This is a genomic window from Ruegeria arenilitoris, assembly GCF_013032445.1.
Lineage (GTDB): Bacteria > Pseudomonadota > Alphaproteobacteria > Rhodobacterales > Rhodobacteraceae > Ruegeria > Ruegeria arenilitoris_F.
The window spans coordinates 113,001-194,580 of sequence record NZ_WQCA01000011.1 but is presented as its reverse complement, the minus strand read 5'-3'; the positions used below and the strand labels follow the sequence as shown (position 1 = coordinate 194,580).

The window sequence follows — 81,580 nt, the reverse complement described above, 5'->3', positions numbered from 1 at the left end:
CGTCTCCGCCGTCTCCAGCGTCCCAGCAACCGCCTCAGCAGCGCCGGTGAAGGGGTATTTACGGATTGGTCCGGGAACCTGCAACCCCCATTTTGAAAAAACTTCACATTTCTCAGCAGAAACTCACTAACTTTAATGTAAACAACAGGTTAACTTTAGAATTTCCCTCGCTGGCGCCTACGAATGCCGGTGAAAGCCTCGGAAAGGTTGGTCTTTGAGCGGAATCGTACCCAATGCTTGGTATGCCCCCGAGAGTCGGGCACATAAAAACGCCGCCCGAGTCTCCTCGGGCGGCTTCACTTCGTGGGTGGTCGTCCTGTTTACTTCAAATCAAACCGATCCGCGTTCATCACCTTGTTCCAGGCCGAAACGAAGTCGCAGACGAATTTGCCCTCTGCATCGGCCTGACCATAGACCTCGGCCAGAGCCCGCAATTGCGAATTCGAGCCGAACACCAGATCGACGCGGGTGCCGGTCCATTTGACATCACCGCTGGCGCGGTCGCGACCTTCGTAGACGCCTTTGCCGGCGGGCTTCCATTCGGTGCTCATGTCGAGAATGTTGGTGAAGAAGTCATTGCTGAGCGTTCCAACGCGGTTAGTGAACACGCCATGCGTGCTGTCGCCGAAATTGGCACCCAGCACACGCAGACCGCCGACAAGCACCGTCATCTCGGGCGCGGACAGGGTCAGCAACTGCGCCCGGTCAACCAGCAGTTCTTCGGGTGACACTGTATAGTCGGCCTTCTGGTAGTTGCGGAAGCCGTCAGCGATAGGCTCCATCACCGAGAAGCTATCCACATCCGTCTGCTCTTGCGTCGCATCGGTGCGGCCCGGAGTGAACGGGACCTCGACATCCTGACCGCCCGCTTTGGCCGCCTGTTCGACACCTACAGCACCCGCCAGAACGATCACATCCGCCAGTGACACTTTCTTGCTGCCCGACTGTGCATCGTTGAAGGCTTTCTGAACGCCCTCCAGCGCGTCCAGCGCCTTGGACAGTTTCATCGGCTCGTTGACGTCCCAGTCTTTCTGCGGCGCAAGACGGACACGGGCGCCATTGGCACCGCCCCGCTTGTCCGACCCGCGGAAGGTCGAGGCTGAGGCCCATGCGGTCGAGACCAGTTCGGATACCGACAGGCCGGCGGCAGCAATCTTGGCTTTCAGGTCGGCCACATCCGCATCATCGACCAGGTCGTGATCCACGGCGGGGACGTTGTCCTGCCACAGCAGTTCTTCGGCCGGGGCTTCCGGGCCGATGTAGGCCGAGCGCGGACCCATGTCGCGGTGGGTCAGTTTGAACCACGCACGGGCGAAGGCATCGGCGAACTCTTCCGGGTTCTCGTGGAAGCGCTTCGAGATCGGGCCATAGATCGGGTCCATGCGCATCGCCATATCGGCGGTGGTCATCATGGTTTTGACCTTCTTGGACGGATCATGCGCCGCCGGGGCCATGTCTTCTTCCTTAACACCGACCGGTTCCCAGATATATGCACCTGAGGGGCTTTTGGTCAGGTTCCAGTCATAGCCGAACAGCAGATCGAAATATCCATTGTCCCATTTGATCGGGTTCGCGGTCCAAGCACCTTCGATGCCCGAGGTCGTGGTGTCGTCACCCTTGCCCGAGCCGAACTTATTGATCCAGCCAAAGCCCATCTCTTCAATCGGAGCAGCCTCAGGGTCAGGGCCGACCAGATCGGGGTCACCCGCACCATGCGCTTTACCGAAGGTGTGACCACCGGCAACCAGCGCGACGGTTTCCTCGTCATTCATCGCCATCCGGCCAAAGGTATCGCGGATGTCGCGGCCAGAGGCCAAGACGTTCGGCTCTCCATCCGGTCCTTCGGGATTCACATAGATCAGGCCCATCTGCACAGCGGCCAGCGGGTTTTCAAGATCACGCTCACCCGAATAGCGGCTATGCGGGTTGTTGGTCGGGGCCAACCATTCGGTCTCGGACCCCCAATAGATGTCTTCCTCAGGTGCCCAGATATCTACCCGGCCCCCGGCGAAACCGAAGGTCTTGCCGCCCATCGACTCGATTGCGCAATTCCCGGCCAGGATCATCAGGTCCGCCCAGGAGATTTGGTTTCCGTATTTCTGCTTGATCGGCCACAGAAGACGGCGCGCCTTGTCCAGGTTGCCGTTATCCGGCCAGCTGTTTAGCGGCGCGAAACGCTGGTTCCCGGTCGAGGCCCCGCCACGGCCATCGGCGGTGCGGTACGTCCCGGCGCTGTGCCAGGCCATACGGATGAAGAATCCACCGTAATGGCCATAGTCCGCAGGCCACCAGTCCTGCGAATCCGTCATCAGCGCATAGAGGTCTTCTTTCAGAGCCTTCATGTCCAGCTTCTTGAATTCTTCGGCATAGTCAAAATCCGCACCCAGCGGGCTCGACGCAGGCGTGTTCTGGTGCAGAATCGACAGGTTTAGCTGGTTCGGCCACCAATCCCGGTTCGACCGGGTACCCGCGCCATGCATGACAGGGCATCCGCCCGTTTTGGGGTTATCACTTCCGTCCATATCGATCTCCAATCCTGGCTAATTTCCGGCAGGTTCGCGCGGTCAAAACTCGGTCGATCAAGAACACATTTAGAGGGCACTTTTACCCCGCCAAGGATGCGCGATGCGTCCTGTGCAAGGTTTCGGCGACTCTGTTGTCTTGTCCCTTCAAGAAGTAACAAAACAAAGCCATGCAAAAAAGTTTTGTTTAGTGATGAGTTTAATAGGAAATGATTATGACATTTTTAGAATTGATCAGCCTTACCATAATAACCTTGGGTCACATCCCGGATACGGCAATTGTTTTTTCCCGCCGCTCAGCCACAGTCTTGGACAAGGCTGACTTGGCACCACTATGCCCTGTCGGGCAGGAGGGGGAAATCGGAATGGAATTCGACTATGTTATTGTCGGCGGCGGGTCCGCGGGCTCGGTGCTGGCAAGCCGTCTCAGCGAAGATCCAAGCAAACGCGTCTGCCTGCTTGAGGCTGGTGGGCGCGGCGACAGCATTTTGGTCCGGATGCCCTCGGCCGTAGTTGCCGCCTTGCCCGGACGTCCCAAGATCAACAACTGGGCCTTTGAAACGGTGCCGCAACCGGGGCTGAATGGGCGGCGTGGCTATCAACCGCGTGGCAAGGCACTGGGCGGGTCCAGCGCAATCAATGCGATGCTTTATGTCAGGGGCCATCGTCAGGATTATGACGGCTGGGCCGAGCTGGGCTGTACCGGTTGGGGCTGGGACAGTGTGCTGCCTTATTTCAAACGGTCCGAGAATAATGAGGATGGCGCCGATGATCTACATGGTGCGGCTGGCCCACTGCAGGTGTCAAACCAGAAAGAGCCGCGCCCGATCACCCATGCCTTCGTTGAGGCGGCCGAGCAGATGCAGCACCGCCGTACCGATGATTTCAATCGCGGCGACAACGAAGGGGTTGGTCTGTATCAGGTGACGCAGTTCCACGACCCGGCCAAAAACGGCGAGCGGTGCTCAGCCGCTGCGGCTTATGTCTTTCCAGCCATCGGCCGCCCCAACCTGACGGTCATTACTCAGGCCCATGCCAAAGAACTGACCTTTGATGGCAAACGCGCGACCGGGGTGATCTACAAAAAGAAAGCTAAGGGCGCCGATATCACGGTCACGGCAAAGCGTGAGGTACTGGTTTGCGCCGGAGCGCTGAAATCACCGCACTTGCTGCAACTGTCCGGGATCGGTGCTGCCGAGGACCTGACTAAACATGGTATTGCCGTGCGCCACAACCTGCCCGGTGTGGGCAAGAACCTGCAGGACCATCTGGATTTCATCCTGTCCTACAAAACCAAGGACACCGACAATTTCGGAATCAGCCCGATGGCGTCGGCAAATATGACCCGGCACCTTTTGCGCTGGCGTAAGACCGGCGTGTCGATGGCAGCGACTCCCTTTGCCGAAGGGGCGGGGTTTCTGAAAACCTCAGCCGATCTGAACCGACCTGACATTCAACTGCACTTCGCCATCGCGCTGGTCGATGATCACGCCCGCAAGCTGCATTATGGCCATGGCTTCACCTGCCATGTCTGCAAACTGCGCCCCGAAAGCCGCGGCACGGTCGGCCTGAACAGCGCCGACCCCTTTGCCGCGCCCGCCATCGACCCGGCGTTTTTGTCCGATGACCGCGATCTGGACACGATGATCAAGGGCGCGCGGATGATGCGGGACATCCTCGAGGCCCCGGCGCTGGCCAAATACCGGCACAAAGAGATGTTCGGAACCGACGCCGCACGTACTGACGCCGATTGGGAACAGCACATCCGCGCCCGCGCGGACACGATCTATCACCCGGTCGGAACCTGCAAAATGGGTGTAGATGAGATGGCCGTGGTCGACCCGGAGCTGCGCGTACGCGGGATCGAGGGGCTGCGGGTGGTCGATGCCTCGGTCATGCCGACGCTGATCTCGGGCAATACCAACGCGCCAACCATTATGATCGCCGAGAAAGCCGCCGACCTGATCAAGGCCGCGGGGTGATCCTCAGACGTCTGTCATCAGAGCCTCAAGTCCGGAGCGATAGTCCGGATAAAGCAGGCGCACGCCCAGTTCATCCTTGATCCGGTCATTTCGGACGCGCTTGTTTTCATTGTAAAAGCTGCGGGCCATCGGGGTCAGGTCGGCCTCATCAAACGGCACTGCGGGCGGTAGAGGCAGGCCCTGCAGCTCGGCGGCATAGGCGATGACGTCCTGCGGCGGCACCGGCTCATCATCGCAGACATTATATATGGCGCTGGGATTGGGTGCAGCCATCGACGCCGCCAGAACCTGCGCGATGTCCGTAACGTGAATGCGAGAAAACACCTGCCCGGGCTTAATAATGCGACGCATTCCCGCCCGCTTGAGCTTGGAAAACGGGCCGCGACCGGGGCCATAGATGCCAGCCAGCCGAAAGATATGGACCGGCAACCCGGGGATGTTCTGCCATTGCTGTTCGGCCTTTACCCGCCACCGGCCTCGCTCTGCCGTAGGTGTGGGCGGCGTGGACTCATCCACCCATTCCCCCTGATGATCGCCATAAACGGCCGTCGTCGACAGGTATCCAACCCATTTGAATTGCGCAGCCCGTGCAGCGATCTCATCCTGCAACGCGGCCAGCACCGGATCACCGTCTTTTTTGGGGGACGTCGAGATTAGCAGATGCGTCACCCCATCCAGATCCGGTGTCTGCCCGGGCCAGATCAACGGCTCAGCGCCTGATGCGCGAATGGTGGGGGATTGGGCGGGATCGCGAGTGGTGCCGACGATGTGCCATCCTTGGGGTTTCAGTAGCTGGGACAAGGCTTGCGCCGAATATCCGTGGCCGAACGAAAAAAGAGTTCCTGTCATGCCGCCTTTGATGATCCGCAATCCCGGCGGATGCAAGCACCTGCGTCTGAATACTTGATTCGAATCCCTCAATGCGCCTTTCTTTTAAGCATGCCTGAGAAAACACCAAACCTGCACACCGCTTATTCCCTGGAATCGCCCGACGATCACAAAGAGCTTTATGCAGAGTGGGCCGGGGACTATGACGAGACCTTCGCCGCGCGCGAAGACTATCAGCTCCATATTCACACAGCCCGTGCCTTTGTAGCCGCCGGTGGGCAAGGCCCGGTTTTGGATGTGGGTGCGGGTACCGGGCTGTGCGGCGCGGTTTTGGCCGGGCTGGGTGTCGGGCCGATCGACGCCACCGATATCAGCGCCGAGATGCTGGATCAGGCGATGCGCAAGGATATCTACCGCGACGCGATCGAGGCCGATTTGAATCAGGGCATCCCGGTTCCGCGCGACAGCTATTCCGGCATTGTGTCCTCGGGCACGTTCACCCATGGCCATCTGGGCCCCGAGGCCCTACCCGCCCTGCTACGCATTGCCCGCCCCGGCGCACAATTCGCTCTGTCGATCAACGCGCAGCACTATGAAAAGCTGGGCTTTGCTGAGGCATTGCACAAACTGGCACAGGGTCAGATACACAACCTGACCCTGCCCGAGGTGCGGATTTATGGCGATCTGGCCGTAGGCCCCAACAAGGACGACACCGCGCTGATTGCCTTGTTTGAGCGCACCTGACCCCTACGTATACATCTGCTTTTTGAAGGCCCGGGTGCGCGTCGTCGCCTCGGCCGAGCCGTCATGGTAGGTGCCGAACCACTTGTCGAAGGGAATCTCGGACGTGCCGTAGTTGCACTCGAAATACCGGTGATGCAGCTGGTGAAAGAAATCCCCTGCACGGGCGGCATCGGTTTCTCCGGCCTTCAGCTTTTCGAACCCGGAATGCGACAGCACCGGGCTGATCTGCTGGAAATACGTGTGGAATAGTACATGCAGCGGATGAGACGGCACGATCAGGTGGATGAAGTAGGTGGTGAAATACAGCAGGTTTTCATACCAGTGGTTCGATATCCCCGACCACGGCCCGATATTGACGTTACGGTGATGAACGGCATGGACATGTTTATAGAGTTTTGGGTGATGCTCCAGCCGATGTACCCAATAAAAATGCAGCCCCGACCACATGGGAATGAACAGCATCCAGACCACACACCAGACCGGTGCGCTGGCCCATGTGACCGTCGGCACATAGCCATTGGCCATCGCCCAGTAGATCACCCACTGATAGACGGTCGCGACTGTCATCGCGCTACCCAGTGTCCACCAGATATTGTCCCAGACCTGATTGCGGAAGGTGAAGTTGCCATTGTTGCGGGTCAGGTCTCGGCGGTCGAATTTCTTATACATGCCCTGGCCTTTGCGCATGTACAGCCACCAGTGCAGGCTGCCAGCAACCAGAATCTGCGGCACCATGTTCAGCAGCCAGATGCGGAACATCCAACCGGGCGCAAAGCTTTGCATCGTCTCTAACGAAGGGAAAAAGAAGACATAAGCCGTGACGGCCAGCACCATGCACAAGGTCAAAGCGGTGATCTGCAGCCACGCTCCGCTATACCATTTCAGCACAGCAGCAGGACGCGGAGGCCAGTTGAACAGCGGGTTCAGCCCCACCGGCCCCTCGGGGTGATAGTGCCAGCGGGCAGCTTCGGGGTCTTGGGTGACGTCGGTCATGGCAATACCCTATTTATGGCGTAGTCGGGTTATGTGGCGTAGTCCGAGCCTTCGGCATCCAGCAGAGCCTTGATCTCGCGCAGATGCGCCTCACCCTGACCGGGATAGTCGTCAAGCTCCTGCGCTGTCTTCTCGGCGATCTCATCCGACAGCACGCGCAGGGGCTGACCGGTTTGCAGTGCTCGGATGTAGGTTTCCGCCGCGCGTTCGAAATAATAGAGGCGATTGAAAGTATCCGCCGGGTCGCTTCCGATCACCAGCACACCATGGTTGCCCATGATCATGACCTTTTTCTTCGGGTCCGACAGCATTCCGGCGCAACGCTCGCCTTCGCTTTCAAAGGCCAATCCACCGAATTCCTGATCGACCACATAGCGGTTGTAGAAGGTGGCAGTGTTCTGATCGATCGGAGGCATCGAACTGTCCGCCAATGAGGCCAGAACCGTGGCAAAGATCGAATGCACATGCATCACACAGCGCGCATGCAGACAGTGGCGGTGGATCGAGCCATGAAGCCCCCAAGCGGTGGGATCAGGCGCGCCGGGCTGAGACATCACGTCCGGGTCGTTGGCATCCAGCAGCAACAGATTCGACGCCGTGATCCGCGCGAAATGCATCTGATTGGGGTTCATCAGGAACTGGGTGCCGTCCTCATTCACCGCAAGGCTGAAATGATTGGCCACGCCTTCATGCATGTTCAGACGCTCGGTCCAGCGGAAAGCGGCGGCAAGGTCCACGCGTTCCGCCCAATGGTCGATATTCGGGCGCAGGTTGGTGACGGTCATTTCGAGCTCCTGTTGGGATAGCTGGGGCTTGGGCAAAAGCGTGCCTGCGACGCGACTGTTTGACCAACGAAAAAAACAGACCTATCTCATTAGCTGAGCTAATGGCAGGGTTATGCACATGCAGAATTCACTTCCTCCGCTGGGCTGGCTGCGCACGTTCGAGGCCTCGGCCCGGCATCTGTCCTTTACCGGTGCGGCCCGGGATTTGAACATGACCCAAAGCGCGGTCAGCCAGCAGATCAAATCGCTGGAGGGCTATCTGGGTCAGCCGCTGTTTGTACGCCGCCCGCGTGCCTTGGAGCTGACCGAGGCGGGCATCACCTATCTACCCGTGGTGCGTGATGCATTCCGGACGCTGGTGCGCGGCACGCAAGCGGTGACCGGAGCGCAACAGAACGCAGTGCAGGTCCAAAGCAACATCAGTTTTGCGGTCAACTGGCTGGCCCCGCGCCTGCCGCAGTTTCGATCGGAACACCCCGAGGTGCAGCTAAATATCTTTATCGAGCTGTGGGAACCGCGCGAGATGGCAGAGGGGGCCGCGGTGGAAATCCGCTATTCGCTGCGGCCCTCCGACACGGTGCGCACCGAATTGCTGCGGACCGATCACTATTATCCGGTTTGCGCCCCCGGTTATGAGGTGACGCTGGACACGTTGCAGCAGCAGCCGCTGTTTGATTGTTCCAACCTGATGTCCAACTGGGCGAGTTGGGCGGAAGATCAGGCTCTAAATTGGAGTAATCCGCCTGTTACCTATTCGACGACCTATTTGGTCAGCCTGTCCGTTGCGATGGCCGGAGGTGGGCTGTGCCTGACCCACGACACCATCGCGCGCGATCTGATCCGGCAGGGGCGATTGGTGGCACCGTTCTCCCATCGCGCGGTCATGCCCGAGGCCTATTACCTGCTGTTGTCCCCACAGGCCGAGGAAACTCCGGGGGCGCTGGCCTTTGCCGATTGGCTGCGGCGCGAGATGGAGGCCGATCGACTGACGTAACCGAGCCACTCTCGCCCATCGTCTATGCCGCTTTGCGGCATCTCCTCTGGTTGGGCCGGGCAGCGCTTGCGCGCTGCGTGACGGTTTCATGATAGCTGCGCGCCGGGGGTTGCACCTTTTTGTGCATTCGGGAAAGTTGAGCCATGGAATACACGCCTTTCCCAAGTTGGCCCGATGTCGCCCCCAGATTGATTGCAGTTGCCGCAGGACGCGAACCCGCCGACACGGTCATACGCGGCGGGGTCTGGGTGAATGTTCACAGCCGCGAGACGCTGGCCGATCATGACATCGCCATTGCAGCCGGGCGTGTGGCCTTTGTCGGGGCGGATGCGTCCCACTGCATTGGACCTGACACGCAAATCATCGAAGCGAGCGGCCGTTACATGCTGCCGGGCCTATGCGACGCCCATATGCATATCGAATCGGGCATGTTGACCCCGGCTGAATTCGCCCGCGCCGTGATTCCGCATGGCACCACCTCGATGTTCACCGACCCGCACGAGATTGCCAATGTGCTGGGGTTGGATGGCGTACGCATGATGCGTGACGAGGCGTTGATGCAACCGGTGAACATCTTCACCCAGATGCCATCCTGCGCGCCCTCCGCGCCGGGGTTAGAAACGACGGGTTATGAGATCACCCCCGAAGACGTGGCCGAAGCAATGAACTGGCCCGGCATCATCGGGCTGGGTGAGATGATGAATTTCCCTGGCGTGATCCATGGTGATCCTAAGATGCTGGCAGAGATCGCGGCGACTCAGCGGGCGGGCAAGACGGTGGGCGGGCATTATGCCTCGCCGGATTTGGGGCCTGAGTTCGCGGCCTATGTCGCGGGCGGCCCAGCAGACGACCACGAAGGCACCTGCGAGGCAGATGCGATTGCGCGAGTCCGGCAGGGGATGCGGTCGATGATGCGGCTGGGGTCGGCCTGGTATGACGTGGAAAGCCAGATCACGGCCGTGACCGAAAAGGGGCTGGATTCGCGAAACTTTATCCTGTGCACGGATGATTGCCATTCTGGCACTCTGGTCAATGAGGGCCACATGAATCGGGTAGTACGTCACGCGATAGCCTGCGGATGCGACCCACTGGTCGCCTTGCAGATGGCGACGATCAACACCGCAACCCATTTTGGGCTGGAGCGTGAGATCGGATCAATCACGCCGGGACGGCGGGCGGATGTTATCCTCAGTTCGGACCTGACGGAATTGCCCATCGAACTAGTCGTCGCCCGTGGTCAGGTGGTGGCAGAGAACGGATCAATCTCTGTCGACTGCCCACACCTGAACTGGCCTGATACAGCCCGCAGCACCGTGCATCTGGGTCATGCGCTGACCGATACGGATTTCGAAATCAAAGCCCCAGCTGGCGCCAACCGGGTGCAGGCCAATGTCATCGGTGTGGTAGAAAACCAGGCCCCCACCAAGGCACTGAAATCCGAATTGCCGATCATCGGCGGGCTGGTCGAGGGTGAAGGTGACGTCTGCCAAATCGCTCTGGTCGAACGCCATCGCGCGACCGGCGGGGTCACGAACGCCTTTGTCTCGGGCTTTGGCTATCAGGGCAAGATGGCGATGGCCTCGACCGTGGCGCATGACAGCCACCACATGATCGTTGTCGGCACCGACCGGGAGCAGATGGCGCTGGCCGCGAACCGTTTGGCTGAGGTCGGCGGCGGCATCACCCTTTTCCGCGATGGAAAGGAACTGGCGCTGGTGGAACTGCCCATTGCAGGCCTGATGTCCGACAGCCCTGCCGCTGACGTTGCCGCCAAAGCGGACAAGATGGTCGAGGCAATGCAGGCCTGCGGCTGTCAGTTGAACAACGCATACATGCAGCACTCGCTGCTGGCTTTGGTCGTGATCCCCGAATTGCGGATCTCGGATCTGGGGCTGGTGGATGTGCGCACATTTGAAAAGATCGACCTTCTGGAACCTCTTGCATGACAATAATAAAAACACCTGATGTCCCGACGCCCGAGAAATTCACTGACCCCGCCGCTGCCGTGGCCCGTTTGGAAGAGCTGTACGAGAAGGCGACCCAGTTCCTGTGCGACAGCTTTGCCAAAGCGATGGAACAGGGCGCACCGGCCGAACGTTATCGGGCGTTTTATCCGGAAATCCGTATCAAGACCTCGTCCTATGCGCAGGTCGATAGCCGCTTGAGCTTTGGCCACGTGTCCGAGCCCGGCACCCATGTGACCACTGTCACGCGGCCCGACCTGTTCCGATCCTATCTGACGCAACAGATCGCCCTGCTGATCAGGAACCACGATCAGCCGGTGACGATTCAAGCGTCCGAAACCCCAATTCCGGTGCATTTCGCGGTGGCCAACAACCCAGATCTGGTGGTGCCACATCAGGGGGCGGCCGGATTCACCCTGCGCGATGTGTTCGATGTGCCGGACCTGACCACCACCAATGATGACATCGTGAACGGAGTGTATGACGCCGAGGATGAGATCGGCCCGCTATCCCTGTTCACTGCACAGCGGGTAGATTACTCGCTTGCACGACTGTCGCACTACACTGCAACCGACCCCGACCATTTCCAGAACCACGTTCTGTTCACCAACTACCAGTTCTACGTGTCCGAATTCGAGAACTACGCGCGCGAGCAGCTGGCTAAACCAGATAGCGGCTATACCAGTTTTATTTCAACCGGAAATGTCGAGATCACGACGCCAGACGGTGTACTGGAGCAGCCTCTGAAACTGCCCCAGATGCCAACCTATCACCTTAAACGCGCGGATGGGGGCGGGATCACGCTGGTCAATATCGGGGTCGGGCCCTCGAATGCGAAAACCGCCACCGACCATATCGCGGTGCTGCGCCCTCATGCCTGGCTGATGGTCGGCCATTGCGCCGGGTTGCGGAATACGCAGGCATTGGGGGATTTCGTGCTGGCCCACGCCTATCTGCGAGAGGACAAGGTGCTGGACGATGACCTGCCGGTCTGGGTGCCAATCCCGCCGTTGGCCGAGATTCAGGTCGCTTTGGAACAGGCTGTGGCTGAAGTCACCGAACTGGAAGGTTATGAACTGAAGCGGATCATGCGCACCGGCACCGTCGCGTCGGTGGACAACCGCAACTGGGAATTGCGCGATCAGTCCGGCCCGGTGCAGCGCCTCAGCCAATCCCGGGCTATTGCGTTGGATATGGAGAGCGCCACAATCGCCGCAAATGGCTATCGCTTCCGGGTTCCTTACGGCACTTTGCTGTGTGTCTCGGACAAACCGCTGCACGGGGAATTAAAGCTTCCTGGCATGGCTTCGGCGTTTTATACCACTCAGGTCAGCCGTCATCTGGCAATCGGAATACGTGCGATGGAACATCTGCGCGGAATGCCATTAGAGCGCCTGCACAGCCGGAAATTGCGTTCCTTCGACGAAACGGCCTTTCTCTGAAGCAAAAAAGCAACGTTTTCCCCATATTTTTAGGGTTTTCCGCGCTACTATTCGTTGTGTTCGTCCACAATATCCCGTTACAGTTACGCGGTGAGGCCCTATTTATCGGGCACGTTAAGGAGACCAAGAAATGGCAAAGCCTATGACAAAGACTCAGCTGGTTGCTGCTCTCGCTGAGGAGATGGGGACTGACAAGAAAGCCGCAAACGCTGCGCTGGAGGCCATGACCGGCCTGATCACCCGCGAAGTTTCGGCTGGCGGTGCGGTAACCCTGCCCGGCGTTGGCAAAATCTACTGCCGCGAACGCCCCGAGCGCATGGTGCGCAACCCCGCCACCGGCGAGCAGTTCAAGAAAGAAGCCGACAAAGTGGTCAAGATGACCATCGCGAAGGCACTGAAGGACAGCGTGAACGGCTGATTTCAGCTTTCACCGCGACATGATCAAGGGCCGCCGGTTGGGGGCCCTTTTTCTTTGGCTCAGTGCAGGCTTAGCAGCACTTCCAGATCACGACGGCTGAGGCGGGTCAACAAAGCCCTGTCATAAGCAGACAGTTTTGCCCCCTTGCGAATGTATGCCTCAAGATACGCGGCAATTTCGCTGGTTGAGCGATAGTACAAATCCGGCGAAGACCGGCTGAGTTCGTCTACAAGCCGAAACAGCAGTTTCTTCTGTTTTTCCGAATCCAAATCTTTGCGTTTTTCTTCCAGCATCAATGGCCTCATCCGCTATGTGCAAAATCTAGCTCAACAGGGACTAATTCCAACTCTAAGTCGAAACGAAAAACGGGCGCCACGATGGGCGCCCGTTTTCAGATTGCGGTTTCGAAACAGATCAGTGAACCGTCTCAACCTTGTGGAAGTCCAGATCGCGGTCTTCCGGCATCGAGTCGATGCTCAGCACCTCTTTGCGCTTGGCGATCAGGATATAGACCACACAGGCCAGATACAGACCGACGACCACAGCACCGATCCACTGAATCTGCAGCCACTGGCTTTGGAACAGCAAGGTCAGGGCGAACAGCAGCGCAACGTTGCCTGAGACGTACGGGGCCTTGCCAAAGCGCTCGACTGTCATGTTCAGGTTGTCGGTGTATAGGCGGATCAGCGAGTCCAACGAGTTGATCACGAAGGTCACACCCACGATCACCATCGCAATGTTGATGAGGCCTGCGGTCTCGATTCCGTTCAGGTGGTAGTAGTAGAGAACGGTGAACCAGATACCCAGCGGGATCGATGGGAAGATCAGCAGTGCCGCCAGCAGCTGCCACGTGGTCAGGCCACCAACAAAGCGCGAGGTGAACTGGCCGATCATGATCGACCACGCGAACCACCAGAACAGGTAGAAGGCGTGATAGTCGGTCAGCGGCAGGACGAACTTGTGGATGTTCGCGAAATAGGCACCGATGTTGCTGCCGGTTTCCATGAACCCAGTCACACCCATACCGGCCGCGGCCCACATGCCAAGGATCAGCGCCAGGAACAGGAAGGTCGAGCCCACCGAGAGGATGCGCACGTATTTCAGGTCGGTCGACGAATAAGCCGCGGCCAGAATGACGACGAAGACGATGATGTAGAAAGTGCCGACTACGGATTCACCGTCGCCCACTTCGGGCAGGTAACCCGGCAGGTAGATCAGGAACAGGCTGGCGGTGAAGGCGCAGGTGCCGATGATGACCACGTTGTTGACCAGTTTGACCAGCGGGATCTCAAAGAACTTTACGCGGGGCTCGATCACACAGAAATAGAACGCCGTCAGGAAGTAGAAGGCCCAGATCAGGAAACCCCAAAAGCCAAACTCGATGGCAAGCGGATTGGCAAAGGCGTATGCGGGTTCTTCGGCATAACCACCGAACTCGGTCAACGGGAACATGATCAGACCCACATCCAGACCGGATGTGAACAGGATCGCAATGAAAGTGAACAGATGGACGGGGGTAACGCCGACACAGCGCAGATTCCACCACTTCACCACAAAGAAAGCGACCAGGCCCAGGGCCAGCAGGACGCCAAACGACAAGATGTATTCCAGAAGCACCAAAACGCCTCCCATGATATTTCGGATGCCGCTGCTGTTATCTTTTATTGGCCAGTCAATCAATAAAAACGACCTTAACGATAAGGTAGCGGACCGGATGTGCCTTTTTTGACGCAAAAAGGGGCGCATCTTGCGGCGGGTGCGAATTTGATCAACAGTGCGCGAAAGTTCTAAGGGGGACCGGAATGGATCTTCGCGCCATTGCCATGGGGCTGACATTTGCGTTCATCTGGTCGTCGGCCTTCACCTCGGCCCGGATTATCGTTGCGGACGCATCACCGCTGTTTTCGCTGGCCTTGCGGTTCCTGATCTCGGGCCTGCTGGGCGTCGCCATTGCCCGCGCCATGGGCCAAAGCTGGAACCTGACCCGACCCCAGTGGCGGGCGACGATTCTGTTCGGAATTTGCCAGAATGCACTTTATTTGGGTCTGAACTTCTATGCGATGCAAACGGTCGAGGCCTCTCTTGCCGCCATCATCGCCTCAACCATGCCGTTGCTGGTGGCGTTGGCGGGTTGGGTGTTTATGGGTGAAAAACTGCGACCGATTGCGGTGCTGGGCCTGTTTGCGGGCTTTGCAGGCGTAGCCCTGATCATGAGCACGCGGATCGGTGGCGGCGTGGATATGTTTGGCGTGGCCCTGTGTTGTCTGGGCGCCCTGGCGCTGACCTTTGCCACGCTGTCCATTCGCGGCGCCACCTCGGGCGGCAACTTCATGATGGTGGTCGGGCTGCAGATGTTGGTGGGTTCTGCCGTTCTGTTCGTCGCGGCACCGGTGTTTGAGACGATTTACATCCACCCGACCGTGCCGCTGGCGCTGGCCTTCACCTACACAACCCTTTTCCCCGGCCTTCTGGCAACACTGATCTGGGTGCTGCTGCTGGACCGGATCGGCGCCACCCGCGCGGCGACCTTCCATTTCCTCAACCCCGTCTTTGGCGTCTCCATTGCCGCCATCCTGCTGGGTGAGAAATTGGGCCCGTTGGACGCGGTGGGGGTTGGGATCACCACACTCGGCATACTCGCGGTTCAACTGGCGCGACAGCCTGCTCAGGGCAGCAAGGCCTCGACCTGACGCAGCAGCTTGGGCGCATCCGGCTTTGTGTTCGCGCCATAGGTAGCAACAACCTCACCATTGAGGTCCAGAAGAATCTTGTTGAAATTCCACCGGGGCTCGAACCCGGTCTGCGACGCCACCGCCTTGTAGAACGGATGCGCATCGGCACCTTTAACCGGGGTGATATCCGTCATCGGCAGGGTAAGGCCATAGTTCATCTCGCAGAACTCCTTGACTTCATCGGCCGAGCCCAGCTCTTGGTTGAACGAATCCGATGGCACCGCCAGAACCACAAGGCCTTGATCCGAATAGGCCTCATGTACCTTTTGCAGAGCCGCATATTGCCCGGTGAACCCGCAATGCGAGGCGGTGTTCACCACCAGAACCGGCTGGCCCCTCCAGTCTTCGATCGACAAAGTGCCGCCGTCAATCGACGCAAACTCGCCTGCCAAGGGTGCCGCCTGCACCGCACGACCGAGCAGGATCAAAACCGTCAAAGCAAACATTCTGAGCATGATTTGGCCTCCCTTTACCTACATTACGTATCAAACTCGGCGGCAGATCACCCGCACGAACGCGCGAGGCCGCTGAAATAGGGCTTTGATTTCCCCGCCCCTGCCCCCAGATTATGCCACAAGAAAACCGACCGGAGGAGCCATGACCCGTTATACCAAAGACCCCGAGGCCATCGCCGCCCTGTCCCCCGAAGAGTTCCACGTGACCCAGCGCAGCGGAACCGAGCGTCCGGGCACCGGAAAATATTTGGGCAACAAGGAGCCGGGGATTTACGTAGACATCGTCTCGGGCGAGCCGCTGTTCGCCTCGACCCATAAATACGAATCCGGTTGTGGCTGGCCCAGTTTCACCAAACCGATCATCCATGAGCATGTGGAAGAGTTTCACGACGCTACCCATGGTATGATCCGTACCGAGGTCCGCTCGAAACACGGCGACAGCCATCTGGGGCATGTTTTCCCGGATGGTCCACGCGAACATGGCGGGCTGCGCTATTGCATCAACTCTGCCGCGCTGCGGTTCATCCATCGCGACGAGATGGAGGCCGAAGGCTATGGCGAATACCTGATCCACGTGGAGGATATCCAATGACCAAAGAACGCGCCGTATTGGCCGGGGGCTGTTTCTGGGGGATGCAGGACCTGATCCGCAAACTACCGGGCGTGTCGCGCACCCGCGTCGGCTACACCGGCGGGGATGTGCCCAACGCCACTTATCGCAACCACGGCACCCATGCCGAAGGGATCGAGATCTTCTTTGACCCGTCGCAGATCACCTATCGCGATCTGTTGGAGTTCTTCTTTCAGATCCACGACCCGACCACGCTGAACCGTCAGGGCAATGATCGCGGCATGAGCTACCGGTCGGCCATCTACTATGTGGATGACGCTCAGAAACAGGTGGCTGAGGATACGATTGCCGATGTGAACGCTAGTGGCATCTGGCCCGGCAAGGTGGTGACCGAGGTCGAACCCGTGGGCGATTTCTGGGAAGCCGAGCCCGAGCATCAGGACTACCTCGAGCGTATTCCGAACGGTTATACCTGCCACTTCCCGCGCCCCGATTGGGTATTGCCCAAACGCGACGCGGCTGAATAAGGGAGCCCCTGCGGGGGCTATCCCGTCGCCACCCGAGGGCGGCCACTGGCCTCGACGGTGATCATGGCCTCGACAAACACGTCCTGCGCCTCGATCCGGGCGGTTCGGATATCCCGGTCAACCACGACCCGGATATCCTCGGCCCCGGCCTGACGCACGGCGCCCTCGGCCTCGGACCGCAGTACTGATTCCAAAAGATTCAACGCCGCGTCGGATTCGTTAAAGTCTTGCGGGCCGTCTTCAAGGTGAACCCGGAACCGGCCTTCGGACGGAGACGTGACCGTGCCGGTTCGGCGCAGGGTCAGGCGGCCCACCACGGCACCGATGGCATTGGCCACACCCGCATGTTCCGGCAGAATCATGCGACAGCGCAGACGCTCGCCGACCGCCGGATAATTACTGGGCGCCGACGCCCCGAGGCCCACCACATCCACGTTCAAAGTGGTATCCAGTGCCAACAGGCCGCGATGGCCGGACAGGCCTTTTTGCGTCAGGACATGGCGCGCCAGCTCGGCTGATGGCACGCCAAAAGCCTCGGCCTCTTCCGCAAAAGCAGTCTCTAACAAGGTCAAAGTGGTTTGTTCAGTCAGTTGATCCACGATGATCTGCGCCAATTCCTCGGACGTCTTAGCCAGCCTGTCCCCGGTTCCAATCCGTTTGCGCGCGATCAGTTCAAGCGCCTTATGCGCCGCATCCGCATCCCAGGCGTCCAAACGACCCAGAACATGGCTGGCATCCGATGGCGTCACGCCCGAAACCTGTACGATCCCGCGATCCACCAACCGCGCCAAGGCTCCGTTTTCCATCCGGGTCCGCAGCAACCCGCTGAGCGGCAGAACCTTGTCGCCCAACCGCTCCAGCAGGGCCTCTTCCCGCGCGCCCAAGCCTTCGGCATGAATGCCGGGAACGCGCCGCGCAAACCTCGTATCGTGTTCGCCCACCGTCGTTGCACGCAACTGCGCGTCCAACACGGCATGAACGGCCTCGGGCGCTTCAGACGCAATCAACGAGACCGGCAGCACCCGACGCGGCCCCAGAAACACGCCGCCGCCCAGTCCTTCGGTCATCACATGCACCTGACTGTCGCCGCCCAGACCATGGGTGCGCATAGCGACCGCCTCAACCATAGTGCGGAACCCGCCAACCTGCGCGCCAGCGGGATCAATCGCGGGCTTGCCGTCGCGGATCAACGCCACATCGGTGGTGGTCCCGCCGATATCCGAAACCAGTGCGTTCTCGGTTCCCGTCAGCCAGCTTGCCCCAACAATCGACGCCGCCGGGCCGCTGAGGATAGTTTCTATCGGCCGTTCGCGCGCCTGTTCAGCGCTCATCAGGGCACCGTCGCCCCGCACAACCATCATCGGTGCAGTGATGCCCAATTCCAGCAACCGGTCCTGCGCCCGCCCGATCAACCTGTCGATCATCCCGATCAGACGCGCATTCAACACGGCGGTCACCGCCCGTTTCGGACCATTCAACTTGGCTGACAGGTGATGCGAACATGTGACCGGGGAACCGGTCCGCTCAGCAATGATCCGCGCCGCCTCCAACTCATGCGCGGGGTTCCGTGTGGCAAACTGGGCAGCAACGGCAAAGCCCGAAATACCTTTGTGAGAGTCTAAAAATGCCTCAAGCGCCGCCAAATCCAACGGCGCAGCTTCGCCTCCGGCATGGGTGTGACCGCCCGCAACCACCAAAGCCGGATCACCCTTCAATGCGTCCCGCAGCCCGTGCTTGTCCAGATCGCCGTCCTTGAACCCGATATAGATCAGCGCCACGCGCCCGCCCTGCCCTTCGACCAACGCGTTTGTCGCCAATGTGGTTGACAGCGACGCCATCGAAATCTGTTCCGGCGCCACCTGCGCCGCCTCCAGAACCGCCTGAATCGCCTTGCCCACGCCAATCGCCAGATCAGCGCGCGTGGTCAGGGACTTGGCCGAGGCGATCACCTTACACTCATCCCGGACCAGCACCGCATCGGTATAGGTTCCGCCCGTATCCACCCCCAAAGCCAACGCCATCGGGATCTCCTTTTTGTTCGCTGCGGATGGGTTTAGCGGTTTGGACCGACACGTCCAGCCTGTTTGCGGCACTTATGGCAATCGTTGCACCGCCCAGCGCGCCGCATCAGCAACTGCTGGGTCCGGATCGTCGGTCAAACCCTGCGCAATCGGCCGCAATTCGGCCCTGCCCGAGTTGCCGATGGCATAGAGCACATTGCGCACAAAGCGATCCCGTCCGATGCGTTTGATCGGAGATCCGGAGAACTTCGCACGAAACGCCGCGTCGTCCAGCGCCGCCAGGTCCGCCAAGGCAGGCGCTTTCAGATCCTCCCGGGCGGCATAGCGCATATCGCTGGCCGCAACCGCAAACTTGTTCCAGGGACAGGCCGCCAGGCAATCGTCGCAGCCGTAAATCCGGTTGCCGAGCTTGGCGCGCAGTTCCTCGTCCACCGGGCCTTTGTGTTCAATGGTCAGGTAGGAAATACAGCGCGTCGCATCCAACTGGTAAGGTGCCGGGAATGCATCCGTCGGACAGGCATCCAGACAGGCACGGCACGATCCGCAATTATCCACCTCGGCCATGTCTGATTGCAGATCCAAAGTGGTAAAAACAGACCCTATAAAGGCCCAATTACCCCAATCCCGGCTAACCAGATTGGTGTGTTTACCCTGCCAACCCAGTCCGGCAGCATGGCCCAAAGCCTTTTCCGGCACTGGAGCCGTATCGACAAAGACCTTCACCTCACCCCCGGCCTCGGCAATCAGCCAACGGGCCAGACGCTTCAGCCGTTTCTTGACCAGATCATGATAGTCCTTGTTCTGCGCATAGACCGAGATCGCTGCCTTTTCCGGGTGATTCAGCACTTCGGTCGGGTCATGATCCGGTGCATAACTTTCGGCCAGCATGATCACCGACCGCGCCTCGCGCCACAGTGCCGCCGGATCACCGCGCCAATGGGTCCGCTCGGCCATCCACGCCATCTGCCCATGGTATCCGGCCTGCAGGAACGCCTCCAATCGGGATGGAACCTCTGGCACATCCCAAGGTCGGCACACACGACAAGATACAAACCCTTCGCTCAGCGCCTGCGCCACCAGCTTGTCTTTTAAACCCGCTCCGATCTTCATCTGGCTACAAATATCCTTGGGGGTCCGGGGACAGACAGCCCCCTTTGCCACCCTATCAGAAATCCAGATCGGCGTAATGAGCGGGCGGCCGGAACCCCGGCACCTGGTCCGCTAATATCGATCGAAACGCTGGCCGCGATTTGATCTTGGCGTACCAGTCCTTAACCGCGGCAGACCGATTCCAATCCACGTCCGAGATATAATCCAGAGCCGACAGATGCGCCGCAGCTGCAAAATCCGCCAAAGTCATCTGGTCCCCCGCCAGCCAGCGCCGATGATCCAGCAGCCACGCCATGTAATCCAGATGGTATTTGATCGCGCGGGCGCCTTCCTTAACGTTCTTGCTGTCTGGATAGCCTTCACCGGTGACCTTCTTGTTCACCCGCTCATACAGCAGTTTCGAGGTCACCTCGTGGTGGAACTTGTCATCGAACCAGCCTACCAAACGACGCATCTCGTAACGGGCCTCAGGCGTTTTCGGCATCAGAGGGGGCTCAGGTCGCGTTTCCTCGATATATTCACAAATCGCTGCGCTTTCCGACATGATCTGCCCGTCCAACCGCAAAACCGGCACTTTACCGGCCGGATTGCGGCGCAGGAAATCCGGGTCTTTTTCCCAGTATCGCTCTTCGACCAGCTCGACCTCGATCTTCTTTTCCGCCATAGACAGGCGAACCTTGCGGCAATACGGGGACAGGGGAACGTGAAACAGACGCGCCATGGGCTTCCAATCGAACCAGTGAATACCCCCCAGATTTAGCCTTGAGGGGCGATGGGTTTCAATCCTCGAAACAATCCGCGCGACCATCTGCGCGGATGGTGGCCGCCCCGTCCAAAATCGACGCAGCCCTTCGGCGCGTCCAAACCGAAGGATCGGTGACCGACCGGTTGCGGGGCGAGGGCAAGATCGCTGCGATGCGCGCGGCCTGCACCGGGCTCAGTCGAGCAGCGGGCACGTTGAAATTGCTTCGCGCTGCGGCCTCGACCCCAAACACGCCCTGCCCGGTTTCGGCTACGTTTAGATAAACCTCAAGAATACGTTGCTTGCTCCAGAAAATCTCGACAACCGGCGTGATCGAGGTTTCCAGCGCTTTGCGCACCCAACTGCGGCCCTGCCACAGGAAGACATTCTTCACCACCTGCTGCGTAATGGTCGACGCCCCACGCGAACCACCATCCTCCAGCGCGTCGCGGATCGCTTCGACGTCGAAACCCCAATGCAGGCAGAAATTGGCATCCTCGGCCGCCACGACCGAACGCGCCATAACGGGAGATATCTCTTCGATCGGAACCCAATCCCGCTCGACTTTGCCCAGCCGGCGCCATTCGGACCAGATCGTATGTGTTACCGGCGGGTTCACTACAGAAAACAGCGCCACCAGCCCGACCACAAAGACAACCACTCCCAACACAGCCCGAGTCACCCAACGGCGAATCCGCAATTTGGTTGGTTTCTTTGTCTTTGACGCTTTGCTTTTCTTACTGCTCGATTTGCGCGCTGCTTTTTGTGCCATGTGCTTGCTATACGACGCGGCGCCGGGGTTTAAAACGATTTATATCGCCAGTGCCCGAGCCTCGCGCGGACGGATGACGGGTCGTGCGGTCTCTGGCATTTCGGGGTTACGCCCGCACAATTCGGGAAAAAGCCGGAATATCTCGGCCTGCGTATCCCGATCCGATTGGGAAATCGCATGTCCGGGATAATAGCTTTCACTTTTTGCCCCGTTGGCAATGACGATCTCATGACGAGCAAACAACAGGTGGATATACTCGACCTCGTCTCCTTCGACGCGTGTGACCGTTTCACCGTTGACCAGACAATGGGCGGCGATCAGAACCTCGGAATGACCAAAGTGGTAAGGCGCCCGCCAATCCGCCACTAGCATCCGGTGCTGAGGTGACACGGTCAGAGGGCGATCCAGCCCCAAAACCCCAGCCTCGAAACGGATTGGGGCCAGTTTGCCCTGTGCCCTGACTTTGGTCCGGCCCACCCACAGCAAGGATTGCGGACCATTGTCGGTGGTTGTGATCAGGTCTCCCGGTTGCAACTCTTCGACCCGACGCGGCCCGTCCGGTGTGTCGATCAACGTACCGGGCGTGAAACAGGGAGGACCAAGATCATCGTTGGCGATATTAACCGAACCAAAGGAATCTCCGGTATCGCTGAAATCCGTGACGGATGAACTGACGAATGTGCCGTTTTGCAGAACCTGCCCATCGGTTGGCGTAAAAACCTCACGCCCGTCGGCCAGATAGAAGGTGACGCCGGTATAGGTAACCTCTGTCCCGTTCGCCAATTCGATTGTCACCATATCGTTGAAAAACGAAGACGTGATATCAACGCCGTCAACGGTGTCGCCCGGTGGGCCAACCGGAGGATCAAGCCGATCGATCAGGTCATCGTCGTTGAAATCAACGATGTCGAGCTTCTGAAATGACAGTGCCGAACCCGGAACCGTACCATTTGCGCCGGGGTTCGCCGGATCCAGAATAAAGAACTGATCTGTATAGGTCGTGGGCATGTGCCTGCTCCTGCCAACTCATTACATTGGTTACATTGGGATGCAGTATGGCTGCATATCCCGAAGGAACTATGGCCATAGCTAGGCGTGATCCGCGCAAAAGTGCAATAAATGCGAAGAAATCAGCTAAAAATGATAAAACCCGCGTGTTTTCTGAGACACGCGGGTTTTCTTGTTCAGGATCTGATACCGGCTTATTCCGCTGGAACCGCCTCGACCTCGTTAGTCAGAGGATGGCTGAGCTTGTTCAGCATCTCTTTCGGGCAGACTTGCAGGAAGTTGGCCTTTTCAACATCCCAGTGCTGCAGAATGTCGGCAGCCTTGCGGCTAAAGGTTTCAACCTGATGGGTTTCGATCAGCGATTTCAGCTGCTCTTCCCAATGGTCGACGGCCACCGGGCAGGTCACCAGCGTTTCCATGTTCATCAGCTTTTCGGCCTTGCCTTCGGGGTCGTACAGATAAGCCATACCGCCCGTCATGCCCGCGCCAAAGTTGGCACCGATGTCACCCAGGATCACCGCAACACCGCCGGTCATATATTCACAACCGTTGGAACCACAGCCCTCGATCACCACCGTGGCGCCCGAGTTGCGCACCGCGAACCGCTCACCTGCGCGGCCGGCGGCGAACAGGTAGCCATCGGTGGCCCCATACAGGACGGTGTTGCCGATGATAGTGTTGTCATCCGCCTTCAGCGGGCTGACCTGCGGCGGGCGAACGACAATCATGCCGCCCGACAGACCCTTGCCGACATAGTCATTGGCATCGCCTGACACTTCCAGTTTCAGACCCGGCGCCGCAAAAGCCCCCAGCGACTGACCGGCCGACCCTTGCAGTTTCACATGCAGGTGGTCGGACTGGAACGTGTTCCGCATCCCAAAGTTCTGCACGATATGGCTGGAAACACGGGTACCTACGGTCCGGTGTGTGTTCTGCACCGCATAAGACAGCTGCATCTTTTCGCCATCCTTAAGGAACCGCGCCGCATCACGAACGATCTCGGCATCCAGAGTATCCGGCACCACGTTGCGATCCTTGTCGCGGTTATAAACGATGTCCTGAGCACCATCGACGGTGATCAACAGCGGGTTCAGGTCCAGATCGTCCAGATGCGCGGATCCACGGCTGACCTGCGCCAACAGATCGGCCCGGCCGATGATCTCGTCGATCGAACGCGCACCCAGGCTGGCCAGCAACTCGCGCACTTCCTGCGCGTAGAAGGTGATCAGGTTGACGACCTTGTCCGCATTGCCGGTGAACTTGGCGCGCAGGTCTTCATCCTGCGTACAGACGCCAACCGGGCAGGTGTTCGACTGGCACTGGCGTACCATGATACAGCCCATTGCGATCAGGGCGGCAGTACCGATACCGTATTCCTCGGCCCCCATCATCGCGGCCATGACAATGTCACGACCGGTGCGCAGGCCACCATCGGTCCGCAGGGTCACGCGATCACGCAGGTTGTTCATCGCCAGAACCTGATGCGCCTCGGTCAGGCCCATCTCCCACGGAAGTCCAGCATATTTGATCGAGGTCGCGGGCGAGGCACCCGTGCCACCATTGTGGCCCGAAATCAGGATGATATCCGCTTTCGCCTTGGCAACACCGGCAGCAATCGTGCCAACGCCCGAAGACGCAACCAGCTTGACCGTCACCTTACAGCGCGGGTTGATCTGCTTGAGGTCGTAGATCAGCTGCGCCAGATCCTCGATCGAATAGATATCGTGGTGCGGCGGCGGCGAGATCAGCGTCACACCCTTGGTCGAGTGCCGCAGACGCGCAATCAGGTCGGTGACCTTCATGCCCGGCAGCTGACCACCCTCACCGGGTTTCGCGCCCTGGGCGACCTTGATCTCAAGCTCTTCACACTGGTTCAGGTATTCGGCGGTCACACCGAACCGGCCCGAAGCCACCTGTTTGATCTTGGCCGACGGGTTATCACCATTGGGCTCCGGCACGAAATGCGCCGGATCTTCACCACCTTCACCCGAGTCGGATTTCGCTCCGATCCGGTTCATCGCCACGTTCAGCGTCTTGTGCGCCTCGGGGCTCAACGCGCCCAGCGACATGCCCGGGGTCACGAACCGCTTGCGGATCGAGGTGATCGATTCGACCTCTTCAATTGGCACTGGCTTGCCCAGCGGTTTGAAATCCATCAGGTCGCGCAGGTGGATCGGCGGGTTCGACTGCATCTTGGCCGAATACTGCTTCCACAGTTCGTACGAGGCGCGGTTGCAGGCCATCTGCATCATATGCATCGAGGTTGCTTCCCACGCGTGGGTCTCACCCGATTTGCGCGCTTTGTAGAAACCACCGATGGGCAGCACGTCCAGTCCGCTGGTCCAGGCTTTAGCGTGGATTTCCTCGGCCTTGGTCTGAATACCGGTGACACCGATACCGGAAATCCGGCTGGTCATGCCCGGGAAATACTCGGCCACCATGGCGCGGCTGAGACCCACGGCCTCAAAGTTCAGACCTCCGCGATAAGACGAGATCACCGAGATGCCCATCTTGGCCATGATTTTCAACAGACCTTGGTCAATGGCTTCACGGAAACGGGCCACGTTTTCGGTCAGAGTGCCATCCAGCAGGCCGCGACCAATGCGGTCGGCCAGCGAATCCTCGGCCAGATAGGCGTTCACAACTGTCGCGCCACAGCCGATCAGCACGGCAAAGTAATGCGGGTCGACACATTCGGCCGAGCGCACGTTCAATGAGCAGAAGGTCCGCAGCCCCTGGCGGGTCAGATGCGAGTGAACCGCGCTGGTCGCCAGGATCATCGGCATCGCCACGCGACCTTCGCCCGAGTTCACGTCGGACAGCACCAGATGCCCAGCGCCCGAACGCACGGCCTCTTCTGCTTCGGCTCTAACACGGGACAAAGCGGCGCTTAGTGCACCTCGGCCGGGCTCAAAGCTACAGTCAATCTCAGCCAGCGGAGAGCCGAAGTTTTCGACTAGTTTGTCCCACTGCGCGTTGCCGACGAAGGGGCTTTCCAGCACGATGATTTCGGTCTGGCTGCTGTCTTCATCCAGCACGTTTTTCAGGTTACCGAACCGCGTTTTCAGCGACATCACGCGGTATTCACGCAAGCTGTCGATCGGCGGGTTGGTCACCTGGCTGAAGTTCTGGCGGAAGAAATGACTCAGCGGGCGGTATTGCTTGGACAGAACCGCCGACGGAGTGTCATCCCCCATCGAGGCAATCGATTCCTTACCGTCCTCGGCCATCGGCGCGAGGATTTGCTCCAGTTCCTCGATCGAATAGCCCGCCGCAATCTGACGCTTGCGCAGTTCTTCACCCGAGAAGATTGGCGCTTCGGCCACTTCGGCCAACGTGACGTCCAAATCGTTGATCTTGCCGACCCACTCGCCAAAGGGCAGCGCGCGCGCCAGTTTGTCCTTGATCTGGGTATCGCGGTAAAGCTTGCCCTTTTTCATATCGACGGCCAGCATCTGACCCGGACCCAGCGCGCCTTTTTCGGTCACCGATGCCTCATCGATCGGCACCATACCGGCCTCGGACCCTGCGATGACCAGACCATCGCCCGTCACCACATAACGCATCGGACGCAGGCCGTTCCGGTCCAGACCAGCACAGACCCAGCGGCCATCGGTCATGGCAAGTGCTGCGGGGCCATCCCACGGCTCCATCACCGAGTTGCAGTAGGAATACATGTCACGCCACGCCTGCGGCAGCTCGACCGCCTGCTTGGACCAGCTCTCCGGCACCAGCATGGTTTTCGCCATCGGGGCCGAACGGCCCGCGCGCACCAGAACCTCGAAAACCGAGTCCAAAGCAGCCGAGTCCGACGATCCACCCGCGATGATCGGCTTGATATCCTCGGCATAGTCACCAAAGGTGCCCGACGCCATGCGGATCTCATGGCTCTTCATCCAGTTGATGTTGCCTTTCAGCGTGTTGATTTCACCGTTATGAGCCAACATGCGGAACGGCTGCGCCAACCACCATTGCGGGAAGGTGTTGGTCGAATAACGCTGGTGATAGATCGCAAACGCCGATTCAAAGCGTTCGTCCATCAGGTCGGGGTAAAACACCGCCACCTGCTCGGCCAGCATCATGCCCTTGTAGATGATCGAACGGCATGACAGCGACGCCAGATAGAGGCCGGAAATGCCTGCAGCAGCGGCCGCCTTTTCGATGCGGCGACGGATGACATATAGCTCGCGCTCAAACGTCTCTTCGTCCACGCCTTTGGAATTCGAGATCAGAATCTGCTCGATCTCAGGACGGGTCGCGTTGGCCTTGTCGCCCAGACAGGTGACATCCACCGGCACGTGGCGCCAGCCGTAGATGTAGTAGCCCATGCGCAGAACTTCGGTTTCCACGATGGTCCGGCAGCTTTCCTGCGCGCCGAAATCGGTGCGGGGCAGGAAGACCTGACCAACCGCGATCAGCTCATCCAGATTAGGCTCGTGGCCGGTACGACGGATCTGATCATAGAAGAAGGGCACCGGGATCTGAACGTGGATGCCCGCGCCGTCACCGGTCTTGCCATCGGCATCCACAGCACCACGGTGCCAGATCGCCTTGAGGGCATCGATCCCGGCATCCACAACCTTGCGCGACGGCTTGCCGTCAACGGATACAACAAGGCCCACACCGCAGGAAGAATGCTCTTCTTCCTCGGAATAGAGACCGTTTTCCGCCATCCATTTGCGCTTGGCTTCCTCGGCCCGCACCCAATCGGCATCATATTTGGTCATTGGCTGTCTCCTTCTTCCGGCTGGGCAAACATGGCTTCGACCTCGGCTTTGGTCATCTGCTTGCGTTCGCCTGCGAACGCGTACCCATCGGGCTTTTTGTCGATAAAAAGTTCCAGTTGCAGCAGGTTTCCTGTGTCTTCGAACAGGCCCGCTGCCATTTCAGTGTGTCCGTGCATCTCGCCCGGTGCGGTGACCCGGTACCAAAGGGCCGAGCCACACTCGGCGCAAAAGGCACGCTCGGCCCATTCGGACGAGGTGAAGGTTTTGACCGGGCCCAAAGCGGCATAGCCGGGCTCGGCCTGAAACGTCACCAGCATCGAGCTGGTCCAGCGACGGCATTGGTCGCAATGACATGCGCCCAGCGAGTCCTTCGCCGGGGTGGCGGTCACGGTGACCGCGCCACACATGCATTGGCCTTGCAATTCGGGCATTCGAACCCTCCTGTCGCTGGGCGTTGGTTTACTCGGCTGCGATGGCGGCCTTGGCGTTGAACCGGTCGATGATCGCATCGGCGCAGTCGCGGCCGTCACGGATCGCCCAAACCACCAGCGAGGCACCGCGCACGATGTCGCCAATGGCATAGACACCGTCCATCTCGGTCTCGCCGGTCTGGAACGCGGCCTTGACGGTGCCCCAACGGGTCACGGGCAGGTCGGGCTGACCAAACAGGGTGGGCAGGTCTTCGGGCTCGAAACCCAGCGCCTTGATCACCAGATCGGCCTCTTCGACGTAATCCGCGCCTTCGATCACTTCGGGCGCCTGACGGCCCGAAGCATCGGGCTGACCCAAACGCATCTTCTGCACCATCACACCCGAGACTTTGTCATCGCCGGTAAAGCCCTTGGGCGCGCTGAGCCATTCAAACACTACGCCTTCTTCCTCGGCGTTCTGGGTTTCGCGCTGCGAGCCCGGCATGTTGGCACGGTCGCGGCGATACAGACATTTGACCGAGGTCGCACCCTGACGGATCGAGGTGCGTACGCAGTCCATCGCGGTGTCACCACCGCCGATCACGACAACTTTCTTGCCGTCGGCATTCAGGCGGCCATTGTCGAAATCTTCGACGGCGTCGCCAAAGCTTTTGCGGTTCGAGGCGGTCAGGAAGTCGATGGCTTTCTCGATGCCATTCAGACCGCTGCCCGGCATGGACAGGTCACGCGACTTGTAAACACCGGTCGCAATAATCACCGCGTCATGCTTGGCGTTGATTTCTGCAAACTTTTCGGCGTCCACGTCGCAATTCAGAACGAACTCGACCCCGCCATCAGCCAGCAGGTCATTGCGGCGCTGCACGATGTCTTTTTCCAGCTTGAAGCCCGGAATGCCGTACATCAGCAGACCGCCCGCGCGGTCATAGCGGTCATAAACGGTGACTTGAATGCCAGCCTGGCGCAGCATATCCGCCGCAGCCAGACCGCCGGGGCCGCCACCGATGATGCCGACGCTTTCGCTGCGCTCAGCCGCGGGGATAACCGGCTTTACCCAACCTTTGTCCCAGGCCGTGTCGGTGATGTATTTTTCGATAGTGCCAATTGTAACCGTGCCATGGCCGGATTGTTCGATCACGCAGTTGCCTTCGCACAGACGGTCCTGCGGGCAGATGCGGCCACAGATCTCGGGGAAGGTGTTGGTGGCTTGGCTGGTGGCATAAGCCTCTTCCAGACGGCCGGTCGCGGTCAGGCGCAGCCAGTCGGGAATGTTGTTGTGCAACGGGCAGTGCGACTGACAATAGGGCACACCACATTGACTGCAGCGACTGGCCTGTTCTTCCGCCTTGGCCGACGCGAATTCAGCATAGATTTCGTCAAAATCTTCTTTGCGCGCATCGGCGGCACGCTTTTCAGGCATGACGCGGTCGATCTGCACAAATTTCAGCATCGGTTGCTTGGCCACGGGTCAGACTCCATGAATTGGCTTGGTCGGACTTCTTTAAGAGATACGGTTCTGGATGAAAAGTCAATTATGCTGACCTAAATTGAAAAAATTTGAGCCGGAAACCGAAATCGATGAAAAATATTCAGTTTTTTAGTACCGAATCGGACCTATTTCCGCGCTTTCCTTTTTGGCACCACACTTATACCCATTGCATTATAGAATACGTGACGGCGGCACGGCAGGTTAAATGAGTTTTTTTCAACTGATTCTCGCGGCAATTATTCAGGGAATCACCGAATTTTTGCCCATTTCATCGTCGGGCCATCTGATCCTGCTGCCCAGCCTGACGGGTTTGGACGACCAGGGGCTGACCATCGACGTTGCCGTGCATGTGGGCACTCTGGGCGCCGTGATCCTGTACTTCTGGTCCGACGTGAAACAGGCCGTTTCCGGCCTGCCGCGCGCCCTGACCGGACGGCTCGATACCCCGCAGGCCCGGCTTGCGATGGGACTGATCATAGCAACCATTCCCACCGTCATCGTCGGCGCCATCCTGTTTAAAACCGGTCTTAGCCAGTCGTTGCGCTCGATGGCTGTAATTGGCTGGACCATGCTGGGTTTCGGGCTGGTGTTGTATTGGATGGACCAGAAAGGGCCGCAGACAAAACAGGCCGAAGATTGGGGCCTGCGCGACGCCATGATCATGGGGTTGTGGCAGGTTCTGGCGCTGATTCCGGGCACCTCGCGGTCAGGCATCACCATCACCGGCGCGCGGCAGTTGGGATACAGCCGCGAAGATGGCGCACGCATCGCGATGCTGATGTCGATCCCGACGATTCTGGCCTCGGGCGTGTTGTTGTCGGCAGATGTGATCCGCGAGGCGGACGCACAACTGGCCAAAGACGGCGCGATTGCCGCCTTTTTTGCCTTTGTCTCGGCCCTGCTGGCGCTGACCCTGATGATGCGCCTACTGCGCAGCGTCAGTTTCACGCCTTACGTGATCTATCGCGTAATTCTGGGCGCGATCCTGCTAGTGATTGCCTACAGCTGATCAAGTCCGCAGGTTATCGGCCGAATTCTGGATGTCGTCATATTGACCGGCCGGGCGGAACTTCCACAGGTAATCCGGCAGCACCGATTCCAACGTGGCCGGTTCGATTCCCAGATCGTCAAAGCCCTTGGCATCCGCGGACACCACATTGTCACGGCGCAGGTTCTTCAGCTGGTCGCGAGTCAGGATATGGTTCGGGAACAGCTGAAAGCTGACGAATTTCGCGATGTCCAGCACACCTGCCATAACCCTAGCCGCAAAGAACGGAACGCCAATGACAACACGGCGGCGGTGGATCACGCCCAGCATCTGCTGCATCAGTGCACGGAAGGATTTCACCTCGGGCCCACCCAGCTCATAGATACCGGCCTCAGCCTGACCCAGTACGCCCTTAACGGCGGCTTTGGCCACATCATCTACATAAACCGGCTGAAACTTGGTGTCCGCGCCGACCAGAGGCAGGAACGGCCCCATGCGGGTCATGCCTGCGAAACGGTTAAAGAACTGATCCTCGGTCCCGAAAATGACCGACGGACGCAGGATGACCGCGTTCGGCATATGCGAAAGCACGCCAGCCTCGCCATGCGCCTTGGTGCGGGAATATTCGCTGTTGGAGTCCGCATCCGCCCCAATGGCCGAAACATGCACCATTCGTGCAACGCCCTGTTCGGCGGCGATCCGCGCGATCCGCTCGGCCCCTTCGGCCTGCACGGCGTCAAATGCGTTTTTGCCCAGTTCGTTCAACACTCCGACGCAGTTCACCACCGCGTCCGCGCCATGCATGACCGCAGCCACCGAGGCATCATCGCGGATGTTGCACAGAATGGGTTCGACCTGACCAACCACACCATAGGGTTTGACAAACATCGCCTCATTCGGGCGGCGTACCGCGACCCGCACGCGCCATCCTTCGTTCGCCATGCGACGTGCGATGTAACGACCGACAAATCCCGATCCGCCGTAAATCGTGACCAGTTTGGACATGCGAGGGCTCCTGCTGATGGATCTTGATCCGATCTACCGCCCAAAGCCCCGGCAAACAAGGCGCAATAACGCCGCGCATCCTTGAAAAAACCGTCGGTTTCCGGAGTGTTTAAGGCATGGTTCAAAAAACTTTCAAAAAACTTCCCGAATCCTGTTGACGCCCCCCGCCAGTAGGCTTAAACGCCCCTCCACGACACCTGCCCAGGTGGCGGAATTGGTAGACGCGCTAGCTTCAGGTGCTAGTGTCCGTATGGACGTGGAGGTTCGAGTCCTCTCCTGGGCACCAAATTCCCGACAATGTAAAATGACCAATCCGCAAATACGGAGATCACAATTGTCTGCGGGATTTATCCTCCGTTCCATAAATCGTGTTGATTTGAAAGCAGGCAGTGGTTCCAGCTTTCGAATCCAGCCACATTCTTCGGGTTTAAAAGCCCCGTTCAGGCGGTTGCGACGACAGTTCCAAAAGTGACGTAACGTCCAGAAACGTAAACTTCTCCTTCAACATCCTTACGTAAAGGTAAGCGTTGGAAACACTTTTTGACCGAACAGTTAAAAAATGACGTAAATAGGCGGATTCTTCCCCCTTGTTCCAAGAAAGCCACTGCGTAAATGCCCCGTGTCGCTGCGGATCACCACTCACGGATCATCGATCCTCGAGCCCAGAACCAGCGGGTTCGGATCAGGTCCGCAGCGGCAATTTTTGGAACGGAATTTTGGAGGAAAGTAAAATGAAGATCAGTTCATTTCTCAATCGCTTCAAAGCGACCAAAACTGTGCAAGTTTCTGCTGCAGAGGATACAGAACCCATGTCAGCAAAGAGCCGCAGAGTTCCCCCGATCAAGAAATCCGAACTGACCACGCTGTTCCACTCCGTTCTGGAAGAGAAACGCGATGACCTCCCGGCCGGGCGCAAGTGACCCGCGCCTGACCTCACTGCTCTTCGGTGTTATTCCGTGACCCGGAATTGATTTAAACCCTCGATTTTTCGAATTTTTCCCAGGCCGATTGAAAGGCCGGAAAATCAAAGCCCGGCTGGGTGGCAGCATCAAGGACGATGCGTTCGGTCGTCAGCAGTTTCTGAATCGCGGCCTCAAGCTGATCGACAATATCCTCTGGCACCACCAGCGCGCCATGGCGGTCAGCGTGGATCAGATCACCGGGGTTGACCGTTAAACCAAAGACCGACACCGGCGTATCAAGTTCGCGCACATGGACAAAGCCATGGCTGGGTCCGACGGACCCGGCAACCACCGGAAAACCTTCGGGCAGATCGCCGAGGTCGCGCATGACGCCGTTGGTCAGGGCACCCGACATACCAAAGCCTTTGTGCACGGTCGTATTGATTTCGCCCCAATAGGCGCCGATGCAGTTGGGGAAATCGACATCCTCGATCACCGCGACCGAGGGCGCGGGGCCTTCGGCCATATACTTGTAATAAGCCATGCGGCGTTCCCGGATGACCTCCGGCGCTTCAGATGGCGGCTGAACCGCGGCGATCTTGGCAGTGCGGGCATAACCCACGATCGCAGGCTCGGACGGGGCCGAGCACAGCATGGTGCCGCGGGTGAACGCATCGAACCCACGCTTGCCCTGCGCCACCTCGATGGCGTTGCAGACGGTGGGGGTATCGACCTTGCGCAACAGGGTCAGAAGGGACGGTGTCATTTGGCCTCCAGCCAGCGGATCAGAGCCGCTGTCGTGTCATTGGGTTGTTCCAAGGTGGGCAGGTGCCCAGCCTGTTCGATGATTTCCAGCGTGCTGTCGGGCAGCAGATCGTGCATGAGCTGGTGCCGCTCGACCGGACACAAGCCGTCGTCACGGCCGCACAAAACCAGCGCTTTGCCGGTATAAGACTTCAGGGTTTCCGACTGGTCTGGACGGTCCATCAAAGCGCGGGACTGGCGCAGGAACACGTCGGGGCCAAGATCCATCGCCATCGCCATGCACAGGTCCAGAATGGCGCCCTGATTGGGTCCGTCGGCAAGGTAGTTGGGCTTCATCTCGACCCGCATCACCGTCCGCAGTTTACCATCACGCACAGCTGCCATCTGGGGGCCGCGCCGCTCCTTGACCTCGGGCTTTTCGGCCAGCGGGTTGGTGTCCAGCAGGGCCAGCCGTTCGACCCGGTCGGGGGCTTGCCGCACGACCTCCATCGCGACGATGCCGCCCATCGACAGCCCCGCCAGAGCAAAGGCCGGCGGCGCGTCGGCCAGAATATCGGCGGCCATTGCCTGAACTCTGTCCTGCGTCGCCAATGGAAAGGTCACTAACGGTCTGGATCCGGACAACGCGGCGATTTGCGGCTGATACAGCCGCGCATCACACATCATGCCGGGCAAAAGAACCAGTGGTATCATGCCGAGGCCAGCCTAGCGCCTTCGGACAGCGCGGTCAGCTTGGCATAGGCGATGTCGGGATCGACCGCGCCAAAGCCTGCAAAGGTTCCGAAACCACAGTCACTGCCGGCAATCACCCGGTCCGCACCGACGATATCGGTGAAACGCGCGATGCGCTGCGCGACCAGTTCGGGGTGTTCGACAAAGTTTGTTGTGGTGTCGACAACGCCGGGCACCAGAACCTTGTTGTCCGGAATCTCAGCCTTGCGGTCGCGGAACACGGTCCACTCGTGCGCGTGGCGTGGGTTCGAGGTTTCGAACAGCACATAGCGGGATTTTGTGTTCATCAGGGTCGTGAACACCTTATCCATGGCAATATCGCAGCAATGCGGCCCTTCGTAGTTGCCCCAGCAGATATGCACCCGCACCCGGTCTTGCGGCACGTTCTGCAGGGCGTGGTTCAGGGCCTCAACGTGCATATCGGCGATTTTGACGAATTCCGCGTCGGAAAGATCGGTGAACAACATGTGGCGCGACAGCGCAAGGTCGGGGCAATCCAGTTGCAGGTCCAGCCCGGCGGCCACAATGGTTTCGTATTCCTCCTTCATCGCATCCGCCAGTGCGACCAGATAGGCCTCGCGCGTGGGGTAGAAAGCGTTCTGCAGGAACAGCGAAATCACACCCGGAGATGCGGCGTTCATGAACCCGTGCTTGGCCCCGTGCTGCGCCATTGCAGCCTTGAGGTTCGCAATATCCTTCTCCAACTCACCCTGACCTTTCGAGCGCACCTCTCCGGTGCATTGCGGCCGGGCATATTGCGGCGTGCCGCCATCATCGGCCAGCCGTTGCAGGAAGCCGGGGAACATCTTCAGATCAGCCGGAGCGTTACGCGGGCTGTCACCCGAGAACCCGGTATAGCGATCCTTGACATAGGTGGCGTAGGAAATCTTCGAGGTCTCGCCATCGCTGACGATATCCACTCCGGCCTCGACCTGTTTGCGCACGGTTTCTGACACGGCTGCGGTCATGCTCGCGTCGAATGCGCCCTGTTCAAACGGCTCTTCGCGTTCGCGGGCAAAGATGAAATCCACCACTTCTTGCGAGCGTGGCAGTGATCCGACATGTGTTGTCTTTACGGACATGGAACCTCCGTTAGTTTTTGCGCGCCATCAGCACGGTGTGGCTTTGGGTCTCCGGGTCCTTGGCCAGAAATCCGGTCAAAATCAGCCCGTTCTCCTCGAGGCAGGTGGCATAGGCCGCAGGCGAAAGGGAGGCGTGGTAAACCGGCTCTCCTCCGACGGTTCCCTGCTCTTCGCCCGCGCTGGGGCCGACAGTCAGCATCAGCATCCCGCCAGGGCGCAGATGGCGCGCCATGCGGGCGATGCAATCCTTTTGCTCATCCGCTGTCAGATGGAAAAAGCTGTTCCAAGCGATGATACCATCAAAGCTGCGGTCCAGTTCAAAATCGCGCATATCCGCCTGCACCCAATCGCCATCGGGCCAGCGGCTGCGCGCGATCTCAAGCATCGCTTCCGAAAAGTCGACGCCGGTAACGGTGAAGCCTTCGGCCTTGAACCAGCGGGCGATGGGTTCGCCGGTTCCGCAGCCTAGATCCAGCACGTGATCGCCGGGCTTCAGGCTGGCGGTGAAGCGCGCCAGCCAGCGCGCTTCGAACAGGGCCTTCGAGCGTTGCTCGTCATAGGCCCTGGCCTGCCGTTCATAGACGGCATGGGTATCGTCGGGATCGACGGTCATCCGACCCAGGTCGCACCGGCAGGATCGTCGGTGGCCGTGATACGATAGAGACCCGCCTGACCGGTCATGGAGGGCGCGACAGTGTAAGTTTCACCCGGCATGACAACTGCAGTGTCACCGTTCGAAAATGTAGTCGAATAGCCATCGACAGTGATCCGCCAGTGACCGCTTGCCGGCATCAGAACCACAGGCTTCTCGACCTTGACCGCATCATTCTGGGCCGAACCACGGGTCAGGAAATCAACCTCAAAGCCCGGCTTGTCCTTGATGATGCCGTTTTCGCCAATCACAGTCGCGGGTTTGCCCGCCGCCAGAGCCATCAGGTCCCAGTAACGCGCCACGTATTTGCCGATCACGGCATCGACGGGCACTTCGGGATAGGCTTTCAGTTCTTCTTCGGTCAGCAGAGGCATCGGGCGGACGTTGTGCGGCAGTTCCTGACCCTTTTTGCTGTCATACAGCACACCGTTGTCGCCCAGCATCAGGCCATGTGCCTGTGCGTCTTCGATCACCTGCGGTGCCCATGTCACGCCACCGCCAGCATCGTCGCCACCGAGGATCGACATGATCATACCGTAGTCGTCGCCCACATTCTCGAACCCGCGGAAGATGCCGGTCGGGATGTTGAAGATATCACCCTCCTCGGCAATGAACTCACCCGCTGTACCGTAACGGCCCCAGAAGAAACGCCAGCGACCCTTGGCGACAAAGAAAACCTCGGCCGTGGTGTGACTGTGCAGCGAGTTACGGCATTTCGGAGGTTGCCCCGCCGCGCCGATATTGAAGCCGATCTTGTCGGTGATGTGGACGTGCTGATCGGGGGATTCTGAGACGCCACCACCGACGATGGTAAAGTTCTCTTTCTGGTCGCTGCCCGGAGTGTGGGCGTCGATGAAAGCGGTTTTGCAGGGTTGCAGCTCGCCATAGCGGACGATGCGTTGTTCGATGGTGCTCATTTTAGTCTCCTAACGGGTTTGATGTTGCAACAGGGGGTCAGCCTGTTGCCCCGGGAGGGCGGTTGTTCAGCCGCTTGGCCCGCAAAGAGGCCCGGTGGCAGTGATACCGCCGGGTTCCTTCGCTGGTATCCAAAGGGGCAGGCACCAAGGGCATTACACGTCCCCGGTCGCCAAGATCAGCTGTTTCCAGACCGCCGTCTCATCAAATAGAGTCCATTCACGGCGCAACCTGATGTCGCCGCCGATCAGTTCACCCCATTCGGCGTGGCTGATGCCCAGCACATACAGCTCGGCCCCGGTCGGAACGCCAAAGGCACCCCAGCCGTCATGCTTGCCGTGCAAGCTCCAGCGGATGGCCGAGCGCGGCGGCATGTTCGGATCATCACGCCCGATCTGGTGGTGGATGGTGAAGGTCGCACTGGGCATTGCCGCGCGCAGCGACATCCAGAACCGGTCAACCGGATCGCGCCCATGGCCGCTTGCGCCGCCGGGATATTCGGTCTGAACCGCGCGGTCATATTCACGCTCAACCGCGCCCATATCCGCGCCCATCATCCGGGTCAGCAGATCGGCGTGGCGCTGACCCCATTCGTTGTCATTGCCGCGACCAGAATACGGACCTTCCAAGTCATTGGCAGGGGTCAGCGGTTTGACGCAGTTTTCCGGCCCGCCCTCGCGTTCGATCAGATCGCGGGTGAAATCTTTCGGGTCCCAGCCCATCTGGCGCACGACCGCGCCGTTGTCACGGATCAACCACTCGTCATCGATGGTGTTGTTGCGGGCATGGCAGTCGGCCAGAATGCGATAGCGCAGCTTGGCACCTGTCGCCTGACCAAACATGCCGTCACCAAGATGGGTCGCGGTAGACATGATGCGGTGGCTCGACAGCATCCCGTCTTCCGGCGTGCCGGACCAAATCACGTCCTCGCCCAACAAGGTGCGGTCAGGAAATTCGGCCAGCGTGGCCATAGTGGCGCCGATGACACCCTGATTGCCGGTCGACACACTGCCCGGCATCCGCACCACAATGTCGGACCCATAGTATTCGTGCAGCGTGGAAATCCCCCGGTCTTCCCAGATCTCTTTGGTGATACCGATGATATAGTCGGGAAAGTCCCGGAACTTGGCGTCGAAGCCTTTCATGTCTCTGTCCTTTGTGGAATCCACCCTTTGGGCAACCGGGCCGAAGTCCGCACGATCAGCGGCCCGTCAATGGCCACTTTGCGCGGTTTCGCCGATGCCGGGGCGTCGATATGTTCAAGTAATGCGGTGACGGTTTTCGCCACCATGAGATTGGCGCGTTGCCGGATCGTGGTCAGGTTATAGGCAGGCCACCCGGCGGGCGGCACATCGTCATAGCCCACGACCGAGACATCCTCGGGCACACGCAGCCCCAGTTCAAACCGGATCACATCCATCACCGCCAGAGCCATGTGGTCATTGGCGACAAAGACCGCATCCGGGCGTTTCTCAGGTGGGACGTCAAACATGCGCCGCGCTGCCGCACGTACCTTTTCGGTGTGAAAATCACCGACTTCATGGGCGTACAGGCTCTGCCCGGCTTCTGTCAGTGCAGCGCGGAACCCCGCCTCGCGGTCGCGCTGGGTCGAGGCGCCCTGCCAGCCCGCAATATAGCCGATACGCTGATGCCCTCCAGCCAGAAGGAACTCAGCCACTTTGCGCCCCCCGACATAGTTGTCGGACGTGACCGAGGTGATACCTTCGATATCCTGACTGCGGTTGAACAGTACCACCGGAACACCGGCCTGCTGGCAACGCATCGCAATTTCCGAAGACATCGCGACCGAGGCCAGAATGACCCCATCCACCTGATAGTCGAGGATCTCCGCCATCACGTCTTCGATGTTCCCCGCAGTGCGCGAAGCCATGAAAATCAGGACGTGATAACCCTTTTCCTGCAAAGCGTTGGACAATTTCTCAAGCGCTTCGGGATAAAAGTAGTTGTCCAGATATCCAACCACCAACCCGATCATACGGCTTTTACCCGACACCATCGCGCGGGCTAGAACATTGGGGCGATAGCCGAGTTCGGCAGCAGCCTTGCGCACCTTTTCTTCGGTTTTCTTGCTGACCGACGCGCCGGGCGTGAACACCCGGCTGACCGCCGATTGGCTGACACCTGCCAACTGCGCAACTTGCAGCGATGTGACTTTCTCAGCCATCAGTCTGCCGTCCATCCTCCGTCAATCAGCATCGAGGTGCCCGTGACCAGCGCCGAAGCGTCCGAGGCCAGATACGTCACCGCACCCATGATGTCCTCAACCTCACCAATCCGGTCCAGCTTGATCTTTTCCATAATCCACGCGGCGCGTTCGGGGTTGTCGAAGGTGGATTGGGTCAGGGGCGTGCGGATGAAGGTGGGACACACCGTGTTGATACGGATGCGCTGCTTGCCCCATTCGATCGCCATGGCTTTGACCATACCTTCCAGCCCGTGCTTGGTGGCACAATACAGCGCCCGGTCAACGCCGCCCACATGACCCATCTGGCTTGAGATATGGATGATCGACCCCGGCTTGCCCGCCGCCAACAGCGCCTTGGCCGCATAAGATGACAGGAAATAGGCCGAGCGCAGGTTGACGTTGGTCACTGCGTCAAAATCCTCGGCCGAGGTTTCAATCGCCGGGCCGTGACGCGCTGTTCCGGCCGAGTTCACCACCACGTCAAAGACGCGGCCGTCGAACAGCCCGCGCAGCGCCTCAAGATCACCCTGATCCACCACGGCCGCCTCAGCCGACCAACCCTGCTCTTGGAACGCGTCAACGGTCTCGTTCAAGCGATCCGCACCACGCGCCGCGCAGACCACATGCGCACCCGCTTCGGCCAGGGCCACGGCACAGCCCTGCCCGATGCCCGATGATGCACCGGTGACAAGAGCGCTCTTGCCCGCCAGAGAAAACGAAGGGGTGCGGGGCAGATCACTCATCAGCTCATTCCATCCGGTATATTAATTCGCCCCATGTTGCGGGCCTTGTTGAATTCCCGCAGTCGGGCGAAAACGTCAACGCCAAGCTGACGATATGCGTCCAGAAGATCGACCAGAACCCAGTTTTCGCGGATCTTGCCGTTTTCAACGCGCCAGAAATCAAGGCTGCGCATGGTGATCCGTTTGCCCGAGGGCGCAATCCCCATCCAGCCATCATGGGTCACGGTCTGAATCATGTTGGGCCAGCCGGTTACGGCGGCATAGTCGCCATCCCCAAAGAAGTGATAGGTGATATCGTCCACATATTGTCCGCGATCCGGCATCCCGTTGAGGAATGGAATCTGGTGCCAGTTACGGAACCCCGAGAATCCGCGCCCCGTTCCGATACCCGCCGGGCCGTACCAGTTCATACGAGGATGCCAGAACCGCTCAGGCTCCATCACCTCTGGCCCACCCTGTGAGGGGTGTTTCTTGAGGTATTCGAGCATGTCGATGATGTGCTGACAGGTCGCCTGACCCTTGACCGCATCATAGGGCCCCGGCACAAAACCGTCCTGCGTGGCCGGCCCGGGCACATGCCATTCGCGGCCAAGGCTAGGCGCCAAAGGCCAGGCATTCGCTTGCATCATAACCTCGGGGATGTCCCACAGGGCCTGCATCTCGACCACTTTACCATCAACAAAACGGTAGAATTCGTGGAACCGCATCGTCACTTGATGGCCGGTCGGCGGGATATCCAGCCAAGGCCCGGTGAAGGTACCGGTGTAGTAACCGCCACATCCGACCCAATCGGATCCATGTTCATCCGGGCCAGCCATGACGATATAGTCGCGGCGTTCCAGATCAGGCCAAGCGGACAGCAGGTCTTTGTAGGCGATATCATAATAGGCGTCGCCGCCGGTGCTGTCGCCAAAAGGATGGCACAGCTTGTAAACAGCGTCAGGGGCGCTGACATCTGCCAACGCCCTGCGCACACCGTCCTCACTGAAGTCGTACATCGCCGCCCGAAGCGGCGCGATCAGCGATTTGTGATGTGTGTGCTTGTCACTCATTCAGCGGCATCCCGATAGGGCGCGGGCTCACCGTAAGGCACGTTGATCCCGCCATAGCGACGCACACGCACGTTGCACTGCTCGGCATGGCCAACAAAGCCTTCGAGCATACACAGGCGCGAGCCGTACTCACCGATCAGCGTCGCCGCTTCATCGGTCAAAACCTTCTGGTAGCTGTGCGTCTTCAGGTATTTACCAACCCACAGACCACCGGTATAGCGACCCGCTTTCTTGGTGGGCAGCGTGTGGTTGGTACCGATGACCTTGTCCCCGTTGGAAACGTTGGTACGCGGACCAAGGAACAGCGCGCCGTAGCAGGTCATGTTCTCAAGGAACCAATCGTCACGGTCGGTCATGACCTGAACATGCTCGGACGCGATGTCGTCAGCGACATGCAGCATCTCATCATAGGTGTCACAGACGATGACTTCGCCATACTCATCCCACGACACTTTCGCGGTGCCTGCGGTTGGCAGAATGCCCAGAATACGGTCGACCTCCGACAGGGTTTCTTCGGCCAGTTTGCGCGAGTTGGTCAGCAGTACGCAGGGGCTGTTATAGCCATGCTCGGCCTGACCCAGCAGGTCGGTGGCGCAAAGCTCGGCGTCGGCTGCGGTTTCATCGGCGATGACCATGGTCTCGGTCGGACCGGCGAACAAGTCGATGCCGACACGGCCAAACAGCTGGCGCTTGGCTTCGGCCACAAAGGCGTTGCCGGGACCAACCAGCATGTGAACCGGATCGATGGTCTCAGTCCCAATCGCCATGGCACCGATGGCCTGAATGCCGCCCATGACATAAATCTCATGCGCGCCGCCCAGATGCATGGCCGCAATCACAGCCGCGTTCGGCTTGCCGTTGAACGGAGGCGTACAGGCGATGATGCGCGGCACACCGGCGACCGAGGCCGTGGCCACGGACATATGCGCCGAGGCCACCATCGGGAACTTACCGCCGGGCACGTAGCAGCCCACCGATTGAACCGGGATGTTCTTGTGACCAAGGATCACGCCCGGCAGGGTTTCGACCTCGATATCCAGCATCGAGTCGCGCTGCGCCTGTGCAAAGTTACGCACTTGTTCCTGCGCGAACTTGATGTCTGCCAGCTCACGCTCGGTCAGCTGGCTGATCAGGTCGTCGATCTCTTGCTGCGACAGCCGGAACGAGGCGGGCGAATAATTGTCGAACTTCTCGCTCAACTCACGCACGGCGGCATCGCCGCGGGTTTCGATGTCTTTCAGCGTGGCTTCCACCACGGCGCGGGTCTTGGCGTCATCCTCGGCCCGGTCGGCGTCAGACTTACCGCGTTTGAGATACTCAATTGCCATTGTCTAAACCCTTTTTATTCAGGACGAGGAGCGGTTTTTTCACCACGGTCATAGGCTTCCCAGCCTTCGCCGTTGAAGATATCGACACCCAGCTGCGCGGCGACATGAGCGAAATCAACGTTCACCCAATTGTCGACAATCTTGCCATCGACCACTTTCCAGAAGTCCATGTAGCGGATCTCAACCCGCTTGCCGGTGGGCGCGATACCCAGGAATTCGCCGGAATGGGTGGCTTCCTGACGGCCGAACGCCGCCGCCCACTCACCCATATACAGGCGCGCTTCATCGATGCAGGTCTTGTCCGAGAACGCCGCCTGGAACGGGCGCTGCCAGTTGTCCTGAAACTCTTTCAGGCCGGTCTTAATGCCACAGCCCTGGTTGCCCAGCCAGCGGAAGCCTTCCGAGAAGAACTCGCCGATGTCGTCGATGCGGTGGTCATTCAGACCGTCAACCATGGTTTCGATGACACGACGGGTGTCTTCGGTTTTGCTCAGGTCCGTGTCGCGGGTCAGTACCGCTTGTTCGGGACGGGAACCTTTCATTTTTCTATCCTTTCAGATCGCAAGAAGTGTGTGAGGGGGGTCAATGACCCGCCATCACAAAAAGTCCCTCGGCATTCTGTTCAGCGCCGGATGACGCGAGACTGCGCTGTTGCGCGACCGACTGCTCATCAGCCTTTCACCGCCCCTGCGGTCAGACCGCTGACGATCTGGCGTTGGAAGATCAGCACAAGGAAGATCAGCGGCGCGGTGATCGACACGGCGGCAGCCACGGCGACAACCTGGTCGGTTGTGGTGGTTTCGCGGTTGAACATGCCGACGATGGCCGGAACCATGGTCTGGTTCTGCGCGTCCAGCAGCAGTGAGGTCACGAGGAAGTCGTTATAGGCCAGCAGGAAGCTGAACAGACCAGTTGTAATCACTCCCGGCCACATCACCGGCATGATGACACGGCGGAAAGCCTGGAAGTGGCTGCAACCATCAACGCGGGCGGCCTCATCCAGTTCGGCCGGGATGTTCTGGAAGAACGAGCGCAGCATCCAGATGGTGAAGGGTTGGTTGATCGCAACCAGAACCGCGATCACCGCGAAGGGCTTGCCATAAAGCGTCGGGGCGTTTTCGCCGAGGATCGGGCTCAGCCATTCAGCCGAGTTGATGAAGACCGGCAGGTAGCCTGCGACCAGAACCGAGTGCGGCAAGGCGCGGAACACCAACGCCACGATCAAGATCCAGAATGCGAATGTCGACCCGGAGCGTGCCAGACCGTACCCTGCCAGCGTTCCTACGGTCAGCGAGACGGTTACAACCCCGGTGGTCACGATCAGCGAGTTGCGGAAGTTGTCCGAGAAACCGCGATCAATCCAGACGGTTTTGTAGTGTTCGGTGGTCAGGCCCAGAACGTCCCGGCCCAAGGGGCCAAAGAGCGGGTTCAGCACACCAAGGATCGCGGGCAGGATCACAAAGAACGCAACCAGAAAGCCCACTGCGACCGCCAGTACACCGATCACCCAGCCGATCCATTCCTGACCGGGTTTGGAGTAGGACTTCACCATCGAGGGCAAGGTCTTGGTCGAGATGATGATCGTACCCCAGAAGACCGCGATACCCAAAATAATATCCAGCAGCGACAGGCCGTTGCCCTTGGCCAGAGTCTCAGGCCCGAAGATCACGTTCAGCGCGTTGCTGTCAAACGCATCCACCGGGGATTTGAAGCTCATTACCGCGATCCAGAAGATCGGGAAGGCTGCGACCAGGCACCAGAAGACCAGGAAGATGTTCGAGGTCAGCCGCAGGCCGAACGGTTGTTGAAGCGCGCGTGAGGACATATTAGTGACCCCCTTTGTGATCGCGCCATGTTCGGCGCAGCGGAAGGATAAGCAGGATGACGATGCCGATCATGGTCAGCATGGCGCTGGCCGAGGCCCGGCTGATCGACCGGTTACCGGCCTGATCCGGTACCAGGAAGTCGTAGGTCAGCCACTGCAGCGAGATGACATAGCCCTGGCTCGAGAAACCGACGATTTCTTCGAACACGCGATAGGCGTCCATCAGGTGGATCATCGCAACAAAGATGATCAGCGGCATCAGATGCGGGATAACGATGTATTTCATACGCTGCCAGCGCGTGGCGCCATCGATCACGGCGCTTTCCAGACTGTCCTGATTAACGGTCTGCAGACCAGCGTAGAAGATAATGGCAGCGAAAGGTGCGACGTGCCACACGCGGTAGAGCATCATCAGGATTTCAATCGTCCACGCCTGCGCGAACAGGGCAATATCCCGACTCAGCCACCATTCCAGCATTGCCGTCAAAATTCCGTCGCCCCGGAACAGCCAGTTGATCGACAGCACCCCGATCACCGGTGTGATGATGAAGGGCAGCAGCGAGATAAAGATTACCGGCCCGCGGATCGCCCGCGCAGCGTTGTTGATCAGGACCGCAATGCCCAACCCGCAGACGATCACCAAAGGTAGAGTGATCAGCGTGAAGGTCAGCGTGAACCGCAACGCCTTCCAGAAGTCGATCGTGGATAGAACGCTCAGGCTGCCTTCACTGATCGCACGCCAGGCGCGCTCGGGTTCCAGCACGTTGCGATAGCTTTGCAGCCCGACATACTCGGTCTTGGTGATGACCTCACCATGTTCGTCCAGCTTCGGTTGCGACTTCAGCTCGGTCGTACAGGTCTGGGTCAGGAAACCGGGGGTGCAGGTTTCAACCTCGACCGTCTCATAAATCGGCTGAGTAATGTAAAAGCTCTGCTTGAACACGCTGACCAACGGGAAAGCGATGAAGAGAAGCATCATAAAGACAGAGGGGCCAACAAAGGCGGCAAATGTCCGGAAGTTCATGGCTCTGCCTTTCTCATGGTTCTCGAGGGATCAGGAGGGGAAGGGAGGGCCGGAGCCCTCCCCCCGGGAGGATTAGTTGTTGACCAGACCAGCTTCTTTTGCAGCGGTAAGGTACGAAGCTTCGATATCGGCCAGAGTGGTCGACGCGTCCTTGGCACCGGTCAGATAATCGGCCAGACCATTGCCCAGCGCGCTGTGCAGAACGCCCATCGGGGCGGACGCGGGATACGCCTTGGCACCGTTTTCTGCAGAAGCTGCGGCACCGGCCGCCAGATCACCCGGCGTGTAGGCGGGGCTCAGCCAGACGGCGGTGTCGTTGTTGGCGCTGACCATTTCACCATCGATACCTTCCAGTACCAGACGGAACGCGGCATCCGCTTCTTCGTCGCTCATGTTCGCGGCCAAGACGACACCGTCCCACCAGATTGTGGTCGCCGGAGCGGCAGCACCCATCGGCGCTGATGCCATGGTCACTTTTCCGACAACCTGGCTTTCGGCTTCGTCATTCATCGCAGCGGCGCGGCTGGCCCACAGGTTCGCCATGGCGATCTTGCCCTGCTGGAACTGCTGCTGAACATAGGTCGAGTCGGATACCAGGAATTCCGGATCCATGTACTCGGTCATGGCCTTCATGGTTTCCAGCGCTTTGACGCCTTGTTCGTTGTTGATCGCAGGCATGTTGCCTTCGCCAAAGAACTCACCGCCTTCGCCCATGTACATGTTGACGAATTCCTGAGCCAGGTTCCAACCGGTCTTGAAGGTACCGCCGATCGGGTATTCCATCACACCGGCTTCTTTGATCTTGGCAGCGGCGGCCAGAACGTCGTCATAGGTCTTGGGTTCTTCGATGCCCAGATCGGCCAGAACGTCGTCGCGATACATCAGGTGCTGTGCGTTCACCATCATGGCAATCGCCATAACCTTGCCGTCCACCTTGATCAGCTGGTTCGGCAGCAGGTCCTGACCGTATTTCTCGACCAGATCATCCAGCGGACGCAGCGAGCCTGCGTTCAGCAGCGGAATCATCGTCTCGTTGGCGACGCCACCGATCTGATACAAGGAAGGGTTCGCCGCAAAGGCTTCGGGCTGTTTCTCGCGGAATTCCTGATCCAGCGAGGCGCTAAAGTTGCCGCATTCGGCCATCGCATCCGTAACGGCTTTCCAAGCCTCAAAACCAGCCGAGAGCGATTTCAGCGGCACTTCGTTTTCATACGCACATTCGGCCCAAGCGCCGGTTGCTGCGAGGGACATGGCGCCTGCCATGAAGAGTGATTTGAGTTTCATGTGTTTCTCCCTGTCAGGATCGGTCCGTCGTCGACGTCCGGACCGCTGTTACGCCCGTTTGGGCTGTTCGTGGGATTGCTCCCCAATCCGAGCACCGCTTTCAGCTTCAAAGAGGTGACAGATATCTGTTGGCACCGAGAACGAGACCATCTCGCCAATCTCGGCACGGAAGGCTTTGTCGGCCTTAACCGACACCAGCGCGCCACCGACCCGGACCGAGATCATGGTCGCGTCGCCCAGCAGTTCCAGCGTGTAGATCGGAGCTGTGATCTGGCCTTGCCCTTCAGCAATGCTGGCATCTTCGGCGCGGAAGCCCAAAGTCATCGGGCCGTCCGGCGCGTCGACCGGAATTTCCACATTCTCGGCGCGGAACACACCGCCCGACACCTGACCGTCCATAAGGTTCATCGCCGGTGAGCCGATGAAGCTGGCGACAAAAGTGTTTGCTGGGCGATCATAAATCTCGGTCGGACTGCCAACTTGCTGCACCACGCCTTTTTTCATAACCACGACGCGGTCGGCCAAGGTCATCGCTTCGATCTGGTCGTGGGTCACATAGATGGTGGTAACCGCCAACTCGTGGCTGAGGTTCTTGATCTGCGCCCGGGTCGAAACCCGCAGCTTGGCGTCCAGGTTCGACAGCGGTTCGTCCATCAGGAACACGTTGGGTTCGCGGACAATGGCTCGAGCCAGCGCCACACGTTGCCGCTGACCACCTGACAGTTCGGCGGGCTTGCGGTGCAGGAACTCGTCCAGCTCGACCATCGCACTGGCGCGACGCACCTTTTCGTCATGGGTCGCCGGGTCGATACCGCGCACTTTCAACGGAAATCGGATGTTCTCATAGACGTTCATGTTCGGGTAGAGCGCATAGCTCTGGAACACCATCGCGACGTCGCGGTCTTTCGGCTCGAGGTCGTTGACCACTTTGCCGTCGATCAGCAACTCGCCTTCGGTGACATCTTCCAGACCTGCGATCATGCGCATCGTGGTCGTCTTGCCGCAGCCTGACGGGCCAAGCAGCACCAGAAACTCACGATCCGCGATGGTCAGGTCGAAATTGTGGACCCCGACAAAATTGCCCCAGCGTTTGCCGACGTTACGCAGTTGAATTTCCGCCATGGTGCCCCCTGAAAGGATTCGCTTTGCATACGTTTGCAAAACTGTATTCTTCGTGAATCATTTCTGGCAAGACTTTTTTGCATACGTATGCAAAAAATCCCTAACCAGCGATTCTCAATCGCTTAAATCCGAAGCAAGCCATCAGGAAAACGGTGCAATCGTGAGCTTTCAGCAAGAAAAAACACTCGTCTCCTCGTTCTTCGAGGCCCTCGACTCAGCCAGCGAATCGAATCTGTCCGACGTTTTTGGGCAGTTCTGCGCGCAGGATTTGCTGTGGCGCGGCTTTCATCCGTTCAATGAGATCATTGGTGCCGAATCCGTGGCACGGACGTTCTGGCAGCCGCTGAAATCCAGCCTGAAGCGGATGCAGCGGCGTCAGGACGTGTTCTTCGCAGGCACCAACTCTCTGGAATCGGGCGCGGATGTCTGGGTGGTGTCGATGGGTCACCTGATGGGCCTGTTCGATACGCCATGGTTGGGGATTCGCCCCACCGGCAAGATGGCGTTTCTGCGCTATTGCGAGTTTCACCGGATCGCCGACGGCAAGATTGCCGAGACGGCAATGTATTTCGACATCCCGCATCTGATGGTTCAGGCCGGACAAAACCCGTTCCCGCCACAGACCGCAGCACATCTGATCCAGCCCGGGCCGCTGACACATGATGGTCTGCTGTATGAATACCAACCCGAAGAAGAAGGCCGCAGGACGCTGGCGGCGATCAACGCCATGATCTCGGATCTCGGCCAATGGAATAGTGGCCTGTCGTTGGAAGACGAGTTGGCCCGCACATGGCATGATGACATGATCTGGTGGGGTCCCGAAGGTATCGGCGCCACCTACACGATTGAACGCTATGCCAAACAGCATTCCGGCCCGTTCCGCGCCGGGTTTACCGAACGTTCCAAAACCAAGCATATCTGCCGTCTGGCCGAGGGGCATTATGGCGGGTTCTTCGGTTGGCCCAATTTCACCGCAGTGCCGACGGGCGGGTTCATGGGGATGCCCGCCACCGGAATACCCGGTGAGTTCCGGGTGATCGACATCTACCGTCGTGCTGGGAATAAGCTGGCCGAGAACTGGATTTTCATCGACCTCCTGCATTTCTGGAAACAACAAGGGGTCGATATTCTAGCCCGCACGACAGGGATTGAAATACCATGAGGATTGATGCGCATCACCACCTGTGGGATCTGAACGCCGTGAACTATCCGTGGCTGATGGAAAAGGGCGCAGTACGGTTCTTTGGCGATCCCACCCCGATTCAGCGCGACTATCTGCTGCCCGAGTTCCGCAAGGATGCCGGGGCTGCCGGTTTTTCCGCTTCGGTTCACATTCAGGTCGGCGCCGCCGATCCCTGGGCCGAGGCACAATGGGTTCAATCCGTCGCCGATCAATATACCGACTGGCCTCTGGTGCAGGTCGCCTTTTGTGACCTGACCACGGACGATCTGGCCGAACAGTTGGACCAGCTGCAATCCCTGCCCTCACTGCGCGGCGTGCGCCAGATCATCGGCCGCGCCCCGGGGGAGGATCAGCTCTCGGGCACAAACGAGTTGCTGGACAACCCGAAGTTTCTGGCCGGGTTGCAACAATTGGGCGAACGCGGCTTGTCCTTTGACCTGCAATTGCTGCCCGAACTGATGGAGCGGACCGCCGCCGTTTTGGCACAAGCACCCTCAACGCAAGTGGCGCTGTGCCATGCGGGGTCACCGCATGACCGGTCCGAAATGGGGCTGGAAGGTTGGTCCAAAGCTCTGAAATCGCTTTCGGCGCTGCCGCAGGTCACCTGCAAGCTCTCGGGCCTCGGCATGTTCGATCACAACTGGTGCGCCAACAGCGTCGGGCCCATCGTCGAGACCTGTCTGACCCAGTTCGGGCCCGAACGCTGCATGTTTGGGTCTAATTTTCCGGTCGACAGCCTGTCATCCAATTACGCGGACCTGATTGCCAGACACAAAGCGCTGGTGCCCGAAGCCCAACACGATCAGGTTTTCGGGCGCACCGCGCAGCAGTTCTATCAGATGTAACAGGCAGAGTGTCCTGCCGGTCAGGACGCCGATTGCTCGGACACGATCTCGCCAAACCGGGTAAAGAACTTGCCCGACAGTTTTTTGGCGGTGCCCGAGATCAGGCGGCTGCCCAATTGGGCGATTTTGCCGCCAACATCGACCTTGGCGGTATAAGACAGCACCGTCTCTTCCCCGTCTTCGGTCAGCGTCACATCGGCCCCTCCCTTGGCAAAGCCCGCAGCCCCACCCTTGCCTTCGCCAGACAGGGAAAACCCGTCAGGGGCGTTAGAGGTGTCCAGCGTGACCTCACCGGCGAACTTGGCTTTGACCGGACCGATCTTCAGCACTACCTTGGCCGCAAGCTCATCGGGCGCGTTCTGGGTCAGTTCCTCGCAACCCGGAATGCACTCCTGCAGGATCTCGGGGTTATTCAGGGCTTGGTACACGACATCCCGTGGTGCCGAGATGCGGATTTCATCACTCAGGTCCATGCGCGCGTCCTTTGATCAGTGGCTTGCCTTGTTCAGCAAAGTTACAGGTTCCGCCGCATCTTTCCAGAGGCTGTTTCAGCGCCGCCAATCCCCGACTGGCGGCGCCCACTTTATCAATCGCTGATCGCGCCTTCCTCATCCCGGCGCTGGTGCATTTTGGCTTTGACCCGTGCACCAACAATCAGGGGCAGGACAAAGCCGATGATGGCGATGGACCACAGCGCGATGGACAGCGGGCTGTCGATCAGGGTCCACCAGTTGCCGTTGTCGATGGTCACCGCACGACGCAGGTTGTTCTCCATCGAGTTGCCCAGCAGTGTGCCCAGAATGATCGGAACCAGCGGCACGTCCAGCTTGCGCAGAACCCAGCCCATCACACCGAACCCGATCATCACCAGCAGGTCAAAGCTGGAGCCCGAGATGCCGTAGATACCCACAAAGCTGACCATCGCAACGATGGGCATCAGGATGCGTGACGGGATCATGAGGACACGGGTGAACAGCCCCACCATCGGGATGTTCATCGCCAAAAGCATGAAATTGGCTATGAATAGAGCCGCAATCAGGCCCCAGACCACATCCGGGTTCTGCGTGAACAGCAGCGGACCGGGTGTGATGTTCAGCGCCAACAGAACCGCCAACAGCACGGCTGTGGTCCCTGATCCCGGCACACCCAGCGCCAGCATCGGCACCAGAGCGCCCCCGGCGGCGGCGTTGTTCCCAGCCTCAGGCGCAGCCACGCCACGTGGATCGCCGGTGCCAAAGGTGTTTTCCTTGTCGACCAGCCGTTTCTCCATCGAATAGGAAATGAACGAACCCAAAGACGCCCCCGCCCCCGGCAGAACGCCCGCGATGAAGCCAAGGAACGAGGTCCGCAGCATGGTCGGGGTACACTTCTTGACCATCGACATCGGCGGATACAGGCGACCGATGTTCAGCTTACGCCCCTCGGCATCCGATCCGCCATGGCGATGTTCAAGAAAGATGAACACTTCTGACAGGGCGAACAGGCCAACGATGGCAACAAGGAAATCGAGCCCGTCATACAGGTGCACCTCACCAAAAGTGAACCGCGGCACGCCTGTCTGGGTGTCCACGCCGATGGTCGCCAGCCCAAGGCCCAGCGCTGCCGCAAAGGCAGACTTCGCCTGATTGGTCGAGGAGACGCCGCCCAAAGTCATGAAGGCCAACGCGAACAGGGCGAAATACTCAGCCGGTCCGAACAGCAGCGCGATCTTCACCAGCTGCGGCGCAAGGAAGATCAGGCCCCATGTGGCCAGAAACGCGCCAACGAACGATGCGATACCGGACAGCGACAGCGCCTCACCGGCAAAGCCCTTTTTCGCCATGGGATGCCCGTCCAAGCAGGTCATCATGGCCGGTTCGTCTCCGGGGATGTTCAGCAGGATCGAAGAGATCCGCCCCCCGTACATTGCCCCGTAATAGACACTGGTCAGCAGGATCAGCGACGGTGTCGCCCCCAGCCCCAGCGTAAAGGCCAGCGGGATCAGAATGGCCACACCGTTCGACGGGCCCAGACCGGGCAGTGCGCCCATGATCGTGCCCAGAAAACAGCCCAGCAGGGCCAGCATCAGGTTCTGCCATGTCAGCGCGATGGCGAAACCGTCTCCGAGGGATGCAAGAGTTTCCATGTTTTTTCCTCAGAACCCCAACGGGCCGCGGGCCAGCGACAGGCCCAGAACCAGATGGAAGATAACGTAGATGCCGACAGATGTGCCGATGCCCACAAGGACGCTTTCGATTGGCCCAGAGCCCAAACGCCAGGCCAGATAGGTAGCGGCAAAAGCGGTTGCGATCACAAAGCCGATTTCGGGTAGCAGTTCGGCATAAAGGATCATCATCACCACGGCGGCGCCGACCTCGACCAGACGGCCCAGCGCGGGCCATTCGGGTTCGGTATCGGGGCGCAGGGCAATGACGATGCTCGACAGGCCCAGAATGGCGGCGATGATCAGGGGGAAAGCTTTGGGTCCGACGGCATCGGACAAAAAGCTCTCCTCGATCGCCAATGCGGAAAAGGCAAATCCGATGGCGAGTAGCAGTCCGACGACCCCGAAGATGCGGTCACTCATCGGTGTCTCCTATTGTTCGGGTAAATCTAATGATCCGGGCACGGCTTGGTGCCCGGATCGCTGTGAGTGGTGTTACTTGATGATCCCGATCTCTTTCGAAATCGTCTGGATCTGACCCACGGATTCAGCGACAAAGTTCTGGAAATCTTCACCCTGAAGGTCCAGCGGGGCCAGACCGTTGGCGGCCATCACCTCTTTCCATTCATCCGAGGCGTAGAGATCACCGATCTTGCCGACCCAGTCGCCATAGGCTTCATCGGTCATGCCACCCGGAGCGTAGAACCCGCGCCAGTTGGCACCGATGGCGTCAACGCCCTGTTCCTTGGCGGTCGGGAAATCTGCAAACTCACCCGGCAAGCGGTCGGGGGCCAGCACCGCGATCACCTTAATATCGCCGGAATCCACAAAACCCTTGGCCTCGGAGATATCGCCGGTGAAGGCCTGAACCGAGCCGGCCAGCAGCTGGGTTACGGCTTCACCACCGCCGTCAAAGGCGATGTATTTGACCGCCCGCACGTCGTCGATGCCATAGGCATTGGCCGCGATCAGCACCTTCAGGTGATCCCAGCCACCCACTGCGGACCCACCGGCAACCGAGACCGAGGCCGGGTCGGCTTTGATCTGGTCCAGCAGTTCGGGCAGTGTGTTGACCGGGCTGTCGGCGGCCACGGCGATCACGCCATAGTCGGCGCCAATGGCGGCCAACCAGCGCACCTGATCCATGGTGTTGCCCGGATAGGCCCCTTGGGCCAGACGGGTGGCAGTGGCCGCGCTGGCGGCAACGATCAGTTCGTTGTCCTCACCACGCTTGTTCACCACCTCGGCAAAGGCCACGCCACCGCCGCCACCGGCAAGGTTCACAACCTGCATCGTCTGGTCGATCAGGCCCAGATCCTGCAGCGACTTACCCACCTGACGGCAGGTGAAGTCCCAGCCGCCGCCAGGGTTGGCCGGGGCGATACATTCCTGCGCGCTGGCGGCGACGCCAGACAGGGCAAAGACAGCAGCCGCAATTGCGCCACTGGTTCCAAACAGTTTCATTCGTGTCTCCTCCTCAGGTCTTTTTGGGCCGCGTTTCAGCGACCGAAACTGATCCCCGCAGGCGCGTGTCCTTGCAGGTCGTACCTGTTTACCGAATAATGCTGTCACGAACCTGTCATGGTTCCTGCGTTCGGCTTTGGGAGGGGTCATGCGCGTTTTGATGATCGAAGATGCCGAAGACCTGGCCGAGGGAGTTGTGGCCCATCTGGCGCGATCTGGCGTGGTGTGCGATCTGGCGACCACCGTGGAATCTGCCAGCGATTTCCGCGCGGTACAAAGCTATGACGCCATGCTGCTGGACATCAATCTGCCTGACGGGTCAGGGTTGAACTTCCTTGGCAAAATCCGCGCCTCAGGCGATCGCACGCCGGTACTGATGCTGACCGCGCTGACCTCGGTCGAGGACCGCGTGGCCGCTTTGGACAAAGGTGCCGACGACTATCTGGGCAAACCCTTCGACCAACGCGAACTGGAAGCCCGCCTGCGAGCCCTTGTTCGCCGGGACGCTGACCGCAAGAGCGAGCAGATCACGCTGGGTCCGCTGATCTATGCCCCCAAGGACCGAAGCGCCACGTTGGAGGGCAAACGCCTGACCCTGACCGCACGCGAGGCCGCTGTGCTGGACGCGCTGATCCGGCATGAGGGGCAATTCTTGTCGAAAACACGGCTCTATGACTCGCTTTACGGGTTCGAAGATGCCGATGTGGGCGAAAACGCCATTGAGCTTTATATCGCGCGTTTACGAAAGAAATTCACCGGCAGTGCCGTCAGCATTACCACCCAGCGCGGGGTCGGGTATCGGATCGGTCTGAATGGCTAGGCTGCACCTGCCCCACAGTCTGACGGCGCGGGTTCTCAGCGCGGTGATGCTGATCCTGATACTCGGCGGCTGTCTTGTGGCGTTGTCAATCTGGGCCAATGGTCGGCTGGCGGCGCGACAGGCTTATGACCGCCTGCTGTTGGGCGCGGCCAGCGATATTGCCGAATCCGTACGTATTCAGGATGGCGAGCCGTTTGTGGATCTGCCGGTCTCGGCCTTTCAACTGCTGGCGCAGGCGCCGGATGACCGGATTTTCTATGCAGTGCAGGTGCCGAATGGCCCGTTCATCACCGGGTTGGATCGTGACACGGTAATCGACGTTCCGCAGCAACCCGGCACCGCGCCCTTCTATTTCGCGGCCAACCTGAACGGAGAACCCGCCCGCTTTGTCCGTGTGGCCCGCCTTTTTGCCGAACGGGAGTTCTCGGGCGAGGTTGAGGTTCTGGTCGGCCAAACCTTACGCGCACGTCAGTCCATGACCGCCGGTTTGATGCGTGATGCGCTGCTGCCCATGGCCATGGCAGGAGTTTTACTGCTGGTCATGTCGTGGTTCGTCACTCGCTCTGCCCTTCGCCCGCTTGAGGCCCTGTCCGACGACCTCACCCGCCGCGACCCGCATGACCTGACACCGATGGTCAGCGATGGGCTGCCGCGTGAACTGCAGGTGATGCTAACCGCGATGAACCGGTTCATGGGGCGGCTCGACCGGCAGGTGGATACGATGCGCAACCTGATTGCCGACACCGCCCATCAGTTGCGCACCCCGGTTGCCGCCATCAGGGTACAGGCCGAGATCGCGCAGGACGATCCCGATCCCCCGGCCCGCGCGCGCGCCTTGGACCGGCTGCTCAGACGCACACGGTCACTGGGCACTCTGCTGGATCAGTTGCTGTCGCGCGCCATGGTGATCCACCGCATCGACAGCGCTCCCCGGCGCCCAGTTGACCTTCGCGAAGTGGCGCTGGACGTGCTAGAACAGAGCGATCACGAACTGGTTGCACCCGGTGTCGAGGTCCGGCTGGAGATCGGCGAAACCCCGGTGCTGATAAACGCCGACGCCTTTTCCCTTGGTGAGGCCGCAAAGAACCTGCTGGGCAATGCGCTACGGCATGGTGAACCACCTATCAGCATAGGAGCGACTCAAGAGGGCACCCGCGCCGTTCTGTGGGTGCGCGATCATGGCCCCGGCCCCGCCACACCCATCGCCGATCATATAGGGGATCGGTTCAACCGCACCACCGGCTCGGGCGAGGATAGCAGCGGGCTGGGCCTGTCGATCGTGAAATCCACCGCCGAGGCTTTTGACGGCAAAGTTGAGATGATCCGCGACGATACCGGATTTCGCGCAGCACTCAGCTTTCCGGCCACGAGGGGGATGAAATGATCCGCGCCCTGATACTCTGCCTTTTGTTTGCCCTGCCCGGCATACCTCGTGCGCAGGAAGCCACCGCCAGTTTCGGCGGCGGCAATGACCCGATGCTGATCCGATCAACGACCGACATCGCCATCATTGCCCCATTGCTGGAACGTTTTGCCGAGCTGAAACCCGACCTGCGGATCACCTACGAACAATGGGGATCGAATGCGCTGTTCCAGCACAGCCGCACGGTCTGCAAGGGTGGCCAGAGCCCCGCCGATGTGGTGTTTTCCTCGGCCATTCAGCAGATGGTGTGGCTGGTCAATTCCGCCTGTGCTCACCGCTACCGTTCCCCCAGAACCGAAGCCCTGCCGGAGGCACGCAGGTGGAGGGATGAGCTGTGGGGCATCACTACTGAGCCCGCCGTCATCGCCTACAACAAAGCGCTGCTGGAGGATAAGCACGTGCCCCGTAATCGCTTTGCTCTGCTGGACGCGATGCGCACACAGCCCGATCTGCTGCGGGGTCGGGTGGCGACCTATGACATCGCCGCCTCGGGTCTGGGATACCTGTTCGCCTATGGTGACAGTCTTGAGGCCACGACCTTTGGTTCCCTGATCGAAGGCTTTGCCCGCATCGATGCCGTGGCCACCTGCTGTTCATCCGAGATCATCCGCGACGTGGCCGAGGGGCGGTTCCTGATCGCCTACAATGTTCTGGGGTCCTACGTCGCCAATGCAGATGCCCCTGGCGTGGGCGTGATCCTGCCCGAGGATTACACGCTGGTCCTGTCCCGCGCCTTCATGATCCCGGCGCAGGCGGCCAACAAGGATGCCGCGACCGGGTTTCTGGATTTTCTGCTGTCACCCGAGGCGCAAAACCTGCTGGCGGCTTCGGGCCTTGTGGCCCAGATGGACGCAACTGAGACCGGCCTGACCCCCAGCGCCCGCCGCTTTATCGCGTTGTCCCCAGCGCTGCTGGTCGCGCGGGACCAGAACCGCCGGGCAGAGCTGTTCAAATTGTGGAACGATGCCTTTGACGTGGAAACCGCTCGCTAGGCCTGTTTTTCGACCACCGGCTCTCCATCCGCATTGACCGCCGGTTCGGCATCGGGCCGGACGGGTTCTACCGGCATCTCGATGACTTCGGGCTCAACCGTTTCCTCGACCTCTTCGATTTCAGGTTCCGGCTCGGGCTCGGCTTCCTGTTTGTCCTCAAGCGCGCCGACAATCAGCGGCAGCATGTGAACGCCAGTGGCCGTTGCGATCTCGGGTGTTCGTGGGGTCTGCCAGCTGAGCGTATCAAAGCTGCCGCAATTCTGGCAGACCGGGGCCCATTCGGGCTGAATGTCGTGGCAGTTGTCACAGACCCATTGCGGCCCGCGCGGCGCGTTCAGCGCCTTGGCCAGCCAGCCCTGCACCACGGCGTCCGAGGCACCTTCACCCCGTTCAATCGCAGCCATCAGTGTATAAGCGCGCGCATCGGCTTGTTTTTCGACCACATCACCCAGCGCCCGGCGGGCTTCGGGGAAGTCCTCGGCCACGATGTTCAACTCAGCCAGGATCAGGCGCGTTTCCGGGTTTTCCGGGTGAATGCGGGTCAGAGCGGTAAAGCGTTTAATCCGCGCCTCGGGCGTTTCATCCGGCGCGATTTCAGCAAAGGCATGGGCCAGATCTGGGTGCGGCTGCACCTCCCAGGCTTTTTTCAGGATCTTGGTCGCGGCGCGCGGTTTGCCTTTTTCGATATAAGCCCGCGCGGCCATCGCAGCGGCGGGCACAAGATCGGGTGACAGGCGGTTGGCCTCAATCGCGTGTTCCTGCTGTTCAACCGTTGCGCCCTCGGCCAGAATACCCTTGGCCTCGGACAGAGCCAGCACCGCATCGCGGCGCTTGAACACGTCACGCGGTAGGTGACCGGCCTTCAGCTTGGCGGTCAGAGTCGAACGCGCGCCACTCCAGTCATGCGATTTGGTTTGCAGACCCAGCAAAATGTCCTGAGTTTCAGCATGGCGTGGTTTGATCGCCAGTGCCTTTTCGGCCAGCTTGCGGGCGGTATCGTCGTCGCCCTCGGCCAGTTTCTGTTTCATGATTCCGCGCACGCCGACAAACCGGGTGGCGTTGTTGGTGACCAGCTTCTTGTAGGTCTCAGACGCCTTAGTGGTATCGCCATTCATTTCAGCCGCCTGCGCCACCAGCAGGTTGGTCAATTCCGGCTTGTTCAGCAGCTTTTCGGCCTTGTAGGCCTTGTTCATCGCCACGCGACCCTCGCCCGAGGCCAGTGCCATCAGGCCATCAGCCAGCGCCTGATAGCCCCGCTTTTCGCGGCTGCGGTCGAAATAGCGCGACAAGGCGGTTTCGTCGCCATTAAGGAAATGAAGCGTCGCGATCAGCAAGGTCAGCAGCTTGAAGAACACCCAGATCAGGACAACCAGCACGCCCAGCGCAATCACCGATTGCAACGGCCCCAAGGTGAATTCCTGACCCCACGCCGTGATCTGCACACCGCCACTGGTTTCCATCAGGAACATGGCGCCCATGGCCAGAAGGCCGATAATCGCTACAAAAACAAGGATCTTTAACAATGACCACAGCATGGCAGGTCCTTCAGTTCGAGTTTACGCTGGATTGCAGCGCATTTGCAGCGTCTACCGCGGCCTCACGAGTTTGAGCCGCCTGCTCCCAATCGGCCATCGCTGTTTGGGCCGCTTCGGGCAGGGATTTCAGTTCGCTCAACGCGGCTGCAACATCACCGCCTGCCAGCGCAGCCTCGGCTCGCGACAGGACCGCATCGGGGCTGTCACCTTCTTGTGGTGTAACCGAGCGCGCACCGGTCTGGCGCTGCAGGAATGCGACCAGACCCGTAGCCTTGTCCGCATCTCGCGCATCGGCCAGTGCCGTGCGGGCTGCAGGCGCGAAAGAGCTCCGCAGTGCGGCCAAGGTGGCAACACCATCTTTTGCCGGCGTCGACAATGCCTCGGGCACAGTCACGCCGCCGGCTGTCAGTTCGGCAACCAGATCGTTATAGGGCTGGCCCGCATCCAGTTGGCTATGTACCTGAGACAAGATTGATGCATTGGTGGCCGCTTGCGCCTTGGCAGCGGCCTGTGCCTCAAGCGCTTGCGCGTCTGAAACCATTTTCTCGACCTCGGCCCGCTGCGCAACAAGTGAATCCTGCAGTTTCTTTAGTTCGGCCTCAAACGCGGCCGAGGCTTCGGGCGAAGCACCTTGCGTCAGCGCGCCGCTTTCCAGATCGCTCAGACGACTGGCCAGAGGGTCGATCTTGCCCGCCAGCCCGTCGAGGCTGGACTTCACCGTGTCCAGCTCCGCGCTGATCGGCGTGATCTGATCCGTCAGGGCCGCAATTTTGCTGTCCACATCGGAACTGTCCGAGTTGTCGGCCAGAGATTTTGTCAGCGAATCGATCTGGCTGGACTGATCATTCAGTTTCGCCTCAAGCGCCGCGAGGCCATCGGCCTGGCCGGACCCGAAGAAACCTGCGCTGCCTGCGGCAAACCCGATCCCGGCCGCAAGCACTCCGCCCAACAGGGCCGGCACAAAGCCGCCGCGTTTTTCCGGCTCAGGTTCGGCGGGTTTGTCTGCGACCGCCGCGACAGGATCTTCCACAACCGGCTCGATGGCGGCTTCGGCTTCGGCTTCGGCTTCGGCTTCGGCTTCGGCTTCGGCTTCGGCTTCGGAAAGGGCCTCTTCTACCGGCTGGGTCGCGTCAAGAGACGCATCGTCCTGCGAGGAAACGGTTTCAACCACTTCATCCGACTTGGGGTCTTCCACCGGCTTTTGATCGGTTTTTTTCTTACGAGCCACCGCAATATTCCCCTTATCGAATCCAATTTCACATGAATAACAGACCACTCTAGGTTAATCGGTGGTCTCGCCGCCCTCAACCCGCATCGCGTGTTTCACAAGTTTTTTAACCGCTTTCTGCATTTTCTTCGGGGTTGGCTCTTTGGCGATCTTCAGGCGCGCATAGTCCAAGGAATAAAGGGGTTCCGCCGTCGCGTCACTGATTGCGGCCAGCCACAAGGGTGCCGAACCGACCCAGATATCGGCAAATTGTCGCGCCGTTCTGGGTGAAAAGAGTGGCGCGATGACCGGCACATTTCCCTCAGCGGCCACCGCAACTTCGGATGTCAGCGGTAACAGTCGCTGCTGGTAGACGGGCTGTTCGCGCACGGTCAGGCCCGACTCGGTCAGGCGGGTGGCTATGTTTCCACGGCTGTGTTCGCCCCGAAGATGCAGCAGTGGACTTTCAGGCCGATGCTTCAGCAGAAATGCCACCAGTTCCTCGGCAGTTGCGCCAACCATCTGCGCATCCCAACCAGCGCCTTTCGCAGTACCAGTGGTGGCTGGGCCGACGCAGAACGCGGGCATGTCCCGTGTCAGACCCAGAGACACGGCGGCATTTACACCGTTGGCCGAAGTGAAAATCAGCCCGCGCACGCCGTTGGTATCCACGCTGATCGGCAGGGGTTTGATCTCGAGGATCGGGGAATAGATGACCTCGACCCGTGATCTGGTGCGGGTCGGCAGCTGCGCAACGAACCGTTCAGAGGCTGCGCGTGGGCGGGTCATCAGCAAATACAACAGTCGGCGCCTTCCGCCTTGGGATTGTTTGCATCGGCGCGGGGTGATACCCCGCTTGGCAATCAAGGTGTAACGGATCAGACCAATGGTGCAAACACTTACCGTCCTCGGGCTGGAAAGCAGCTGTGACGACACGGCAGCGGCCGTGGTGCGCCAAACGGATGGCGGGCGGGCCGAAGTGCTGTCGTCCATCGTGCATGGCCAGACCGAATTGCACAGCGCTTTCGGCGGCGTGGTGCCCGAGATTGCCGCCCGTGCTCATGCGGAAAAGCTGGATACCTGCGTCATGCAGGCGCTTGAGGCCGCAGGTCTGATCCTGGCCGATATGGACGCCATTGCGGTGACCGCCGGGCCAGGCCTGATCGGCGGCGTCATGTCCGGCGTCATGTGCGCCAAAGGGCTGAGCGCCGCGACCGGCTTGCCGCTGATCGGCGTGAACCATCTGGCAGGCCACGCGCTGACACCGCGTCTGACTGACGGGATCTCGTTTCCCTATTTGATGCTCTTGGTGTCGGGTGGCCACTGCCAATACCTGATCGCCCACGGACCGGAACAGTTCACCCGTTTGGGCGGCACCATCGACGACGCACCGGGCGAGGCCTTCGACAAAACCGCTCGCCTGCTGGGCCTGCCGCAACCTGGTGGCCCCACGGTCGAGGTCGAGGCGCGGTCGGGCGATCCTAAGCGCTTCCGCTTTCCCCGGCCTTTGCTCGACCGCCCCGGATGTGACCTATCCTTCTCGGGTCTCAAAACCGCGCTGATGCGGATGCGGGATCAGATCGTTGCCGAGAAAGGCGGCCTGACCCGTCAGGACCGCGCCGATCTATGCGCTGGGTTTCAGCAGGCCATCGTGGACACGCTGGCCGAAAAAACCCGCCGTGCAATGGATCTGTATCTGAAGGAGAACCCCTCTAACGCGGTGATCGCCGTGGCGGGCGGTGTTGCTGCAAACTCGGCCATTCGTTCCGCGTTAGAGACTGTTTGCGCCGAAAAAGGCGCCCGTTTCACAGCACCTCCGCTGGCTTTGTGTACTGACAACGCGGCCATGATCGCCTATGCCGGGCTAGAGCGATTTCGCGCCGGCGCCCGCGATGGTCTGGACCTGACGGCCCGACCCCGCTGGCCCTTGGACCAAAACAGCCCCGCCATGCTGGGTAGCGGCAAGAAAGGCGCCAAGGCATGAGTGTTTCGGTACTGGGATCTGGTGCCTTCGGCACGGCACTCGCGATCTCGCTGGCTGGAAACGGGCCGGTGACGTTGTGGTCGCGAAACGCCGAACACGCCCGGCACATGCAGAACAACCGCGAGAATACCGCGCGACTACCAAACGTGGCGCTGCCGGGAGCGATCACGGTGACGGCCGATATTCAGGATGCGGTTAAGGCCGACGTGCTGTTGCTGGCCGTACCCATGCAGAAACTGCGCGCGGCCCTGAAGGAACACGCCACGGTGCTGGCTGGGAAAACGCTGGTCGCCTGCTGCAAAGGGATCGAACTTTCGTCCGGTCTCGGCCCCATTTCCGTGATCCACGAAACCATCCCGGACGCGCGCCCTGCCCTTTTGACCGGACCCAGCTTTGCCGATGACATCGCGCGCGGTCTGCCCACCGCGTTGACCCTGGCCTGTGCTGATGACGATCTGAGCCTGACCCTGCAACATGAGCTGACCACAGCCAACCTGCGCCTTTACCGCACCACCGACGTGATCGGTGCGGAACTGGGCGGAGCTTTGAAAAACGTCATGGCCATTGGCTGCGGAGCAGCCATCGGCGCAGGCCTCGGCGACAGTGCCCGCGCCGCCCTGATGACCCGTGGGTTTGCCGAAATGCAGCGCTTTGCCCTGATGCGTGGCGCGCAACCAGAGACGTTGATGGGGCTGTCAGGGCTGGGGGATCTAGTGCTCACCTGCTCGTCTGAGCTGTCCCGAAACTACCGTTTTGGCCTGAGTTTGGGTCTGAATAGCCCCTTTGACAGCCACACAACAGTCGAAGGGGTCGCTACTGCGCGCGCCATGTCCGAGATTGCCATACGTGAGGGTCTGGACATGCCCATCAGCGCCACAGTGGCAGACCTGAGCCACGGCATCTACAGTGTCACACAAGCCATCGAAACCCTGCTTAACCGACCCCTCAAGGAGGAATAACATGCTGATCGCCCTCATCGCCCGTGACAAGGACGGCGCCCTGCAAACCCGGCTGGACAACCGCGCCGCGCATCTGGCCTATATTGAGGAAACCGGCGTTGTTTCTCAGGCCGGTCCGCTGCTGAACGGTGACGCGATGATCGGCTCGCTTGTGATCCTTGAGGTCGAAGACATGGCCGCCGCTGAAAACTGGGCTGAAAACGATCCCTATGCCAAGGCAGGGCTGTTCCAGTCCGTCGACCTGATCCCGTGGAAGAAGGTCATCGGCTGATGGCATATTGGCTGTTCAAATCCGAGCCGTCGACCTGGAGCTGGGACCAGCAGGTTGCCAAAGGGGAAGCGGGCGAAGAATGGGACGGCGTGCGCAACTATCAGGCGCGCAATTTCATGCGGCAGATGGCCGTTGGCGATCGCGGGTTTTTCTACCACTCGCAAAAGGACAAGGCCATTGTCGGCATCGTCGAGGTTTGCGCCGAGGCACATCCCGACAGCACTACTGATGATGATCGCTGGGAATGCGTGGATATCAAGGCGGTTCGACCGTTCACAACACCCGTGACGCTGGACCAGATCAAAGCGGATGAGCGTCTGGCGGACATGGTGCTGGTGAAGAACTCTCGGCTGTCGGTGCAACCAGTCAGCGAGGCCGAATGGCAAGTGATCTGCGCAATGGGTGAAACGCCGGCGGATTGATAATAAGGGAAGGTCCTGACGGACGCAGAACCTTCCCTACCCCCGCGTGCTCCCTACTCACCACACGCGTATGGAAATCTCTGGTTCTGACCGTCCTAGTCACACTTGGACCATAGCCGGGTTTCGGCACCCAATTCAAATGCTAAGTCCTTAAAATATGACTCAAACACGAAACGCCCGCCGATGGGAGGCGGGCGCTACGTCTAAAAACGGACAGTTTAGCCGTAGACGGCTTCTTTGCCGAAATGCTTGGTCAGCATGTAGTAGACCACGACACGGTACTTGTTGCGCTCGGACATGCCATAAGTCTCCAGAACCTTGTTGATGGCCTCCATCAATTCCGGTCCATCGGCCAGACCCAGTTTCTTGATAAGAAAGTTGTTCTTGACGGTCTCGAGCTCACCGTCCTGCGTGGCTGCCACGGTCGACGCGTCGGCGTCATAAATCGCCGGACCACAACCGATGGTTACCTTGGTCAGCAGGTCCATATCAGCGTCCATCCCGCATTTGTCTTTCAGGTCTTCTGCGTATTTGGCGATCAGATCGTCGCGTTTTCCCATAGTCATCTCCTGGTTCAAAATTGGTTTCTGGCTACACCAGCGCCGCAAACACGGTAACGGGCGCAAAAAATTGCACAAAGGGAAAAATTCACAGCATTCCCCCTAAAACCGTGAAGTCGATCTTCAACTTGGCTTTGACTCGGCGCTATTTAACATTTACGTTAAATAAAGACTACCACTCGGAGTCAGGAGGTCGCAATGCCCGTGTCACTACCAAACGAGAGCCCACAATACAGAGCCGCCCGAAACACCCTGCTGAAGGCGGAGGCCGACCTAAGAGCCAATGTCGAGAAGGTTGCAAACCTGCGGCGCAACCTGCCTAAAGGAGGGGAAATTCTGCAGGACTATATTTTCAGATCAGAACGGGGTGAGCCTGCACCATTGTCTTCTCTGTTCGGCTCTCACGATACCTTGGCCATCTATTCCCTCATGTACGGTCCTGACGCACAGTCGCCCTGCCCGATGTGTTCGGCCTTTCTGGACGGGTTGAATGGACAAGTCCCACATATCTCTCAGAAAATAGCTTTTGCAGTGGTGGCTCAAAACACCACAGAAAAACTGGTCGCTCTCAAATCAAAGATGGAGTGGAATGATCTGCCGCTCTATTCCGCGCTTGGTACGGATTATCAGCGCGACTATCTGGCCGAAGCCCAAGACGGAAGCCAACTGCCGATCCTGAACGTCTTTCAACGCGATCAGGGCGGCATCACTCATTTCTGGAGCTCAGAGTTGTTCTTCGAGCCCAGCGACTGGCATCCGCGGCACGTGGATGCGGCCTGGCCCCTGTGGAACATATTGGATTTCACCCCTCAAGGCCGAGGGGATTTCATACCCTCACTACGTTGACGGCAAAAGAAAACGGCGGCCAATCGGCCGCCGCTTCTTTTCCGACATTTGCGAAAATCAGTAACGATAATGCTCTGGCTTGTACGGGCCTTCGGGCTTTACGCCGATATAAGCCGCCTGCTCGTTGTCCATCTTGGTCAGCTTCACACCGATACGGTCCAGGTGCAGACGGGCCACTTTCTCATCCAGATGCTTGGGCAGGATATAGACATCGTTTTTGTACTGGTCACCTTTGGTGAACAGCTCGATCTGCGCCAGAACCTGGTTGGTGAACGAGGCCGACATCACGAAGGACGGGTGGCCTGTGGCGTTGCCGAGGTTCAGCAGACGGCCTTCGGACAGCAGGATGATACGGTTGCCCGAGGGCATCTCGATCATGTCCACCTGTTCCTTGATGTTGGTCCACTTGTGATTCTTCAGGCTGGCGACCTGAATTTCGTTGTCGAAGTGGCCGATGTTGCCGACGATAGCCATGTCCTTCATCTCGCGCATATGCTCGATGCGGATCACGTCCTTGTTGCCGGTGGTGGTGATGAAGATATCGGCGCTGGCGACTTCGTCTTCCAGCAGGGTGACCTCGAACCCGTCCATCGCGGCCTGCAGGGCACAGATCGGGTCAACTTCGGTCACTTTCACACGGGCACCGGCACCGCGCAGCGACGCGGCCGAGCCTTTGCCCACGTCACCATAACCACAAACCACGGCAACCTTACCGGCCATCATGGTATCAGTAGCGCGGCGGATGCCGTCGACCAGCGATTCCTTACAGCCGTATTTGTTGTCGAATTTCGACTTGGTGACCGAGTCATTCACGTTGATCGCAGGGAACGGCAGGTGGCCGTCTTTCACCAGCTGATACAGGCGGTTCACGCCGGTGGTGGTTTCTTCGGACACACCTTGGATCTGGTCACGCATCTTTGTGAACCAGCCCGGAGACGCAGCCATACGCTTGGAAATCTGGGCCTTGATGACCTCTTCCTCTTCCGAACCCGGAACCGGGATGATGTCTTCACCCGCTTCGGCACGGGCGCCCAGCAGGATGTACAGGGTCGCGTCGCCGCCATCGTCCAGGATCATGTTGGGGCCGTCTTCGAACAGGAAGGATTTATCCAGATAGTCCCAATGCTCTTCCAGCGTCTGGCCCTTGATGGCGAAGACGGGGATGCCAGCTTCGGCAATCGCGGCGGCGGCGTGGTCCTGGGTCGAGAAGATGTTGCACGACGCCCAGCGCACATCCGCGCCCAGCGCCACCAGCGTTTCAATCAGAACGGCGGTCTGGATGGTCATGTGCAGCGACCCGACGATACGGGCGCCCTTCAGAGGCTTGCTCTCACCATATTCTGAACGAAGTGACATCAGCCCCGGCATCTCGGTTTCAGCGATGTCCAGCTCTTTGCGGCCAAAGCCCGCCAATGAAATGTCTTTAACGATATAGTCCCCGGCCATTAGTTACTCCACTCCGGTAAAACACAGTCCAAATTGCCCCTAACATTCCTTGAGGCAGGTGGCAACGCGAATGGCCGGAAACGGGGTATTCCGCTTTTTAAATCAGCTGGGTTGACCCTTTAGCTTGATCTTCGGGATCGCTTCAAAAAAATCGGTGCCAACGGCGACAATACAACTAATGCCGTTCGCCTGGGTCACCAGAACCGTGTAGCTTCCGGTTTCTTTCGAGGTCCAGACCTCCATGATCGTCTGCGCACCGCGCGTTTTCTGCAATCCGCCAAAGACCAGCTCTTCTGAATAGCTGTTCTGCAGTTTGTCGATCACATGCTCGCGCTGCGCACAACTTTGGGCAAATACGGGTGGGGCAGTGGCGGCCATTCCAAAGGCCAGAGTAATTCCAAACAGACGCTTAAACATAGCTAGCTCCCTTCGATACGAGTTACGTTCCGAGAGGGGCACACCAGGAGGAGCATGCACCCCCCTCAGCACAAATGTCGGTATCACCACGCACTGGTTCAAAGCACGACTGGTCAAGAAAAAGTTGGCAGCTGGTGATCTCGACAGGTACATCATAACACAAAAGCGCGAATTTAGCGTGTCCAACTTCACAAGGCATGGCAGAATGGCAACACAAGCACGAGCATGGCAGCGGATGCTGTCGGGGCGCAGGCTGGACCTGCTGGACCCGACCCCTGTGGACATCGAAATCGAAGATATCGCCCATGGACTGGCCTTTGTGGCCCGCTGGAACGGTCAAACGGCAGGCGATTTTGCCTATTCCGTGGCCGAGCATTCCCTGTTGGTCGAAGAGCTTTTTGGCCGGATTGCCCCAAAAGCACCGGTAAAATGGCGGCTCGCAGCTTTGTTACACGACGCGCCGGAATATGTGATCGGAGATATGATCTCGCCGGTCAAATCCGCTGTTGGCCCCGATTACGGCGCGCTGGATTACCGATTGGCGGCAGCAATCCACATCCGCTTTGGCCTGCCTGCTGCGGTACCGAAAACGGTTAAACGACAGATCAAGAAGGCCGACAAGATCAGCGCCTGGATGGAGGCTACCCAGATCGCGGGCTTTTCCGAGGCCGAGGCGACCAAGTTCTTTGGTCGGCCGGACAAGGCGGTGATGGAGGGGTTGGAGATTACCTTACGCACGCCGGTTGAAGTACGACGAGCGTATATGGCGCGACATGAAGCTCTGCTGGATCAGCTTTAGCCGAAGACGTAGAAACAAATTTTATTGCCATCCAGATCGCGGGCATAAGCGCCATAAAACCGATCCGGCACCCGTTGTCCGGGTTCGCCTTCGTCTGTAGCACCAAGATTGATAGCTCTGTCATAAAGTGCCTTGGCTTCGTCCTTGGACTCGGCTGCAAAGGCAACCATGCCACCATTTCCCGCTGTACAAGCTTCGCCATCAAATGGAGTACAAACAGCGAGCATCGGAGCCGAGGGATCGTTGCCGATAAAGGCAATGCGGCCAGCATCTATCACAACTTTTGCACCTTTGTCAGCAAACAGGTTCGTATAAAAATCCTTAGCGCGCTCCATGTCTGAAACGCCTATGGTCACATAGCCGATCATTTAAGAGACTCCTCTATTGTCTTCATTTTTCAAAGCAGACAATCGAAAATGAAAGCTGAAGTATCAAATCACGTAGCAGTGACAGCAATTCACCGAGGACTGCGCTTCGCCAGTATCCGCTGCAAGGTCCGGCGGTGCATATTCAGGCGACGTGCGGTCTCCGAGACGTTCCGGTCACACAGCTCATAGACCCGCTGGATATGCTCCCAACGGACACGATCCGCGCTCATGGGGTTTTCCGGTGGCGGGGGCAGTTCGTCTCCCTTAGCCAACAGCGCGCTGGTTATGTCGGTGGCGTCAGCGGGTTTGGAAAGGTAATCGGTTGCGCCGATCTTGACGGCAGCCACGGCGGTGGCAATCGCGCCATATCCGGTCAGAACCACGACTCGGCTGTCGGGGCGTTTTTCGCGAAGAACTTCGACCACATCCAAACCGTTGCCATCCTCTAGCCGCAGATCGACCACGGCGTAAGCGGGCGGGCGAGCGGTGGAAATGGCGCGACCTGCGGCGACGGACCCTGCGGTTTCAACCTCGAACCCGCGTTTTTCCATGGCTTTGGCCAGTCGCCTCAGAAACGGCTCGTCATCATCCACCAGAAGAAGGGATTTATCGGGGCCGATATCGAGGTCAGTGCTGTCCGCCATATTCTGTTCTTTCCGCTATTTCACGCCGTTGGCTTAAACATGAGTAATAGCAGCGCCATTCCAAAGGTCAAACGGATCAGAGCTTGTCCAGAAAACACCCGACCTTGTCGGCCATCTGTTCCGCCGTGTCATCACGGTTGAAAAATTCAAGAAAGCCCTGCTCGGGCGTCACCAGATAGGTAAAGGTGGAATGGTCGACCAGATAGTACTCATCGCTTTTGTCATGCGCCCGGTAGTAAGTCTTGTAGGCTTGGCTGGCGGCTTTGACCTGCTCGGGTGATCCGGTCAGGCCAATAGTCTTACCGCCAAGATTGAAGGCAAAGTCATCCACCACTTCGGGCGTGTCACGTTCGGGATCAATCGAAATGAACAGCGGTGTCACCGACTGGCCGCGCTCGGCCAGAATGTCCACCGCCTCGGCGTTGCGCGACATGTCAAAGGGGCAAACATCAGGGCAAAAGGTATAACCGAAATAGACCAGCGTCGGTTCGGTTATCACATCGGTGTCGGTGACGGTTTCGCCCTTGCCATTGACCAGCTCGAACGGGCCGCCGATGGCCGCTGTACCACCCGCAATCTGGGCAGACCGGCATTGTGCGAACTGATCGTCAGACCCCGCCCCCCGCGTCAGCAGCCACATGGCGCCCAGACCAACGGCCAGAACAACGGTTGCAAGGATGGCGTAAAGGCGGATCATGGCATCAATCCTGGGATGAGAGGGGTTGTTGATCGTTTCGGCCCGGACACCTATCAAGATGATCAGCCGATGCAACAGGACATAATCGACCGATGGCAAATTCCAACATCACATTATGGCGCAGTCAGGAACGCAGCAGCTGGATCCGGCTGCGCACGCTGATCCTGCTACGCTGGGTGGCCATCATCGGTCAGTTCACCGCCATCACGGTTGCACAACAGTATTTTCAGGTGCAGCTGGAGTTGGCGCTGTGTTATCTGGCCATCGGTATTTCGGTCATGGGCAACATGACCGCCATCCTACTGTTTCCGAAAAACAAGCGCCTGACCGAGTTCGAAAACTTCCTGATGGTGCTGTTCGACCTGTCTCAGCTGGCCATCCTGCTGTACCTGACGGGCGGGCTGAACAACCCCTTTGCCCTGCTGTTGCTGGGTCCGGTGACGATTTCGGCGAATGTGATGAGCACGCGCTCGACCGTGATCGTGGGGGCGGTGGCGATTGTTCTGACAAGCTTGCTCGCCGAGTTTCACCTGCCGTTGCGCACCGAACAAGGCTTGATACTGCAGATTCCGGATTTGCTTTTGTTCGGCAATTGGGCGGCGGTTGTCATCGCCATCGTCTTCATCGGCGCCTATTCCCACCGCGTCAGTTCCGAAGTGCAGTCCATGTCCGAAGCGCTCTCGGCCACGCATATGGCGCTGGCGCGGGAACAGAAACTGACCGATCTGGGCGGCGTGGTTGCCGCCGCTGCGCATGAACTGGGCACGCCGCTGGCAACAATCAAGCTGACCAGTTCCGAACTGATTGAGGAACTGGATGACCGCCCCGACCTGAAAGAGGACGCCGCCCTGATCCGAGAACAGGCCAATCGTTGCCGCGATATTCTGCGTGACATGGGTCGGGCCGGGAAAGACGATCTGCATCTGCGACAGGCACCTCTGTCGACCGTCGTGCATGAGGCCGCCGAGCCGCACCTCAATCGGGGCAAGTTCGTTCACTTTGCTGAAGGTCCGGCGGGGGACGGAGATGTTCAGCAACCGTCGATCCTGCGCAAGCCCGAGATCATCCACGGCCTACGCAACCTGATCCAGAACGCTGTGGACTTCGCCCGCGCCAATGTCTGGGTCGAGGCCGAATGGACCACGGATCAGATCACCGTAAACATCATGGATGACGGGCGCGGATACCCGTCGCAGATGATCGGCCGGATCGGTGACCCCTTTATGCGCCGCCGCCGGGTCGAGAAAGATCAAAGAACCCGCCCGGAATATGAAGGCATGGGGCTGGGCCTGTTCATCGCCAAGACCCTGCTGGAACGCAGCGGTGCCGAGCTGGATTTTGCCAACGGCTCGGACCCCTATCAGACCCTGTGCGACAATCCTGAACGCCGCGGCGCGATTGTGCGGGTGTCGTGGCCGCGCAATCTGGTGGATGCGCAGACTGGCGACACCCCTGTTCCATTCGGAGAAAACCAGCAGATCCGGGTCTGAGTTAAGACCCCATTAACCATTCACACGCATAATTCCTCCGGTATCAGTTCCGGAGGGCACATGGTCGACTGGATCATTCTGGCCGCGATCAGCCTGATATCTGCCAGTCTGGCAGTGCAATGGCTCTTGCCCCGCCGCAGGCAGAGGGGTGACAATTTCGGCTTGTCCACACCCGCATCACTGTATGATGCGGTGTTTTTATTCGATGGCAATCGCCTGATCAGCCATTCCGGTATCGCGCTGGAAGGGTTCGAAGCCGTCCGCGACTGGCCCGACCTGCGTCGTCTGCTGCAGCGGGATTTTCCCAGCTTTCCCGAAACACCCGACCATATCCGGCATCAGGGCATGCTGGTCATTCCCGCCATCGACTGCACTGTCGAACGAGACATCCTGTGCGAATGGATTGATGGCATCGTCCGCGTCCAATTGCGCGACAGCGCCGAACGTCCCACCCCGGTCCAGCGCGACGCGCAGGATCCGATCCGTCTGGCGATGGAGCAGGCCCCCTATCCCGTCTGGTTGCTGGATCATCAAGGCAATGTCCGTTGGTGCAATGCCGCCTATATCGCCTTGGTCAGAAAGGTTCGCGGCCCGGATACCGATCTGACGGCTCCGCTGTTTCCCGGGGCGGACGCGGATGCGCGGTTAGGTGCAAAAACCCGCATCTCTATCTCGTCCGAAGGCAGTGAGAACAAGCTATGGTTCGATCTGACACAGGTTGATCATCCCGAAGGCCACCTGTGTTATGCGGTTGATATCAATGCTATTGTTGCCGCCGAAACCGCCCAGCGCAAATTCGTCCAGACCATGACGAAAACTTTTGCCCAACTGTCCATCGGCCTGGCGATCTTCGACCGCAACCGACAGTTGGCCCTGTTCAACCCGGCTCTGATCGACCTGACCACCCTGCCCCCGGATTTCCTCAGCTGCCGCCCCAGTCTGTCCAGCTTTTTCGATCGGTTGCGCGATCAGCACATGATGCCGGAACCCAAGAACTATCGCGGATGGCGCGCCCAAATGAACGACCTGCTCGAAGCAGCCGAGGATGGAAATTATCAGGAAACGTGGTCATTGCCGTCAGGGTCGGTTTACTCGGTCAGCGGACGCCCACATCCAGACGGAGCTGTGGCGTTTCTGTTTGAAGATATCACCGCGGAAATTACCCTGACCCGTCGGTTCCGCTCGGAGATGGATCTGATGCAATCGGTTCTGGACAAGCTGGCCGATGCAATAGCGGTCTTCGGCGATGATGGAACATTGGCAATCACCAACCGCGCCTATCAGAAACTGTGGGGGGAATCATATGAGGCCGGATTCGAACAAGAGTCAGTATTGGTTGTGACGCGCAGCTGGCAGGAACAATGCACAGCCACGCCTATTCTGGGCGAGATCCGCGACTTCGTGCAAACTCGGGACGCCCGTGCGGAATGGTCCAGTGGCCTTCGGCTGCGAAATGGGACCAATTTGATCTGCACAGTCAGCCCTATGCAGAACGGCGCGACGATTGTCAGGTTCATGGTGGACGAGCTTGGGGCTACACAACCGATCCGCCAAATCTGCGCCTGAACCGGGTTGCAGCCGACAGGGCCTGAGGTCATTGTGGCGCCATGACGTTGCACCCTCGTTCGATCACCCTGACTTCGCCCGAAGAAACATCGCAATTCGCCGCCCGACTGGGAGCGGAATTGCACCCCGGCGACGTGGTTCTACTTGAAGGTGAGATCGGCAGCGGTAAGACCCATTTCGCCCGCAGCCTGATCCAGTCGCTGATGACCGAGCCCGAGGATGTGCCCTCACCCACCTATACGCTTGTTCAGGCCTATGACACCCTGGCGGGCGAGATTTGGCACTGCGATCTCTATCGTCTGTCTGCGGTGGAAGAGGTCGAGGAATTGGGCCTGATCGAAGCGTTTGACACAGCAATTTGTCTGGTCGAATGGCCCGACAAGCTGGGCTCATTGACCCCTGAAACCGCCCTGAAACTAAGCTTTGAAACAGACCCTGATACGATGGAAAACCGTCATCTGACCCTGTCGTGGTCCGATCCGAAATGGCCCTTCAAACTGGAGAGCGCCGAATGACAAACCGCGCTGTGCTGGCCGAGGCACTGATTGCACAAACACCATGGGCCAACGCAAACCGTGTACCGCTTGCCGGGGACGCTTCGAACCGTCGATATGAACGTCTGACCGATCCCGATACCGGTCGGACCGCCGTATTGATGGATTCCCCTCCGGATAAGGCCGAACCGGTCGCGGATTTTGTGCGCATGGCGAACCATCTGCGCTCTGTTGGCCTCAGCGCGCCCGAAATTTACACCGAGGATACGGAATTCGGCTTTCTGCTGCTGGAAGATCTGGGCGACGACCTGTTTACCCGCGTTCTGAAGCAAGACCCAAAGATGGAGCGGCAGCTATACGAGGCCGCGACCGACGTTCTGATCGCGCTACACAAGGCCCCCACCCTGTCTTTGCCCTCTTACGGCCCATCTCTGATGACCGAACTGGCGGCGTTGTCCTTTACCAAATACGCGCAGGCGGTTCAGGGCCAGCACGAAACGCGTGCGCGGGAACAGTTCGAATACCGGTTTTCGGACATTCTGCATCAGGAAACCTCGGGGACCAAAGTGGTGATCCAGCGCGACTACCATGCCGAGAACATGATCTGGCTGCCGGACCGGGACGGCGTGAAACGGGTGGGCCTGTTGGATTTCCAAACCGCCATGCTGGGCCATCCGGCCTATGACCTCGTGTCGATGCTGCAGGATGTCCGCCGCGATGTGGCCCCGGGCACCGAGATGCGGATGGTCAACCGCTATATCACCGCAAGCGGTGTGAACGATCACGACTTCCGCACCGCCTATGCCGTGCTGGGGACGCAGCGAAACCTACGGATTCTGGGTGTGTTTGCCCGTCTGGCGACGGAATACGGCAAACCTCAGTATATTGATCTGATCCCAGCCACATGGGCGCATCTGATGCGCGATCTGGATCACCCGGCGTTGGCCACGGTGGCCGATCTGCTGCGCACGGCCCTGCCCGCGCCAAAACCGGAAAACCTGGACAGGCTCAGACAAACATGACCCGACATCCCGAAGCCGTGATGCTGTTCGCCGCCGGGTTTGGCACCCGAATGGGCGCGCTGACCAAAGCCCGCCCGAAACCTCTGATCGAGGTCGGAGGCCGCCCCCTGATCAACCATGCGCTGGATTTGGTGGACGATCTGGGTCCGGATCGCGTGGTGGCCAATTTGCACTATCTGCCCGACCAGCTTGAGGCACATCTGGCCCCCAAAGGCGTACTTCTGTCCCGTGAAGAGCCCGAGATTCTGGAAACCGGTGGCGGATTGCGCGCGGCTCTGCCTCTGCTAGGGCCGAACCCGGTTTTCACCCTGAATACCGATGCGATCTGGGCCGGGCCCAACCCTCTGACCCTGTTGCGCGATGCCTGGGACCCCGATCGGATGGATGCGCTGCTGATGTGCGTCCCCACAAGTCAGACCATCGGCCACATTGGAACGGGTGATTTCACCGCCGATGCCGAGGGCCGGATCACCCGTGGCCCTGGCCTGATTTATGGCGGGGCGCAGATCGTTAAAACCCAAGCGCTGATGGCTATTCCAGACAAGGCATTTTCGCTGAACCTGCTTTGGGACCAAATGCACAGCCAGAGGCGTCTTTTCGCGGCCACCTATCCCGGCCGCTGGTGCGATGTGGGCCGCCCCGAAGGGATTACCTTGGCCGAAGGGCTGATCGCGGATGTTTAAGCCCAGCACCGCGCCTCGCGTCTTTGCCGTTCCACCCGGATCAGACTTTCCCAAAGCGCTGGTGGATGGGCTGCGACGGCGCAGCGCCGAGCACCCGCCCGAGGCCCTAGCACGGGTGCAACTGGTCGTGAACACCCGCCGCATGGCCCGCCGCGTGCGTGATCTGTTCGATCAGGGGCCCGCTTGCCTCTTGCCGCGGCTTTCACTGGTCACCGATCTGGGTGAAAGCGTCGATCTGGCGCAGATTCCTCCCGCCATACCGGCCCTGCGGCGCAGGTTGGAACTGACGCAACTGATCGCCAAGTTGTTGGAACAACAGCCTGATTTGGCCGCGCGATCCTCGCTATTTGATCTGTCCGACAGTCTGGCCGCACTGATTGACGAGATGCAGGGCGAGGGCGTCTCACCCGATGCGATCCGCAAACTGGATGTCAGCGATATGTCAGGTCATTGGGCCCGCGCGCAGGCATTTATCGGGATCGCCGATCACTTTATCGACTCTGGCCCCGATGCACTGGATGCGCAGGCGCGGCAGCGGCGTGTAGTGGAAAATCTGATCGACCGCTGGCAAGTTACACCGCCACAACACCCGGTGATTCTTGCGGGTTCCACCGGCTCGCGCGGAACCACCCTGATGCTGATGGAGGCCGTTGCCTGCTTACCCCAAGGGGCGCTGATCCTGCCCGGTTACGATTTCGACCAGCCGGATCATGTCTGGCGCGGTTTGGACGAGGCGCTGACTTCGGAAGATCACCCGCAATACCGGTTTCGCAAGCTGATGTCCCGGCTTGAGATTCAGCCCGACCGGATCGAACGCTGGACCAGTGACCAGGCGCCTTCTCCTGCGCGTAACAGGCTGATTTCACTGGCCTTACGTCCCGCTCCGATCACTGATGCCTGGATGTCCGAAGGGCCTAAACTGATCGATCTGGACAGTGCCACGCAAGACCTCACACTGGTCGAGGCACAATCCCCCAGGGCCGAAGCGCTGGCCATTGCGCTGCGCCTGCGTGAAGCCGCCGAAACCGGTCAGACCGCCGCGCTGATCACCCCCGACCGGATGCTGACCCGTCAGGTTAGCGCCGCCCTGGATCGCTGGAACATCCTGCCCGATGACAGCGCGGGCCTGCCGCTGCAGCTGTCGCCTCCGGGCCGGTTCTTGCGCCATGTGGCGGGTCTGTTCACACGGCGGCTGGAAGGTGAGGCGCTGCTGACCTTGCTGAAACACCCGCTTTGCCATGGTGGCGGTGATCGGGGGGCGCATTTGCTGCACAGCCGCGACCTGGAGCTGGACTTGCGTAGACACGGCCCTCCGTTCCCCGACAGCGCCAGTCTGACCGCGTTTGCCATCCGCAAAGAGGTACCCGAGGGCTGGATGCGCTGGCTGACGACACAGTTCTGCAACCAGCATGTGACAGGTGAGCTGCCCTTGTCGGATTGGGTGACGCGCCTGCGTACCTTGGCCGAGGCGATTTCAGCAGGTAGCGATGGCGAAACCGGACCGCTGTGGGAGAAGAACGCAGGCCAAAAGGCATTGAAAGTTCTGACCGCGCTAGAGGATGAGGCCGAACATGGCGGCCCGATGACCGCCCATGATTTCGCCGATCTGCTGGGCGCGTTGCTGGCCGGCGAAGAGGTCCGAGACCGCGACGCACCGCATCCGCATATCATGATCTGGGGCACGCTCGAGGCGCGGGTGCAGGGTGCCGACCTGCTGATCCTTGGCGGTCTGAACGAAGGTAGCTGGCCCGAGGCCGCCGCACCGGACCCCTGGCTGAACCGCCAGATGCGCGACAAGGCCGGGCTGTTGCTGCCCGAGCGCCGTATTGGGCTTTCAGCCCATGATTTCCAGCAGGCCGTCGGCGCGCCCGAAGTCTGGCTGACCCGCGCGACCCGGTCCGATGATGCTGAAACCGTGCCGTCGCGATGGCTGAACCGGATGACAAACCTGTTGCAGGGCTTGCCGGGGCAGGGTGGTCCACAGGCCCTGTCGGCAATGCGCACCCGTGGCCAGACATACTTGCGTTGGTCGGAACAGCTTGAGGCCGCGCCGAGGATTGACCAAGCGCCGCGCCCGTCTCCGCGCCCGCCGGTCACCGCGCGCCCACGTCGTCTGAGCGTAACCGAAATCAAACGCCTGATCCGCGATCCCTATGCGATCTACGCAAAACACGTGCTGCGGTTGCGGCCTCTGGATCCGCTGGTACAGGCCCCGGATGCCCTGCTGCGCGGGATCGTCATCCACGAAATCCTCGAGCATTTCGTAAAGGACAGCGTGTTGGACAGTGCCTTGCTGACCCGCGAGAACTTCCTGAAACGCGCAGAGACCCTGTTGAATCAGCATGTCGCCTGGCCCACGGCCCGGAAATTGTGGCTGGCACGTCTGGAACGCATCGCCAACGATTTCCTGACTGCCGAAACTGCCAGGCGCGGCGACGGGGGGCCGGTGGCGTTCGAGGCGGCAATGAAACTGGTACTGAGCCCGCTGGATTTCACCATCGCAGGCCGGGCTGACCGGATCGACCATAACAGCCGAGGTGCGTTGCGGCTTGTGGACTATAAGACCGGCACGCCTCCGACCGAAAGCCAGCAGGCCAAGTTCGACAAACAGCTGCTGATCGAGGCGGCAATGGCCGAGCAGGGCGCAATAGAAGGCATCGACCCTCTGCCAGTGGCCGAAGCAGTCTTTATCGGCATGGGTGGCACCTATAAAGAGGTCGCAGCACCGCTTGCCAAGGAACCGCCCGATAAGGTTCTGGCCGAGCTGAAAGAGCTGGTTTCTGCCTATTTAGAGCCTGATCAGGGATTCACATCGCGCCGGATGCTGCACAAGGACACCGATATTGGCGACTATGACCATCTGGCCCGCTTTGGCGAATGGGACCGCACCGATGAAACCGATCCAGAGGTGCTGAAATGAACGCCCGCAACGATGCAACCGAACGGCAGGTTCAGGCCGCACGGCCCGATGCCTCAACCTGGTTGGCGGCCAATGCGGGCTCGGGCAAGACGCGGGTTTTGACCGACCGGGTGGCACGTCTGTTGTTGGGTGGCGTGCAGCCGCAGCACATCCTCTGCCTGACCTATACCAAGGCCGCGGCCAGCGAGATGCAGAACCGTCTGTTCAAGCGGCTAGGTGAATGGGCGATGTTGGGCGACGACGCGCTGCTGGCTCAACTGACCGACTTGGGTGTACCGGGGGTGATCGATCCTGACCGACTGGCACAGGCCCGCACCCTGTTTGCCCGCGCCATTGAGACACCGGGCGGTCTGAAGATCCAGACGATCCACTCATTCTGCGCCTCGCTGCTGCGGCGCTTTCCGCTGGAGGCCGGAGTCAGCCCGCAATTTTCCGAGATGGAGGACCGCGCCGCTGCCCTGTTGCGCGAGGAGATCGTCGAGGACTTCGCCGAAGGCCCGCAGGCCTCGCTGATCGAGGAAGTCGCCCGTTTCGTCACCGACACCGGCTTCGAAAACCTGACCGCTGCGATCACCCATAAACGGAACCTGTTTGCCCAACCGCTGGACTGGTCCGACCTGCTGCACCGCTTTGATCTGCCGGATGGGTTTGACGAAGACGCCCTGCAGGCCCGCGTTTTCATAGGGGGAGAGGTTGACCTAATCCGCTCGATCCTGCCCGCGCTGTCTGAGAGCGGCGGCAACAACGCCAAAGCTGCGGCCAAGTTGGCGGCGTTTACCGAGGCGCGGATCAACAGCCTGTCGGTATTGGAAAGCGTGTTTCTGACCGGGAAGGCGGCCAAAGAGCCGTTTACCGCCAAGATCAACAGCTTTCCCACCAAAGCCCTGCGCGAAGGGGCGTTAGCTGCCCAGATGCCGCAGCTTGAGTCTTTCATGTTGCGTATTGAGGCCGCCCGGGAACAGCGTTTGGCCTTGGTCGCGGCGCGCAAGACAAATGTGTTGAACCGCTTTGCCGCTGCCTTCCTACCGGAATATGAACGGCGCAAACAGTTGCGCGGCTGGCTGGATTTCGATGACCTGATCCTGCGCGCGCGGCAGGTGCTGAACGACCCGGCCGTGGCGGAATGGGTGCTGTACCGGCTGGACGGCGGTATCGACCACATTTTGGTGGACGAGGCACAGGATACCAGCCCCGACCAGTGGGACGTGGTCGAGAAACTGGCGCAGGAATTCACCAGCGGGGAAGGGGCCCGATCCGGGGTCGAGCGCACGATTTTCGTGGTCGGCGACAAGAAACAGTCGATCTATTCCTTTCAGGGTGCCGACCCGCAGGCCTTTGACCGAATGCAGCAGGAATTTGGCCGCAGACTTGCAGAATCAGGCTCTAAACTTTGGGATTCGACGCTTGAATACTCGTTCCGGTCCTCCAGCGCGATCCTGTCTCTGGTCGATATTCTGTTCGAAAACCGGACCGACGCCGGGTTTCACAAGGACATTCTGCACCGCGCCTTCAAATCCGATCTGCCGGGGCGGGTCGATCTGTGGCCGGTGGTCGAAAAGGTCGACGAAGATGATGACGGCGACTGGACCGATCCGGTCGACCGCCCCGGCACACGGCATCACACCGTCATTCTGGCCGAGAAGGTGGCCCAATCGATCAAGGATATGATCGACGACGACGAAACGATCCCCGAGGACGGCAAAACGCCCGGCACATTCGTGCGGCGTAAGGTGCAGCCGGGGGATTTCCTGATCCTCGTGCAGCGCCGCTCCGACCTGTTTGCCGAGATCATCCGCGCCTGCAAGGCCCTGCGCCTACCCATCGCCGGGGCCGACCGGCTGAAGGTGGGTGCGGAACTGGCCGTGAAAGACCTGGCCGCGCTGCTCAGCTTTCTGGCCACACCCGAGGACAGCCTGTCGCTGGCGACCGTGCTGAAATCGCCTCTGTTCGGCTGGACGGAGCAGCAATTGTTCGATCTGGCACATAAGCGGCAGGAACAATTCCTGTGGGCGGCGCTGCGTCAGCGCGCCGAGGAGTTCCCGGAAACACTGGAGATTCTCAACGATCTGCGCGGTCAGATCGACTTTCTTCGCCCGTATGACCTGATCGAGCGCATCCTGACCCGCCATGACGGGCGACGCAAATTGCTGGGCCGTCTGGGAGCCGAGGCCGAGGATGGAATCAACGCGCTGCTGTCGCAGGCGCTGGCTTATGAGCGGACGGATATACCCAGCCTGACCGGGTTTCTGGTTTGGATGCAGACCGACGATCTGGAAATCAAACGGCAGATGAGCGGCGTCGGTAACATGATTCGGGTGATGACGGTGCATGGATCCAAAGGCCTTGAGGCGCCGATCGTGATCCTGCCGGACACCGGCAAACGGCAGGCCCCGCGTGATGCTGAGATCATGGTGGGTGAGGGCACACCACTATGGAAAGTGCCCGCCGATGCCTCGCCAGCCCTGATCGCTAAGGCAAGGGCCGAGGCGCGGGCGCGGGAAGAGAATGAACGTCTTCGGCTGTTATATGTGGCTCTAACACGGGCCGAAAAGTGGTTGATCGTGGGTGCTGCAGGGGATGTCGGCAAGGACGGAACCAGTTGGTATCAGATGGTTGAGGCCGCGATGGCGCGGGCAGGGGCCACGCAGATGCCGGGGTCCGACACACTGCGCCTGTCCCATGCGGATTGGGACGCGCTGCCGCTTGTCGAACACGCGGAACCCGAAATTGCCCATACGCCACTGCCAGATCAGTTCCTGAACCCCGCCACTGTGCCGGACCCTGCGCCGGAAACGCTCAGCCCCTCTGATCTGGGCGGGACCAAAGCACTGCCCGGCGACTCCGGTCAGGATGAAGAAGCCGCCAAGCTGCGAGGCACACGCCTGCACCTGCTGCTGGAGCATTTGCCATCGGTCGCGCAGGAAAAATGGCCGCAGCTCTGCGCCCGGGTTCTGCCCGATATGCAGGATGCAGACCGACAAGAGCTGCTGACTGAGGCACAGGCCGTTCTGACGGCGGGGCATCTGCAAGCCGTATTCGCGGGCGACGCACTGGCCGAAGTTCCTGTCACTGCCGAGCTGAACGGGCGGCGGATGCACGGGGTGATCGACCGGCTGATCGTGACGGAAGCTGACGTGCAGGTGATTGATTTCAAATCAAATGCCACGGTTCCGGACAGCCCCGCAGCGTGCCCCGAAGGTCTGTTGCGTCAGATGGGAGCTTATGCGCAGGCGCTTGCCCAAATCTATCCGGGTCGGGAAATCCGCACGGCAATCCTGTGGACCCGAACAGCGGATCTCATGTGGTTGCCACACGATCTTGTGACGGATGCACTGGCCCGCACCCAGATATCTTGACCTCGGACTGCGGCGACCCTACGTTCTGTTCCCGAGTTTACCCCATTCAGGAGACATGAAATGTCGACCGTAGCCGTAACCGACGATACCTTTGACGCCGAGGTTAAGAATTCCGACATCCCCGTGGTTGTCGATTTCTGGGCCGAATGGTGTGGCCCCTGTAAGCAGATTGGCCCCGCTCTGGAAGAGCTGGCCGCTGAATACGGTGACAAGATCAAAATCGCCAAAGTCGACGTGGACAGCAACCCGAACGCAGCCGCCGCCATGGGCGTACGCGGCATCCCGGCGCTGTTCATCTTCAAGGACGGTCAGGTTATTTCGAACCGTGCTGGTGCCGCCCCGAAAGCGGCGCTGCAAAGCTGGATCGACGAGTCGATCTGATTGCCTTCAGAATATCGATGCAAAGGGTGCCTTGAATTGGGCACCCTTTCTTTTTTCAAAATCCGTCACTCGATTGTCCAGCTCACAGAAATCCCACTGCCATCCTTGTGCGTGAATGTGACTGAGTCATCCGCGAGGGAAACGACCTGACAATCATGGGGCAGGGGTACGCCGTCGATCACAAGGTCCCGGCAATAATGCGTGCCTTTCCATTCCCATGAGCCGCTGATGCTGCCGCCTTCGGGGCCTTTGCCTTCAACCACGCCGTTTTTGAGTATTTTCACCCAAGCCTGTCCCTGAACAAGCTTTTTGCCAACGACCAGTTCCATGAACTTGTGTTTGCTTTCAATCTCTTCGGCTGACGCCTGCGTCACGGCACAACCTAATACCACCACCAATGACATGAGCTGAAACGACCTCATCACAAAAATTCCTTTCACGACCGCACAAATTAATGGCTTTGACTTTAAACGAAATTTCCGAGATTTTACATCGCTCTGTCCACAAATGCGTTTTCGGTAATCAAGCCTTGCCCGACATCATGCATCGTTTTCATTCTTACAATTTACAGAAACTCGTGCAGGTTGGCATGGGAACTAACGACAGGAGATGACATGCCCAGTACACGGGTGCTTGTGGAATTCGGAATGGGAACGTCGTTGCGCCGTGAGGACTACACCGAAGCGGCTTTGCGGGCGATCAAGGACGCGCTTTGGCACAACTCGGTCAACATGGCCGAGCTGTTCGATTTCCCGAAAGAGGCGATGATCATCGACGCCGAAATTGGCGTGCAGAAACCTGATCAGGTGGACAAGGACGCGCTGAAAGTGATCTTTCCCTATGGCCAGCCCAATATCACCGTCACGCAGGGCGGGTTGGATATCGAAAAACCCCACACCGAAGGGCGCACGGTTATTGCCAACGCGGCCGTCGTTGTTTCCTTCGACATGGAGCCAGTGGAATGACCGAAAAACGTATCATCCTTGAGATGGGCACAGGGAATGACCTTTACGGTCAGGACTACACCAAGGCGGCGCGGCGGGCGGTGCAGGATGCGCTGCACCATTCCTCGATCACTCTGTTTTCCAAACTGGGCATCGACCATGCCGAGATGCGTGTGATGGTCACGATTGGCGTGCAGCAGCCGGAGCGCGTGAATTGTGAGTTGGTCGCGGCCGATCTGCCCCGAGGTCGGGCCGAGGTACGGGCCGTCAAAGGCGGGCTGGACGTTGAAGATACCGAGGCCGGAACCCGACATGTTGTGGCAACCGCCGCGATCGAAGCGTTCCTGCCGGATCTTTCCGGCCTATACAAACTGTCCTGACAAAGAAAAAGCCGCTCTGGCGAGCGGCTCATCTTTTGCGGTCGTACTGACGGCGGATCAGACTTTGTCGATGTCCGCACGGCACAGGCCGATATCGTCCAGCTGTGCATCGCTCAGCTCTGCCAGCAGCGCGCGAGTTTTGCGGGTTTCGTTCCATTCGGCCGCTTTTTCAAAAGCTGCGGTGAACGCGTCCACTACATGCAGGATGGTAGCTGCTCCGAGCGGCGCATGGATATTTGCGGTGGTTGCCATTTGCGCATTCCTTAAACTGAAACAGCCGACCCTTCGTCGGTTGTGAGTTTCATTTAGGCTCAAGTGCCGAGTCTCACAATTGCTAGTCCGGTAACCCCGATTTGCGTTTTATGCATATCATTTAGGCAGTTTGTGAACTGTTGCGCTGCGGACGGGACCGGCCCATATAGGATGCCAGCGAAGAACGG

General features: G+C 59.5%; 78 protein-coding genes and 1 tRNA gene. 33 read left to right on the top strand and 46 right to left on the bottom strand.

Annotated features, from left to right (window positions below; genetic code table 11):
- Window positions 1–320: 320 nt before the first annotated feature.
- A complete protein-coding gene (gene katG / locus GOW98_RS17840; protein WP_170334485.1) occupies window positions 321–2,522 on the bottom strand; it encodes a catalase/peroxidase HPI in 2,202 nt (733 codons plus the stop codon).
- Between the two features lie 103 nt (window positions 2,523–2,625).
- On the opposite strand from katG, the gene GOW98_RS17835 reads away from it, so the two are divergent.
- Window positions 2,626–2,844 (top strand): hypothetical protein, encoded by a 219-nt coding sequence (locus tag GOW98_RS17835; RefSeq protein ID WP_170334483.1) that lies wholly within the window; start codon window positions 2,626–2,628, stop codon window positions 2,842–2,844.
- Between the two features lie 43 nt (window positions 2,845–2,887).
- The gene (locus GOW98_RS17830) at window positions 2,888–4,504 is read left to right on the top strand and encodes a GMC family oxidoreductase (RefSeq protein WP_170334481.1); all 1,617 of its coding nucleotides are present in this window, start codon (window positions 2,888–2,890) and stop codon (window positions 4,502–4,504) included.
- A gap of 3 nt (window positions 4,505–4,507) precedes the next feature.
- On the opposite strand, the gene GOW98_RS17825 is transcribed toward GOW98_RS17830, so the two are convergent.
- Window positions 4,508–5,353, bottom strand: coding sequence for an SDR family oxidoreductase (locus GOW98_RS17825; RefSeq protein WP_170334479.1), 846 nt, complete (start codon window positions 5,351–5,353; stop codon window positions 4,508–4,510).
- 90 nt (window positions 5,354–5,443) lie between these two features.
- Between GOW98_RS17825 and GOW98_RS17820 the strand changes: the two genes are divergently transcribed.
- On the top strand, window positions 5,444–6,076 hold the full coding sequence (locus tag GOW98_RS17820; RefSeq protein ID WP_170334477.1) for a class I SAM-dependent DNA methyltransferase: 633 nt from the start codon (window positions 5,444–5,446) through the stop codon (window positions 6,074–6,076).
- Between the two features lie 3 nt (window positions 6,077–6,079).
- On the opposite strand, the gene GOW98_RS17815 is transcribed toward GOW98_RS17820, so the two are convergent.
- Together GOW98_RS17815 and GOW98_RS17810 are read right to left on the bottom strand one after the other, a co-directional pair.
- The gene (locus GOW98_RS17815; protein ID WP_170334474.1) at window positions 6,080–7,069 is read right to left on the bottom strand and encodes a sterol desaturase family protein; all 990 of its coding nucleotides are present in this window, start codon (window positions 7,067–7,069) and stop codon (window positions 6,080–6,082) included.
- 29 nt (window positions 7,070–7,098) lie between these two features.
- Window positions 7,099–7,854, bottom strand: a complete 756-nt coding sequence (locus GOW98_RS17810; protein WP_170334472.1) for a class II aldolase and adducin N-terminal domain-containing protein — start codon at window positions 7,852–7,854, stop codon at window positions 7,099–7,101.
- 118 nt (window positions 7,855–7,972) lie between these two features.
- Here GOW98_RS17810 and GOW98_RS17805 point away from each other — a divergent pair, with 118 nt between their 5' ends.
- The 4 genes from GOW98_RS17805 to GOW98_RS17790 all read left to right on the top strand — a co-directional run bounded on the left by GOW98_RS17805 (window position 7,973) and on the right by GOW98_RS17790 (window position 12,672).
- Window positions 7,973–8,848, top strand: a complete 876-nt coding sequence (locus GOW98_RS17805) for a LysR family transcriptional regulator (protein ID WP_170334470.1) — start codon at window positions 7,973–7,975, stop codon at window positions 8,846–8,848.
- A gap of 143 nt (window positions 8,849–8,991) precedes the next feature.
- Entirely contained in the window at window positions 8,992–10,794 is a 1,803-nt protein-coding gene (gene ade, locus GOW98_RS17800) for an adenine deaminase (RefSeq protein ID WP_170334468.1), read from the top strand.
- The gene (locus GOW98_RS17795; protein ID WP_170334466.1) at window positions 10,791–12,254 is read left to right on the top strand and encodes an AMP nucleosidase; all 1,464 of its coding nucleotides are present in this window, start codon (window positions 10,791–10,793) and stop codon (window positions 12,252–12,254) included. The genes ade and GOW98_RS17795 overlap by 4 nt, the downstream gene beginning before the upstream one ends.
- Window positions 12,255–12,384: 130 nt before the next feature.
- On the top strand, window positions 12,385–12,672 hold the full coding sequence (locus GOW98_RS17790) for an HU family DNA-binding protein (RefSeq protein WP_039533371.1): 288 nt from the start codon (window positions 12,385–12,387) through the stop codon (window positions 12,670–12,672).
- A 59-nt stretch (window positions 12,673–12,731) separates the two neighbouring features.
- Here GOW98_RS17790 and GOW98_RS17785 read toward each other — a convergent pair whose 3' ends face one another.
- The gene (locus GOW98_RS17785) at window positions 12,732–12,965 is read right to left on the bottom strand and encodes a hypothetical protein (RefSeq protein WP_170334464.1); all 234 of its coding nucleotides are present in this window, start codon (window positions 12,963–12,965) and stop codon (window positions 12,732–12,734) included.
- 121 nt (window positions 12,966–13,086) lie between these two features.
- Window positions 13,087–14,304 (bottom strand): BCCT family transporter, encoded by a 1,218-nt coding sequence (locus GOW98_RS17780; protein WP_437436864.1) that lies wholly within the window; start codon window positions 14,302–14,304, stop codon window positions 13,087–13,089.
- A gap of 170 nt (window positions 14,305–14,474) precedes the next feature.
- Here GOW98_RS17780 and GOW98_RS17775 point away from each other — a divergent pair, with 170 nt between their 5' ends.
- Window positions 14,475–15,362, top strand: coding sequence for a DMT family transporter (locus GOW98_RS17775; protein WP_170334463.1), 888 nt, complete (start codon window positions 14,475–14,477; stop codon window positions 15,360–15,362).
- On the opposite strand, the gene GOW98_RS17770 is transcribed toward GOW98_RS17775, so the two are convergent.
- Window positions 15,338–15,859 (bottom strand): glutathione peroxidase, encoded by a 522-nt coding sequence (locus tag GOW98_RS17770; protein ID WP_170334461.1) that lies wholly within the window; start codon window positions 15,857–15,859, stop codon window positions 15,338–15,340. The genes GOW98_RS17775 and GOW98_RS17770 overlap by 25 nt on opposite strands.
- 142 nt (window positions 15,860–16,001) lie before the next feature.
- On the opposite strand from GOW98_RS17770, the gene msrB reads away from it, so the two are divergent.
- Window positions 16,002–16,451, top strand: coding sequence for a peptide-methionine (R)-S-oxide reductase MsrB (msrB, locus tag GOW98_RS17765; RefSeq protein WP_170334459.1), 450 nt, complete (start codon window positions 16,002–16,004; stop codon window positions 16,449–16,451).
- Window positions 16,448–16,957: a peptide-methionine (S)-S-oxide reductase MsrA gene (gene msrA / locus GOW98_RS17760; RefSeq protein WP_170334457.1), complete on the top strand. Its 510-nt coding sequence runs from the start codon at window positions 16,448–16,450 to the stop codon at window positions 16,955–16,957. Before msrB ends, msrA begins: the two co-directional genes overlap by 4 nt.
- Window positions 16,958–16,974: 17 nt before the next feature.
- On the opposite strand, the gene GOW98_RS17755 is transcribed toward msrA, so the two are convergent.
- From GOW98_RS17755 to GOW98_RS17720, 8 genes are all read right to left on the bottom strand, one after another.
- Window positions 16,975–18,978, bottom strand: coding sequence for a hydantoinase/oxoprolinase N-terminal domain-containing protein (locus GOW98_RS17755; RefSeq protein ID WP_170334455.1), 2,004 nt, complete (start codon window positions 18,976–18,978; stop codon window positions 16,975–16,977).
- Window positions 18,979–19,050: 72 nt separating this feature from the next.
- Entirely contained in the window at window positions 19,051–20,088 is a 1,038-nt protein-coding gene (gene queG / locus GOW98_RS17750) for a tRNA epoxyqueuosine(34) reductase QueG (RefSeq protein ID WP_170334452.1), read from the bottom strand.
- A gap of 55 nt (window positions 20,089–20,143) precedes the next feature.
- Entirely contained in the window at window positions 20,144–20,809 is a 666-nt protein-coding gene (gene fzlA, locus GOW98_RS17745) for an FtsZ-binding protein FzlA (RefSeq protein WP_170334450.1), read from the bottom strand.
- Window positions 20,810–20,867: 58 nt separating this feature from the next.
- Window positions 20,868–21,602 (bottom strand): monofunctional biosynthetic peptidoglycan transglycosylase, encoded by a 735-nt coding sequence (mtgA, locus tag GOW98_RS17740; RefSeq protein ID WP_170334447.1) that lies wholly within the window; start codon window positions 21,600–21,602, stop codon window positions 20,868–20,870.
- A gap of 39 nt (window positions 21,603–21,641) precedes the next feature.
- Window positions 21,642–22,610: a Hint domain-containing protein gene (locus GOW98_RS17735; protein WP_170334445.1), complete on the bottom strand. Its 969-nt coding sequence runs from the start codon at window positions 22,608–22,610 to the stop codon at window positions 21,642–21,644.
- Between the two features lie 194 nt (window positions 22,611–22,804).
- Complete coding sequence (gltB, locus tag GOW98_RS17730; RefSeq protein WP_170334443.1) at window positions 22,805–27,337, bottom strand: glutamate synthase large subunit; 4,533 nt, start codon at window positions 27,335–27,337, stop codon at window positions 22,805–22,807.
- Window positions 27,334–27,768 carry a GFA family protein gene (locus tag GOW98_RS17725; RefSeq protein WP_170334440.1) on the bottom strand — a complete coding sequence of 145 codons (435 nt, stop codon included), beginning with the start codon at window positions 27,766–27,768 and terminating at the stop codon, window positions 27,334–27,336. Before GOW98_RS17725 ends, gltB begins: the two co-directional genes overlap by 4 nt.
- A gap of 28 nt (window positions 27,769–27,796) precedes the next feature.
- Complete coding sequence (locus tag GOW98_RS17720; RefSeq protein ID WP_170334438.1) at window positions 27,797–29,230, bottom strand: NAD(P)-dependent oxidoreductase; 1,434 nt, start codon at window positions 29,228–29,230, stop codon at window positions 27,797–27,799.
- Window positions 29,231–29,459: 229 nt separating this feature from the next.
- Between GOW98_RS17720 and GOW98_RS17715 the strand changes: the two genes are divergently transcribed.
- Window positions 29,460–30,263, top strand: coding sequence for an undecaprenyl-diphosphate phosphatase (locus GOW98_RS17715; RefSeq protein ID WP_170334436.1), 804 nt, complete (start codon window positions 29,460–29,462; stop codon window positions 30,261–30,263).
- Here GOW98_RS17715 and GOW98_RS17710 read toward each other — a convergent pair whose 3' ends face one another.
- The gene (locus GOW98_RS17710; protein WP_170334434.1) at window positions 30,264–31,247 is read right to left on the bottom strand and encodes a complex I NDUFA9 subunit family protein; all 984 of its coding nucleotides are present in this window, start codon (window positions 31,245–31,247) and stop codon (window positions 30,264–30,266) included.
- Window positions 31,248–31,446: 199 nt separating this feature from the next.
- Between GOW98_RS17710 and GOW98_RS17705 the strand changes: the two genes are divergently transcribed.
- A tRNA-Leu gene (locus GOW98_RS17705) sits at window positions 31,447–31,533 on the top strand.
- Between the two features lie 686 nt (window positions 31,534–32,219).
- Here GOW98_RS17705 and GOW98_RS17700 read toward each other — a convergent pair.
- From GOW98_RS17700 to GOW98_RS17630, 15 genes are all read right to left on the bottom strand, one after another.
- Entirely contained in the window at window positions 32,220–32,915 is a 696-nt protein-coding gene (locus GOW98_RS17700) for an RraA family protein (RefSeq protein ID WP_170334432.1), read from the bottom strand.
- Window positions 32,912–33,607: an alpha/beta fold hydrolase gene (locus GOW98_RS17695; RefSeq protein WP_170334430.1), complete on the bottom strand. Its 696-nt coding sequence runs from the start codon at window positions 33,605–33,607 to the stop codon at window positions 32,912–32,914. The genes GOW98_RS17700 and GOW98_RS17695 overlap by 4 nt, the downstream gene beginning before the upstream one ends.
- Window positions 33,604–34,728, bottom strand: a complete 1,125-nt coding sequence (locus GOW98_RS17690; protein WP_170334428.1) for a cobalamin-independent methionine synthase II family protein — start codon at window positions 34,726–34,728, stop codon at window positions 33,604–33,606. The genes GOW98_RS17695 and GOW98_RS17690 overlap by 4 nt, the downstream gene beginning before the upstream one ends.
- Window positions 34,729–34,738: 10 nt before the next feature.
- The gene (locus GOW98_RS17685) at window positions 34,739–35,341 is read right to left on the bottom strand and encodes a class I SAM-dependent DNA methyltransferase (protein ID WP_170334427.1); all 603 of its coding nucleotides are present in this window, start codon (window positions 35,339–35,341) and stop codon (window positions 34,739–34,741) included.
- The gene (locus tag GOW98_RS17680) at window positions 35,338–36,297 is read right to left on the bottom strand and encodes a cupin (protein WP_170334425.1); all 960 of its coding nucleotides are present in this window, start codon (window positions 36,295–36,297) and stop codon (window positions 35,338–35,340) included. The genes GOW98_RS17685 and GOW98_RS17680 overlap by 4 nt, the downstream gene beginning before the upstream one ends.
- A gap of 153 nt (window positions 36,298–36,450) precedes the next feature.
- Entirely contained in the window at window positions 36,451–37,440 is a 990-nt protein-coding gene (locus GOW98_RS17675) for an ester cyclase (RefSeq protein ID WP_170334423.1), read from the bottom strand.
- Window positions 37,437–38,480: a LacI family DNA-binding transcriptional regulator gene (locus GOW98_RS17670; RefSeq protein WP_217359627.1), complete on the bottom strand. Its 1,044-nt coding sequence runs from the start codon at window positions 38,478–38,480 to the stop codon at window positions 37,437–37,439. Before GOW98_RS17670 ends, GOW98_RS17675 begins: the two co-directional genes overlap by 4 nt.
- Window positions 38,480–39,244, bottom strand: coding sequence for an SDR family NAD(P)-dependent oxidoreductase (locus GOW98_RS17665; RefSeq protein WP_170334421.1), 765 nt, complete (start codon window positions 39,242–39,244; stop codon window positions 38,480–38,482). The genes GOW98_RS17670 and GOW98_RS17665 overlap by 1 nt, the downstream gene beginning before the upstream one ends.
- The gene (locus GOW98_RS17660) at window positions 39,244–40,296 is read right to left on the bottom strand and encodes an ester cyclase (protein WP_170334419.1); all 1,053 of its coding nucleotides are present in this window, start codon (window positions 40,294–40,296) and stop codon (window positions 39,244–39,246) included. The genes GOW98_RS17665 and GOW98_RS17660 overlap by 1 nt, the downstream gene beginning before the upstream one ends.
- Window positions 40,293–41,624, bottom strand: a complete 1,332-nt coding sequence (gene hisD, locus GOW98_RS17655; protein WP_170334417.1) for a histidinol dehydrogenase — start codon at window positions 41,622–41,624, stop codon at window positions 40,293–40,295. Before hisD ends, GOW98_RS17660 begins: the two co-directional genes overlap by 4 nt.
- 14 nt (window positions 41,625–41,638) lie before the next feature.
- Window positions 41,639–42,166 carry an ester cyclase gene (locus tag GOW98_RS17650; RefSeq protein WP_170334415.1) on the bottom strand — a complete coding sequence of 176 codons (528 nt, stop codon included), beginning with the start codon at window positions 42,164–42,166 and terminating at the stop codon, window positions 41,639–41,641.
- A gap of 128 nt (window positions 42,167–42,294) precedes the next feature.
- Window positions 42,295–43,449, bottom strand: a complete 1,155-nt coding sequence (locus tag GOW98_RS17645; protein ID WP_170334413.1) for a carbohydrate ABC transporter permease — start codon at window positions 43,447–43,449, stop codon at window positions 42,295–42,297.
- 1 nt (window position 43,450) lies between these two features.
- Window positions 43,451–44,473, bottom strand: a complete 1,023-nt coding sequence (locus GOW98_RS17640) for a carbohydrate ABC transporter permease (RefSeq protein WP_170334411.1) — start codon at window positions 44,471–44,473, stop codon at window positions 43,451–43,453.
- A gap of 72 nt (window positions 44,474–44,545) precedes the next feature.
- Window positions 44,546–45,757, bottom strand: a complete 1,212-nt coding sequence (locus GOW98_RS17635) for an ABC transporter substrate-binding protein (protein WP_170334410.1) — start codon at window positions 45,755–45,757, stop codon at window positions 44,546–44,548.
- 48 nt (window positions 45,758–45,805) lie between these two features.
- Entirely contained in the window at window positions 45,806–46,879 is a 1,074-nt protein-coding gene (locus GOW98_RS17630; protein WP_170334408.1) for an ABC transporter ATP-binding protein, read from the bottom strand.
- A 157-nt stretch (window positions 46,880–47,036) separates the two neighbouring features.
- Between GOW98_RS17630 and GOW98_RS17625 the strand changes: the two genes are divergently transcribed.
- Together GOW98_RS17625 and GOW98_RS17620 are read left to right on the top strand one after the other, a co-directional pair.
- On the top strand, window positions 47,037–48,041 hold the full coding sequence (locus tag GOW98_RS17625; RefSeq protein ID WP_437436865.1) for an ester cyclase: 1,005 nt from the start codon (window positions 47,037–47,039) through the stop codon (window positions 48,039–48,041).
- Window positions 48,038–48,907 carry an amidohydrolase family protein gene (locus GOW98_RS17620; protein WP_170334404.1) on the top strand — a complete coding sequence of 290 codons (870 nt, stop codon included), beginning with the start codon at window positions 48,038–48,040 and terminating at the stop codon, window positions 48,905–48,907. Before GOW98_RS17625 ends, GOW98_RS17620 begins: the two co-directional genes overlap by 4 nt.
- Before the next feature lie 20 nt (window positions 48,908–48,927).
- On the opposite strand, the gene GOW98_RS17615 is transcribed toward GOW98_RS17620, so the two are convergent.
- From GOW98_RS17615 to GOW98_RS17600, 4 genes are all read right to left on the bottom strand, one after another.
- Window positions 48,928–49,380, bottom strand: a complete 453-nt coding sequence (locus GOW98_RS17615) for an SRPBCC family protein (protein WP_170334401.1) — start codon at window positions 49,378–49,380, stop codon at window positions 48,928–48,930.
- Between the two features lie 113 nt (window positions 49,381–49,493).
- Entirely contained in the window at window positions 49,494–51,032 is a 1,539-nt protein-coding gene (locus GOW98_RS17610) for a tripartite tricarboxylate transporter permease (RefSeq protein WP_170326072.1), read from the bottom strand.
- A 9-nt stretch (window positions 51,033–51,041) separates the two neighbouring features.
- Window positions 51,042–51,473 (bottom strand): tripartite tricarboxylate transporter TctB family protein, encoded by a 432-nt coding sequence (locus GOW98_RS17605; protein ID WP_170334399.1) that lies wholly within the window; start codon window positions 51,471–51,473, stop codon window positions 51,042–51,044.
- Window positions 51,474–51,545: 72 nt separating this feature from the next.
- Window positions 51,546–52,514, bottom strand: coding sequence for a Bug family tripartite tricarboxylate transporter substrate binding protein (locus tag GOW98_RS17600; RefSeq protein ID WP_170334397.1), 969 nt, complete (start codon window positions 52,512–52,514; stop codon window positions 51,546–51,548).
- 148 nt (window positions 52,515–52,662) lie between these two features.
- Between GOW98_RS17600 and GOW98_RS17595 the strand changes: the two genes are divergently transcribed.
- The 3 genes from GOW98_RS17595 to GOW98_RS17585 are packed head-to-tail and all read left to right on the top strand — an operon-like array spanning window position 52,663 to window position 55,749.
- Complete coding sequence (locus GOW98_RS17595; RefSeq protein WP_170334395.1) at window positions 52,663–53,334, top strand: response regulator transcription factor; 672 nt, start codon at window positions 52,663–52,665, stop codon at window positions 53,332–53,334.
- Complete coding sequence (locus tag GOW98_RS17590) at window positions 53,327–54,718, top strand: sensor histidine kinase (protein WP_170334393.1); 1,392 nt, start codon at window positions 53,327–53,329, stop codon at window positions 54,716–54,718. Before GOW98_RS17595 ends, GOW98_RS17590 begins: the two co-directional genes overlap by 8 nt.
- Entirely contained in the window at window positions 54,715–55,749 is a 1,035-nt protein-coding gene (locus GOW98_RS17585; protein WP_170334391.1) for an ABC transporter substrate-binding protein, read from the top strand. The genes GOW98_RS17590 and GOW98_RS17585 overlap by 4 nt, the downstream gene beginning before the upstream one ends.
- Here GOW98_RS17585 and GOW98_RS17580 read toward each other — a convergent pair.
- The 3 genes from GOW98_RS17580 to GOW98_RS17570 are packed head-to-tail and all read right to left on the bottom strand — an operon-like array spanning window position 55,746 to window position 59,280.
- Window positions 55,746–57,284: a heme biosynthesis protein HemY gene (locus GOW98_RS17580; RefSeq protein ID WP_170334389.1), complete on the bottom strand. Its 1,539-nt coding sequence runs from the start codon at window positions 57,282–57,284 to the stop codon at window positions 55,746–55,748. The genes GOW98_RS17585 and GOW98_RS17580 overlap by 4 nt on opposite strands.
- A gap of 10 nt (window positions 57,285–57,294) precedes the next feature.
- Complete coding sequence (locus tag GOW98_RS17575; RefSeq protein WP_170334387.1) at window positions 57,295–58,512, bottom strand: COG4223 family protein; 1,218 nt, start codon at window positions 58,510–58,512, stop codon at window positions 57,295–57,297.
- 54 nt (window positions 58,513–58,566) lie between these two features.
- On the bottom strand, window positions 58,567–59,280 hold the full coding sequence (locus GOW98_RS17570) for a uroporphyrinogen-III synthase (RefSeq protein ID WP_170334385.1): 714 nt from the start codon (window positions 59,278–59,280) through the stop codon (window positions 58,567–58,569).
- Window positions 59,281–59,377: 97 nt separating this feature from the next.
- Between GOW98_RS17570 and tsaD the strand changes: the two genes are divergently transcribed.
- The 4 genes from tsaD to GOW98_RS17550 are packed head-to-tail and all read left to right on the top strand — an operon-like array spanning window position 59,378 to window position 62,127.
- Window positions 59,378–60,475 carry a tRNA (adenosine(37)-N6)-threonylcarbamoyltransferase complex transferase subunit TsaD gene (tsaD, locus tag GOW98_RS17565; RefSeq protein ID WP_170334383.1) on the top strand — a complete coding sequence of 366 codons (1,098 nt, stop codon included), beginning with the start codon at window positions 59,378–59,380 and terminating at the stop codon, window positions 60,473–60,475.
- Window positions 60,472–61,434 carry an NAD(P)H-dependent glycerol-3-phosphate dehydrogenase gene (locus tag GOW98_RS17560; RefSeq protein ID WP_170334381.1) on the top strand — a complete coding sequence of 321 codons (963 nt, stop codon included), beginning with the start codon at window positions 60,472–60,474 and terminating at the stop codon, window positions 61,432–61,434. The genes tsaD and GOW98_RS17560 overlap by 4 nt, the downstream gene beginning before the upstream one ends.
- Before the next feature lies 1 nt (window position 61,435).
- Window positions 61,436–61,705, top strand: coding sequence for a YciI family protein (locus tag GOW98_RS17555; protein ID WP_170334379.1), 270 nt, complete (start codon window positions 61,436–61,438; stop codon window positions 61,703–61,705).
- Window positions 61,705–62,127 (top strand): EVE domain-containing protein, encoded by a 423-nt coding sequence (locus GOW98_RS17550; RefSeq protein WP_170334377.1) that lies wholly within the window; start codon window positions 61,705–61,707, stop codon window positions 62,125–62,127. The genes GOW98_RS17555 and GOW98_RS17550 overlap by 1 nt, the downstream gene beginning before the upstream one ends.
- Window positions 62,128–62,345: 218 nt before the next feature.
- Here the strand turns inward: GOW98_RS17550 and GOW98_RS17545 are convergent, their stop codons facing one another.
- On the bottom strand, window positions 62,346–62,687 hold the full coding sequence (locus GOW98_RS17545) for a DUF2853 family protein (RefSeq protein ID WP_170334375.1): 342 nt from the start codon (window positions 62,685–62,687) through the stop codon (window positions 62,346–62,348).
- Between the two features lie 198 nt (window positions 62,688–62,885).
- On the opposite strand from GOW98_RS17545, the gene GOW98_RS17540 reads away from it, so the two are divergent.
- The gene (locus GOW98_RS17540) at window positions 62,886–63,533 is read left to right on the top strand and encodes a DUF899 family protein (protein WP_170334373.1); all 648 of its coding nucleotides are present in this window, start codon (window positions 62,886–62,888) and stop codon (window positions 63,531–63,533) included.
- A gap of 57 nt (window positions 63,534–63,590) precedes the next feature.
- Here the strand turns inward: GOW98_RS17540 and ahcY are convergent, their stop codons facing one another.
- Complete coding sequence (gene ahcY, locus GOW98_RS17535) at window positions 63,591–64,979, bottom strand: adenosylhomocysteinase (protein ID WP_170334371.1); 1,389 nt, start codon at window positions 64,977–64,979, stop codon at window positions 63,591–63,593.
- Window positions 64,980–65,081: 102 nt separating this feature from the next.
- Window positions 65,082–65,396 carry a hypothetical protein gene (locus tag GOW98_RS17530; RefSeq protein WP_170334369.1) on the bottom strand — a complete coding sequence of 105 codons (315 nt, stop codon included), beginning with the start codon at window positions 65,394–65,396 and terminating at the stop codon, window positions 65,082–65,084.
- Between the two features lie 205 nt (window positions 65,397–65,601).
- On the opposite strand from GOW98_RS17530, the gene GOW98_RS17525 reads away from it, so the two are divergent.
- Window positions 65,602–66,195 carry an HD domain-containing protein gene (locus tag GOW98_RS17525; protein ID WP_170334367.1) on the top strand — a complete coding sequence of 198 codons (594 nt, stop codon included), beginning with the start codon at window positions 65,602–65,604 and terminating at the stop codon, window positions 66,193–66,195.
- Here the strand turns inward: GOW98_RS17525 and GOW98_RS17520 are convergent.
- From GOW98_RS17520 to GOW98_RS17510, 3 genes are all read right to left on the bottom strand, one after another.
- On the bottom strand, window positions 66,192–66,563 hold the full coding sequence (locus tag GOW98_RS17520) for a VOC family protein (RefSeq protein WP_170334365.1): 372 nt from the start codon (window positions 66,561–66,563) through the stop codon (window positions 66,192–66,194). The two genes, GOW98_RS17525 and GOW98_RS17520, sit on opposite strands and share 4 nt — an antisense overlap.
- A gap of 89 nt (window positions 66,564–66,652) precedes the next feature.
- Entirely contained in the window at window positions 66,653–67,207 is a 555-nt protein-coding gene (locus tag GOW98_RS17515) for an ActR/PrrA/RegA family redox response regulator transcription factor (RefSeq protein ID WP_170334363.1), read from the bottom strand.
- 76 nt (window positions 67,208–67,283) lie between these two features.
- Window positions 67,284–67,904 (bottom strand): SCO family protein, encoded by a 621-nt coding sequence (locus GOW98_RS17510; protein WP_170334361.1) that lies wholly within the window; start codon window positions 67,902–67,904, stop codon window positions 67,284–67,286.
- A gap of 92 nt (window positions 67,905–67,996) precedes the next feature.
- Between GOW98_RS17510 and regB the strand changes: the two genes are divergently transcribed.
- Genes regB through trxA form a run of 8 tightly spaced genes read left to right on the top strand, consistent with a single transcriptional unit; the run spans window position 67,997 to window position 79,816 of the window.
- Complete coding sequence (gene regB / locus GOW98_RS17505) at window positions 67,997–69,394, top strand: sensor histidine kinase RegB (protein ID WP_170334359.1); 1,398 nt, start codon at window positions 67,997–67,999, stop codon at window positions 69,392–69,394.
- Window positions 69,395–69,454: 60 nt separating this feature from the next.
- Window positions 69,455–70,960: a PAS-domain containing protein gene (locus GOW98_RS17500; protein WP_170334357.1), complete on the top strand. Its 1,506-nt coding sequence runs from the start codon at window positions 69,455–69,457 to the stop codon at window positions 70,958–70,960.
- 41 nt (window positions 70,961–71,001) lie between these two features.
- Window positions 71,002–71,475, top strand: coding sequence for a tRNA (adenosine(37)-N6)-threonylcarbamoyltransferase complex ATPase subunit type 1 TsaE (gene tsaE / locus GOW98_RS17495; protein ID WP_170334355.1), 474 nt, complete (start codon window positions 71,002–71,004; stop codon window positions 71,473–71,475).
- Complete coding sequence (locus GOW98_RS17490) at window positions 71,472–72,476, top strand: aminoglycoside phosphotransferase family protein (RefSeq protein WP_170334353.1); 1,005 nt, start codon at window positions 71,472–71,474, stop codon at window positions 72,474–72,476. The genes tsaE and GOW98_RS17490 overlap by 4 nt, the downstream gene beginning before the upstream one ends.
- The gene (locus tag GOW98_RS17485) at window positions 72,473–73,159 is read left to right on the top strand and encodes a nucleotidyltransferase family protein (protein ID WP_170334351.1); all 687 of its coding nucleotides are present in this window, start codon (window positions 72,473–72,475) and stop codon (window positions 73,157–73,159) included. The genes GOW98_RS17490 and GOW98_RS17485 overlap by 4 nt, the downstream gene beginning before the upstream one ends.
- Complete coding sequence (gene addB, locus GOW98_RS17480) at window positions 73,152–76,079, top strand: double-strand break repair protein AddB (protein ID WP_170334349.1); 2,928 nt, start codon at window positions 73,152–73,154, stop codon at window positions 76,077–76,079. Before GOW98_RS17485 ends, addB begins: the two co-directional genes overlap by 8 nt.
- A complete protein-coding gene (addA, locus tag GOW98_RS17475; protein WP_170334347.1) occupies window positions 76,076–79,435 on the top strand; it encodes a double-strand break repair helicase AddA in 3,360 nt (1,119 codons plus the stop codon). The genes addB and addA overlap by 4 nt, the downstream gene beginning before the upstream one ends.
- Before the next feature lie 60 nt (window positions 79,436–79,495).
- A complete protein-coding gene (gene trxA, locus GOW98_RS17470) occupies window positions 79,496–79,816 on the top strand; it encodes a thioredoxin (RefSeq protein ID WP_170334344.1) in 321 nt (106 codons plus the stop codon).
- 65 nt (window positions 79,817–79,881) lie between these two features.
- Here trxA and GOW98_RS17465 read toward each other — a convergent pair whose 3' ends face one another.
- Window positions 79,882–80,238: a hypothetical protein gene (locus GOW98_RS17465; protein ID WP_170334342.1), complete on the bottom strand. Its 357-nt coding sequence runs from the start codon at window positions 80,236–80,238 to the stop codon at window positions 79,882–79,884.
- 192 nt (window positions 80,239–80,430) lie between these two features.
- On the opposite strand from GOW98_RS17465, the gene GOW98_RS17460 reads away from it, so the two are divergent.
- Together GOW98_RS17460 and GOW98_RS17455 are read left to right on the top strand one after the other, a co-directional pair.
- Window positions 80,431–80,781: a Lin0512 family protein gene (locus GOW98_RS17460; protein WP_170334340.1), complete on the top strand. Its 351-nt coding sequence runs from the start codon at window positions 80,431–80,433 to the stop codon at window positions 80,779–80,781.
- Window positions 80,778–81,140, top strand: a complete 363-nt coding sequence (locus tag GOW98_RS17455; protein ID WP_170334338.1) for a Lin0512 family protein — start codon at window positions 80,778–80,780, stop codon at window positions 81,138–81,140. Before GOW98_RS17460 ends, GOW98_RS17455 begins: the two co-directional genes overlap by 4 nt.
- Before the next feature lie 57 nt (window positions 81,141–81,197).
- Here the strand turns inward: GOW98_RS17455 and GOW98_RS17450 are convergent, their stop codons facing one another.
- Window positions 81,198–81,392, bottom strand: coding sequence for a DUF1127 domain-containing protein (locus tag GOW98_RS17450; RefSeq protein WP_170334336.1), 195 nt, complete (start codon window positions 81,390–81,392; stop codon window positions 81,198–81,200).
- Window positions 81,393–81,580: the final 188 nt, after the last annotated feature.

Coding starts and splice junctions, on each gene's coding strand:
- GOW98_RS17605 (WP_170334399.1), bottom strand. CDS start 51,473: ATGAGTGACCGCATCTTCGGGGTCGTCGGACTGCTACTCGCCATCGGA.
- tsaD (WP_170334383.1), top strand. CDS start 59,378: ATGGTGCAAACACTTACCGTCCTCGGGCTGGAAAGCAGCTGTGACGAC.
- GOW98_RS17630 (WP_170334408.1), bottom strand. CDS start 46,879: ATGGCGGAAATTCAACTGCGTAACGTCGGCAAACGCTGGGGCAATTTT.
- GOW98_RS17615 (WP_170334401.1), bottom strand. CDS start 49,380: ATGGACCTGAGTGATGAAATCCGCATCTCGGCACCACGGGATGTCGTG.
- GOW98_RS17560 (WP_170334381.1), top strand. CDS start 60,472: ATGAGTGTTTCGGTACTGGGATCTGGTGCCTTCGGCACGGCACTCGCG.
- msrA (WP_170334457.1), top strand. CDS start 16,448: ATGACCAAAGAACGCGCCGTATTGGCCGGGGGCTGTTTCTGGGGGATG.
- GOW98_RS17465 (WP_170334342.1), bottom strand. CDS start 80,238: ATGAGGTCGTTTCAGCTCATGTCATTGGTGGTGGTATTAGGTTGTGCC.
- GOW98_RS17665 (WP_170334421.1), bottom strand. CDS start 39,244: ATGAGTGATCTGCCCCGCACCCCTTCGTTTTCTCTGGCGGGCAAGAGC.
- GOW98_RS17585 (WP_170334391.1), top strand. CDS start 54,715: ATGATCCGCGCCCTGATACTCTGCCTTTTGTTTGCCCTGCCCGGCATA.
- GOW98_RS17525 (WP_170334367.1), top strand. CDS start 65,602: ATGGCAACACAAGCACGAGCATGGCAGCGGATGCTGTCGGGGCGCAGG.
- GOW98_RS17515 (WP_170334363.1), bottom strand. CDS start 67,207: ATGGCGGACAGCACTGACCTCGATATCGGCCCCGATAAATCCCTTCTT.
- GOW98_RS17690 (WP_170334428.1), bottom strand. CDS start 34,728: ATGTCCGTAAAGACAACACATGTCGGATCACTGCCACGCTCGCAAGAA.
- GOW98_RS17755 (WP_170334455.1), bottom strand. CDS start 18,978: ATGGCGTTGGCTTTGGGGGTGGATACGGGCGGAACCTATACCGATGCG.
- GOW98_RS17650 (WP_170334415.1), bottom strand. CDS start 42,166: ATGAAAGGTTCCCGTCCCGAACAAGCGGTACTGACCCGCGACACGGAC.
- GOW98_RS17725 (WP_170334440.1), bottom strand. CDS start 27,768: ATGCCCGAATTGCAAGGCCAATGCATGTGTGGCGCGGTCACCGTGACC.
- ade (WP_170334468.1), top strand. CDS start 8,992: ATGGAATACACGCCTTTCCCAAGTTGGCCCGATGTCGCCCCCAGATTG.
- GOW98_RS17700 (WP_170334432.1), bottom strand. CDS start 32,915: ATGACACCGTCCCTTCTGACCCTGTTGCGCAAGGTCGATACCCCCACC.
- GOW98_RS17785 (WP_170334464.1), bottom strand. CDS start 12,965: ATGCTGGAAGAAAAACGCAAAGATTTGGATTCGGAAAAACAGAAGAAA.
- GOW98_RS17675 (WP_170334423.1), bottom strand. CDS start 37,440: ATGAAAGGCTTCGACGCCAAGTTCCGGGACTTTCCCGACTATATCATC.
- GOW98_RS17635 (WP_170334410.1), bottom strand. CDS start 45,757: ATGAAACTCAAATCACTCTTCATGGCAGGCGCCATGTCCCTCGCAGCA.
- GOW98_RS17805 (WP_170334470.1), top strand. CDS start 7,973: ATGCAGAATTCACTTCCTCCGCTGGGCTGGCTGCGCACGTTCGAGGCC.
- GOW98_RS17460 (WP_170334340.1), top strand. CDS start 80,431: ATGCCCAGTACACGGGTGCTTGTGGAATTCGGAATGGGAACGTCGTTG.
- katG (WP_170334485.1), bottom strand. CDS start 2,522: ATGGACGGAAGTGATAACCCCAAAACGGGCGGATGCCCTGTCATGCAT.
- gltB (WP_170334443.1), bottom strand. CDS start 27,337: ATGACCAAATATGATGCCGATTGGGTGCGGGCCGAGGAAGCCAAGCGC.
- GOW98_RS17685 (WP_170334427.1), bottom strand. CDS start 35,341: ATGACCGTCGATCCCGACGATACCCATGCCGTCTATGAACGGCAGGCC.
- GOW98_RS17695 (WP_170334430.1), bottom strand. CDS start 33,607: ATGATACCACTGGTTCTTTTGCCCGGCATGATGTGTGATGCGCGGCTG.
- GOW98_RS17450 (WP_170334336.1), bottom strand. CDS start 81,392: ATGGCAACCACCGCAAATATCCATGCGCCGCTCGGAGCAGCTACCATC.
- GOW98_RS17610 (WP_170326072.1), bottom strand. CDS start 51,032: ATGGAAACTCTTGCATCCCTCGGAGACGGTTTCGCCATCGCGCTGACA.
- ahcY (WP_170334371.1), bottom strand. CDS start 64,979: ATGGCCGGGGACTATATCGTTAAAGACATTTCATTGGCGGGCTTTGGC.
- GOW98_RS17770 (WP_170334461.1), bottom strand. CDS start 15,859: ATGCTCAGAATGTTTGCTTTGACGGTTTTGATCCTGCTCGGTCGTGCG.
- addB (WP_170334349.1), top strand. CDS start 73,152: ATGTTTAAGCCCAGCACCGCGCCTCGCGTCTTTGCCGTTCCACCCGGA.
- GOW98_RS17790 (WP_039533371.1), top strand. CDS start 12,385: ATGGCAAAGCCTATGACAAAGACTCAGCTGGTTGCTGCTCTCGCTGAG.
- trxA (WP_170334344.1), top strand. CDS start 79,496: ATGTCGACCGTAGCCGTAACCGACGATACCTTTGACGCCGAGGTTAAG.
- GOW98_RS17555 (WP_170334379.1), top strand. CDS start 61,436: ATGCTGATCGCCCTCATCGCCCGTGACAAGGACGGCGCCCTGCAAACC.
- GOW98_RS17600 (WP_170334397.1), bottom strand. CDS start 52,514: ATGAAACTGTTTGGAACCAGTGGCGCAATTGCGGCTGCTGTCTTTGCC.
- GOW98_RS17550 (WP_170334377.1), top strand. CDS start 61,705: ATGGCATATTGGCTGTTCAAATCCGAGCCGTCGACCTGGAGCTGGGAC.
- GOW98_RS17580 (WP_170334389.1), bottom strand. CDS start 57,284: ATGCTGTGGTCATTGTTAAAGATCCTTGTTTTTGTAGCGATTATCGGC.
- GOW98_RS17830 (WP_170334481.1), top strand. CDS start 2,888: ATGGAATTCGACTATGTTATTGTCGGCGGCGGGTCCGCGGGCTCGGTG.
- GOW98_RS17825 (WP_170334479.1), bottom strand. CDS start 5,353: ATGACAGGAACTCTTTTTTCGTTCGGCCACGGATATTCGGCGCAAGCC.
- GOW98_RS17540 (WP_170334373.1), top strand. CDS start 62,886: ATGCCCGTGTCACTACCAAACGAGAGCCCACAATACAGAGCCGCCCGA.
- GOW98_RS17835 (WP_170334483.1), top strand. CDS start 2,626: ATGCGTCCTGTGCAAGGTTTCGGCGACTCTGTTGTCTTGTCCCTTCAA.
- GOW98_RS17590 (WP_170334393.1), top strand. CDS start 53,327: ATGGCTAGGCTGCACCTGCCCCACAGTCTGACGGCGCGGGTTCTCAGC.
- GOW98_RS17735 (WP_170334445.1), bottom strand. CDS start 22,610: ATGCCCACGACCTATACAGATCAGTTCTTTATTCTGGATCCGGCGAAC.
- hisD (WP_170334417.1), bottom strand. CDS start 41,624: ATGGCAATTGAGTATCTCAAACGCGGTAAGTCTGACGCCGACCGGGCC.
- GOW98_RS17485 (WP_170334351.1), top strand. CDS start 72,473: ATGACCCGACATCCCGAAGCCGTGATGCTGTTCGCCGCCGGGTTTGGC.
- queG (WP_170334452.1), bottom strand. CDS start 20,088: ATGAAGATCGGAGCGGGTTTAAAAGACAAGCTGGTGGCGCAGGCGCTG.
- msrB (WP_170334459.1), top strand. CDS start 16,002: ATGACCCGTTATACCAAAGACCCCGAGGCCATCGCCGCCCTGTCCCCC.
- GOW98_RS17715 (WP_170334436.1), top strand. CDS start 29,460: ATGAGTTTTTTTCAACTGATTCTCGCGGCAATTATTCAGGGAATCACC.
- GOW98_RS17595 (WP_170334395.1), top strand. CDS start 52,663: ATGCGCGTTTTGATGATCGAAGATGCCGAAGACCTGGCCGAGGGAGTT.
- addA (WP_170334347.1), top strand. CDS start 76,076: ATGAACGCCCGCAACGATGCAACCGAACGGCAGGTTCAGGCCGCACGG.
- regB (WP_170334359.1), top strand. CDS start 67,997: ATGGCAAATTCCAACATCACATTATGGCGCAGTCAGGAACGCAGCAGC.
- GOW98_RS17640 (WP_170334411.1), bottom strand. CDS start 44,473: ATGAACTTCCGGACATTTGCCGCCTTTGTTGGCCCCTCTGTCTTTATG.
- GOW98_RS17660 (WP_170334419.1), bottom strand. CDS start 40,296: ATGAGTGACAAGCACACACATCACAAATCGCTGATCGCGCCGCTTCGG.
- GOW98_RS17545 (WP_170334375.1), bottom strand. CDS start 62,687: ATGGGAAAACGCGACGATCTGATCGCCAAATACGCAGAAGACCTGAAA.
- GOW98_RS17570 (WP_170334385.1), bottom strand. CDS start 59,280: ATGACCCGCCCACGCGCAGCCTCTGAACGGTTCGTTGCGCAGCTGCCG.
- GOW98_RS17510 (WP_170334361.1), bottom strand. CDS start 67,904: ATGATCCGCCTTTACGCCATCCTTGCAACCGTTGTTCTGGCCGTTGGT.
- GOW98_RS17645 (WP_170334413.1), bottom strand. CDS start 43,449: ATGTCCTCACGCGCGCTTCAACAACCGTTCGGCCTGCGGCTGACCTCG.
- GOW98_RS17775 (WP_170334463.1), top strand. CDS start 14,475: ATGGATCTTCGCGCCATTGCCATGGGGCTGACATTTGCGTTCATCTGG.
- GOW98_RS17780 (WP_437436864.1), bottom strand. CDS start 14,304: ATGGGAGGCGTTTTGGTGCTTCTGGAATACATCTTGTCGTTTGGCGTC.
- GOW98_RS17500 (WP_170334357.1), top strand. CDS start 69,455: ATGGTCGACTGGATCATTCTGGCCGCGATCAGCCTGATATCTGCCAGT.
- GOW98_RS17810 (WP_170334472.1), bottom strand. CDS start 7,854: ATGACCGTCACCAACCTGCGCCCGAATATCGACCATTGGGCGGAACGC.
- GOW98_RS17455 (WP_170334338.1), top strand. CDS start 80,778: ATGACCGAAAAACGTATCATCCTTGAGATGGGCACAGGGAATGACCTT.
- GOW98_RS17520 (WP_170334365.1), bottom strand. CDS start 66,563: ATGATCGGCTATGTGACCATAGGCGTTTCAGACATGGAGCGCGCTAAG.
- fzlA (WP_170334450.1), bottom strand. CDS start 20,809: ATGGCGCGTCTGTTTCACGTTCCCCTGTCCCCGTATTGCCGCAAGGTT.
- GOW98_RS17490 (WP_170334353.1), top strand. CDS start 71,472: ATGACAAACCGCGCTGTGCTGGCCGAGGCACTGATTGCACAAACACCA.
- mtgA (WP_170334447.1), bottom strand. CDS start 21,602: ATGGCACAAAAAGCAGCGCGCAAATCGAGCAGTAAGAAAAGCAAAGCG.
- GOW98_RS17680 (WP_170334425.1), bottom strand. CDS start 36,297: ATGAGCACCATCGAACAACGCATCGTCCGCTATGGCGAGCTGCAACCC.
- GOW98_RS17670 (WP_217359627.1), bottom strand. CDS start 38,480: ATGGCTGAGAAAGTCACATCGCTGCAAGTTGCGCAGTTGGCAGGTGTC.
- GOW98_RS17710 (WP_170334434.1), bottom strand. CDS start 31,247: ATGTCCAAACTGGTCACGATTTACGGCGGATCGGGATTTGTCGGTCGT.
- GOW98_RS17815 (WP_170334474.1), bottom strand. CDS start 7,069: ATGACCGACGTCACCCAAGACCCCGAAGCTGCCCGCTGGCACTATCAC.
- tsaE (WP_170334355.1), top strand. CDS start 71,002: ATGACGTTGCACCCTCGTTCGATCACCCTGACTTCGCCCGAAGAAACA.
- GOW98_RS17795 (WP_170334466.1), top strand. CDS start 10,791: ATGACAATAATAAAAACACCTGATGTCCCGACGCCCGAGAAATTCACT.
- GOW98_RS17820 (WP_170334477.1), top strand. CDS start 5,444: ATGCCTGAGAAAACACCAAACCTGCACACCGCTTATTCCCTGGAATCG.
- GOW98_RS17620 (WP_170334404.1), top strand. CDS start 48,038: ATGAGGATTGATGCGCATCACCACCTGTGGGATCTGAACGCCGTGAAC.
- GOW98_RS17530 (WP_170334369.1), bottom strand. CDS start 65,396: ATGTTTAAGCGTCTGTTTGGAATTACTCTGGCCTTTGGAATGGCCGCC.